Origin of the sequence: Stutzerimonas tarimensis (assembly GCF_042648805.1) — a bacterium.
In the GTDB taxonomy this organism is placed as follows: domain Bacteria; phylum Pseudomonadota; class Gammaproteobacteria; order Pseudomonadales; family Pseudomonadaceae; genus Azomonas; species Azomonas tarimensis.
This window is the reverse complement of record NZ_JBHRXZ010000022.1, coordinates 626,030-741,372: the sequence shown is the minus strand read 5'-3', so window position 1 is coordinate 741,372 and position 115,343 is coordinate 626,030. Positions and strand designations below refer to the sequence as shown.

Genomic DNA, 115,343 nt, shown 5'->3' with positions numbered 1-115,343 from the left:
CGATCCTGCGCCACCCGGAAACACCCGACGCCGTAGTCGCCGACCTCTGGCGATCGCTGCGCGCCGGGCGCCCTTGGGCGGGGGTGGTGAAGAACCGCCGGCGCGACGGCAGCGGCTTCTGGATCGATCTCTACATCATGCGGGTATTCGATGGCGACCGGCACGTCGGCTACGGCGCCATGGCGCGCCGCGCCGATGCCGGGCAGATCGACCGAGCCAGCCGCCTGTATCGCCGGCTCGGTGGCGCACGGCGGCGCCCGCAACTGGCGCCGGGTACGCTGGATCGCTGGATGCCTACTGCGCTGTGCAGCCTGGTAACCCTTGGCCTGGCCCTTGCCGCGGGCGCCCCGCCCGTTCTCGCCGCACTGGCCACGCTGCCGTTGCCGGGACTGCACCTGTGGCAGGCCCGCCGTCAGCACCAGGCCATGCGCGAACTGCTCGAAGGACAGCCCTCGGCCTGCAACAGCGCCCTGTCGGCCGGCAACTACAGCGATGGCGATGGCCCGACGGCGCTGGCCGCACTGGCCCTGCACGGCCACAACGCCCGCCTGCACACGGCGCTGCTGCGTATCGGCATGGCCGGCCAGCAGGTGGAGGCCACCGCCATGGACTATGCCGCACGGGTGCAGCGGGACGCCGAATCGCTGGAAACCCAGCGCAACGAGACCGACCAGGCGGCCACGGCAATCTGCGAAATGGTGGCCACTGTCCAGGAAATCGCCAGCCATGTACATCTCACCGCCGAGTCGGCAGCCGAGGCCAGCGGGCTGGCTGACGGTGGCCAGGAAATGGCCGAGCGCAATCTCCAATCCATGGGCCAGTTGAGCACTTCGGTGCAGGGCATCGGCGACGCCATCGCCCGGCTGGCCGAGGCCAGCGACTCGATCGGCGGAGTGGTCGAAGTGATCAACGCCATCGCTGAACAGACCAACCTGCTGGCGCTCAATGCCGCCATCGAGGCCGCCCGCGCCGGCGAGCAGGGCCGCGGCTTCGCGGTGGTCGCCGACGAGGTGCGCTCGCTGGCCCTGCGGACCCAACAATCCACCGAGCAGATCCGCCAGTTGATCGCCGGGCTGCGCCAGAGCACCCAGCGCACGGTTGAAATGTCGAGCCAGGGCGTGCAGCTCGCCCATACCTGCGCCGCGGACGTAGGAGTGGTACGCGAAGCGCTACAGGGCATCGCCGCCTCGGTGGCGGCGATCTCCGGCATGAGCCAGCAGATGGCCGTGGCCACCGAGGAGCAGACCCAGGTCGCCAACGACATCAGCCAGCAGATCGAACGCATCGCCCAGCTCTCGTCGCGCAACGCCGACAGCGCACGGGAAGGCGCCCAGAGCAGCCAGTTGTTGCTAAGCCAGGCGGAGTCGTTGCACGGCCTGGCCCGGCGTTTCGACCGCTGACGGGCAGATCCTGACTATGCGGATAGTGTTCGTCGAGGAGGCGGATAGAGCCTGTCCGGGCCACGGCTTCTAATCAGGGCTGCTCAACACCCACCGCAAGGGGCCCATTCCATGAGTAGCAGAACCATCACCCAATGGCAGGAATTCGTTCAGGGCTGCCTGGACTTCCGCCCGGTCGAAGGCGTCTACCGTATCGCCCGGGACATGTTCACCGAGCCGGAACTGTTCGACCTCGAAATGGAGCTGATCTTCGAGAAGAACTGGATCTACGCCTGCCACGAGAGCGAGATCGCCAACAACCACGACTTCATGACGATGCGTGCCGGCCGTCAGCCGATGATCATCACCCGCGACGGCGAAGGTCGGCTGAACGCCTTGATCAACGCCTGCCAGCACCGCGGCACCACCCTGACCCGCGTCGGCAAGGGCAACCAGTCCACCTTTACCTGCCCCTTCCACGCCTGGTGCTACAAGAGCGACGGCCGCCTGGTGAAGGTAAAGGCGCCCGGCGAATATCCCGAGGGCTTCGACAAGGCCACCCGCGGTCTGAAGAAGGCGCGCATCGAGAGCTACAAGGGCTTCGTGTTCATCAGCCTCGACGTGGCGGGCAGCGACTCGCTGGAAGACTACCTGGGAGACGCCAAGGTGTTCTTCGACATGATGGTGGCACAGTCCAGGACCGGCGAGCTGGAAGTGCTGCCGGGCAAGTCCACCTATACTTTCGACGGCAACTGGAAGTTGCAGAACGAGAACGGCCTCGACGGCTACCACGTCAGCACCGTGCACTACAACTACGTGGCCACAGTGCAGCACCGCCAGCAGGTCAACGCCGCCAAGGGCGCCGCCAGCGGCAGCACCCTGGACTACAGCAAGCTCGGCGCCGGCGATGCCGAGACCGATGATGGCTGGTTCGCCTTCAACAACGGCCACAGCGTGCTGTTCAGCGACATGCCCAACCCCAGCGTGCGCCCCGGCTACGCCAGCATCATGCCGCGCCTGGTCGAGGAGTACGGCCAGGGCAAGGCCGAGTGGATGATGCACCGCCTGCGCAACCTGAACATCTACCCGAGCATGTTCTTCCTCGACCAGATCAGTTCGCAGCTGCGGATCATCCGCCCGCTGGCCTGGAACAAGACCGAGATCCACAGCTTCTGCCTGGGGGTCAAGGGCGAGTCGGACGCCGACCGGGAGAACCGCATCCGACAATTCGAGGACTTCTTCAACGTCTCCGGCCTCGGCACCCCCGACGACCTGGTGGAATTCCGCGAGGCCCAGCGCGGCTTCGAAGCCCGCCTGGAACGCTGGAGCGACATCTCCCGCGGCCACGACAAATGGGTCGAAGGCCCGACGCCGAACAGCGAGACCATCGGCATCACCCCGGCCCTGACCGGCACCGAGTTCACCCACGAAGGGCTCTACGTCAACCAGCACGGCGCCTGGCAGAAATACCTGCTGGACGGGCTGGCGGCCAAATCCCTGAAACCGCGTGAGGTGTGACGATGAATCCGCAACTGCAATACCAGGTGGAACAGTTCTTCTACCGCAAATCCGAACTCTGCGACGCCCAGGACTGGGACGCCTACCTTGAACTGTTCGACGAGAACAGCGAGTTCCACCTGCCACAGTGGGACTCCGAGCACGTCTACACCACCGACCCCAAGCGCGGCATGTCGCTGATCTACTACGCCAGCCGCTCGGGCCTGGAAGACCGGATATTCCGCATCCGCACCGGCAAGGCCGCCTCGGCCAGCCCAATGCCACGCACCCTGCACGCGATCAACAATGTGCGCATCGCCGAGCATGAGGGCGGATTGCTGCAGGTCAGGCTCAACTGGCAGACCAGCTACTACCGGCTGGGCACTTCCGAGGAGTTCTACGGCTGGGCCACCTATCACCTGCGCCCCAGCGGCGACAGCTTCCGCATCACCCGCAAGCATGTCGTCCTGCTCAACGACACCATCAACTCGGTGCTCGACTTCTACCACCTCTAGGTTTCGTTCCCTGCAGGCAGACATTGCCACCCCGGTGTTCGAAGCACCGGGGTCTTTTTTGTGCCTCGGCCCCGCCCGTCAGGTTACGCCTGCGGCTAACCTGACCTACAGCACGGTAGGTCGGATTGGCGGAGCGTAATCCGACGTCAGGTGTTTGGTCCCTGCAGGCAGCCATTGCCACCCCGGTGTTCGAAGCACCGGTCTTTTTTGTGCCTCGGCCCCGCCCCTCAGGTTACGCCTGCGGCTAACCTGACCTACAGCACGGTAGGTCGGATTGGCGGAGCGTAATCCGACGTCACGGCTTGCGGCGAGGAACGCCGGCGCGCCGGGCGTCGGAACCGCGGGGTCAGAACTTGAAGGTGTAGGTAGTGATCAGGCGGTTTTCCTTGAAGTCGACGCCCGAGGCACCGCCGTTGCCATAGCGGGTCTTGATATCCATGTGGCGCCACTCCACGCCCAGGCCCTTGAGCGCCCCGTCCTGGATCACATAACCCAGGTTGAAGTTGAACTCGCTCTCGACGTTGTCCGCCAGGTCGCCGCCGCGATCGATGCCGGTGCCGCGCATGTAGCGGGTCATCATCTTCAGGCCCGGCACGCCGAGGCCGGTGAAGTCGTACTCGTAGCGCGCCTGCCAGGACTTCTCGTTGGGCTTGATGAAGGCGATGGTGGACCAGTTCACCAGGTATGGCTGCGGCGCGTAGCCACTGAGGGTCGGAAAGGCGCTTTCGCCGAGCATGCGCTGGAAGCCCAGGCCGAAGCTGTGAAAGCCCTTGCTCAACACCGCCAGGGCGCCGTAGGAGCGGTTGTCGATGTCGCCGTAGTAGGCGTCGCCGTCCTCGCTGTTGTGAAAGTAGCGCAGGTCGGTCTTGAGCTTGTAGCCATTGCCCAGGTCGGCGTTGTGGGCCAGGCCGAAGTAATGCTGGTCGTAGATGTCTTCCAGCTGCCCGTAGAAGTACGTGGCCGAGAACGCCGGGGTAAAGGCGTAGGTGGCGCCGCCGAAGTTGAGGCCATCGCTGCGGAAACGGATGTCCGGTCCGTTGAACAGGTACATTTTTTCCCGGCCCGAGGATTCGCGGCTGCTGATTTCGGTGAAGCGGCCAGCGGTCAGGCTGAGCCGGTCGATCTCCTTCGACTCGATGGAGAAGCCGTGATAGGTGGTTACCAACTGCCGGGAATCATCGAGAAACACCACAGGCAACCTTGGCCGGTGCTCGCCGAGCTTCACCTCGGTGTTGGAGAACCGCATCTTGCCGGTCAGCGCGGCGCGGCCGTAATCGCGGGCCTGCTCGCCCTCGCTGCGGTGGTAGGGAATGATGCCGTCCGGACCGCGGCCGCCACCGCCGTCCAGGCGCACCGCGTACTGCGCCGAAAGATCCAGGCCGAACTGCACCGGCCCTTCGGTATAGCCGGAGATCACCCGGAAATCGAAACCCTGGGTCCAGCTGCCGACGCGCGATTGCGGCGCATTGTTCTGCTTGAAGTCCCGGTCGATATAGAAGTTGCGCAGCCCGAGGCTGACCTCGGTGTCTTCGACAAAGGCGGCCTGTGCGGCCAATGGCGCAAGCCCCCCCGCCAACCCCACTGCAATTGCACGGCGGAGCAAACCCTTCCTATGGAACATAGTGCTTACCTTCTTGATAGGTCGGCAACCTCGCGAGTTGCCTGGCTGTTGCGGCAGACTTCATTTAAAACAACTTGTGCCGCCGACTTTCAAAGCCGATCGAGTTATCCACTGAAATAAGGGAACTCCGTTATTCCGCTATCGATTAGGCAGCAAGCGGGGCGTGCCAGCTATCCGGATACTGGCCGACGCCTATCCGATTTTTAGCAGGGTGCCTGCCCGTCCGGCCATGCAACACGCGGGCTAGGGGAAAGGATCGGGGGCGGCGACGAGCCGCCGGAATATGCGGATAAGCGTCGTCGACAAAGGGGATAGACCCTGGGCCCGCGCAATACATTAAATGGCCACAAGCAAGCAGGCCCGACCAGCTCACTCAATAGCTTGAGTGAACGCGCCGGAGCCTGTTGAAGTTTGGTTATCCAGGGGAACACTGAACCATGAGCCTTAAAGTTGCGTTCAGCTTCGCCGACGGCAAGACGCTGTTCTTTCCGGTCAAGGAAAATGAAATCCTGCTCGACGCCGCCCTGAGAAACGGCATCAAGTTGCCGCTGGACTGCCGCGAGGGCGTTTGTGGTACCTGCCAGGGTCGCTGCGAGTCGGGGCGCTACAGCCAGGAATATGTCGACGAGGAAGCCCTCTCCGCCGCAGACCTGGCCCAGGGCAAGGTACTGACCTGCCAGACCCGGGTGCAGTCGGACGCCACCTTCTATTTCGACTTTGCCTCGTCGCTGTGCAGCCAGGCCGACCCGACCCCGCTCACCGGGGTGGTGACCGCGGTGCGCCAGGTGTCGCCGAGCACGGCGATCCTCGAGCTGGACGCCAGCGGCAACCAGCCGCTGGACTTCCTTCCAGGCCAGTATGCGCGCCTGCAGGTGCCGGGCACGGCCACCAGTCGCGCCTACTCCTTTGCCAACCAGCCCAACGGCGACAACCGGCTGGAGTTTCTCATCCGGCTGCTGCCGGACGGGGCCATGAGCAACTACATCCGCGAACGCTGCCGGCCAGGCGACCAGATCGCCCTCGAAGCGCCGCTGGGCGCCTTCTACCTGCGCCAGGCGGACCGTCCGCTGGTGATGGTCGCCGGCGGTACGGGCCTCTCGGCCTTTCTCGGCATGCTCGACCAGCTGACCGAGCGGGGCTGCGAACAACCCATTCGCCTCTACTACGGCGTGCGCCATTCCACGGACCTCTGTGCCTTGGAGCGCATCGCCGGTTATGGCGAGCGGCTGGCCGATTTCCGCTTCGTCCCGGTGGTCAGCGGCCCGGACGAACACTGGGATGGCCGGCGCGGCTATGTCACCGAACACTTCGACCTGGCTGCACTTAGCGAGACGCCGTTCGACCTCTATGTCTGCGGACCGCCGCCGATGGTAGAGTCGACCCGAAACTGGCTGAGTGAAAAGGTTTCGTCGGCCGGACAGCTCTACTACGAAAAATTCACCGACAGCTCCACCTCACAAGCCGAGCCCGCCCATCCATGAAGAGCCGGGCCGGCAGATAACAAGACCTCTCCTGATTTCCACTGCCCCTCAAAACGGACCACCGCGGGCGCCCTGCGCGCGCGGACAACAGACAAGGCAGCATCATGAAGAAAATGTTCTCGCGTGCACTACTCGCAGCCGCCGTGGCCACCAGCCTCACCGCCCAGGCCCAGGACCCGCTGCGCATCGGTTTCATCACCACCCTGTCCACCCCCGCCGGCTACCTTGGCGAAGATTCCCGCGACGGCTTCGCCCTGGCCCTGGAAGAAGCCGGCAACAAGGTCGGCGACGTGCCGGTGCAGATCGTCGTCGAGGATGACGGCCTGCAGCCCGCCCGCGCCAAGCAGATCGTCGATCGCATGCGCATGAACGGCATCGACCTCTACTCCGGGGTGATCTTCTCCAACGTACTGGCGGCGGTGATGCCCACTGCGCTGAAGGACGACGGCTTCTACGTCAGCCTGAACACCGGCCCTTCGACCCTCGCCGGCAAGAACTGCAAGCCCAACTACTTTGTCGCCTCCTACCAGAACGACACCATCCACGAGATGGCCGGCGTGGCCGCCAACGAGCTGGGCTACAAGAAGATGGTGATCCTGGCGCCAAACTACCAGGGCGGCCGCGATGCCCTGGAAGGCTTCAAGCGCACCTTCGAGGGCGAGGTCAGCGAGATCTACACCAAGCTGAACCAGCTGGACTTCTCGGTGGAGCTGGCGCGGGTACGTTCGGCCGCGCCGGACGCCATCTTCCAGTTCCACCCCGGCGGCGCCGGCATCAACTTCGCCAAGCAGTACGGCGGTTCGGGCCTGGCCCAGAACATCCCCATGGTGGTCCCGGTGTTCTCCATGGACGAGCGCATGCTCGCCGCCACCGGCGCGGTGGCCAAGGGCACCAACATCGTGACCCTGTGGAACCCGCAATCGGACAACCCGGCCAACACGGCCTTCGTCAAGGCCTTCACCGACAAGTACCAGCGGGTGCCGACGGTCTACGCCGCGCAATCCTACGACACCGCCCGGCTGATGCTGGCGGCGCTGGAGAGCACCGGCGGCAGCGTGAAGGACGCCGACGCCTTCCGCGAGGCCATGCGCAAGGCCGACTTCGAGTCGATCCGCGGCGACGTCAGTTTCGCCAACAACAACCACATGGTGATCGACTGGCACCTGCTGCGCGTCGAGGAAGACGAGAGCGGCCAACTGGTGCAGAAGCCGGTCCAGACCATCGCCACGGCGCAGGTCGACAGCTTCGCCGCCGATTGCGCCATGTGATGTGAAACCCCGGCGCCCCTGGCGCCGGGGCTCTACCGCAGGATTTTGCCATGCTGCTGTTCGAACAGATTCTCAACGGTTTGCAGTACAGCGCCCTGCTGTTTCTGCTGGCCTCCGGGCTGACCCTCATCTTCGGTATCATGGGCGTGATCAACCTCGCCCATGGCACCTTCTACATGGTCGGCGCGTTCTGCTCGACCTACACCGCCATCGCCACCGGCTCTTTCTGGCTGGGAGGCCTCGCCGCACTGGTGGGCGCCGCGCTCTACGGCCTGGTGATCGAGACCGGCATCATCCGCCGCCTCTATGACCGCGACCATCTGGACCAGGTACTGGCGACCCTCGCCGTGGTGTTCTTCACCAACGAGCTGGTGACCATACTGTTCGGCCGCAGCCCGCCGCCGGTGCCCACCCCGGACTGGTACAACACCTTCATCGAGGTGATTCCGGGGCTGATGTACCCGGTCAGCCGATTGCTGTTCATCGTCGTCGGCCTGCTGGTGGCGCTGGGCATGTGGCTGCTGATCAACCACACGAGGGTCGGTATGCTGATCCGTGCCGGAGCCGACGACCACGAGATGGTCGGCGCCATGGGCGTCAACATCCGCCGCCTGTACACCGCCGTCTTCGTGTTCGGTTGCGCGCTGTGCGGCCTGGCCGGCTTCATGGCGGCGCCGCTGCTGTCGGTGGAGACCGGCATGGGCGAGCGGGTGCTGATCACCACCTTCGTGGTCATCGTGGTCGGTGGCGTCGGCTCGGTACGCGGCGCGCTGGCCGGCGCCCTGCTGATCGGCATGGTCGACAGCCTCGGCCGCGCCTACATCCCGCAACTGCTCGACGGCCTGCTGCCCGCCACGGTCAGCGGAACCCTCAGCGCCGGGCTGATCTCAGCCAGCGCCTACATCGTCATGGCCATCGTCCTGCTGCTGTGCCCCCGCGGCCTGCTGCCGGCGCGCGCCTGAAGGAGTCCCCATGTCCCGTCGCGTAATCATCGACCTCTTCTGCCTCGGCATCTTCGCGCTGATGCCGCTGCTGGCCGGCATGCTCGAGGAGCCCTTCCTGGTCAGCCTGTTCACCCGCCTGGCGATCTATGGCCTGGCTGCCGCCAGCCTCGACCTGCTGATCGGCTACGGCGCCATGGTCAGTTTCGGCCATGCCGCCTTCTTTGGCCTGGGCGGCTACATCGTCGGCATCATCGCCTTCCACACCTCCCAGTTCATGCCGCTCTGGGGCTGGGAAGGCAGTAACAGCGCGCTGGTGGTCTGGCCGCTGTCGCTGGGCGTCTGCGCCCTGTTCGGGCTGCTGGTGGGCTACCTGTCGCTGCGCACCTCCGGGGTGCAGTTCATCATGATCACCCTGGCGTTCGGCCAGATGCTCTATTACCTGCTCGGCTCGCTGTCGCTGTACGGCGGCGACGACGGCATCCTGATGATGGAGCGCAACCAGCTGCCGCTGCTCGATCTGGACAACCCGGTGCAGTTCTACTACCTGACCGTCGCCCTGCTGGTGGCCTGGCTGCTGTTCTGCCGGCGCCTGGTCGGATCGCGCTTCGGCTTTGTCCTGCGCGGCCTCAAGCAGAGCGAACGGCGCTCCGTGGCCATGGGCCTCAAGCCGCTGCGCTACCGCCTCACCGCCTTTGTCATCGCCGGGCTCGGCGCGGGTCTGGCCGGCATCCTCTGGGCCAACTATGCGATGTTCGTCAGTCCCGACATGGGCTCCTGGCACAAATCCGGCGAACTCATGGCGATGGTCATCCTCGGCGGCGTCGGCACCCTGCTCGGCCCGGTGCTGGGCGCGGCGGTCTACCTTGGCCTGGAGCAGATCCTCAGCCTCTGGACCGAGCACTGGATGGTGATCTTCGGCCCGCTCCTGCTCGCCGTGGTGCTGTTCGGCAAGCGCGGCATCTACGGCCTGCTGCTCACCGAGCGGCGCCGCCAGCCCGGCCCGGAGAAGCCAGCCAGCCCCAGGGCGGACGCCAGGCCCCGTCCTGAAAAGCCCATCGACCTGAACAACCCCGGTGAGGTGACCCCATGACCGCCCAACTCTCGGTCCGCGACCTGGAAAAATCCTTTGGCGCGGTCAAGGCCACCAACGGCGCCACCTTCGACATCATGCCAGGCGAGCTCCACGCCATCATCGGCCCCAACGGCGCCGGCAAGTCCACGCTGATCTCGCAGATCGCCGGGGAACTGCGCCCCGACAGCGGCAGCATCTGGTTTGCCGGGCAGGACATCACGGCGGTACCGGCCCACGCCCGCCCAGCCCTGGGCCTGGCGCGCTCCTTCCAGGTCAGCCAGCTGTACCCCGAGTTCAGCCTGCAGGAAAACGTCGCCCTGGCCATCGCCGCCCGCGAAGGCCGCACCTTCGGCCTGTGGAAACCCCTGGCCAGCGACCGCAGCCTGCTCGACCCGGCGCAGCAGTACCTGACCCGGGTCGGCCTCGGCGAACGCCCTGAGCGGCTGGTCAGCGAACTGTCCCACGGCGAGCGCCGCCAGTTGGAAATCGCCCTGGCCCTGTCTCAGGAGGCCACGCTGCTGCTGCTCGACGAACCCATGGCCGGCATGGGCGGCGAGGAATCGGCGCGCATGACCACCCTGCTCAACGAACTCAAGGGCCGCTACGCGATCCTGCTGGTGGAGCACGACATGGACGCCGTGTTCGCCCTGGCCGACCGCATCACCGTACTGGTATACGGCAAGACCATCCTCACCGGCAGTGTCGACGAAGTGCGCAACCACCCCGAGGTCCGCGCCGCCTACCTGGGAGAAGAACATGCTTGAAGTCACGGGATTGCAGGCCGGCTACGGCCTGTCGCAGGTGCTGTTCGACATGCACCTGAAGATCGAGGAAGGCCAGGTGGTGTCGCTCATCGGGCGCAACGGCATGGGCAAGACCACCACGGTGAAAAGCATCATGGGGCTGCTCAAGCCGAACGCCGGCAGCGTGCGCATCCATGGCCGCGAGATGCGCGGCGCCGACCCTTTCCGCATCGCCCAGGCCGGCCTCGGCCTGGTCCCCGAGGGTCGGCGCGCCTTCGGCAGCCTCAGCGTGCGCGAGAACCTGCTGGCCACGGCGCGACAGGGCAAGGCGGGCAAGTGGGACCTCAAGCGCATCTACGGCCTGTTCCCGCGCCTCGAGGAACGCCAGGACCAGCTGTCGAAGACCCTGTCCGGCGGCGAACAGCAGATGCTGGTGGTCGGCCGGGCACTGATGACCAACCCCAATCTGCTGATCCTCGACGAAGCCACCGAAGGCCTGGCGCCGATCATCCGCGAAACCATCTGGAGCTGCCTGGCGACGCTGAAAAGCGAAGGTGAGACGATTCTGGTGATCGACAAGAATCTCAAGGAGATGGCGCGGGTGGTAGACTGCCACCACATCATTGAAAAAGGCCGCCAGGTCTGGCAAGGCACCCCAGCCGAGCTGGCCAACCGCCCGGAAATCTCCGAGCGCTACCTTGGCGTCTGAGCCACACAAGGAACCCCAATGCGCATCCCCGTCCGCTACGCTCACCTGCTGTTCGGCGCTCTACTGTCGGCGATCATGGTCAGCGTCGTCTCGGTGGTGGTCCTGTTGATGAACCAGAGCCCGGCGAATGGCTTCTTCGGCCTCTGGCTCAAGGCAGTGATCACTACATGGCCCATCGCCTTTCCCACCGTACTGGTAGTGTCGCCGCTGGTACGGCGGGTGGTCGCCAGGATGACCGCGCCTGAACGCGAGGCCTGAACGCCGGGCTGCATCTCGCCACAACGTCAGACGTGAGCACCACGCGGCCCCCGTTCGCGAGCAAGCTCGCTCCTACAAAGGCCTCGAAGCGCGCTGCCGGCGTAGGTCGCGTTAGCCGAAGGCGTAACCCGACAGGCCAGAGCTGCGGGGCTCAGCGCAGCGGCGAGAAGGCCGCCGGCAGGTAGACGGTGGAGTGCATCTCGCGCAGCTGGGGTGCGGAGTTTTCCGGGGGCCAGACGCCGTCCTGGACGGCACGGGTGCGAATGTCCAAACGTTGTTCGAGGCTAGCGTATGGCCAGATGTGCAGGTAGCGAGGCAGCCGCCCGGAAGTGGCGAAGAACGCGGCATAGACCGGCGAATAGGCTTCGCCGGTGCGCGGCCCGACGGCCTTTTCCCAGCCAGCGAGGGTCGGGGCCAATCCGTTGGGGATGAGATCGTATTCGCGCAGTTCGTAGAAGGGGCCGTGCGCGCCCGGAATCAGCGGCTGGAGAAAGGGAAACAGGCTGTAGTCGCCGATGTGCATCTGAAGCAGGTATTCAGCCACGCCAAAGGCATCGCCGACCAACAGCAAACGCTCGCGCTCGGCCTGGCGCGTCGCCTCGTCAGGGAAGCCGCGCAGCAGGGCGATGCGGTTCTGCTGGCCGATCTCCGACAGCCAGCAGCCCATCAATTGTCCGGAGGCAGTGGCGAGGCCGGCCTCGAGCCGGCGCAGCGCGGTGGCGGCCGTGCCGACCCGCAGGTTCAGGGTGATCAGTTCGAACAGTCTCATGACAAGGCTTCCGGGTTCGCGGTCGGGGGCCGGGCGAAGGCCTCGGCCAGCGGTTTCAGGTGCAGGCAGTCGGGGCCAAGCCGGTCGAGCGCGGGGCAGCCCATGAGGTTGAGGCTGCGGCGCAGCTCCTCGGCCAGCAGGTCCAGGGCGCGGCCGGCGCCATCGCTGCCGGCCACCGCCACCCCGTAGAGGGTGGCGCGCCCGAGCAGCACGGCGTCGGCGCCAAGGGCGCGGGCCTTGAGAATGTCGCTGCCGCGGCGAATACCGCCGTCGAGCAGCAGGGCGAGCCTTCCGCGTACCTTTGGCGCCAGCGCCGCCAGGGCTTCGAGGCTGCTGACGGCGCCGTCCAACTGGCGGCCGCCGTGGTTGCTGATGACGATGCCGTCGAGCCCAAGGGCAATCGCCTGTTCGGCGTCATCGGCATGCAGCACACCCTTGAGCAGCAACTTGCCGGGCCAGCGGTCGCGCAGGCGGGCCAGGCTGTCCCAGTCGAGCAGGCTGTCCATCTGCTCGCCGATGAACTTCATCGAGCCCAGCGCGCTGCGCTCGCTCTCGGGCAGGTAGGGGTCGAGGTTGCCCAGGCGTGGCAGGCCACGGGGCCACATCACCTGGCGCAGCCAGCGCGGGTGACAGAGCACATCAAGCTTGTTGGCCAGGCTCAACTGGCGCGGGCGCACATAGTTGCGCCGGTCCCACTCGCGGTTGCCCAGCACCATGGCGTCGCTGGTCAGCAGCAGGGTCGAGCAACCCGCGCGGCCGGCGCGCTCGAGCAGGTCGTTCTGGATGCCGAGATCGCGCATGGCATAGAGCTGGAACCAGAGGTCGACTCCCGGCACCTGGCTGACGATTTCTTCCAGCGCGGCGTTGGACACCGTGCTCAGGCAATAGGGAAGGCCGCGCGCGGTGGCCGCCTGGGCCAGGTGAATGTCGGCGTCGCGGTAGAGCAGCCCGTTGTAGCCGGTCGGGCCGATGGCCATGGGCAGCGGCAGCGACTGGCCGAGCAGCGCGCAGCGGGTGCTGGGCGGATGGCAGGGCACCAGGGTGCGCGCCTGCAGACCAAGGGCGGCGAAGGCCTGGCGGTTGCGGGTCAGGGTGAGTTCGTCTTCGGCGCCGCCGGCGAGGTATTCCCAGGCGAAGGCGGGCAGACGCCGGCGGGCCAGTTCAGCCAGTTCGGCGATGCTGTGTATGCGGGCGAGGTCGCTGCCCTGATAGAAGCGTCGCATCGGGTCATCCGGAAAAAAAACCGGGCGCAGGGCCCGGCAAACAGAGGAGAGCGTTAAGGCCGACAGGCGCGCGGCCGGCTCGGGCTCAGAAGTTCCAGGTGTAGGTGGTGATCAGGCGATTCTCGTCGAAGTCGGCGCCGTAGCGGGTCTTGACATTGATGTTGCGCCCCTCGATGCCGAGGCCCTTGAGCGGTCCGTTCTGGATCACGTAGCCGAGAAAGATGTTGCGCTCGCTCTCGACGTTGTCATCCAGCGCCCCGCGGTCGATGCCGGTGCCGCGCAGGTAGCGGGTCATCAGCTTCAGGCCCGGCACGCCGACGCCGGCGAAGTCGTAGTCGTAGCGCAACTGCCAGGAGCGCTCGCTGGGCTTGATGAAGGCGATGGTCGACCAGTTCACCAGGAACGGCTGCGGCGCATAGCCGCTGATGGTCGGGAAGGCGTTGTCGCCGAGCATGCGCTGATAACCCACCGCCACGCTGTGGAAGTTCTTGCTCAGGCTCGTCAGCGCGCCATAGGAACGGTTGTCGATGTCGCCGTAGTAGGCGTCGCCATCCTCGCTGTTGTGGAAGTAGCGCAGGTCGGTCTTCAGCTTGTAGCCGTTGCCCAGGTCGGCATTGTGGGCCAGCCCGAAGTAGTGCTGGTCGTAGATGTCTTCCAGCTGCCCGTAGAAATAGGTGGCCGAGAACGCCGGGGTGAAGGCGTAGGTGGCGCCGCCGAAGTTGAGGCCATCGCTGCGGAAACGGATGTCCGGGCCGTTGAACAGGTACATCTTTTCCCGGCCCGAGGATTCGCGGCTGCTGATTTCGGTGAAGCGGCCAGCGGTCAGGGTCAGCCTGTCGATCTCTTTCGATTCGATGGATAAGCCGTGATAGGTGGTGATCAGCTGGCGGGAGTCATCCAGGAACACCACCGGCAGCTTGGGCCGGTGCTCGCCGAGCTTCACCTCGGTGTTGGAGAAACGCATCTTGGCGGTCAGCGCAGCGCGGCCGTAATCGCGGGCCTGCTCGCCCTCGCTGCGGTGGAAGGGAATGATGCCGTCCGGGCCGCGGCCGCCACCGCCGTCCAGGCGCACCGCATACTGCGCCGAGAGATCCAGGCCGAACTGCACCGGCCCTTCGGTGTAACCGGAGATGGCGCGGAAGTCGAAGCCCTGCGACCAACTGCCGACCCGCGACTGCGGGGCGTCGCTCTGCTTGAAGTCGCGATCGATGTAGAAGTTGCGCATGCCCAGGCTGACCTGGCTGTCTTCGACGAAACCGGCGTGGACCAGGCTGGGCGCGGCGAGCGCTCCCAAGAAACCCATTCCCCGGATGGCGCACGCAAGCATTTTCTTCTCAAACATGGTGATGTCCCGTGATGACGTGCCGAGCACTGTGTGGTCCTTCTTTGAAGCGGCAGTCCAAAAGGTGCGGATCGGGTTTTCCGCCCGCATCTGTCCCTCTCCACCTCGTCGGATGGAAATGATTTTTCTGTGTGCTCGTGGCGTCAGCAGATGGCCTTGGAGACCTCGCCCAGGCGGTGATAGGCGCGGTTGAAATAGGCCAGTCCTTCCTGGCCGGCGCCCTGCTTCAGGCCGAGGATTTCGCAGTAGAAGATGCTGTGCGAGCCCATTTCGTGGACCTGGGCGATGCGGCAGTCGAAGCTCACCAGCGCCTCGTCCATCACCGGCGCGCCGCTCTCCAGCCGGCTCCAGCCGGTGCAGGCAAAGCGCTCGGGCATCTCCAGCTCGCGGCTGGCGAAGGCCGCCGAGAGGGTCTGGTGCTCGGCGCCGAGTACGTTCACGCAGAGCACGCCGTTCTCCTTGAAACTGGCGTTGGAATAGGAGGCGCGGTTCATGCAGACCAGCAGCATCGGCGGCTGGTCGGTAACACTGCATACGGCCGAGGCGGTGAAGCCCCAGCGCCCCGCCGGGCCGTCGGTGGTGATCACCGAGACGGCGCCGCCCAGCATGGACATGGCGTTGCGAAAGCCGGTGGTATCGACCATGGGAATATCCTCCGTCAGATGTCCAGAACCAGGGTTTTCGATTTGGCGCGCGAACAGCAGGTGAGAATCTGGTCGTTGCCCGCCCGCTCATCCTCGGTCAAGTACACGTCGCGGTGATCCGGTTCGCCTTCGAGCACGTCGCACAGGCAGGTGCCACAGATGCCCTGCTCGCAGGACACCTCGATCTCGATGCCGACCCCGGCCAGCGCCTCGACGATGGTCTGCCCCTCGGCCACCTGGACCTGCTTGCCGCTGCGTGCCGCGACCACCTCGAAGGCGCCCCCCGAGGCGTCGCTTTGCACCTGGAAGTACTCGCGGTGCACCTGGGCCCCGGTGTAGCCACGCAGCTGCGCTTCGCCGATCACCCAGTCCATGAAGCCGGACGGGCCGCAGACGTAGACGTGCACGTCCGGCCCCGGCGCGACGGCGCCGAGCACCGCGTCCAGGTCGAGCTTCTGGTCCTGGCCCTCGTCATCGAAATGGGTGTGCACCCGGGCGGCGAAGGCGGCGCCGGCCAGCTCGTCGAGAAAAGCACTGCGGCTGCGCGACCGGCCGCAGTAGTGCAGCTCGAAATCGCTGGCGGACGCCTGCAGGGCGAAGGCCATGGCGATCATCGGGGTGACGCCGATGCCACCGCCGATGAGGATCGAGCGGCGGGCGGCGGGCACCAGCGGGAAGAGGTTGCGCGGCAGGCTGATGCTCACCTCGCTGCCTTCGGCCAACCCGTCATGCACACCCAGCGAGCCGCCGCGGGACGCGGGGTCCCTGAGCACGCCGAGGCGGTAGACCGAGCAGTCCGCCGGATCGCTGCACAGCGAGTACTGGCGCACCAGGCCCGGAGCGATATGCAGGTCGACATGGGCACCGGCCTCGAATGGCGGCAGCGCCTCGCCGCTGGCCAGGCCGAGGTCGAGCACGACCACGCCGTCGCCCTGCAACTGGCGCTTGCGCACCACCACGTTCAAGCTTTCTTCAGTCATACCGGGTCTTCCCGTAAGGCACACAAGGTTGAAAACGCAGCCCTCATGGGCTGTCTCAGCGCATGAACAATCCGCCGTTCACGTCCCAGGTCGCCCCGGTGGTGAAGTAGGCTTCCGGGCGGGCCAGTTGCACCACCAGGTCACCGATGAAGCCGGCGTCGCCCAGGCGTTTCACCGGGATGCTGGCGATCAGGCCTTCCAGGCGCTCCGGCGGCACCGCGGCGCGCACCGCCGGTGACTCGATCGGCCCCGGGGCGATGGCGTTGACCGTGACACCCGCCCCTGCCAGCTCCTTGGCGAAGATCTTGGTCAGGGTGACGATGGCGCCCTTGGAGGCGGCGTAGTGCGCGCCGGTGGCGGTGCCGCCGTTCTGCCCGGCCAGCGAGGCCATGTTGATGATCCGGCCGTAGCCCGCCGTCGCCATGTGCGCGCCAAAGACCTGGCAGCCGACAAAGGTGCCGCGCTGATTGGTGCTCACCACCCGGTCGAATTCCTCCGGGCTGATCTGCATCACCGGCGTGGTCAGGGTCATCGCGGCGTTGTTCACCGCCACGTGCAGCGCCCCCCAGCGCGCCAGCACCGCAGCCAGCGCGGACTCGAAATCGGCCTTGCGGGCGACGTCCAGCTCCAGCGCCAGGGTCCGCTCGCCGCTCGGGTCGAGCTCGCGGGCGGCGGCCTCGGCGGCCTCGGCCGAGCGGTCGGTCAGGGCCACCGTGTAGCCGGCCTCCAACAGCCGGCCGGCGATGGCCCTGCCCAGCCCCTGGGCGGCACCGGTGACCAGTGCGATCTGCGTCATGGCGATGCCCTCAGAGGATGTAGCCGATGCCGGTGAGGGTATCGGTGGAGTTGATCAGGCGGATCACCTTGCGCTGCAGGCGAAAGCTCTCGCCGCTGCGCAACAGCTCGTAGGTGACGTCGGCGGTGTAGTGCCGGACGGTTTCCTTGCGGAACTCGCAGAGTTCCTGGGCGCAGCGCAGGGTGACCACCTCGCCGTCGTCAGCGAGCAGGCGAAAGCGTGACTGGCTGCGGATGGTGCGCGGCGTCGGCGAGGTGGAGATGGATTCCCCGCTGGTCAGCCGGCGCACCCGCAGGCTGCGCATGTGGTGGTCGTCGTAGGCGTAGTTCAGGGTGTTCTCGAGGTCGGTCTCCTCGGGATCGATGGGGATGATGTAGGTCCCCTTCTCGGTCCAGAGGTCCAGCCAGGCCTGATATTCGGCGTGGTCGAGCATGTCGCCTTCCTGCCAGATGAAGGCGGTGACCTGGTTGAGTAGTTGCAGCTCGTTCATGGGGCGCTCCGTGGGCTCAGGCCGACATCATCTTTTTCCATTGCTGGTAGGCCGCGCGCATGCCGGTCTCGGCACTGACGTCGCTGACCCGCCCGTCTTCGCTGGGCTTTTCGCCGGCCAGCCCGCGGTTGAGCATGATCCACAGATCGGGGCCCGCACTGGCGCCCTTCTGAACCCGCTCCCAGGCTTCCGAGTCGTCCGGCGTGCCGAAGCCCATGGGGCCCTGGAAGTGTTCGTGCAGGCGCAACCGGGCGCGGTTGGCGCAGGCCGGGCCGCCGTCCATGGTGATCACCGAATGGTGGATCTCGGTCTCGGTCACCGAGATCGGCCGCAGCACCCGGAAGAAGGCCATCGAGCAGGCCACGTTGGGGAACAGGTTGAGGTTGAAGCCCGAGCCACCGACGGCACGGACGATGCGGCGCACCGACGGCTCGTCATGGCCCTCGTCGCGCAGCTCGGCGGCCAGCGACTCGAAGCGCGCCGGGATGGGCAGGTCGAGGTTGGCTTCCAGGTCCACCAGTTCGGGGATCATCACCATCACGCTGTGGCCGTTGCCCAGGTCCTCGACGTAGCCGGTGCCGTCGACGAAATCGAGCATCTCCTCGGTCTGCTTGTCGACGCTGGCAAGAAACGACTTGTGCACCAGCGGGAAGTGATAGGCGTCGGTGGTGTTTTCCAGCTGGATCTTCCAGTTGCCGGGAAAGCGGAAGCGGTGCTCGCCAGCGACCTTGATCGGGTAGCCGCCGCCCTGCTTCATGAACAGGTCCATCCACTTCTTCGCCGGGCCAAGAAAGTCCACCAGGGGTTCGATGTCGTGCTTGAAGGTGGCGAAGATCATCCCGGCGTATTCCTCCACGCGCAGGCTGACCAGCGGCAGTTCCCCCTTGTCGAGCATGTCGGCGTAGCTTTCCGGGTGCGGCACGCCGCGCAGGCTGCCATCGAGGGCATAGCTCCAGCCGTGGTAGGGGCAGACCAGGCTGTTGGTCTTGCCCTTCTTGCCTTCGCAGACGGTGGCGCCGCGGTGGCGGCAGCGGTTGAGCAGGACATGGACCTGCTTCTTGCGGTCGCGCACGGTGAGTACCGGCTGCTTGCCGATGTAGCCGGTCTTGTAGCTGCCGCTGTCGGGAATCTCGCTGGCATGGGCGACCCACACCCAGGTGCCGGAAAAGATCTTGTCCATTTCCTCGTCGAAGATCTTCGGGTCGGTGTACAGCGAGGTATGTACCCGGTCCGGCAGCACCAGGTCGGCGGCGCTGGAGTCCAGCGTTACGGTGTCTAGCAATCTGTTCACGGTCACTCCTGGTCGGCCGCGTCGGGCCGCGAGATATCGGTCTGGGTCGGCACCGGCAGCGGCGCCTGGCTGTTCCAGCGGTCGACGGGACGGCTGAACAGGTTTTCGGTCTGGAAATGGGCCATGCGCCAGTGCCCCTCCTCCTCGACGAAGCGCACCTGCAGCCGCGCGGCATTGAGGTGCGAGCTGCCGTCGGCGAAGGTCGAGGTCTGCAGCATCACCCACTGGCCCCGGGCCTCCTCATCACCGGCCTCGATCAGCTCGGAGGTGAGAAAATGCACGTTCAGGGCGAAGTGCGCCGGCTCGCGCATGTAGCCGGCGAACATGGCGCGGATCGCCTCGCGCCCGCGGTAGCCGCCAAAGCTGTCGCGGTAGCGGGCACCCTTGCCTTCCCAGATCGCCTCGCGGATGAACAGGCCGGCCAGTTCGTCCAGCGGCGTGCGGGCATCCAGCGCGTCGCACAACACCATGTAGCGATTCATGCAGGCGCGCGCGGCGGCTTCGATCTCGAAGCGGCGCAGGCGCTGGTGCAGGTCTCGATCGTCGTGGGCCATGGCAGGGATCAACGCTGGATGATCAGTTCGCGGCCGACTCGGGCCTCGACCTTGGCGTAGCGCCAGAGCTTGTAGGTGCCGCTGCCGACCGGGGTGCTGCGAAACAGGTTGCAGGCGGCATGGACGGTCTCGATGTCCGGCACGTCGGCCAGCAGGTAGGTGGTCCAGGGCCAGCCGGCGGACGGGCCGACCATGCTCTGGTCGTCATCCATGTTGCCGAGGACGGTGACGCCGGGCAGGTCGTGGATGCCGTTCCACATCTGGCCGAAGGCAGCCCAGACCTCGAGCTGTTCCTCGCGGGGGGCGTCGAAGAAGTTCTGGTTGATGCCCATGCAGAACAGCACGCGCAACGGTTTTTTCTCACTCATGGGATGCACCTTCGGGTTGCGGTTCAGAGATAGCCGGGCAAGGGGCTCTTGCCGAAAAAGATGGCGCCGGCGTTCTGGTAGGTGACGTCGCCCATGAAGGCGTGCTGGGTCACCACCTGGGTGTCGTTGACGAAGCGCGCCAGCGGGCTGTCGCGGTAGATGCCGGTCATGCCCGAAAGCATCTGCGCGGTGCGGGCCACCTCGGCGGCGACGCGGGTCGCGTGGGTCGAGGACAGGCGCAGCATGTTGGTCTGCTCGACCGAGGCCGGCACGCCACTCAGCACGCTGTCCCAGGCCTCGTCGATGGCTTCGTAGAACCAGGCGCGGGCGGCGCGCAACGAGGCCTCGGCCTTGGCGAACTCGGCCTGGGCGAGTGGCCGTTCGGCCAGGATCGGAGCGCCGGTGACCGAGGTGCGACCGCTGGCCATGTCGGCGAGGTAATCCAGCGCGGCACGGGCCACACCGAGGCCCACCACCGACAGCACCTGGGTGGCAAAGGACAACGAGGGATAACGGAACAGGGGCTCGTCGAGGTTCGACGGGCCGCCCCGGACAAAGGTCCAGTCCTCGGGCACCACCACCTTGTCGACCACCAGGTCATGGCTGCCGGTGCCGATCAGGCCGACCACATCCCAGCTCTGCTCGACGCGCGCCTGGTGCCGGGGCAGCACGGCCATGCGCGGCAGGCCGAGGCTCTCGTCGCCCTTTTTCGGCGCGATGCCCACGCCCACCAGCGAGGCGCCCATGCAGCCGCTGGAGAACTTCCAGCGGCCGGAGACTTCCAGACCGCCGTCGACGTATTGCGCCGGCTGCGGCGGAAAGATCCCGCCGGCGAACACCACGTCCGGCGACTCGGCGTAGACCTGGGCGATGGTGTCGAGCGGCAGTGCCGACAGATATACCGGGCTCATGCCGAAACTGGCGACCCAGCCGGCGGACCCGTCAGCCACCGAAATGGCCTCGACCATCCGGCAGAACTCGCCCGGCGAACGCTGCTCGCCACCAAAGCGTTTCGGCACCAGGGCGCGATATACCCCCAGCTCGCGGAAGCGCTCGATGATGTCTTGCGAGATGTGCTTCTGCCGGTCGAATTCGTTGCTGCGGGCCCGCTCGCGAATCTCCGCGAGCAGCTGCTGGAACGCACCGCTGGAGAAGATAGGCGCGGCGTCGCTGCCCCGGGCGTTAAGCGATGTCATGGGAGACTCCGTGGTCGGAAACGGGGGATTCGAGGCGTGCGGTCAGGGCCTGGGCGACCGCGAACAGCAGTTCGTCGTCGCCCTTGGCGGCCACCAGTTGCAGGCCCACCGGCAAACCGGCGGCGCCCTCGAGCGGGATGCTCAGGGCCGGGTGGCCGGACAGATTGAAAGGCCGGACAAAGGCCGTCATACCGAGCACCGCGCGGGTGTCGGCGGCCTCGTCGAGGCGCAGCGGGTAGTCGGGCATGGTCGGCAGGACCAGCACCGGATGGCACTGCAGGGCGGCGTCCACCTCGGCGGTAAAGGCCTGGCGCACCGCCTCGGCCTCGGCCAGCGCGGCGTCGCTCGTTTCACCGGCGGCGCGCAGCCGGCCGGCCACGTCGTCCCCCACCAGGTCGCTCGCCAGCAGCCCTTCGCAGGCCTGCCAGGTCTCGCGGTTGATCACCACCATGCCAGCCTTGTAGGCCGCCTCCATGCCGGGCAAGGGCGCTTCGCCGAGCACGAAACCACTGCTCGCCAACGCCTGCTCCAGTGCCTGGAGAATCTCCGGGTGGGCGCTCACCGGTACCACGCCGAGGCTCACATCCGTCACCTGCGGCAGCGCGCCGAAGCTTTTATCGATGGCCCGCATGGCGCGGGTCAGCATGGTCAGATCGGCGGCGAACGGGCCGACGCAATCGAGGCTGGAGCGGGCCGGCATGACCCCTTCGCGGCTGACCCGGCCGAAGGTCGGCTTGAAGCCGAACACCCCGCAACAGCAGGCCGGAACGCGCACCGAGCCGCCGGTATCGGTGCCCAGCGCGACCTCCGCCAGCCCTGCTGCCACCGCCGCGGCGGAACCGCTGGACGAGCCACCGGGGATGCGCCCGGGATAGCGTGGGTTGGCCGGGGTGCCGGTCCAGTGGTTGATGCCGGTGGTCCCAAAGGCCAGCTCGTGCAGGTTGGCCTTGCCGCAAATCTCGAAGCCGGCGGCCAGCAGCCCCTCGACCACCGCCGCATGGGCCGAGGCAGGTGGCGCCTCGGCCAGCGCGCGGCTGGCGGCGCGGGTCGGGTAGCCGGCGATGTCGATGGTGTCCTTCACCACCGCCGTCGGGCCGCCCGGGTTCAGCGCCATCCGCTCTGTGAGGATCGTCATGCAATCCGCCTCCTGCTGTTGCCCGACCATGGAAGCTGGCCGGAACCGATGGAGGCAAAATTGCCACATTTACGTGAATTGTCAATTGAAAGATCAAAAGAAAATGGATGTTTTATTTGGTGCACAATTCACGTATTTGCACCGGTACTGTGCATTCCATGCACCGCCCGTAAAGCCGCTCACAGCCCCTCAAAAAACATCAATAAATCCTTTCATTTCAGTATCTTATTTATTATAGCGGGAAATGGATGGTGCCGCTTTCAGAGGTAGCCAGCCGCTCGGCAGACGTTCTCGAAAAAAATTACCTCGCACCTTCAAAGCAAAAAAAAATTTGGATTCATGGATATTTTTCTACTAGTTTAAAGTCAGATTTTAAGCGCAAAAACAATGAGACAAGAAAACGCCAGAAGCCCCGTCACACAGGCTCCGGCGGCGCCAAGAACGGAGACGAGCACCTGCCAGGCAAGCCCATGGCTGGAGCGTCTTCGGCCCACTGCAGATGGCAATCTCGGCGGGGGCACGCTGCTGGTGCAAGGGGTTCCCTGGCATGCAACCTGCTAAACGCTTGCTGACCCAAACGCCGCCGGCATGCCCAACGGCGAACCTTGAAAGGGCGGCCACACCAGAGCCGCCTGGTACTTTGCCTTGCACCTGGAGCACGAGATGTCATTGAAGAACGCTTTTCTGCTGAGTTCGCTGTGCACGGCGATGGCCCTCACCACGAGCGCCCTGGCCGACGTCAAGATCGGCGTGATCACCTCCTCCACCGGACCGATCGCGCTGGTGGGCATCCCGCAGCGCAACAGCGTGCCGCTGATGCCGACCCAGATCGGCGAGCACAAGGTGAGCTACATCTCCCTCGATGACGGCAGCGACCCCACCGCCTCGGTGAAGGCGTTCAAGAAGCTCATCGACGAGGAAAGGGTCGACGCCATCATCGGCCCGAGCGGTTCGCCCAATGCCATGGGGGTCATCCAGTTCGCCGCCGAGTCCGGCACCCCGATGCTGGCGCCGGTGGGCACCGCCGCCGTGGTGCTGCCGATGACAGAACAGAAGAAATGGGTGTTCAAGACCACCCAGAACGACGACCTGATCGCCGCCGCGCTGATGGAAGACATGCTCGCCAAGGGTGTGAAGACCCTGGGCTTCGTCGGCACCGCCGACCCTTACGGAGAAAACTGGAGCCGGGTGATGACCGCCCTCGCCGAGGAGAACGGCATCAAGATCGTCGCCAGCGAGCGCTTCCAGCGCCAGGACACCTCGATGACCGGCCAGGGCCTGAAGATCCTCATGGCCAAACCTGACGCGGTGCTCGTAGCGGCGCCCGGCAGTTCAGCAGTGATGCCCCAGACCACCCTGTTCGACCAGGGCTACAAAGGGCAGGTGTACCAGACCCACGGCGCCGCGCTGGATGACTTCCTGCGCCTCGGCGGGCGCAAGGTGGAAGGCACCATCCTGGCCGCCAGCCTGATGCTGGTGATCGACGAAGTGCCGGACAGCCACCCGTCCAAGCCCATCGCCCAGGACTACATCAACCGCTACCGGGAGATGCACGGCAGCACCCCGGCGACCTTCGGTGCCAACGTCTATGACGCCGGGCTGCTGTTGGAACAGGCCATCCCGCTGGCCAGCGAGGCGGCCAAGCCGGGCACGCCGGAGTTCCGCGCGGCGCTGCGCGATGCCCTGGAACAGACCACCGAGCTGGCGGCGACCCAGGGCGTCTACAGCATGACCCCGGAGGATCACAGCGGCTTCGACGAGCGCGGCCGCGAGCTGATCACCGTCCGCGGCGGCAAGTGGACCCTGCTCGGCGAGCAGTGACCTGACCGCCCCCCTGCCCCGCGCTAGCGGCGGGGCAGGCCTATCTCGCCACGTTCCGGGCATGCCTGCACAGACCTGCCGCCGGGCATGTGCTGCGCAACAGGTCCAGTTTTCAGGAAACCCTATAAATGAATCTCCAGATAGCCATGCTGCTCGGCCAGGATGGGATCACCAACGGTGCGATCTACGCGCTGCTGGCGCTCTCGATCCTGCTGGTCTTCACCGTGACCCGAATCCTGCTGATTCCGCAGGGTGAGTTCGTCACCTATGGCGCCCTGGCCATGGCGGCCATCCAGACGGGCCAGCCGACCGCGCTGGTCTGGCTGGTGCTCGCCCTGACCCTCGTCGATTGCCTGATGGACCTGTATGGCGCGGTGCGCGCCAGCCACGGGTTCCGCTTTCCCAAGTGGGTGCCCATCAAGCTCGGCTATGCCGGGCTGCTGGTGCTGCTGATCACCCAGCTGCCGCTGGCGTCGCTGCCCATGGCCATGCAGGCGCTGCTGACCCTGGCCCTGGTGGTGCCGCTCGGCCCGCAGATCTACCGGCTGTTCTTCCAGCCGGTGGCCGGCGCCCATCCGCTGGTGCTGTTGATCGTCTCCATCGCAGTGCACGTGGCCATGGTCGGCTTCGCCCTCTTGGTGTTCGGCCCGGAAGGCGCACGTACCGAACCCTTCTCCGAAGCCGGCCTGACCCTTGGCCCGGTCACCCTGAACAGCCAGACGCTGTGGGTCATCGCGGTTTCGCTGGGACTGATCATCGGCCTGTTCCTGTTCTTCGAGCGCAGCCTCTACGGCAAGGCACTGCGGGCCACCGCAGTGAACCGCATGGGCGCACGGCTGATGGGCATCTCGCCGGTCCTGGCGGGCAAGGCCACCTTTGCCCTGGCGGCGCTGATCGGCGCCCTCTCGGGCATCCTCATCGCGCCGCTGACCACGCTGTATTTCGACTCGGGTTTCATCATCAGCCTCAAGGGCTTCGTCGGCGCCATCATCGGCGGCCTGGCCAGCTATCCGGTGGCGGCGCTGGGCGCGCTGGCGGTGGGCCTGATCGAAGCCTTTTCGATGTTCTGGGCCAGTACCTACAAGGAAATCATCGTGTTCACACTGATCATTCCCTTCCTGCTCTGGCGTTCGCTCACCAGCCGTCATGTGGAGGAAGACGATTGACTGCCCCCCTCCCTAAAGGAAGGGGATTCCCAATTCAACGAGAACCGGACACAGGTACTGGACCCATGCTACTTACATTCTCTCCAAGGGCTAACACCGCCAGCCCGGCGGCCTTGATATTGACCGCAGCGTTCACGTCGCGGTCGTGCTCCGTCTTGCACTCGGGGCAGGCCCAGGCGCGAATGTCGAGCGGGAGCGAGTCCAGCGTATGCCCGCAACAGGAGCAGCGTTTGGAGCTGGGGTACCAACGGTCGATGCCGACCACCTGTCGCCCGGCCCATTCGCCCTTGTACTCAAGCTGGCGCACCAGCTCACCCCAGCCAACATCGGCGATCGCCTTGCTCAGCGTAGGGTTGCGGATCATGTTCTTCACGGTGAGCGATTCGACGCAGACCACTTGGTTCTCGTTAATCAGTCTGCGGGACAGCTTGTGCAAGCCGTCCATTCGGCAATCGGAGAGCTTGGCGTGAATACGGGCCACCTTCTGGCGGGCCTTGGCGCGATTGGCCGAGCCGAGCTTCTTCTTGCTCAGTCGGCGCTGCGCCCTGGCCAGCCGGGTGGCGTATTTGGCCGCATGGCGGGGATTGCCGATCCGTTCGCCCTCGCTGGTGACGAACAGGTCTTTCAGGCTCAGGTCGATGCCGATCATCTTCGGCGTGACGGGCAGGGTTTCGGGCGCGAACTCGCACAGGCAGGAGACGAAGTAGCGCCCGGCCGCGTCCCTGGACACGGTAACGGTGGACGGCTCGCTCGGCAGCGCCCGGCTCCAGCGGATCGCCAGGGGCTCGGCACACTTGGCCAGGAACAACTTGCCGTCGCGGTAGCGGAAGGCGGACGTGGTGAACTCGGCCGACTGCCGGTGCCGCTTCTTCTTGAAGGCCGGGTACTTGGCGCGGCCCTCGAAGAAATGCTTGAACGCGGCCTGCTGGTGGCGCAGCGCCTGCTGGAGCGGAACGCTCGACACCTCGTTCAGGAAGGTCAGTTCCGGCGCCTTCTTGATCGCGGTCAGCCGGGCGCTGGCCTGGGTATAGCCGATCTTCTGCTGTTCCTTGAAGAAGGCATCAGTGCGCCAGCGCAGCACCGCGTTATAGACGAAACGCACACAGCCGAACGTCCGCGCCAGCAGGTCGGCCTGCTCGGGTGTCGGGTAGAAGCGGTATTTGCAAGCGCGTTTCGTCATGCCTCACAAAGTACAAATCTTCTCGTAAAGATAGCAACCACCGAAGAAGGAGGCAGCGAGAGCAGGGGCGTCTGACGGCGCCGCGCTATCCCTCCCCGCACTGAAGTGCGGGGTTTCTCGCGCAAATCTGATGAAACTGCACCTGCCCCTGATCGCCCTGGTGGTGCTGCTCGGCTTCGCGCCGCTGGTACTGCCGACCTTCCAGGTCACCCTGCTCAACTATATAGGCCTCTATACCCTGGTGGTGCTCGGCCTGGTCCTGCTCACCGGCGTCGGCGGCATGACCAGCTTTGGCCAGGCCGCCTTTGTCGGGCTCGGTGCCTACACCAGCGCCTACCTGACCACCACCGAGCAACTGCCGGCCTGGCTCGCCTGGACCGGCGGCTCGCCGTGGCTGGCATTGCTGATCGGCATCCTGCTGACCGCGAGCCTGGCGCTGCTGCTCGGCGCGCTGACCCTCAAGCTGTCCGGCCACTACCTGCCGCTGGGCACCATTGCCTGGGGCATCTCGCTGTACTACCTGTTCAGCACCCTGGATGGCCTTGGTGGCCACAGCGGGGTCAGCGACCTGCCGCCGATCTCGCTGTTCGGCATGGCGCTCGATCGCGGCAACAAGATCTTCTACCTGATCTGGGCGATCCTGCTGCTCGCCATCCTGATCACCCAGAACCTGCTCAATTCCCGCGAAGGCCGCGCCATCCGCGCGCTCAAGGGCGGGCAGGTGATGGCCGAGTCGATGGGGGTGAACACCTTCCGCTCGAAGATGGTGGTCTTTCTCATCGCCGCGCTGTTCGCTTCGGTGTCGGGCTGGCTCTACGCGCACAACCAGCGCTTCGTCAGCCCTACCCCGTTCGGCCTGCACATGGGCATCGAGTACCTGTTCATGGCGCTCATCGGCGGTGTCGGCAGCGTCTGGGGCGCGCTGCTCGGCAGCGGCATCCTGACCATGCTCAAGCAGTGGCTGGAGAACCTGCTGCCGCAACTGCTGGGCAGCGGCGGCAACTACGAAACCATTGTCTTCGGCCTGCTCATCGTGCTGCTGATGCAGCGCGCGCCCGGCGGGCTCTGGCCGCTGCTGATGCGCCTGGTGCCGGCTCGCCTGAAGCCGCGCCCGGACCTGCCCATCGCCGGCGACGACGCGCCCGGGCTGAGCCGTCGCACCCTGCCGGCAGCGGGCCAGGTGATCCTCGAGGCCCGCGAAGTGACCAAGCGCTTCGGCGGCCTGGTGGCCAACGACAAGATGAACCTCAGCGTCCACGCCGGCGAGATCCTCGCCCTGATCGGCCCCAACGGCGCCGGCAAGAGCACCATGTTCAACCAGCTGTCGGGGGTCGACGTACCCAGCGAGGGCGAGGTGCTGTTCATGGACGAGCGGGTCGGCGGCAAGACCTCGCGGCAGATCGCCCGCATGGGCATGAGCCGCACCTTCCAGCACGTCAAGCTGCTTCCGGGAATGAGCGTGCTGGAAAACGTCGCCATCGGCGCGCACCTGCGCGGCGACAAGGGCGTGCTGGCGGCGGCGCTGCACCTGGATCGCACCGAGGAAGCCGAGCTGCTGCGCGAGGCGCGTCGCCAGCTCGAGCGGGTCGGCCTCGGCGACTACCTCTACGAGGAGGCCGGCAGCCTGGCCCTGGGCCAGCAGCGCATCCTGGAGATCGCTCGCGCGCTCTGCGCCGATCCCTGCCTGCTGCTGCTGGACGAACCCGCCGCCGGCCTGCGCCACAAGGAAAAGCAGGCCCTCGGCGAGCTGCTCAAGCGGCTGCGCGGCGAAGGCATGGCGATCCTGCTGGTGGAGCACGACATGGACTTCGTCATGGGCCTGGTCGATCGGATCGTGGTGATGGAATTCGGCCAGAAGATCGCCGAAGGCCTGCCCGAGGAAATCCAGAGCAACCCGGCGGTACTCGAAGCCTATCTCGGCGGAGCTGAAATCAATGAACATGCTTAGCGAAAACCGGCCGCCCCGGCCGTTGCTGGAAGTCAGCGACCTGTGCGTGTCCTACGGCAAGGTGGAAGCCCTGAGCAACGCCAACCTGCGGGTCGGCGAGGGCCAGATCGTCACCGTCATCGGCCCCAACGGCGCCGGCAAGACCACCCTGCTCTCGGCCATCATGGGCGTGCTCGGCTCCCGCGGCACGGTGGAGTTCGACGGCGTGGTGGAAGTGGTCCCGGAAGTGGAGGTGATGGTCTCGCGCGGGCTCGGCCTGGTGCCGGAAAAGCGCGAGCTGTTCTCCAGCATGACCGTCGAGGACAACCTGCTGCTCGGCGCCTTCCAGCGCTTGCGCAAGGGCGACCGCAACTACCGCGCCACCCAGGCCGAGGTGTACAGCCTGTTTCCACGCCTGTGGGAGCGCCGCCAGCAGCTTGCCGCCACCCTCTCCGGTGGCGAGCGGCAGATGCTCGCCCTTGGCCGCGCGCTGATGGCCAAGCCCAAGCTGCTGATGCTCGATGAGCCGAGCCTGGGCCTGGCGCCGCTGATCACCCGCGAGATCTTTCGCACCATCACCGACCTGCGCCGCCAGGGCGTGTCGATCCTGCTGGTGGAGCAGAACGCCCGCGCCGCGCTGCGGGTGGCCGACTACGCCTATGTGCTGGAGACCGGCCAGGTGGCGATGGAAGGCCCGGCGCAGCAAATGGCCGACGACCCGCGGATCATCGAGGCCTACCTCGGTCTGTCCGGCAAGCATCAGGAAATGCTGGCGACCTGAGCCGCCCGCGCCGATTCTGGAGAACAGCATGTCATCCCCCTTTCCCCGCCTGTGCATCGTCGGCGCCGGCGCCATCGGCTGCACCCTGGCCGCGCGCCTCGGCACCAGCGGCCAGCCGGTCAGCCTGCTGGCCCGAGGCAACACCCTGGCGGCGCTGCGCGAGCAGGGCGTACGCCTCACCGATCTGGACGGGACACATCAGGTGGCGGTCCGCGCCGAAGCCGACTGCGCCGCCCTCGGCGAACAGGACCTGATCTTTCTCTGCGTCAAGGCCCCGGCCCTGGCCGGGCTGCTGCCGGGCCTCGCCCCGCTGATCGGCCCTGAGACGGTCGTGGTCCCGGTGGTCAACGGCGTGCCCTGGTGGTATTTCCATGGCGAGACAGGCCGCTTCGCCAACGAGCGTGTCGAAGCGGTCGACCCCGACGGCACCCTCGCTGCCGCACTGGACCCCGCACACCTGCTCGGCTGCGTGGTGTTCATCACCGCCGAGGTAGAAGCCCCCGGGACCGTGCGTTCAGGCAATCCGCACCTGATGATCCTTGGCGAACCGGACAATCGCTTGAGCCCTCGACTCGAGCAGGTCCGCGCGCTGATCGAAGGGGCCGGTATCGAGGCCCGCGCCACCGACCGCATCCGCGACCAATTGTGGACCAAGATCATCGCCAACCTCACCTCCAACCCACTGTCGGTGGTCACCGGTGCGACCCTGGAAGAGATTTACGGCGAACCCGAGCTGCGCCAGGTGGCCGGCAAGATCCTCCATGAAGCCCTGCTCACTGCCGCCGCCTATGGCGCGCGGGTGAGCATCGACCCGCAGTCCTTTCTGGACCTGGGCGCCGGCATGGGCGCGGTGCGCACTTCCATGCTGCAAGACCACGAAGCCGGCCGCCCGCTGGAACTGGCCGCCATCGGCGATGCGGTGCTGGAGCTGGCCGGCTACCAGGGCCTGGCCATGCCAGTGACCCGCGACATCCTTACCCTGGCGCGCTGCCGCAGCCGCCATCGCCCCGCCTAACCCCTCGACGAGACGACCCCATGCAAGCGATCGAAAAGCCCGCCCACTGCAGCGCCGGAGAATGGGCGTTGCGCAACCAGCTCGCCCATTGCTACCACCTGGTGGACTTCTTTGGCTGGACCGAAACCATCTTCAACCACATCTCGGCGCGCCTGCCCGGCCCGGCGCACCACTACCTGGTCAACCCCTTCGGCCTGAACTACACCGAAGTCACTCCGGCCAACCTGCTCAAGGTCGACCTTGAAGGCAACAAGCTGGAGGAATCACCCTACGATGCCAACCCGGCGGGCTTTGCCCTGCACAGCGCCGTGCATGGCGCCCGGGACGACATCCAGTGCGTGATCCACACCCACACCACCCCGGTCTCGGCCATCGCCCAGAAAAAGGCCGGCTTCGCCCATGACGACTTCTATGGCGCGCAGCTCTACGGCCGCGTCGGCTACCACACCTTCGAGGGCATTACCCTGTTCGAGGACGAGAAGAGCCGGATGATCGACAGCCTCGGCGACAAGCACATCCTGGTCCTGCGCAACCACGGCGTCGCGGTCGGCGAAAGCAGCATCGAAAGAGCCTTCTTCCTGCTCTGGACGGTGCAGCGCGCCGCCGAGATCCAGGTGGCCGCCGGTGCCCACGGCGGCGAGGACAACCCGCTGCCCGCCAGCATCGCCGAGCGCTGCGCCAATCTCACCGCCATGCTGATCCGCGAGAGCGGTTTCGCCACCAAGTTCTTCGATGCCATGGTGCGCAAACTGCACGCCGAACGCGGCGCCAGCTGGTGATCCTCCAACCGCCCCGGCGCCAGCCAGCAATCGGTGGCGCCGATGCCAGGGCAGCCTCCATGGGCCGAACCACGCGGAATTGTCTATGATTGCCCACCGCCCCGAACAAGCCTGCCCCCGCATGACCATCCCGAAGAAACGCCGCAGTCGCTACAACCCCACCAGCGAGGACTTCCACAAGGAAGACTTTCCGTTCTACTGGCTTGCACGGGTATACGGTCGTTATTCCATGGCCATGGAAAAACGCCTGAAAAAAGTCGACCTGGACATCCCCCGCTGGCGAATCCTCAACATCCTCCACGAGAACGGCGAGTCGAGCATTTCGGAAATCTCCGTGCACGCCATCGCCAAGCTGTCCACCGTCACCAAGACCGTCTACCGAATGAAGGAAGATGGCCTGGTGGAAACCAGCCAGAGCAGCCTCGACGGCCGGGTCACGCAGGTGGCAATCACCGATAAGGGTCAGCAGGTCTTCCACGACATGCATGAGGTGACCGACGAGCTGTTTCACCAGAGCTTCGAGGGGCTGACCGAAGCGCAGATCCGCAAGCTCAACCAGGTGCTGGCGAAGATCTTCGACAACCTGCCGGAAAGCTAGGCTGCGCCACACACAAAAACGCCGCGGAACAACCGCGGCGTTCGGGACTGCCAGCCAGCCTCAGGTAGCGACGACCTTCGGTGCCGGCTGGGTGCGGCGGCCCAGGACACCACCGGCGGCGCCGACCAGCCCGGTAATGATGAGCATCACCAGCAGCAACCAACTGGCCTGGGAGACCCGGCGGGCGGCGACTTCGGCGGCTTCGCGGGCACGTTGCTCGGCCTCGGCGCGCAGCTCTTCGAACTGGGCACGGGCTTCTTCAAGGGTCTGCTCGGCTTCGGCGACAGTGCGCTCGGCTTCGGCCTGGCTCATGTTGCCGCGCTCCTGCACCAGATTGACCATCGCCTCACGGTCGGCGGCATCCAGCGCCTGGCTGCCGCGCTGCTGCAGTCGATCCATCAGCGAATCCAGCTGCTGGTCAGTCGGGCCAGGCTGGCGAGGGGCCTGCTGTGCCTCCTGTTGCGCCATCTCCATTTCCTGCTCGATGTTCTCGGGTTGCAGCTCCGGCTTGCCGGTCTGGCGCATGGCGGTTTCCAGCTCACTGCGCAATTCGCTCAGGTCGAACTGGATGCCGCGCTCTTCCAGCTCCTGCTGAACCTGATCTCCCACCGCCGGCGCCATTGCAGCAATGCCACTGCCGGCCGCCGCCAGCCCGCTACCGGCCAGGCTGGCGCCGCCACGCACGATGCCGGTCACCGCCGAGGTGATCATGTAGGCGCTGACCAGCGATACCACTGCCCACACCAGAATGCCGTGCATGCCGCCTTCGCGCTGGGCCAGTCGGCCGGCGACCCAACCACCGACGAATATCGAAATGATGCCGGTCAGCACGACCCAGATGGCCGCGCCCCAGCCCAGCCCGGCGACCGGGTTGCTTTCCTCCAGCGGGTCGATGGTGGCGGTACCGATCGCCGTGCCGAGCAGATGCAGAATCAGCGAAACAGTGAGCGCTATTACAACGCCAGCAAATATAGCGCTCCATGAAATACGTTTAAGCACAGGCGCACTGGTCGACGAGTGGTGAGTTACGGTTGAGGGATCGTCGTGGAGCATGGGGGTATTCCTTTTCTAGATATTATTCAAAGCCAGCCAATCGACCGGCTTGGCTTTATATAAGTTCAGACTTACTCCCCCGAGATAATTATTTTATCCGCTTCGCTTGATGGCACATTTATCTCAACCCCAACCGCTTATCAGAAGCTCTGAACTCGCCGATGGGACTATCGCCAAACAACTCAGGAACACCGAGTTCCCCTGAGGTAGCAAAGTGATGCGAGAGAAAAGGCCCGACGACAGCGATGGCAAGACGATTCCGGTGATGTCGGAAGAAGCTGTGGTGGGTAAGCAAGCCGTTGAAACGGGACGGGTACGGGTGGAGAAATCGGTGCAGTACGAAGACTTCGTCGCCTCTGACCTGCTACGTCGTGAAGAGACGGTAATCGATCGCATTGTCCATGGAATCGAGGTCGATCCGAATGACATCCCTCAGGTCCGGCAAGAAGAGGGCGTCACCATCATTCCCGTCCTGGAGGAAATCCTGGTCGTGGAAAAACGCCTGGTACTGAAGGAAGAACTTCATATCCAGCGTGTGGTTCGCGAAGAAACCGCCGAAGTACCGGTTACCTTGAAGCAAGAACGGGTAACAGTCACTCGGGACCCTTCCGAAAGCCAGGGCGCCGACAGGGGTGGATAACTTTCCAGCGGCATTTATCTGTCTAAGCCAGCCGCTCAGATAACCAAGAGGTGACATATGAAACACACACTCGTAGCCGCATTCGACAATTACAGCGAAGCAGAAATAGTTAAAACCGAGCTGATGAGCAAGGGTATTTCCCAGACCGATATCAGCCTGGCCGCCTCCAATACCGCCGATGCAACGGGCGATACCCTGACCGGCACCCGCAGCGAAGCGCGAGAAGTCGAAATGGGCGGTAGCCGAGACGATGAAACCGTAGGCGACAAGATCAGTGATTTCTTCAAGTCGCTGTTCGGCAACGATTCCACCGACAGCCGTTATGCCGACAGCTACCCCGAAGCCGTCCGCCGGGGTTCCACGGTGATGACCGTGGTAGTCGATGATGCCCTCGAAGACGAAGTGGTCGACATCATGGAGCGCAACGGCGCCTTCGACATCGACGAGCGCAGCGCCAGCTGGAGCGACGATGCCAGCGGCACCCCGACCGCCTTCGACGCCAGTGCCGGCATGGGAACCGACAGCGCCGTCAACACCGGCATGACCACAGGCGGCGGCATCTCCGGTGGCACCGGCAAGAGCATTCCGGTGATGGAAGAAGAGCTGAAGGTCGGCAAGCGCGAGCGAAACAACGGCCGCGTCCGCGTCGTCTCCCATATCACAGAGCGCCCGGTCGAAGAGACTGTGAGCCTGCGCGAAAAGCACGCCGACATCCAGCGCACCCCGGTCGACCGCGCCGCTTCTCCCGATGAGCTGTCCAACTTCAAGGAAGGCTCGTTCGAGATCCAGGAAACCGCGGAAGAGCCCGTCGTGGAAAAGACCGCCCGGGTCGTCGAAGAAGTCCGGGTGGGCACCGAAACCACCCAGCACGAAGAAACCATTCGCGACAACGTGCGCAAGACCGATGTCGACATCGAGCGCGACGGTACAGGTCGCCTCGACGATGGCCTGACCGAAAAGAAGTACTGACCGTAAAGTAAAAAACCCGCCAGGCATGAGCCTGGCGGGTTTCTCCTTTGCCGCGCGAATGCTTATCGCTTGTTGTAGACCATCTCGCCGTCGGCATTTTCAGCGAAGGCAGGGCCAGTAACCATATCGCGACCGGTCAACGGACCCGCTCCGACAACCGCGGCGCTCAAACCCTGCGCCGGCCGGAACAAGGCCTCCATGAAGCGGCGGCTTTCCGCCAGATTGCCGCCGATGGGACGGTAATCCAGACGTACCAGCGCGGCATCCGCCGTCTCGCCGAGCAGCTCCCTGATCAGCGGAGTACTCGCCGAACGCGAATCAAGATCAACCACCCAGCCCTTGACGTTGGCCACACCCGGCATATTGTCTATGATTTGCGGCGCAATGAAGGTCACGCGGCCACCGCCCACCTTGTTATTGGTTTCGATTTCACTGATTGCCAGCGAAGTCTTGGCCTGATAACTGATGTTGCCGCTACCGGTAGTGGTTTTCGCATCGCCCATGATGATGCGGTCGCCACTTCGTAGCGCCACGTTGCCCGCTCCCGTCGCAACGATATCGCTTTCCTGGCTGATGCTGCCGCCAGCGTCCAGACGAACATTGCCGCCACCGCTGTTGCGGACAGCGTCGGCAACCTCGAGCGCACCGGCCGTGGTCAGCAGGATGTTGCCACCCGTTGCCTCAAGTGCCGCACCGCCATCGACCGAGTCGAGGCTAAGCGTGTCGGCCGACAGGCTATTGATGTACACCCCACCCTTGCCGCCCGACGCCGCGAGGCTCCCGACGGTAACGTCCAGCGCGTTGGACGGCAGGCCGATGCCTTGTGCAGCCTTCACCACCAGGCGATCCGCCGTGATGTTGTTGGCCGTCCCGCTCAGCGCGTCACGAATGGCACCCGTTTCGGCAAGGAGGCTTACGCCATGGCCGGCCGCCTCGACGCGGTTGACCCCAATGTCGCCGCTCGCGCTGCGCAGGCTGACGTTCCCTGCGGCAGTGCTTGCCGTCAGGCTAGCCAATCCGTCCAGTTCGTCTATCACGATATCGCCCTGGCGGGAGACCTGCGCCGTCAGGGTAGCCGCCCGGGTCTGCAGCGCCGCTCCGGGATGGCCGACGCCGTCGGCCGCGAACAGCTCGAGGTGACGCGCGGCGATACGCGTGCCGGCATCGCCGTCATCCAGCAAGGCCCCTTCGTTTACCCGCAGGCTGGCGTCGCCACCGGCCTCGACAGTACCCAGCGTGGCGTTGCCCTGCAGCACCCTGACATCGAGGTTGCCATTGCTCGCCACCAGGGTATCGAGCATGACCGCCTTGGACTGGCTCAGGCGTACGTCGCCGTTGCCGCTGATCGCCGTGAGGCGATCGGCCGCGACATCCAGCGCACCCCCTTCGCCATTGCCGATACCGGCTGCAGCGGTGAGCGTGATGCGGCTGCCGACGATGGCGTCCGCCGGTGTGGTTGCCGAACGCTGGCTGACGATGGCGTCGCCGGAGTTCAGGGTCACCGTGCCGGTTGCGGCCTGCACGCTGTCCACGGCGAGGCGTCCGGCAGCGTCGACATGGATGTTGCCATCGGCCGTCGAGAGGGCCGCGAGGGTCGCGGCCCCGGTTTCGCTGATACGCAGATCACCGGTGCCGGTCACAGACGCGGTCACCGAATTCGCCCGAGTACGGATATCCACGCCATTGACCGCGCGAACCTCGAGATCATCGGCCTGGATCAGGCCGCCATCGGCGGTGACCAGGTTACCGCTCGATACCAGCTCGACGGCAGTCGCCTGGACCGACTCAGCGGTCAGATCACCCGCAGCGTGGATCGCCACCGAACCCTTGGCGTTGCTGACCTGAGCCAGGCGCACCGAATCGGCTTCAGCGATGTGGATGTCACCCGCGCCGGTCAGCGTCGCGATGATGCTGTCGACGCGGGTTTTCAGCACGCTGACCATGCTACCGATACCGCTTGCCGCGGTCGCCATCAGCGACTGGCCGACCACGTGCTGGGCGCCGTTGCCATGCCCACTGATCGCCCCTCCGGTCGCACCCAGTTGCACCTCGCCCCGAGCGGCCTCGATCTGGCTGACCTGCAGGTCGCCGCCTGCCAGATAGGACACATCACCGGTGTCTGTGACGCTGGTGAGCGTAGCGGCAGCCATCGACAGCTGACCACCCGCCGCGACGCGGATGTCGCCCGCCTCGGTCAGCAGGTTGGCGTTCTGCTGCAAATCACCCCCTGCCGTCACAGCGATGTTCGCCTGGCCGATCACGGCCTGGTCCAGAGTGATCGCGCCAGCGGCTCCAAGGACGATGTTGCCGCTGCCCTCATTGACGACGGCCTCGGCCACGCTCAGCGCGCCCTCGCGGGTGCGCACCTCGATATCGCCAGCGGTTGCCCGCACGCCGTGCAGCGCGGGCGCGCCAAGGTTGGGAGTCACCCCGCCGATACGCAGGTCGCCGTCGAGGTCCGTGACCCGGACGCCACCATTGCCGCCTTCGGCTTCGAGGTTCTGGACGCTGACATTCAGCGCCTTGCCCGCACCGATCCCGGTACCGGCCCTCATCGCCAGGTTGGCAGCCGTCAGGTTGGCGGCTTCATCCTCGCGGACGTTGTTGATCCCCTGGGCGGCGATCACGCTGATGGTATCGGCCCCGGTGGAAACGCTGTCGATGTCGAGCGAGCCCTGGGCACTGCTCAGGGTGACGTTGCCGTGATCGGTCTCGACGCGGATGACCTTCAGGTCGTCCTGCTCGGCAATATTGATCTCACCACTGGCAAGCGCCGTCAGGCTGTTGACCTGAGTATCCAGCGCACGCTGGCCATAGGCCCCGGTGGCACCGATGGACTGCAGGGACTTCAGTGCCAGCTTGTCGGCCACGATCAGCGTGGCGTTATCCTGGTCGTCGTCGATACGGCCGCCCGCGGTCAGGCTGACCGCGTCGGCCGTCAGGCTGCCCACGGTCAGATGGCCGGCGGCGTCGATGACGAGGTCGCCATCGCTCAGCGATACGTCGCGGGCCAGCAGGTCGCTCGCTTCGCGCAGGGTGAAGTCACCCTTGCCGCTGATGCGGGCCTCCAGCTCGGCGACTTCCGTGTCGAGTTCGACATTGCCCTTGGCATTCACCACCAGCCGCGCGGCTTCGACGTTACGCTCCTGGCCGTTGCCATCGACGATATCGTCTCCGCTGTTCAGCGTGACGGTATGCAGCGCGCTGGTGTCCTTGACCAGTTGGTTGAGGACCAGCGAGCCGTCAGTATCCAGGCGGATATGACCGGCACCGGATACACCTTGCACATCGCCTAGCGCGGCGACGGTCAAGGCCGCGCCCTGGTTGCGGTTGACGATGTTGACGCCGCCATGACCCGCGGCGGCGGCCAGACGGTCCACCTGCGTCTGGACAGCTTGCTGGGTGCCGATGCCTTGGCCGGCCCGCAACTGCAGATCAGGGGTAACCAGCGAGCCGCCCGCGCCTTGAATGGCGCCGCCGGCCTGCAGGCCGATGAAGGTATCGCTGCTGACAGTGCCAACGACATTCAGATCCTGCGCGGCCTTGGCAATGATCTCTTGGCCCACGGCCACAGTGATATTGCCCAGCCCCAGATGCCCCTGGGTTTCCAGATAGAGGCTGGTATTCAGCGTGCCGTTGGAATTGACGTTCAGTTGGTTGGCCGAAATACCCAGCGGCTTGGCGGCAGAGCTGTCGATGTCCTTGTTCAGGTCGTAGGCGTACACCGCCTGGCGACGGATCTGCTCGCTGGCGTCGCGTGCGGTGTTCGCCTTGAACACCGCCAGGTCAGCCATCTGCTTGGACGTCATGACCGTGTCGCGCAGGACCTGGGCCATGTTCAGGTTGGTATTGGCATCGCCGTGCAGCGCCTTGGCCACGTCGAGCATGTTGTAGAGGGCGTCGAGATCCGAAGCCATCGGGCCAAGCGAATAGCGCTCATAACTGTCCAGCGCCAGCTCCGCCACCGACACCGCCACGTTCAGCGAGGCGGCGACCGCACCGGTACCACCATCCCCCGAGAACGGGATGGCCTGCGCCGCGCCAGAGACGAATTCCGCCGCGTTGCGCACCAGCGACAGTGCCTTGAGCGCCGTATTCAGGCCGTCGACCACATTCTGCGCGGTGTTCACCCTGGACTCCAGCGAGTCGGTGTCGCGCTGAATGATCCATTCGCTCAGGGCAGCCTGCTGCTTCTGCGACAGCGCGTTGGACAGCTGGTTCTCGTAGGCCTGGAGCTGCTGGATAAGGATTCCCAGGTCGAACTGCTTGGCGTTGGCCTCCGCGCCCTTGGCCGAAAAGTCGGCGATCGCGGTATCGCGGGAAAGCTCGGCATCCCGGCGCGTGGGCGTGCTGGCCTCCAGGGTGACGATATTGCCGCGAATGTTTTCCCTGCTGCCGTTGCCGTCGATGATGACACCATTGCGCGACAGCACCGAGACGTTACCGGCATTGCCGGCGTCGAGCATGCCGATGGTGATGTTCGACTCGGCCTGCAGACGGATATCTCCCCCGTCGGTTCTCAGGTTGCCGGCGACAATGGCGCCGTTGTAGCCGTCCAGCTCCGACTTGCCCATCGCCGTCAGGGTGATGCTGCCGCCACCTGGCAGGTAGATGGTGTCGTTCTGGTTGAGAAAGACGATATTGCCCGTGGTGGCGGTCATGGTCAGCCGACCGCCCTCCATGGTGATGGTGCCGCCATTGCCGTTCAGCACGGTGATGTCAGTGGCGATGATGGAGATTTCGCTGTGCCCCTTGCCGCTCAGCGAGGTGCTGTCCACCGCGATGGCACCGGCGTTGGCCGCCTTCACCCCCGTGGAACCGCCCGCGGCAGAGAGGAAGCTGACGTCCAGCGACAGATCGCCCTGCATGCCGACGCCGCCGGCACCGCTGATATCCAGCGAGCGGGCACTGACGTTGGGGGCGCTGACACCCGGCGCACGGGCATCTTCAATCGCGCCGCCGCTGCTGAGAACAACATTGTTGCCACTGGCGTTGACCACGCCCAGGCCGATGTCGCCTGCGTTTTCGATGCGGATATCGCTGCCGGTTCCGCCCGTGGTGGCGCGGACCAGCGCCAGCGGCTGGCCGCCCAGGTTGGTCGCATAGATGCCGCCACTGACCGTATCGATGGTCAGACTCTGGACATGCAGCTCAAGCGCCTCGTCCTTGGTACCGAACGCGCGGCTGGCGACCTCCAGGCCGGAGGCGATAAAATTGATGCCGCCGCCGTTGGCATCGCTGGCCGCACCGCTGATATCGAACTTGATCGACTGGCCCGCTTCGAGCCGGCCAACGCCCACGTCACCACTGTTGCTGACCAGCATGCGGCCGCCCGCCGTGGCATTCAGCAGGCTGATCGCGCCCGTGTTGGCCAGGTGGATGTCGCCCTGGCTGCTCAGGGTGACCGGGCCGGCGACGCTGGACACGAATGGCTGGCCATCCGCGCCGATCGCAGCACCCTCGAGCTTCATCGAGCCGGCAGTCACGTTCACGCCGCTGGGCGTAGAGCCGGCCAGGAGCAGGCCGCCCGCGCTCAGGTCCACCGCGGCCTTGGCCATCACCGAGTCGACGATCAGGTCACCGTGCTGCTTCAGGGTCACGGCACCCTGGGTGCCGTTGGCCGATGCGGTAAGCCTGAGCGGGCCGGCATTGAGGTTGTCGACATTGATGGTGCCGGTGCGGCTGGTCATCACCAGGTTCTGGGTGCCGGTGCGCAGTGCGCTGCCGAGCGCGCCAATGTTGCCGCCTGCGGTAAGCGTCACGTCTTGGGCGACCAGCGCCCCCGGGCCGCCCTGGGTGATATTGTTCAGACTGCTCAGCGAAAGGCTCTTGTCGGCGCCCAGGTTCATGGCTTGAACCACAATGCTGCCGCCGTTGTTGGCGAACCACAGGTCCAGGCCACCCGGGCCGGAGAAAGACAACTGGCTGTTGCTTCGATTGAAGAAGAACTGCCCGCCGGGCACGTCGACCCTGGCATCACCCCCGACCGTGGCGGCGTTCAGGCTGCTCAGGGCGCGATTATTGCTCAGGTAGAGACCGGCCGAGCCAGTCAGCGTTTCCGCGGTGATCTTGCCCACGGACGTCTCGATGCTGTTCGCCGAGGTGCCGATGGCGTTGTTGGCGCGCATCGTCAGCTCTTCGGCGCGCACGTTGAGAGCGTTGCCGTTATCGTCCAGGATGAACCCGTTGCTGCTGGTGACGCTCACCGTCCCGCCGTCCGCGACGACGCTGCCAAGGCGGATATCGCCTTGCTCGGCGGTGATGGAAACATCGTTATCCGTACCGCTGGCGATGACGCTGCCAACAGCCACCCCCATTCCTTCCCTCAGGTGGACGCCACCGTCCCTGGCCTGGGCATTGAGGATTTCGCTCTCCACCTGCATAGGCCGGTCGGCCAGGGCGATGCCTTTGCCCGCGTCCAGATTGATGGTCTTGCCCACCAACCGCGAGGCATCGCCAGCGTTGTACAGGCTGCCCTGCTCGGAAGAGAGCGTCAGGCCGTTGCCGGTGGATACCGAGCCCGAAAGGAACATGTCGCCCTTCGAACGAAGGGTGACGTCCATGGTGCCCGCACTGCCATTGGTGAGCACAATATTGCCTTCGGCGTTGCTCATGGCCGCCACTGCGTTGGGCGCGCCATTGATCATCACAGACTCGCGTGCAGTCACGGTACCGACCAGCAGTTCTCCCTGCTGATCTTCGATATGGATACCGCCGTTCTGGGTCGAGGCACTGAGTACGTCGATATTGGTGGTGATCCCATGGACCGCGCTGCCGATGGCCCCGTCGGCCTCGAGGTTGGCCGCCCAGCCGGTGACGTTGACCTTGCTCGGATCGGCGGAGGTCAGGCTTCCACCCTCGCTGCGCAGGATCACCCGACGCTGGTGGTCGGCGTCCTTGTTACCGGTGCTGATTTCACCCAGGGCGACCCCGCCGGCGACGTCGGTAATGATCACGTGGCCGTTATTGGCCCGAGCGTTCAGTACGTCGGCATCGACCCGCAGCGCGTTGCCTTCCTGGCCGATCGAGGCACCTTCGGCAGTCGTTTCCAGGTTCAGCGTGCCGGCGCGGAGGCTGCTGCCGGCCTGGGTGGTAAGGGTATCGGTGGCGGTCAGAGTGGCCTCGCCGGCAACGATCCTGCCCTGGTTGTCGCCGATCCCGGTGCCGGCGCTCAGCGCAATCCCGGCTGCGCTGATGTCCAGCGAGGTCGCCTCGATGACACCGCTGTTATTGACCACCGACGACATCAGGCCGCTGGCCTCGTTACCGGCCAGCAATACGCTCTGCGCCGTGATCTTGCCGCGGTTATTGACGCCGGTCCTCTGCAGTTCAGTGGCGGCACTGCCCAGCGCGTCGGCCGAGACATTGAAGTTGACCAGGCCCGAACCGCTCAGATCGACATTGAAACGATCCCCCGCGGCCATGGTCACCCGGCCAACGTTGGCGATGATATGGCCGGAGTTGTCCACCTTCGGCGCGACCAGATAGACGAAACCGCCATCGCCCACCTGCAGCCGGCCACGGTTTTCCACCGAGGCGTGGGTTTTGCCGATGACCGAGTCGAACGACAGGCTGTCGCCGTTCATGAAGGCGTCAGGGTTCACATCCAGCGTGGTGGCCAGCAGGCCCGCCACGTCGACCGTGGCGTTGGCGCCGAAGAGGATGCCGTTGGGGTTGATCAGGAAGATGTTGCCATCGGCAACCAGCGCGCCCTGGATATTGGACATCTGATCGCTGACTACGCGGTTCAGCGTGACGGCCTGGTTACCGTGGCTCTGGACGAAGCGAACAAGCTCGCCCGCCGAGATGCTGAAGTCGTTCCAGTTGATCACCGCCTTGGCGCTCGACTGGTTGATGACAGTGCTGTTCAGTGCACTGGTATCGATGGTCGCGTTACCGCCCACCACGACGCCACCGGTCGGACCGGCGACTGCCGCCGAACCGCAGCCCAGCAGCGAAACCGACACCGCCGTGATGACCGATTGACGTCCGTTGTTCTTGCGAGATTTGCTTTTACGAGCCATGAATGCTTGCCCTAAGAGTGGGAGTCGGTCGGATCAGAAGCGGTAGCGCAGCTGAGCGTGGAGATAAGAGCTTTTGTCGGTCTTGTCACCGATCGGCAGGGCCCAGTCCAGACGCAGGTCAACGCTGTCGAGCGGGCGAGCCTGCAGGCCGAAGGTGACGCCGGTCAGGTCCTGGCTGTCGTCCTGATCGATGAAGGGCTGCTTGATGTAAACCTGCCCGTGATCCAGGCGGGAGAACAGTTGATAGCGGTCGTTATCGCTGAACAGTGAATAACGTCCTTCAAGGCTGGCGGTGAAACCGTGATCGCCGGAGTAGACCGAAGAGGGATGGCCGGCAACCGAGGTGATACCACCGATGGCCCACTGCTCACTGGAGACCAGCGAGTCGAACGCGTACTGGCCATACAGACGCGGAATCATCACCACTCGCGGGGACAGGCGCTGCAGGCGGACCAAGTCGAAAGACAGCTTGGTGAAGCTGTTGTCGGCGCGGGCATAGCTGCGGCTGGACAGCGACGACTCGTCATCCATACCCCCCAGCATCTCGCCAAGCCCCTGGTGCAGGTCGAGCGAGCCCAGGGTGCGGCCGTACAGGTCGGTCCTGTCCAGGCCGAAACGCAGGCGCAGCTTGCGGATCTGGTCTTCCGAGGAGACGATGCCGAGCATTTTCTGCTCGAGGTCCTGCGACTCCAGCCAGCCTTCCACGCTGTAGATGTTGCGGGCCGAACGGATGTAATCGTGGGACACGCCCAGGCCCCAGCTGCGATTGTCGCCCTCGATATCCAGCACGCGGAACTCGCGGCCCACGGTGACGTTGCCTTGGGAATAATAGGCGCGGGCCTTGGTGCCCAGGGCGTTGACCGGGACGGCGTAGTCGATGTACTGGAAGCTCACATCGCCCTGGCCGATGGACGTCATCGCCAGCGCGTTGAGCTCATCGCCCCGGCCGGTCAGGTTGGCCAGGCGGATACTGGGAATCAGACGGTGCTCGCCAGTGGTTTCGTTGCCATAGTTGTTGGCCTCGATGGCGCCCTGGATGCGCGGCGCTTCTTCGACCTCGACGATCAGGTCGGTGGACCCGGTTTCCTCGCCCGGCTGCAGCGTCGACCGCACCTCGATACCGGACTGCCGGTTCAGCCGGGTCAGGGCCCGCTCCACCGACTCCAGCGCGAAGGTCTCGGATTCCACCACGCCCGTGGCGCGCAAGGCGGCGGCGACGCGTTCGTCACTGTAGCGCTGGTTGCCGATGACCTTGATGTTGCCGAGCCAGCCTTCCATCACCACCAGCTGCAGGGCTTGCTGATTGGCGAAGTCCTGAACCGGCACGACCACCTTGACCAGCCGGTAGCCGGACGCGTGGTAGTGCTGCTGGATCTTTTCGGCGAGGTCTCTCATGTCCTTCAGCGTCATGGGCCGACCGATGTCATGGGCGATCAACGCGCTGAGTTGATCGGCCGTGAAGGTCCGGTTACCGCTGAAGCTCACCTGACTGACCATCACGCTGGCCTGAGCGGCCTGGCTGGCTGTTGCGTCCACGATATCCGCGGCGCTGACCAGACTGCTGGTGGTGAGAAGAGCAAAACCGAGGGCGCAGAACAAGGTTCTGGAAGGCGCATCCGTATATGGCATAAAACCCCTGACTACATGGGCTGGTTGGGAATGTTCGTTGTTGTCGCTAAGTGTTTGTTTTTACATCACAGCTTTTTCAGGCCGGCCGAAGCCCACCCACACGGCAGGAGAATCAAAGAGAACTAAGGTCGTTTTTCTCGAGAGGGGTAAAAGCAAGGTTTTTCGCTGTGATCGGCGTCACCTTTTGGGTGATCCGATCACAGCGGCGTAGCCTTATAAATCACAGGGGATTAATTGTCAAAATATTACCGACCCCCTTCATCAAGGGCCTGTGATCATGGCTATCGGTAGGCGGAATCGCTTCTTGATGACCGCTCGTCAGCAGGCTCCGAACCCCTGAAAATGCGACATCAATCACAAAAAAAAGCGCCGCAAGGGCGCTTCCAACACATCGGTAGCCGCGCAGTTTGAGCAAGCAAGAGGAACGCGAGCTAGAGCGGCCGGCGACATCGGCGAGGCGGTTCGCGGCCCAAGCTTCTGCTTCTGCCACCGGCCATAACGCCAGCGCTTTTCTTTTTCTTATCGCTCTCGTAGTTCCGCAACCGCACGTCGGAGCGCTGGTATTCAGCCTGGCCTCCTCGGCTATTAAGCAGCAACTCATGTATACAGGATCGCCAAAAGCGCACCAAGTTCGTGCAACCCTCGCTAGAGGGACCTCAACTGTGCCGCCTATCAGCAAGGGCATCCAGGAAGTTGTATAGTTATCAATAACTTGAATTTGGCATGAATATCGCAGCTCTCCATTTTTCAATGGACCAGATATGGAGAGCTTATGAGCCTGGCAAAACTCAAGGTTGGGCTTGCCCAAGTCGCCCCCGTCTTTCTGGATGCGGCCGCCACTACCGCAAAAGCCTGCAGCGTCATCGACGAGGCTGCCAAGGCCGGGGCCGATATGGTGGTTTTTCCGGAAACCTATATCCCGGCGTTTCCACTATGGGCGGCGATCCGCGCTCCGATCTACAACCATGACTATTTCGTGCGTCTGGCGCAGAACAGTCCGAAGATCGACGGGCCGGAGATGGCCCAGATCGCTGCGGCTGCCCGGCGCTCCAATATCTTCGTGTCCATGGGCTTCAACGAGGGCACCGCAGCCAGTGTCGGCTGCATCTGGAACAGCAATGCGCTGTACGGCCGCGATGGGCGCCTGCTCAACCACCGCCGCAAGATCGTGCCGACCTATTACGAAAAGCTCGTCTGGGCGCCCGGCGACGCCGCCGGCCTGGAGGTGGTGGACACCGAGATCGGCCGTATCGGAGCGCTCATCTGCGGAGAGAACACCAATCCGCTGGCCCGCTATGCGCTGATCGCCCAGGGCGAGCAGTTGCACATCTCCACCTATCCCCCGGCCTGGCCGACGCGCGATCCGCGGGACGCGACGAACTACAACCTGGCGGAAGCCATCCGCATCCGCGCGGCGGCGCATTCATTCGAAGCCAAGGTGTTCAATGTGGTGGTATCGGGCTGCCTGACCGACGAGATCATCGAGCAGGTCGCCGGCGGTGACCCGTCCGTGCACGAACTGCTGCAAGCGACGCCGCGTGGCGTCTCGATGGTGCTGGACCCGGCGGGAAACCGTATCGGCGGTACCGACGACAACGAGGAGACCATCGCCTATGTCGATATCGACCTCAACGCCTGCATAGAGCCCAAGCAGTTCCACGATATATCCGGCGGCTACAACCGCTTCGACCTGTTCAGGTTGCATGTCGATCGGACCCCTCAGCCACCCGCGCGATTCCTCAACGACGCGCCGCCTGCGTCAAGTACCGAGCCCGTCTCCGTTGACCGGGAGGAGACTCCTCGCCCCCTTCCCTCCTTCTACTGAACACGAGAGGTCAGCATGCAGAAATCCAGTGCGATGTCGGCGGTACGGCCGCCGGTCGATCGGGCAATGCCCTCCTACAAGACATGCGCCCCTCTGCTGGGGATCGTGCCACGCAGCCGCTTCGGAAAGCTGATGTTCGGCTGGGCCATGGCCAATGTGGTGCTCACCTTGCTCCCCTTGTTCATAGGCATCGGCAACAGTGCGCAGATGGTCGGCAATATCCTGCCCGGCACCATTTTCTATTCCTATGTGGTGTTCACCTCCAACTGCCTGTTCGCCTGGGTCTTCTATCTGCGCCGCGCCCGCCCCTGGGCGGACTCGGAAATGAACAAAGACGACCGCTGAGCGCAGGAAACGACGCATGACTTCGACAACGCTGTTGACCCTGGGCGGGATCGCCGCCTACATGGTGCTGATGTTCGTCATCGGCTTCTTCGCCTTCCGCAAGAACAAGCAGGGGGATGCCACCGACTGGTTCCTGATGGGCCGCAATACGAATCTGGTGATGCTGGTCGGCACGCTGTTCGCCACCTGGTTCAGTACCTTCGCGTTCCTGGGAGGCCCGGGGACCTTCTACCTGACGGGCGTCGAATGGCTACTGTTCGGCTTCTTCAATTCCATGGGGCCGGTCCTGGTGATGCTGATCGGGACCCGCATCTGGAGGCTGGGCAAGCAGTACGGCTACATCACGCCAGCTGATCTGCTATCCGATTATTACGATGACAGCCGCCGCCTGCGCCTCCTGACCGGAATCGTCTGCATTCTGGTGCTGTTTCCCTATGCGGCGATCCAGCTGTCGGGGATTTCGATCGCCCTGCAAAGTATCTCCGGCGGGTTGATCCGCTATGAGATGGGCATCTTCGGCCTGGCGATCTGCGTGGCCCTGTATGCGGTCTTCGGTGGCAGCCGGGCGGTGGTCTGGACCGACACCATCCAGGGCTTCATCTTCGCCGCGCTGCTGATCGCCACGGCGGCGTTGATGGTCCATTGGGCAGGCGGCTGGAGCACCGGCTGGAGTGCGGCAGTGGCGGCCGACCCCAGCAAGTTCGCCTTTGACGAGCAGAGCAGCGGCGGCCGCTATGTCACCCTGATGCTGCTATGGACATTCGGCTGGATCCTGACGCCGCACCTGTGGCAGCGCCTGTACATGGCCGACTCGCCGAAGACCCTGGTGACCAGTTCGGTACTCGCCTCGATACTGGCACTGTTCGTGGTGACCTTCAGCGGGGCCGTCATCGGCTTCCTGGCGATCGGCATGGATCTGCCGCTGCCGGAGGGCTTCTCCTCCGATGCCCTGGTGCCGCTGATCTACGCCAATTTCCTGCCGATCATGGGGGCGGTGCTGGTGGTGGCCGTCTTCGCCGCGGGCATGTCGACGCTGGACAGTCAGATCATTTCGGCGTCCTCCGTATACTGCCGCGATTACTATCGGCAGCGCGCCTCGGCGGGTAGCGACAAGCAGATGCTCAGGGCCAGTCGCGGCTTCGAAGTCGGCTTTGTGGTAGCGGTCGTGCTGTTCTCGCTCTCCGAGGCGGGCCGACAGCTGCTGATCCCCCTGGCCTCGATCGGTGTCGGTCTGGCGCTGGTTTTCCTGATGCCGCTGCTGGGCGCGCTGTTCTGGCCGCGCGCCAGCGAGACCGGGGCGTTCTGGGCGATGCTATCGGGCACGGTGGTGATGCTGGCGCTGCAGTTCGGCCTGAGCGCCTACACCCCTGGCAGCATCGGTCCGGCCATGTGGGGCTTCTTGACCAGCGCCGTGGTGTTCTATGGCGTGTCGCTGTCGACCAGGCCGGTTTCGGAAGCGAAGCTGGAGAAATTCCACGGCTTCATGGCGACTCGTTTCCCAGAGCCCATCGAGGCAGCGCTGGAGCAGCGAGGCTAGTCGAGTCGGCGGGCAGGCCCATGGCCTGTCTCGCCGTCGGGTCATGCCTGCCCCCCGAGCAGGCCTGGCTTATGCCCAAAGGCCGACCCGACGGCGAATCTCTCCTTCTGAACGAAGCACAATGCGAGGCAGGTCATCGTTGGGCCGGGCCTCTCGCCCCCATCTCGTCACGCGGAGGCGGCCCTTCGCGCCGCTGCCATATAGCGCAGCGACATGCGATGGGACGTTCTCAGATGGGAGCGGACCATCTGCGAGGCCTCCTGGGCACGTCCATCCAACAACGCCTTGACCAGTGCATCGTGCTCCGCGAAGGAGTCGGGTAACCGCCCCGCTATGCGAAATTGCGCACGCCGATACGGCACGACGCGGGCCCGGGCCGCCAAAGCCGCATCGATCAGGTAGCGATTGTTGCAGCCGTGGCAAATGGCCTCGTGCAGGGCGACATTCGCGCTGGCATAGGCCTCGATGTTTTCCCTATGGATATGCTCATAGCTTGCCCGGTGCAGAGCGAGCAGCGTTTCGCGCTGCTCAGGCGTCATGCGTAGGGCGGCCATGTAGGCGCACAGGGCTTCCATTTCCGCAGCGTACTCGAACATCTCGGCCAGGCGCTCTTCGGGAATCGCCTCGACGAAGACGCCACGCCTGTGCCGGTGCGCCACCAGCCCCGTGACACTGAGGGCCCGCAAGGCTTCACGCACCGGGGTGCGCGAGACGCCAAAGCGCCGCGCCAGCAGCACTTCGTCCAGACGCGTCCCCGGCTGGATCTGCCCGGCGAGGATTTCGTCCGAGAGCTTTTGCCCAATGGTTTCGGCAAGCGGCCTTTGGGAGTCGGAAGGGTCTGGCGAGGACTTGGAGAGACTCATGCGTCATCCTTTACGGTGCGCGCCTGAAACACCTCGGGCAGAGGTCGCTGCGATAAGCGCAGTCTTGCAAAGCTATCATTGCCGATCATCAAGGGAAAACAGGAGCAAGCCAAGCAGAACGCGAGCGAGCGGCTGGCCGCCGAGCATCGGCGAGGCGGAACAGGGGCTGGCTTCACACAGAGCTCGCGCGGCAAGCCTGCCGCGCGCCCAAGCGGCAGGCTCAGCAGCTCTCCAGCGACTCCCGCCCGGCGTGCCAGCTGTCCTCGAAGACGTGGCGGATCTCGTGGCCCAAGCAATAGGGGTAATGGCTTTTCAGCAATTCGACCACGCACACGTTATTGGCGCACTGCGTCTTGCCGAACGCATGGGTGCCCGGCTTGTAGTCGATCTCATCCACCAGCCGCACATGAATCAGCGCCTCGGTGCGCGCCACCGGTTCCGGCTGGCCCGACGGCTGCTGACTGGCACATCCGCCTAGCGCCAGCAATGCAAGACCTGCCATCAGGATGCTTCTGCTTCCGCCACCTGCCACAACGCCAGCGCGTTTCTTTTTCTTATCGCTCTCGTAGTTCATCCGCATTGACCGGCCCTCCAGCTCCTCATAAGCGGACGGGCATTCCCGGTCCGCTTATGACTGGACAGAGCCGGCGGGCTTTCGATTCGGACGAACGGTGGCTCGCGACGAGCGGTTGAAATTCATTAATCCCGGCTGGCTGCCGCTAATCCCCTATACGCCGTTCGACCAGCGAGCCGTCCGAACGCCGCCGGCCGCTTGTCCTGCGGCCCGATGGTCTCGGTGGCCTGAAACCTCTACAATTCCCGGCCACCCAGACCGGCCTAATCCAAGCCCCCGCCATGTCACATTCCGCCACGCCTTTCGAGCGGCCGCTGATCGCCGCGACACTCTTCCTGCTGGTATGGCTACCGCTGCCGCTGGGCAGCAATCGCGACTGGGCGGTGGGCCTGATGGTGTTGTTCACCGGGGGGCTGACGGCGCTGTGGGCCGTCTCGCGGATACGCGGCGGGGGGCTTGCCGAGCACCGCTCGCTGAAAGCGGCCTGGCCGTTGCTGGCGCTGCTCGCGCTGGGGCAGGGCTGGGTGGCGGTGCAGTGGCTGGCCGGACTGAGCGTGGACGTCGGCTCCACCTTCCAGTACCTGATGCTGGGCATCACCTATACCCTGCTGTTCGGGCTGATCATCACCCTGTTCACCAGCCGCAAGCGCCTGACCCTGTTGCTCGCCACCCTGGTGGTCAGCGGCACCCTGCAAGCCTTCTGGGGCGCCTTCATGACCCTCTCCGGGGTGGAATGGCTGCTGATGACACCCAAGACCAGCTACCAGGGCAACGCCACCGGCACCTTCGTCAACCGCAACCACCTGGCGGGCTACCTGGAGCTGACCCTGGCCTGTGGCATCGGCCTGCTGATGGCTTTGCGCGACGGACGCCCGTTCAGCTGGACCGGCCTGCTGGAACTGCTGATGGGCCCCAAGGCGCGCCTGCGCCTGGCACTGGTGATCATGGTCATCGCCCTGGTGATGACCCACTCACGCATGGGCAACGCCGCCTTCTTTGCCAGCCTGCTGATCGTCGGCGGCATCTTCGTCGTGCTCGACAAGCAAAACCGCCTGCGCAACGGGCTGATCCTCGCCAGCCTGATCCTCATCGACCTGCTCGTCATCAGCCAGTACTTTGGCCTGGAGCGACTCAAGGATCGGCTGGTCAACACCCGCCTGAACGACGTGGTGGTGGACGGCGAAGTGGTGCAGCAGGCCAACGAGGTGCGCGACAACGTGTTCGGCTACGCCATCCCGCTACTCAAGGAAAAGCCCCTGGTGGGCCAGGGCGCCGGCAGCTTCGAGGCGGTGTACCCCAAGTACCCCGGCGAGGACATCCGCCTGCACTTCGATCACGCCCACAACGACTTCATCCAGTTCGTCGTGGAATTCGGCCTGCTGGGCACCCTGCCCCTGGCGGCCTTTCTCCTGCTGGCACTGTTCCACGCCCTGCGGGCGCTGTGGCAACAGGAGTCGATCTACCGCAGCGGGGTCGGCTTTGGCGCGGCGGTGGGCATTCTCTCGCTGCTGATCCACTCCAGCACCGACTTCAACCTGCAGATCCCGGCCAACGCCGCCACCCTGGTGGCCGTCTGCGCCATCGCCGTGCTCGCCGGCAGCCACAGCAAGGACCGCCGGCGCGCCTGACGGACGTGTAGGAGCGAGCTCGCTCGCGAACGAGCACCGACGCTCACCCACCACCAGAGCAACCGCCACCCCCGCGCCCGCGCCCACGCCCACGCCCACGCCCACGCCACGTCGGATTACGCTGCGCTAATCCGACCTACGGGGAGCTCCCTGTAGGAGCGAGCTTGCTCGCGAACGAGCACCGACGCTCACCCACCACCAGAGCAACCGCCACCCCCGCGCCCGCGCCCGGGCCACGTCGGATTACGCTGCGCCAATCCGACCTACGGGGCTATGGGCTTTTTGTAGGAGCGAGCTCGCTCGCGAACGAGCACCGACGCTCACCCACCACCAGGGCAACCGCCGCGCCCGCGCCCGAGCCCACGCCACGTCGGATTACGCTGCGCTAATCCGACCTACGGGGGCACTCTGTAGGAGCGAGCTCGCTCGCGAACGGGCACCGACGCTCACCCACCACCAGCGCAACCGCCACCCCCGAACCCGAACCCGCGCCACGTCGGATTACGCTGCGCTAATCCGACCTACGAATCCGCATCGATCAACGCGCGTCCGGAGGGCCGAAACGACCCCCGCTGCGCGGCAATACGCTGCACCACCACCCAGCACAGCCAGCCGACCAGCACCCCCAGCATGTTCGCCAGCATGTCCCAGCCGGACGCTGTGCGCTGCGGCAGCAAACCCTGCCCCAACTCGATCAGCAGCGCCACCGCCATGGCGAAGCCCATCATCCAGACGAACCCCCAGCGCGGGAACGCCAGACGCAGGCTGAAGGCAAAGGCGGCAAAGCCCAGCAGATGGTGCAGCTTGTCCTGCTGATCGAACGCCTGCGGCACCGGATCAGGACGCAGGCCCGCCATCAGCAGCACCACCAGCACGACAAAAAAAGGGACAACGCGGAGATAGCGCATCAAGCACGGACCAGTGAGTAAGGGTGACGGCAGGAGGACCACAAGGAGACCGTAACGGCCTCGGTGCCGCGCGCGGGCGCGCGGCTATCGGTATAGGGGGCCAGACAATAGCAGAACGCGCCCGTTGCAGGCGCCTGCCTTACAACTTGGGCGGCGGCTGATGCCCGCGCCTGAACCCTAGAGACAACAGCCAGGCCCAAAATGCTTGCGCCCGTCGCGGTTTAACTGACCGCGCCTCACGCCGCGCCGCCATACTCTGGGCGGTGTTCCTGGGATCATTCATGGCTTCGAGATCGTCCATCGAATCGGCGAAACTCATACGCTCGTCCTCACAGATAAAGACTGCGGCCGCCTCCCTGCGCAAGAACGACGGCCCTTTCATCAATTGAAAAGGGCAGCGCAAGACAGCGATGACACCCTCCCCGCCTCCCTGAATCCCTGAATCCCCTGTGCCAGCGGCCGGGAAGCGGATAAACGAAGCGTAGCCCAGCGCTGCGCTTTCACGCAGGCGCGACGTCGGCAATCCGACGGATTGCCGCTTCCGGCGTCGCCGGGCCAAACCCCTGCGGGTTGGCCGACTGCCAGCGCCAGGTGTCGCGCATCATCGCCTCCAGGCCTCGCTCGGCCTGCCAGCCCAGCTCGCGAAAAGCCCTGGCCGGATTGGCCCAGCACTCGGCGATATCACCGGCACGGCGTGGCACGATCCGATAGGGGATACGCCGCCCGCTGGCCGCCTCGAAGGCCTGGATCATCTCCAGCACACTGTAGCCCTTGCCGGTGCCCAGGTTCCACACGCTCACCCCCTGACGCTGGCCGATCGCCGCCAGTGCCTTGAGATGCCCGGCCGCCAGGTCGACCACATGAATGTAATCGCGCACCCCCGTGCCATCGGGCGTGGGGTAGTCGCCGCCAAACACCGAGAGCTCGCCCAGCTTGCCCACCGCCACCTGGGCGATATAGGGCAGCAAGTTGTTCGGCACGCCGTTCGGGTCTTCACCCAACAGGCCGCTCTCATGGGCGCCGACCGGGTTGAAGTAGCGCAGCAGCGCGATACGCCAGCGCGCATCGGACGCCGCCAGATCGCGTAGCACCTGCTCCACCATCAACTTGGAGCGGCCATAGGGGTTGGTCGGCGTTCCGGTGGGGAAATCCTCGGAAATCGGCATGCAGGTCGGCTCGCCATACACCGTGGCCGAGGAGCTGAACACCAGCTCGAACACCGAGGCCCTGGCCATGGCCTCGCACAGCGTGACCGTGCCGGCGAGGTTGTTCTGATAGTAGGCCAGCGGGTCCCGCACGCTCTCCCCCACCGCCTTGAGCCCGGCAAAATGCAGCACGGCGGCAAAGGCGTGATCGGCAAACACCCTATCGAGCAGCGCCGCATCCCGGACATCGCCCTGGATGAAAGTCGCACTCCGCCCGCAGATCGCCTCGACCCGACGCAACGACTCCACCGAGCTGTTGCAGAGGTTGTCCAGCACCACCACCTCGAAGCCTGCCTCGAGCAGCGCAAGCGTGGTGTGCGAGCCGATGTAGCCGGCGCCGCCGGTGACGAGAATGGTCTTGCCCAAGATGCGCTTCCTTTCGTTAATGATTCCAGGCGCCGGCCTTCTGACCTAGGTGACGTAATACCCGCCTGCATGTTTCTTCAAACATATAGTAAGTGCTTTTCCAAATGGATTGGCCCTGTCATCACGAGTGACCTCACTCTACACTTCCGCCCAATTGCCTGGAGCGTTCAGTAAATGCAATACTAGAAACCGTATCACTAAACAAGACACAATCTAGTATAAAACCGTCGCATGCAGAGGCGTACTGTCAATACCGATGTAGCTAGGGACATCAAGATGCTTTCTTCTTGTCAGCGCGGTCAATTTCCGGAAGGGTATTGACTTGAGCACTAATTGCTTCATCTAGGTCGTGAACCACAATATTAGCTATCCGAGCGGCATCATCTCGGTAAGCTCCCCGAGCGCGATCCAGGAAAAATGCACACAAACCTAAAGGATATTCCAGAAAATATCTCTTAGATAGTCGACGAGGCTCCTTGTATAACCTGTAAGCCCAGCGCAAATTTAACTTATTCATGAGCCTTGGGTAATAGTCCCCCCCATCAGCAGCAGCAAGCTGATCGAAATAGCCCCCACAAGTATATCCATTCCCTACCCAGCCCTGGTCACGCAGCTTCATTAAGAATAGCTCTTGCTTTGGACTACCCAGAGAGCATATAACTAGATCACAAGCTTTAAAGCGCTTAAGGATTGCAGGCTCAGAGGTTAAGGAGAAGTATCCATCAACACACTCGACCACCTCAATCCCATACTTTTCAAAGATAATTTGACGCGCACGGCATATGGTATCCATGCTGGATCCTACTATGCCAACTTTTAGTTCAAGAGACTTTGCCCACATAAAAACAGCGGGCGCAATTGATGTATCATCAAAGCTTGCACGCGAGACGACCCCACTACTTAAAAAATTACGTGCCCACAACAATGAAATGCCATCATAAGAGACAACGAAGTCTCGACTAATACTAGTTAGAAGCCCCGCCCTCCTAACCATTAAATATGAGAATGGATTTAGAAACGTATACGACTTCCCGGACGGCCCTTCGACACCCATGTTACACCTATCAATTTTAAACAAAATGAACTGGATCATAATGAGGCATCCAGATCATCCATCGACGCGTCTATAGGAGGATAAAAATAACTAGACTCAACAGAAACCGAAAGGAGTCATACAGCCTCATCCGGCCTAAATGAAAAAGCAATACCTAATGCAATAGCAACATAAATACTATTTAGGGCTGAAACCGAGAGCGAGGTGGCCAAAATTACTCCAAAACAGCACATTACTTGTTTTTTTTGGTAACCAGCTTTCACAAGCCCGCAATAAACAAAGGTCAGCAAGAATGCCAACCCAGCCACACCATGATCGAAAATCGCCCTCAGCAGATATGAATGTAAAATCACTGAGTAACAGCTGCCATCACCGCTATAACTAAACAATGTTTGATAGTAGGAAAGAAATCCGCAAGAAAAACTAGACAATGGAGTAAGCGGCTGAGACCCGAATAAATAGTGGTACCAACTCCAACTGCCGGTTTCTTCAATGAAAACCATCAAAAACCTAAACCTGTCAATTGACTCCAACCCCCCTCCCGATTCCATTCGCTGCTGGAATATTGAAAACGCACCAAAGGTTATGACCGACACCAGCATCAACCCAAGAATAGATTTAGCGTCTAACCTTTCAAAATAAATAAATGCACAAACAACAATAAGCCCAACTAATGACGAGCGTGAGCCCGAGAGAAATACAACTCCAGAAAGCGCAATTAAGAAGTACACCCTGTTTTTTAGGAACGGCGAAACCAAATAGAAAACCAGAATCAACAGCACAAGCTCGAAGTTATTCTCGGTAAATAACCCAGGCCGCTCCGACATGCGGGGAGCTAAATTCAGAAGCCGAGAGTAACCGTATTTTATGGCGAACAGGCAAAGCAGGACAACGAATAAAACAGACAAGCTTTTGCTAGTAAATAGTTTTTTCCCCATAAATAGCGAGAGCGGCACTACATATACAAAAGACTTGTAGGCTTGAAAAAAATCCAGAGCATCCGCGGGCTTATATAAAATCATAAGCGCGTAGCAAACGGTTATATACACCACGGAACATATGCAGAAAAGCATTGCAAGACGATCAAGGCGGCTAACGAGCAACAGCGCCGATGCAAAAAAGACAACCTCAAAAATTACATTGGCGGGCAGCGTGTTTTCCTCATAAGGGGAGGCAACCCCGAATAAAGCAAGCAGTACAAGCGAAGAACTAAAGATCAAGCTCACTTTAGACATGCCGCCTACATAAGGCAGACGAACACTAAAATTCATGCTTGCACCTCGGTTTTTCTTGAGACCTGCGCGATCATTCTATGCGAGAATATTTTTGCTACCCGCTTAAGGTTAGTCTTTCTCTTAACCAATAGAGCGCAAGCAGTCCGGAAAAAGCTTCTCCAACCGCACTCTGATAAATTCTGGCAGAACAAGTGAAACCAGACTTGCGCAAGGTCAATAGACTTATTATTAGAGCGTAAATTCCTCAGCTTCTCAAACCATGCCCTGGACTTCATCGGGGCAATGATCCTTGAAAGAGACTGTTTATCTGATCTGTCGAAATAAATCTTCCCCCTACCCTTTCTCAAACTTCCGCCCTGACAGAGCACCGAGTATGCAAAGTCCCAGTCCTGGTGTTTCGGCAAGGCTTCATCAAACCTAAACTTTGATTGCCTCCTAAAGAACAGAGAAGACGTTTGACATATATATGGGTACTTAAAGAAAATCCCATCAAAAAAGTCGTCTTTCTCTAAAGAGGCCGGGTAATTACTACTGTAGCGACCGCTAGTCACATCAGAAAACCAAAGCACATTATCAAGCGAAAGACATTCAAGATCTTCAATGAAGCTCTTCTGTACAAAATAGTCATCACTATCTAAGAGGTAAATAATTTCTCCTTGCGCCAAGTCAATTCCTTTGTTCCGCGCAACCGCCGCGCCCCGCGATTGTGAGTTCCTGATAATTACATCCTGCTCTCTCATATTGGTTGGGCGAAGCGGCGGAATTGAGAAGTCATCAATGACGATTATCTCGCACTGTTCCGCGCCAGGCGACGCGAGTACTGAATCTATCGCGCGCTGCAACAAACCCTCTCTCGACTTTGCGGGAATTACAACTGAAAATCTTATCATGGACGAAACTCTAGAAGCCCCTCCTGCCCCAAATAGAAAGGCGAGGCGAAAGGAATTAATTCACTTGCTACCAAGGAGAGAAGAACGGATTTTTCTTTACCCACTTAAAGTAACCACCCTTTACAACTCTAATCAAGACATCAAATATAGTATTTCTTTTAGCTACAAAAAAAGCAGAGCTAAGGGACTTATATTCCTTAACAAAGATTAATGGGCAGGACCTGTGCCACTGTTTATTAGACGACGAAAAGTGAACTATTATAGGATCGCAAATCATATCAGCAGGCACTTCCCCCTCACCAAGACGCAGGAAACATGACATCTGCGAGTTATATTTGAATGCTAACCTGTACCACCCACCACCAAAAACCATGTTTAACGCATCCTGATCAGGCATATCAAGCCTGTCGCCATACTCGGCAATCATTTTTATGGCTCTAGCGGCTACGCCCTCCGACTTCCACTTACGGCAATTGACAACCATCACTCCTGAATTAAAGTAGTCTTCCGAAGAAACCAAATCTCGAGTAAAAAACGGATTAGCAACTGCCGCAATGTAATAGCCTGTCAAGTCGAGATCAAAAAGATAAGCTAAGGGCTTTCGTACTAACACATCGCAATCTAAATACAATACTATGTCAGCATCTATCACATCAGGAATTGAGAGCCGGTAATACATAGCACGCGTGAAGTGGTGCACTTCTCTAAGCGCGGAATAACGTCCAGGATCAATAATATGCCAAGACAAACGATCAAGGCTTATAAAAACCTTTAGCGCAGAAATGATTTCTGCGGACATCTCCATATCACTTATAACGTGGTACTCATATTTACCTTCGGGATCTGCACGCTCAATCGATTCGATTGCTGGCACGACAAAGCGAGCATAATTTCCATCTGCACAGAAGCAGATGGGGCGTCGTATTTCGTTTTGCATTCCGATACTCATAACTCACCTTAGGAAACGACGCAAGGGCACACCTATGAATGCTTAGAGATATAGCCCCGCCCCATATCGAACCTGCCATCCGCAAATGTCATTTGCCAATAGACTGGAAAGCTGATCGAGCCCTAACCATTATCGCCGGCCGCGCAGTAGGCATTGCTTTATCCATGAGTAAAACAAACCCCACCCCCGCAACAGTCATAAGCAAAAGCTTAATAGTTAAGTATCCGCTTAGTATCGATTCACTTTTAATATCGCCATATATCACGTAAAAGCAACTTATCGACAGTAACAGTATCGGAAGGCAGTAATAAACCAACAAACGAATAAGCTGTTTAACTGCAATTCCTGACAATCGAGCTGCGGACCAATAAATAACTACGCCGACCACGCCCCGTTGTAATGCCAATGCATAAGCCGCCCCAAAAACCCCGCCTAATTGAGCGCCTATACTGACCGCCAGCAAAACGCTGATCGCATCCATAAAAATTAGCCAAAATTTCTCTCTCCAATAACCCTTCGACTCGAGTAGGGCATAGGCAGCAGGAGCGAGCATTTTAAGCGGCAGGGTAATGGAAAATAGCCCAGCGAATATAGCCGCTGACTCCCATTTACCTTGCCATACCCAAGCAATTGCATCCTTTCCAAACAGGATGAACCCTATGCTCATCAAAGACGTAACCAGAATAAACATTATGCTTTTCTGTACGAACATCAATTCTTGAGCTGCATCGTCTCCTTCGTGCCGCACCAAATAGGGCATAAAAACATTGTTGATCCCTTGCGCCATAACTAAACCGATATTTGCAACCAGCATAAAAGCAAAAAAGTAGTACCCTAGCGCCTCTTGATCAATCATGAACCCCAATACTAGATAGTCGCCCCGAAGTGCCAACCCCATAAAGAACGTTGTTAATATCAGCCATCGCAACTCCTTTATTAAAACCAACACACCACTTTTATTTTCGCCTACTGGTAAACTATTCTTTTTGCTCCTACCTCGATACATTAAAAGCATGAACAAATAACTTGCGGCCAAGGCGATTCCAAAGCTAACAACCCCCATCCCTACGGAGGCTGAAAACACCAAGCAAAACGAGTATAAAGCTGAATTCAGCATGTCGACTTTGGATATATAAGAAAAATCAAGCTGTATCGCCAACTTTGCTTTGTAGATCTGTGCCAACGCGTTGCATGGAAGAAAAATTGCTATTAGTGCCATTGCAACAAACACATCGCCATATGTTTTACTATAAAGGAAGTACCCAATTAAGAGCCCCCCTCCGATACAGGCGAATAAGAAGGCGACATAACGTGCGCTGCTTAGGTAAAAACTTAGCCTTTCTTGTTCTTTTATTAAGAACTTATTGATCCCGGTATCTGCAAACCCCGAAACAAGCGCAAGGGCACCGACAATATAGGCGTATTGCCCATACTCGGATACCGCCAATAGGTACCCTAGAATAATCTGAGTTATCAAGGTCGATGCTTTGGTTACTGCGACTGCTAACCCCATCCAGGCGAAGCTTCTATATATTGACATCTTTGAAATTCAAAACCCGACTGCATCAATCAGCAACCGCCTTGAGCGCTCGATAACTCTCTGCATATTCTCGGAAAACTGATCGCTAAAATCTTCTTCCAACAGATCTGCAATCTGATTCGCTAACGCTGGCAATTCGATTACTCTATGAGTCTGATTAAAAAGCTCCATCATGAAACCAATTTTATTTTCTTTTCCGGGCGTTAGATACACGGCGAACTTGGTTTGGTACTTCATTGAAAACGCAGCGCCGTGGAACAACGACGTAACATGAAAGGCGGCATTTTTTATATACCCAATCCATTGCTGAGGACTTGCCTCAATAAAGCTATCTTCAAAACCCTCATACTTATACCCTGGCGTCAGAATCCGCAACCCAAGAATCTTAGAAAGCTTAATTATTTCACGAATCTGGCAATAGTTTAGCGCCCCCGAAACCATTAAGTATGGCTCTGTCTCTTTATATACCGGCTGAACATCTGACAAATAGGTTGGATCAACTACAACTTCACTTGGAACGCCTATTGATTCCAAGAATTTGCTAGTGTAGCCGTCCCTCACAAGAACTTTTGAAAAACTCTGTAAGCCTCGCTTGAAACCCCGCTTTAGGTCTAAGTCAGGCACGCAGTTACCCATCGATGCTGCGTAGCTTATTTTCTTACCGGAAAATTTTAAGTCAAGCAAATAGGGTTTTTGGTAACCGAGGTAGTTATCGAAATTCCATAACTCATCACTTCCACAGACCAAGACATCGAAATCTCTTACAGCCTTCTCCACTCCACGCGAAGTTATAATTGGCCTCTCTGAAATATCACCCAACTCAACCGCTGAACGCCTAAATACTTCTCTCTTCCTTCTCTGCTCATTAAATCCCTTAAGATCAAACCTTAAGAACGGCCTTATACAGGTTGCATATATCCTTACTCTCGATCGAATTGGCGTATAATTAATAATACTTGAGTCATACCCGCTATCACGCAGAAACTTGTTTAGCGAAGCCGCTTGAAGCTGAGCTCCAAAATTATTTATATCGTGATACGTTAATATCCCAACAGTCTTCATTGCTAGTTTCCCATAAATAAAATTTAGATTTAGCGACCAATTGCTTTTAAGCTAAATCGTCGCCTTAAAGCTTTTTCAGCATAAATATTCCTACCATCGAATACGATAGGTTATTTTAAACTGAGAATTTATGAAGTCGAAATCCGGCGATTTAAACTCCCGCCACTCCGTTACAACAATCAAAGCATCCGCTTGATTCAATGCCGCCTCGTTAGTCCCAGCCAGCACCAAATCATCCCGATTCCCATAGATCCGCTGCGCCTCTTCCATTGCCTCAGGGTCATAGGCCTGCACTTTCGCCCCGGCTTTCCACAGTGCTTCTATCAACACGCGGCTGGGCGCCTCGCGCATATCGTCTGTGTTGGGTTTAAAGGCCAGGCCCCACAGCACGAATGTCTTGCCGTACAGATCGCCGTCGAAGTGCTTGTAGATCTTTTCGAACAGGACGTGTTTTTGCAGGTTGCGGAGGGAATCCAGTTCAGATATCGGAAGTGATGCCACTCGATTGACGCTCGATTATGAGTAACCGCGTCATATATTTTCTGAATCCTCAGTCGCTCCCAAACAGGTCGCGAGTGTAGACCTTGCAAGCGACGTCTTGGAGATTTTGGGCGCATCGATTGGCGATGATGACATCGCTGGCTCTTTTGAACTCTTCCAAGTCACGAATAATAGACGAGTTAAAAAAACTCTCTTCCTTTAATGCAGGCTCGTAAATTACAACCTCAATTCCCTTAGCCTTGATCCGCTTCATCACACCCTGAATAGCCGAGGCACGGAAGTTGTCCGAGCCGGACTTCATTACCAAGCGGTAGATACCGACCACTTTCGGATTGCGCTTGAGGACGGACTCGGCAATAAAGTCCTTGCGCGTGGTATTGGCGTCAACGATGGCGCGGATCAAAGTGCTGGGCACGTCCGCATAATTGGCCAGCAGTTGCTTGGTGTCCTTGGGCAGGCAATAACCGCCGTAGCCAAAGCTCGGGTTGTTGTAGTGCATGCCGATGCGCGGATCGAGGCCAACGCCCTCGATGATCTGGCGGGTATCCAGGCCGTGGGTTTCGGCGTAGGTATCCAGCTCATTGAAGTACGCCACGCGCATGGCCAGATAAGTGTTGGCGAACAGCTTGATGGCTTCGGCTTCGGTGCTTTCGGTGAACAGGGTCGGAATGTCCTGCTTGACTGCACCTTGTTGTAGCAGGCGGGCAAAGGTTTCCGCCCGTTCGGAGCGTTCGCCGATGATGATTCGCGACGGATAGAGGTTGTCGTGCAGCGCCTTGCCTTCGCGGAGGAACTCGGGGGAGAAGAGGATGTTCTCGGTCCCATACTTCTCGCACACACCTTTCGTGTAGCCCACCGGCACGGTGGACTTGATGACCATCACCGCGTTTGGGTTGATGGCCAGTACGTCCTCGATGACAGCCTCGACGCTACGGGTATTGAAGAAGTTGGTCTGCGGGTCGTAGTCGGTGGGGGTGGCGATGATCACGAAGTCTGCGTTTCTGTAGGCCTCTTGCTTGTCGAGGGTTGCCTTGAGGTCGAGGGTCTTCTCGGCAAGGTAGTGCTCGATTTCGCTGTCCTCGATTGGGGACAGGCGATCATTGATCAGGTCTACCTTGGCCTGGACGATATCCAGGGCAATAACCTTGTTGTGTTGAGCGAGCAGTACGGCATTGGAGAGCCCAACGTATCCGGTTCCGGCGATGGTTATGTTCATGAGTGGGTTACGGCCTCAAATCCTTTTATCTAGTACGCGGGACGCATCAGTTAGCGGCCATGCTTTGCGGGACCTTGGCCACACCGAAGTAACCGGTGCTGGGGGCTATGACTTTCATGTCGTTGAGTTCCGTGTTTAGCGAGTTGTTGGGTCGGCGGTTGGGCCGACCGGGGATCTGGTGGTGTTGGGGGGCCTGGGTCGCGGTCAGGGCCCGCTCCTACAGGGGTTTGGCCGGAGCTGGCGGGTCGGGGTCGGGGCCTGCTCCTACAGGTGAAGCGTTAGGGGTTGGGCTTTGGTGTCGTAGCGCTTTTGCAAGGCGGTGGCGAGGTGGCGTTTGGCGCTGGCCTCCCCATGCACCAACCTCACCTCCCTCGGCCAATGCCGCATGCGGGTAGTGAAGTTGATCAACCCTTTCTGGTCGGCATGGGCGGAGTAGCCGCCGAGTGTCTCGATGCCGGCGCGGATGGTGATGCGTTCGCCGTCCAGGTCGACGTAGCCGCCCCTCGGGCCGTATTGCTGGATGATCTGCCCCGGGGTGCCCTTGGCCTGGTAGCCGACGAAGAGCACGTCGTGGCGTTCGTCGCCGAGCATGGCCTTGAGGTAGTTGACGATGCGGCCGCCGGCGCACATGCCGCTGGCGGCGATGACGATGGCCGGGCGGGCGGTCTGGGTGAGCAGGCGGACCATGGCCAGGTGCTGGTCGTGGTTGTCGACGGTGAGCAGGTTGTCGAACCGGAGCGGGTCGCGGCCGCGCTGGAGGCGTTGCTGGGCCTCGGCGTCCCAGAAGTCCTGCATGTCCCGGTAGGCCTGGGTGAAGCGCGAGGCCAGGGGGGAGTCGAGGATGATGGGGAGGCTGGGCCAGTCGACCGGGTTGGGCATCGGCTCCGCGAGGGTGTCGTTCGCGAGCGAGCTCACTCCTACGGGAGCGTGCGGGGTCAGTTTCATCCGGTGGATGATGTCTTCGAGCTCGTAGATGAGTTCCTGGGTGCGGCCGATGCTGAAGGCGGGGATGAGCACGGTGCCGTTGTTGGCCAGGGCTTTTTCCAGCACGGCTTGCAGGCGCTGGCGGCGGGTGGCGCGGTTTTCGTGGTTGCGGTCGCCGTAGGTGCTTTCCAGCACCAGGATGTCGGCCTGGTACGGCGGCTTGGGTGCCGGGAGCAGCGGCGCATGGGTGGCGCCGAGGTCACCGGAAAACACCACGCGGGTCTTCTCGCCGCTCTGCCGGTCCTGTACGTCGCATTCCACATAGGCCGAGCCGAGAATGTGCCCGGCGCGCTGCAGGCGCACGCGGGTTAGTAGTTGAGGCGTGTCCACCAGGGTGAACCAGTGTTTGTAGGGCAAGGCGATGATGCGTTGCTCGATGAGCTTGAGGTAGCGCACGACCTGCCCGGCGTCGCGGCTGATGCCCAGGCGAAAGGCGTCTTCGAGTACCAGCGGCAGGAGCCTGGCGGACGGCTCGCTGCAGAGGATCGGCCCCTTGAAGCCGGCGGCCAGCAACTGCGGAATGCGGCCCACGTGGTCGATGTGCACGTGGGTGGCGATCAGCGCCTTGACGGTGGAGATGTCGAAGCCAATGGCCGGCGAGGCGTTGCTGGCGGCCCCTTCACTCTCTTCGCCCTGGAACAGGCCGCAGTCGATCAGCAGGCTGTTGCCCGCATCGAGGACGAGCTGGTGGCAGGAGCCGGTGACGCCATCCTTGGCGCCGTGGTGGAGGATGTCCATTCCGTTTCTGTTTCCGTTTTGAGGCTGTTCATCGTTCCCGCGATGTACGTGGGACGATCAACGGGGCTGGTGTTGGTTGGCGGGCCGTGGGCCTGCTTTCGCGGGCAGGGCCCGCCCCTGCAGGGGAAGTCGCCTTTCCGGCTTCCCGCCCTTAATAGATGTGCTTGCCGAACAGGGTGAAGGGGGTCTTGATCAGGATCTTGATGTCCAGCCAGAGCGACCAGTTGTTGATGTAGGCGATGTCGTGTTCGACGCGCCGCTCCATCTTTTCCAGGGTGTCGGTCTCGCCCCGGTAGCCGCTCACCTGGGCCAGGCCGGTGATGCCCGGCTTGATCCGGTGGCGCGCCATGTAGGCCTCGATCTTGCCGGTGTAGTAGTTGTTGTGAGCCATGGCATGGGGCCGTGGGCCAACCAGGGACATGTGGCCCTGGAGCACGTTGAACAGCTGCGGCAGCTCGTCGATGGAGGTCCGGCGGATAAAGCGCCCGACCCGGGTGATGCGCGGGTCTTCGCGGGTGGCCTGCTTCACCTGGGTATCGTCGTGCATGCGCATGGAGCGGAACTTCCACACCTTGATGACCTTGCCGTTCCAGCCCAGGCGCTTCTGCTTGAACAGCACCGGGCCGGGCGAGGACAGCTTGACGGCGATGGCGGTGGCGACGAGCACCGGGGACAACGCCAGGATCGCCAGCAGCGACAGGCTGCGGTCGAGCAGCGCTTTGCTGAAGGCGGCGGTGGGATAGGCGGTGAGCGGGCTTTCGTTGAGGTGGATGGCCGGCATGCCACCGATCTCGCTGACCGAATGGTTGAGCAGCATCATGCTGTTCAGGTCGGGAATCCAGATGACATCGACGTTGGCGTCGAGCAGGTCGATGTAGAGGCCTTCGATCTGCTCGGCCTGGGCCAATGGCAGGGCAATGTACAGACAGCGGATGCGGTGCTCGGCGATCAGCTCGCGCAGGTTGGCCAGGCTGCCCACGATGGGATAGAGGGTGTCGTCGGGCTCGTCGCCGGCTCTGACCAGCCCGCGCATGGGTTCCTTGCGCTCGCGGACGAGCTTGTCGGCGAGAGTCAGGGCCAGGTCGCCTGTGCCGATGATGAGCGAAGTGCGCAGGGTCTGCTGCTCGCGGTAATAGCGGCGCGCCAGGGTGTGCAGCGGCACATAGAGCCCCGCTTGCACGGCGAACCCGAGCACGGCCCAGGTGAGCACCACTTCGCGGGAATACAGGCCGCTGGTCTTGGTGATGAAGGCGAGCACCGTCAGCCCGGCGAGCAGCACCATCCAGGCGGCAAGCAGGCGCGCCAGGCCGACCAGGTGGCCGTCCTGCTTGTAGTACACGCGCAGCAGGGAGTAGACCGGCACCGAACCCAGCAGGACGAACACGGCGAGGATGCGGTACTGCGAATCCATCTCCCCTGCCTTCATGCCAGCGAGGGTGAGCAGCAGCAGGGTGTGCAGAAAAGTGCCGCAGAACCATTGCAGCCAGAAGCTCATGCCACGGTTGGCCAGCGCATCCGTGCGACGCGGCGCCAGCAGCGAACTCTGCTCTGCCAGATCGCTGCCGCGCAGGTTGCTGTCGGCCACGCCGGTGCCGCGATTGATCGCCTCATGGGCGGTGGAATCGAATTGGGTCACAAGCCAATCTCCTGACTTCTTCGCCGTCACTGGCAAAGCTTGCGTTGCGATTTCAGCTGGTCATCGAGGCTGTTGCACAGGGTGTCGTCCATGCCGGTGTGCTCGGCGATGAGCAGGGTCTTGCGTGCCACGGCGGGGCTGTAGGCCACGCTGAAGCGGGCCGAGTCGAGGGTGGCCTGGCGCTGCGCGGCGTTGAGCACGGGCCAGGCGGTGAAGCCGATCTCGGCCAGCCGGTTGTGCACGTCGAAACGGGTCGGGCCCAGTTCGGCGGCCTGGCGCAGGGCCTGGGCGAATTCGTCGTCCAGTTCGTTCAGGTACAGCTTGCTGTGGGCCAGGTGCACCCAGGCGTAGGGCCAGGTGGGGCGGGCTTCCACGGCGGCGCGATAGCTGTCGCGGGCCGCCAGGCGCGAGGCACGGGCTGCGGGATCGCCGTAGGGCTGGCGGAACTGCTGCCAGGCCTGCACGGTGCCCAGGCGTTCGAGGTAGTCACCGTTGGCGACCGGGTACAGGTTCACGGCCCGCTGGGCGGCTTCCTGGGCGATGGTCCAGGCTTGCGGATTCGGCTCGTCGGTCTGTGTTCTCCAGTCGGCGAGGAAGGCGTCGGCCTGGTAGCTGGCGGCGCCGGCCAGGGTCATGCGCGCGCCGATGAACACCAGCGCGAGGCCAAGCAGCAGCAGGCCGCCAAGCAGCAGCTTTTGCGTGACGCACATCTCGTTTTTGCTTTCGCGGCCGGAACGGCTGCGGCGGCTGGGCCGCTCCAGGGGCTGAGTATTCATAGGAAGTGGTGCTGGCCGATTTCCCAGGGGGTGTGGCGGACCAGCGCTTCGGCCCTGGCGTCCCCGATGAGGCGGGCGGCCTGCTCCAGGCCGTCGCGCAGGACCGGCGGGCGGTGTTCGAGGTTGTGGGCGTCGCTGGCCAGAATGGTGACGACGCCCTGCTCCAGCAACTGGTGGGCGATTTCTTCGGCAGCGGGGCCGAAGCGGCCGGCCACGGCGCCAGCGGTGACCTGCAGTAGGCAGCCTTGCTGAAGGAAGGGCTTGAGCTTGCCGGGGCTGCGCATGACCGCCTTGTTGCGCTCGGGGTGGGCGATCATCGGCAGGATGTTGCGTTGCAACAGCCAGGCGATCATCCGCTCGGCGCCGAAGGGAATCTCGCCGTGGGGGAATTCCAGCAGCAGGACGTTCTTGCCCTGCCATTGGCCGAGGAAGGGGACCTGGTTCTGGCTGATACCGACCATGAGTTCCATGCCGAAGCGCACTTCGGCGGCAGCGGCGACCTGCAAGGGGAGGCCGGCCATCTGCAGGCCGGCGGCGAAGGTGTCACGCGCGGCGCTGATGCTCGCCGGGGTGTTGTCGTAGCGGCCGGGGTGAATGTGCGGGGTGCAGACCACGTGGGTGATGCCTTCGGCCACGGCTCTGCGTGCCAGGGCAAGGGCGGTGTCGAGGTCGGGCGCCCCGTCGTCGATGCCGGGGAGCAGGTGGTTGTGAAGGTCGATCATGGGATTCGGGTTCGGTTGGTCTGGGGGCCTGGGTGTCGGATTACGCTGCGCTGATCCGACCTACGGGTTTGGTTGGTCTGGGGGCTTGGGTGTCGGATTACGCTGCGCTAATCCGACCTACGGGTTCGTTGGTTCGGGAGCCTGGGTGTCGGATTACGCTGCGCTAATCCGACCTACGGGTTTGGTTGGTTTGGGGCCTGGGTGTCGGATTACGCTGCGCTGATCCGACCTACGGGTTCGGTTGGTCTGGGGCCTGGGTGTCGGATTACGCTGCGCTGATCCGACCTACGGGTTCGGTTGGTTTGGGGCCTGGGTGTCGGATTACGCTGCGCTGATCCGACCTACGGGTTTGGTTGGTTTGGGGCCTGGGTGTCGGATTACGCTGCGCTAATCCGACCTACGGGTTCGGTTGGTTCGGGAGCCTGGGTGTCGGATTACGCTGCGCTGATCCGACCTACGGGTTCGATTGGTTTGGGGCCTGGGTGTCGGATTACGCTGCGCTGATCCGACCTACGGGTTCGTTGGTTCGGCTGGCTGGTACGGTCAGGCGATTTCGGCCTCGGGCTGCGCTTTGGAAGCGGCAGGGGCTTTGGCCTTGCCCTTGGCAGCCTTGGTGTTGTTGCTGTAGCCGTAGTAGTCGTAGTAACCGCCGTAGCTGTAGCCGTATTTCTTGGCCTTCTTGATGTCGACCTGGTTGAGCACTACGCCCTTGACCGGCGCGTTGTTCTGCAGCAATTGGCCGACGCCTTTTTCCACCAGCGGGATGTGGGTGGAGGCGGACTTGACCACGTAGATCAGCGAGTCGGCCAGGGTCGAGAGGATCACCGCGTCGCTCACGGCCTGGGTCGGCGGGGAGTCGATGACGATGCGGTCGTACTTGTGCTTGAGCACCTCGATGGCCTTGGCGAAACGCTGGGAAGACAGAAGCTCCAGCGGGTTCGGCGGCACGGTGCCGGCGCAGATCATGTCGATGCCGTCCACCTGGCGGACGCACTCGTCGAGCTTGGCGGTGCCGGCGATCAGATTGGCCAGGCCCGGGGTGCCGACGGGGAAGTCGAAACTCTTGGCCAGGGTCGGGCGGCGCAGGTCGGCGTCGATCAGCAGCACGCGTTCCATCTGCCCGAGGGCGAAGGCCAGGTTGACCGACACGGTACTCTTGCCCTCCCCCGGGATCGACGAGGTGATGACCATGACCTTGTGCGGGTTGTCGATGCCCGACAGCACCACGCCGGTGCGGATGGTGCGGATCGACTCGGAAAAGCTCTTGTCGGTGTCCTTGGTGAACATACGTGCCAGCTCGCCGCGCTCGTGGGTCTTGAGCATCGGCAGGATGCCGAACACCGGCAGGTTGAGGCGGTTCTCCACCTCTTCGGTGCCTTTGAAGGTGTTGTTCAGCGCATCGAGCAGCAGGGTCAGGCCGACGCCGATGAACAATGCCAGCAGCGCGGCGATGGCGACGATCAGGGCCTTGCGCGGCTTGACCGGAACGGTCGGCACGCCGGCCAGGTCGACGATGCGCGCGTTGGCGCTGTTGACGTCGGAGGTGGCGGCGGTTTCCTTCAGGCGGTTCATGAAGGTGTCGTAGAGGGTGCGGTTGGCATCCACTTCGCGCTGCAGCTCACGCAGCTGGAATTCCTTGCGGGAGATGTCCTGGATCTGGCTGCGATTGGCGTTGAACGAGCTCTGCAGCGAGCTCTCGTTGGCCACGGCCAGTTGGTAGTTGCGCTCGATACCGGCGACCACCTGCTCTACCTGGGCCTGCAGGCTGGCGGAAGCGGCGCTCAGTTCGGTACGTGCGGCGATCATCGCCGGGTGGCCGGGGCCGTAGCGGCGCGAGAGTTCCTCGACCTTGGCGCTGGCACGGGCCTGTTCGGCCTTGAACTGCTGGATCAGCGGGTGGCCGAGCACGGCCGGCACGCTGGCCAGTCGCTCCCAGCCGCCGGTGCGCATGCTTTGCACCTGGCGATACTGGCTCTCGGCTTCGGCGCGCTGGCGGCGAGCGTCGATCATGCGGTCGCCGGTCTGGGACAGTTCGGCCGCGGTCACGGTGACCACGCCGCCCACATCCACCAGGTTTTCCGCTTCACGGAAGGCCTGCAGGCGGTCTTCGGCGACTTTCAGGGCGTCGCGCAGTTCGCCCAGGCGGCTGTTCATCCAATTGGTGGCGGTCATGGACATGTCCATGCTGGCTTCCAGCTGGCCTTCGATGAAACCGTTGGCCAGGGCATTGGCGGCCAGCGCGGCGGTGCGCGGGTCGGCCATGTCCACCTGAACCTTGACCACCTGGCTCTTGCCCTGGGGCACGATGCTGATGCGCTCGATGAAGGCGTCGGTGACCTGGTCGAAGATCCGGCCTTCGCCCAGCTCGGCATCGCCGCCCAGGTCACCCGGCAGGGTGAAGGGCAGTAGCTTGCTGATGTCGAAATTGGCCAGCAGGCCACGGATGTCGATCAGCGGCTCGGGCTGCTGGCGCGGATCGAACTCGGGATGGGTGGTCAGGTTGAGCTGGCGCACCACGCGCTCGGCGAGCGTACGCGACTTGAGCAGCTCGAACTGGGTCTGCAGGTATTCGCTGCCAGCGCCTTCGAGCCCGTAGACCTGCTCGATGGAGACGATGTTGGCCGACTTCTGCTCGATCAGCAGGCTCGCCGCCGCCCGGTAGATGGGGGTGATCGAAAGCACCACGAGCACGGCAACCAGGGTCACCGCCAATACCAGGCTGAAGATGCTCCACTTGCGCTGCCAGACGGTCCGCCACAGCTTGAGCAGGTCGATCTCATCGTCCGCTTCGTCCTGGCGCGGGGCGATCAGCTTACGTTCAACAGCGGGGGCACTACTTTCCATGCGCGGGCAACTCTTAAAAGGAAGACGGCAGCGGCCTGGGTGGTCGCGGCTTGAAACAGGTGGATCCCCGAAGGGAGGCGATCAGAAGAAGCCCTGATCGATGGTGACCGTGTCGCCGGGACGCACGACGGAGTCGAGCGAGGCGCGCTCGGCGGCCTTGCCGGAGTCCTGGTCGCGGACGATGGTGATGCGGTTGGTCGAGGCGCGCTCGGTCAGGCCACCGGCCAGTGCAATGGCGCGACGCAGGGTCAGGCCGGGCTGATAGGGGTAGCCACCGGGCGACTTCACTTCGCCACTGATGAAGAATTCGCGGTATTGCAGGACGGCGACCGAGACGCGGGGATTGATCAGGTATTCACCCTTGAGCTCGGCGATCAGGGTCTGCTCGATTTCGGCGGCGGTCTTGCCCAGGGCGCGTACTTCACCGATGAAGGGGTACGAGAAGGTGCCGGCATCGCTCAGGCGCATCTCTTCGAAGCTCAGGTCGGGCTCACCGAAGACGTTGATGCGAATGGTGTCGCCCGACGCCAGGCGATATTGAGCGTTGCCGTTGGCGAGGGCCGCGCCGCTGCAGAGGAGCAGCGCACCCAGAATGAGACTGATGAAAAGACGGACGACCATGACTCGTTGCTCTCGGGATATTTGGGGAAACAAGGGGGCCGCGACCCCCTCTCCAAGCGCGATTACAGGCTCGCGGTGACGCTCAGCATGTAGATGTTGCGGGTGTAGCTCTCATTGAACTGGGTGGAGTCGTTCTCGGCGTACTTGTAGCCGATGCCGACGTCCAGCCAGCGACGCATGGCGTAGGTCAGGCCGAAACCGAGCGTGGTGAGCTCGTCGTCGCGGGCGTAGTCCTGGTATTCCTTGTCCACGTAACCGAGGCTGACGGTGGAGCTCAGGCGCTCGAGCCACTGGTGTTCCCAGCTCAGCTGCGCGCTCATTGCACGAATGGTGCTGGCGTTGTCTTCGCCTTCGTCGAACGAGCGACGGGTGTGCAGGTTGAAGGTCGAGTAGGTGCGCGGGGCCCAGCTCAGGCCGGCCTCCCACATCGAGCCGCTCTTGTTGTCGATGCCGGACTGGTCGAAGCGCTTGCGCTCGGCACCAATCTTGACGGTACCGCTGGTGCGCGCGGTGGCGTCCCAGGTGGCGCCGGTCAGCAGCGCGAGGTTCTTGCTGTCGCGCTGGTTGTAGCTGACGTAGTCGTAGTCGGTGTGGCGCAGTTCGCCCAGCACGCGGGTGCGCGGGGTGACGGCGTAATAGACGGTGCTGCGCAGGGCGACGGTATCGCGCTCCTTGTCGGCGTTGAGGTTGCCGGAGTTCTGGTAGCGCAGCTCCTCGTAGCTGGCGCCCAGGTCCACCTGGGTGCGGGCGCTACGGGCGCCGAAGGTGTAGAGGCCGCCAACCAGCGCACTGCTGTAGCGGTCGTTTTCGATGTTCTGGTCGGCTGCCGCGGTCTCTTCGACCTTGTGGTAGGCAGCATCGAGCTTAATTCTGTTGCGCGAATTGAACTCTGCCACCATTTCGCCAGTCAGATGGTGGTCAGTGTTGTCGTCGCTACGGCTCGAATGAAAGATATCGCTTACCGTCGTGTAATTCAGCTTGTACCCGGTCTTGCTGCCTTCTGCGGTCAGCGTGAGGCTCGGGGCGATGCTGGTGATCCAGGACGACTCCTCGTTGCGCTCAAGCGCCCGGAAGTTGTCCTCGTAGCGCTCGCTGACCTTCAGGGTCGGCGTGAACAGAATGCCGTCGCCGATGCGGACGCTTTGCGGGTCCACTGCCCAGGCGCTGCCGCACAGCGCAGCCGAAATCGCAACTGCCAGCGCAGTCGACTTGAATGTCATGCTCATAACCTTTGAAAGTTCCTTTCCCTTTGCTTTGCCGAAGGCAACGAAACGACGCCAGCCCACCGGGCCGGCGTCGTCGTCATGTCAACTCGAACCGATTCGATCAGTTGGGGCTGGCAACCGGGGTGCTGCCACCGCCGCCACCACCGCTGCCACCCGGCACGCTGCTGGTGCTGCTGGTCAGGCCGGAAGTGGTCGCAGCGACTGCACCGCTTTCGCTGCCTTGGGCGGCAGCGGTGATGGCGGCGGCGTAGGCCGGCGCCGCGGCAACAGCAGCGTTGGTAATGGCTGCGGACTGGGTTGGAGCAGCGGCAACAGCGGCGGCAACGATAGCGGTAGCCTGCGCAGGGTTGGCAGCCACGGCAGCAGCGACGATGGCAGCAGCCTGCTCGGGGCTGGCGGCAATCACGGCGGCAATGGCTTGCGCCAGGGCTTCGCCTTCGGCTGCAACCAGGGATTCGACCTGGGCTTCGGTCAGCGTGATACCAGCGGCTTGCAGGGCATCGACCGTGGCTTGATCGGCGAACGCCTGGCCAGCGGCCAGCGCGACGGCTAGTGACAATGTCGTAAGGGTTTTGCGCATTTTCAACGTCCTCATTGATATTGCTTGGTTCCTGTCCGCTCAGAGAGATGGGCAGTCTGGGTCTTGCTACAACACCGCTCAGGCTTGCCTTTCAATGCCGGACCGGCGAACGGTCCGGGCCGCCGAGCAGCCTCCAGACACGCTACCGCCCCAGGATTAATAGTCGATTCCTGAAAACTTGAGCGTCTGGTTGTCCATCGCACCGCCCCGGCCCTTCGGAACGTCGTCCGAGCGCGGTGCGGCCTGCATCACAAAATTTGCTTACATCTCACTAGCCGGCGCGAATATACCGATCGTTGACGCCAGAGAAACCTCATTGTCGATGAACGGCGGCTGTTTTGTGAGACCTCGGCTTAATCCTTTCGTACTGCCTTCAGCGGTACGCGTACCGGCTGTGAACGTTCCATAAAGTCCAGCAGCAGGACGACGCGCTCAGTGCCGTCCATCCGCAAGAAAATCGCTTCGAGTTCGGCAAAGGGACCTTCGCTGATACGCACCCGGTCGCCTTCGCTCAGGCAAGCCTGGGTGACGGCCGAGGCGCTCCGCAATTGCGCGATGACGCGCTCGTCGACCGGCAGGGGGCGTCCGCCAAAGTTCACCACACGCAGCACGCCACGGGTGCTGCGCAGCGGGCCCCAGCCATCGTCGCCGAGACAGATAAAGAGGTAACCGGGAAACAGGGATTCTTCGACGACCTGCCGCTGCCCCCGAACAAGGCGCTCACGCAGACAGAGGGGACGAAAGATCTCGTACCCCTGGCGGGCCAGGTGCTCCTGGCCACGTTCATCCTGCCGCGCCTTGCACTGCAGCAGATACCAATTGCGTCGACTGTCGACCTGGCAAGGGCTCGCCATCGCCTGTCTTCCGTGAGGGCTGTGATATGGCTGGATGATAGCAAAATTATGCGGCGCAAGTGGCCGAGTGAGATTAATTCTTGCCCAATTCGACTATTTGCTAGCGCCATTCTTATGTCGAAAGCACGCGAACACGCGGAACAGAGGCGTTCGATGGACCTGTGTGCTGCCCTGGCCGACAGCGCATGCGAACCCACCTGGAGCCTGTCGCAGGCATGACGCTTCAGGCCGCGCCCGGATATGCGCGCCCTGCCCGTCCTGACGAAAATGTGCTCAGGTCGACACACACTCCGACCTGTTGGTCCCTTGAGATATTCAGGCCGGTGCAGACCGGCCTTTTTTTCACCGCGAGTTAGCGTGAAAGCGGAGCCCCGTAGGTCGGGTTAGCCCCAGGCGTAACCCGACACCCAGCCGCGGCCCAGCGCGGAGGCCAAGCCGACCGCCGTTGTCGGATTACGCTTCGCTAATCCGACCTACCGAGGCTCAGGTCGTCTACCATCGTCGGATTACGCTTCGCTAATCCGACCTACCGGAGATTCGGGTGGTCTGATGGGCTTCGACATGTGGTTATGGAGGCTCATGGAAACCATCGACTTGCTGATCAGCGACTGCGACGGGGTGATTGTCGACAGCGAGGTCATCGCCCATCAGGTGCTGTTCGAGGCGCTCGCCGAGTTCGTTCCGGCCGATCAGCTACACGCTGGCCTGGAGGGCACCTTCGGGTTGACCGTGCCGAGCATCATCGACCTGCTGGAAAAACGCTTTGATCTCAGCCTACCTGCCAGCTTCGACGAGGACCTGCGCTGCAAGGGCGAGCGAGTCGTCGCCGAGCGGGTGCAGGCGATTCCCGGTGTGCGCGAGGCGCTGATGGCCATCGACCTACCGCTGGCGGTGGCGTCCAATAGCCGGCTGCACAATATCCAGGCCTCGTTGCGGCGCGCCGGCTTGACCGAGCGGGTCGCCGGCAATGTGTTCAGCGCCGAAATGGTGGCCTCGCCCAAGCCATCGCCCGATGTGTACCTGCTCGCCGCCGAGCGTATGGGCGCGCGACCCGGGCATTGCCTGGTGGTGGAGGACAGCCCCACCGGCGTCCTCGCCGCCCGCCGTGCCGGCATGCGGGTGATCGGCTTCACCGGCGCCAGCCATATTCCGCCAGGCCACGACAGGGTGTTGCGGGAGTTGGGCGTGGAAAAAGTGATCGCCCACATGCGCGATTTACCCGCCACGGTAACCGCCATGCAACAACCGCCGCCTCGGTAGGTCGGATTAGCGAAGCGTAATCCGACGCCGGCGGTCGGCCCGGCCTCGGCGCTGGGTGTCGGCTGGGCGTCGGGTTACGCCTGTGGCTAACCCGACCTACGGGATGGCCGCGGCTACGGCTGGGTGTCGGGTTACGCCTGTGGCTAACCCGACCTACGGGGTGGCCGCGGCTACGGCTGGGTGTCGGGTTACGCCTGCGGCTAACCCGACCTACGGGATGGCCGCGGCTACGGCTGGGCGTCGGGTTACGCCTGTGGCTAACCCGACCTACGGGGTGGCCGCGGCTACGGCTGGGTGTCGGGTTACGCCTGTGGCTAACCCGACCTACGGGGATGGGCCGCGGCTCACAATCGGCTAACGAAGGGAGGTACGGGTGGCTGTACGGACGTGGGGTGAAGTGAGAAAGCACAAGAAACACAACAGACGTCTGGACCAGACCCGGCGCTGGGCACGGCGCTTGAAGCGGCAGATCACGGTGCTGTGGTTCAGCTGTCGCCATCCGGATACGCCCTGGCTGGCCAAGGCGATTGCCTTTGGGGTGGTGGGTTATGCCTTCAGTCCCATCGACCTGATTCCGGATTTCATTCCGGTGCTCGGGTTGCTGGATGATCTGATCCTCTTGCCGCTGGGCATCCTGCTGGTGATTCGCCTGCTGCCGGGGAAGGTGATCGAGGACTGTGTCGAGCAGGCCGTCGAGTGGAGGCAGCGAGGCGCACCGCGTCCGGTGAATCGGATCGCGGCGGTGTGCGTCGTGCTCTTCTGGCTCTCGCTGCTGATGCTGGTCTGGGCGGCGATCCGCTAGGCGCCGTCCAGACCCCAAGCCTCAGCGGCTGACTGCCAGGCCGTACTCGGCGCTGGCGTCCTGCAGCCACAGCCAGATGTAATCGGCGAAACTGCGGCGGACCACCAGTTCCCAGGTTTCCGGGGCGGTATGGCGGATCACCAGTTGGCTCTTGGCGAACAGGGTGCCGACCGCCTTGCCCACCGGGAAGTTGCCGGGATGCACGTCGTAGACGCTGGACTTCATCAGCAGCTCGCCAACGTTCGGCCCGGACAGCTCCAGCAGGGTCTGGCCACCGCTGACGTTCATCACCGCGTGATGCACGCCGGCCAGCGCCTGGCGCAGCTTCTGTTCGACGGTGAACTCCTCGCCGCCGGGAACGATCAGCAGCCACTCATCGGCGCTCAGCCATTGCAGCGAGCGGTCGCCCTCGCAGATCACTTCCAGGGCGCCCGGCAGCGCCATGCCCAGGGCGGCCTGGACGCCGCGCGCGAAAGCCTGGTCGTCCGGCTCGCCGCGCAGGGTCAGGTGACCCAGCAGCTTCTTTTCCCGCAGTTTGATGCCCGCGCTCGCCGGCCCTTTGCCGATCAGCCCCTCGAGCCCTGCATGGTGCAGGGGCGATTCGGCATAGGCATCGGCCGGGCGTTGCTCGAATACGTTCACGTTGTTCATGGCTCATGATCTCGCTGGAGGCGGGAGGCGGGCGCCAGACGAACAGGCGGTGCGATGCCTTTATCGTCGGGCTTCACGCCTCCCGCGCCGTTATCGGCTGTTCGGTTAAGCGACGTTCTGCCGCTCGTTCTTCGGATCGAGGAAGACCGAGGAGCAGATCTCGCACTCGACCACCCGCCCGTCACGCAACATGGCGTAGACGCTTTCACCCATGCGCTTGAGGCCACCCTTGACCACCGCCAGGGCGAAGGAATAGCCCATCGCCGCGCTGTAGTAGCTGGAGGTGACATGGCCGACCATGGCCATGGGAATCTGCTGCTGCGGGTCGAACACCAGCTGGGCGCCTTCGGGCAGCACCACCTTGGCGTCGCGCGGCTTGAGGCCGACCAGTTGCTTGCGGTCTTCGCGCAGGGTGTCCTGGCGGTTCATGCCGCGCCAGCCGATCCAGGAGAACGGCTTGTTGCGGCCGACGCACCAGCCCATGTTGAGGTCGTCCGGGGTCACCGAGGCGTCGGTGTCCTGGCCGACGATGATGAAGCCCTTCTCCGCCCGCAGCACGTGCATGGTCTCGGTGCCGTAGGGCGTCAGGCCGTATTTCTTGCCGGCCGCGATCAGCTTTTCCCAGACGCCCATGGCGTAGTCGGCCTGCACGTTGACCTCAAAGGAGAGCTCACCGGTGAAGGAAATGCGGAACACCCGCGCCGGCACGCCGCCCACCTGGCCCTCCTTCCAGGTCATGAAGGGAAAGGCTTCGCGGCCCAGGTCGATGTCGGTGAGCTCGGCCAGGAGCTTGCGGCTGTTGGGACCGGAGAGGGTCATGGTCGCCCAGTGGTCGGTGACCGAGGTGAAGAACACCTTCAGTTCCGGCCATTCGGTCTGGTGGTACAGCTCCAGCCATTCGAGCACGCGCGCGGCGCCGCCAGTGGTGGTGGTCATGAGGAAGTGGTTGTCGGCGAGGCAGGCGGTGACGCCATCGTCGAAGACCATGCCGTCTTCCTTGCACATCAGGCCGTAGCGGGCCTTGCCCACGTCCAGCTTGGTCCAGGCGTTGGTATAGACGCGGTTGAGGAATTCCCGCGCGTCCGGGCCCTGGATGTCGATCTTGCCCAGGGTCGAGGCATCGAGAATGCCGACGCTGTTGCGCACGGCCAGGCACTCGCGGGCCACCGCGGCGTGCAGGTCCTCACCCGGCTTGGGGAAGTACCAGGGGCGTTTCCACTGGCCGACGTCCTCGAACTCGGCGCCGTTTTCCAGGTGCCAGCGCTGCATGGCGGTGTAGCGCTTGGGCTCGAACAGCTCGCCGCAGTGACGGCCGGCGACGGCGCCAAAGGTCACCGGGGTGTAGTTGGGGCGGAACATGGTGGTGCCCATTTCCCGGATGCCGATGCCCAGCGAACGGGCGGCGATGGCCAGGCCGTTGATGTTGCCCAGCTTGCCCTGGTCGGTGCCGAAGCCCAGCGCGGTGTAGCGCTTGACGTGCTCGACCGACTCGAAGCCCTCGCGCACGGCCAGCTCGATGCCGGCGGCGGTGACGTCGTTCTGCAGGTCGACGAACTGCTTGGGCGCCCGCGCGGTGGGCTTGGGGTGTGGCACCTGGAACAGCGCCAGCGAGGCTTCCTCGCGGCGCGCCGGCGCGCTCGGCAGGGTGGCGCTGACCGGGCCGAACCCGGCCTCCCCCGCCGCCTTGACACCGGCCTCGAAGCCGTCGGCAAGCACGTCGTTCAGGCTGAACACGCCATTGACCGCGCCGGCGCAGACGCGCTGCTGAAAGCCCTCGCCAGGCACGAAACCGAGGATGTCCTCGCGCCATACCGGGCGTCCGCCCAGGTGCGAGGCCAGGTGCACCACCGGGCTGTAGCCGCCGGAGCTGGCGATCAGGTCGCAGTCGATGACTTCGCCATTGCCGCTGGCGGTGAACGCCCGGGCATCAATCGGGCAGACCAGGGCCCCGGTGACGCGCTTGCTGCCGCGCGATTCGACCACCGCGCTGCCATCGATGATACGCACGCCACGGGCGCGGACTTCCTCTACCCAGTCGCCCTTGGGGTTGCGCCGGGCATCGGCGACCGCGACCAGGGTGAGGCCGGCATCGAGCCAGTCGAGCGCCACCCGGTAGGCGTAGTCGTTGGTGGTGGACAGCACCAGGCGGCGGCCCGGGGCGACGCCGTAGCGGCGCACGTAGGTGGAGACCGCGCCGGCCAGCATGTTGCCGGGCACGTCGTTGTTGGCGTAGACCAGCGGCCGCTCGTGGGCGCCGGTGGCCAGCACCACGCGCTTGGCACGTACCCGGTGCACGCGATGGCGGGCGAGCTTCTGCCCCAGCGGGCCGGTCGGCGCGGATTCGCCGAGGTGGTCGGTCAGACGCTGGTGAATGGTGAGGAAGTTGTGGTCGTGGTAGCCGTTGACCGTGGCGCGCGGCAGCAGCGTCACCTCCGGCAGGCAGCGCAGTTCGTCGATGACCTTGGCGACCCAGTCGGCGGCGGGCTGGCCATCGAGGGTTTCGCGGCTGTCCAGCAGGCTGCCGCCGAATTCTTCCTGCTCATCGGCGAGGATCACCCGCGCACCGCTGCGTGCGGCAGCCAGCGCGGCGGCGAGGCCCGCAGGACCGGCGCCGACCACCAGCACGTCGCAGTGACGGTTGATGTGGTCGTAGATGTCCGGGTCGTTCTCGGTGGGCGAGCGGCCCAGGCCCGCGGCCTTGCGAATGTACTTTTCGTAGGTGAGCCAGAGGCTCTGCGGGTACATGAAGGTCTTGTAGTAGAAGCCGGGCGGCATCACCTTGCCGCCGACCTTGCCGAGGATGCCCATCATGTCGGTGTTGACGTTCGGCCAGCCGTTGGTGCTGGTGGCCACCAGCCCGGCGTAGAGCGGTTGCTGGGTGGCGCGGATGTTCGGCACCTGGGTCGCTTCGGTGGCACCGAGCTGCAGGATGGCATTGGGTTCCTCGGCGCCGGCGGCGACGATGCCGCGCGGGCGCGAGTACTTGAAGCTGCGGCCGACCACCTCGACGCCGTTGGCCAGCAGCGCGGCGGCCAGGGTGTCGCCGACGTAGCCCTGGTAGGTCTGGCCGTTGAAGGTGAAGTTGACGGGCTGGCCGCGGTTGATCCGCCCGCCCTGGGAAAGCCGATTGACCTGGCTCATGCCGTTTCTCCTTGCGCCACGACCTGGGGACGGGGCTGCGGCAGTTCTGTGATGCTGGGGCGCTCGCCGATGCGGTAGGTCTCGAGGATCTCGTAGGTCACCGTGTGGCGGGTGGCATTGAAATACTTGCGGCAGCCGGCGGCGTGCACCCACAGCTCGTGGTGCAGCCCACGCGGGTTGTCGCGGAAGAACAGGTAGTTGCCCCACTCCTCGTCGGAGCAGGCGGCCGGGTCCAGCGGGCGCGGGATGTGCGCCTGGCCCTTGGCATGGAATTCTTCTTCGGAGCGCAGCTCCCCGCAGTGGGGGCAGAAAATGTGCAGCATGGTTGGTGTCTCCTACGGGTATCGGCACTCGCCTGGGTGAATGACCGCTGTCATCCCCCGTCGCGGTGGCCGGGTGGATAAGGCGTCGCCGTCATCCACCCCAGGGTCTGGGTCAGTGCGCCACCGCCGCGGCGCCGTGTTCGTCGATCAATGCGCCTGTGTGGAAGCGTTCGATGGAGAACGGCTTGGCGATCGGGTGCATCTCGCCCTTGGCCAGGCTCGCGGCGAATACGTGGCCCGAACCCGGGGTCGCCTTGAAGCCGCCGGTGCCCCAGCCGCAGTTGAAGAACAGGTTCTTGACCGGAGTCTTGGCGATGATCGGACAGGCGTCCGGGGTGGTGTCGACGATGCCGCCCCACTGGCGGTTCATGCGCACCCGCGAGAGCACCGGGAACATTTCGACGATGGCCTGCAGGGTGTGTTCGATGGTGCCGTAGGAGCCGCGCTGGCCGTAGCCGTTGTAGCCATCGATGCCGGCGCCGATGACCAGGTCGCCCTTGTCCGACTGGCTGATGTAGCCGTGCACCGCGTTGGACATGATGACGCTGTCGATGATGGGTTTGATCGGTTCGGAAACCAGCGCCTGCAGCGGGTGCGATTCCAGCGGCAGGCGGAAGCCGGCGAGCCTGGCCATGTGCCCGGAATTGCCGGCGGTGACCACGCCGACCCGGCGCGCGCCGATGAAGCCGCGGGTGGTTTCCACGCCGATCACGGTGTCGCCCTGCTTGCGGAAGCCGATCACCTCGGTGTTCTGGATCAGGTCGACGCCCTGGGCATCGGCGGCGCGGGCGTAGCCCCAGGCCACCGCGTCATGGCGGGCGACGCCGCCGCGGCGCTGAATGGTCGCGCCCATCACCGGGTAGCGGGTGTGCTTGCCGCAGTCGAGGTAGGGAATCTCTTCGGCCACCTGCCCGGCGTCGAGCAGTTCGCCGTCCACGCCGTTCAACCAGTTGGCACTGACCCGACGCTCGGCGTCGCGCATGTCCTGCAGGGTGTGGCAGAGGTTGTAGACCCCCCGCGCCGAGTACATGACGTTGTAGTTGAGGTCCTGCGACAGGCTCTCCCACAGTTTCATGCCGTGCTCGTAGAGCGCCGCCGACTCGTCCCAGAGGTAGTTGGAGCGGACGATGGTGGTGTTGCGCGCGGTGTTGCCGCCACCCAGCCAGCCCTTTTCCACCACCGCGACGTTCTTCACGCCGAATTCGCGGGCCAGGTAGTAGGCCGTGGCCAGGCCGTGACCGCCGCCGCCGACGATGACCACGTCGTAGACCGGCTTGGGCACCGGATTGCGCCACATGCGCTGCCAGTTTTCATGGTGGCTCAAGGCGTGCTTGAACAGGCCGAAGCCGGAATAACGTTGCATGATGGCTCCTGAAATCGTGAGCGTCCTACCGCGCGGCGGTACGGCGCGAAACCCTGTAGGAGCGAACCCGCCTTCGAGGCCTTTCAGGCCTGTTCGCGAGCAAGCTCGCTCCTACGAAAACCTTGCTGGCCGGGCTCCAGCCCGGCGAAACCCGCTCAGCGATAAACCGGGTAATCGGCACACAGCCCGGCGACCCGCTTGGCCACCTCGGCTTCCACGTCGGCATCGCCGAGGTGATCGAGCACGTCGCAGATCCAGCCGGCCAGCTCCTTGCACTGGGCCTCGCCGAAGCCGCGGGTGGTCGCCGCCGGAGTGCCGATGCGCAGGCCGGAGGTCACGAACGGCGACTGCGGGTCGTTCGGCACGGCGTTCTTGTTCACCGTGATGCCGGTACGGCCAAGGGCGGCATCGGCGTCCTTGCCGGTGATGCCCTGCTTGATCAGGCTGACCAGGAACAGGTGGTTGTCGGTGCCACCGGAAACCACGTCGTAGCCGCGCTCGATGAACACCCCGGCCATGGCCTGGGCGTTGCGGATCACCTGTGCCTGGTATTCCTTGAAGGCCGGCTCCAGGGCTTCCTTGAAGCACACCGCCTTGGCCGCGATCACGTGCATCAGCGGGCCACCCTGGGCACCGGGGAAAACCGCCGCGTTGAGCTTCTTCTCGATCTCCGGGTTGGCCTTGGCCAGGATCAGGCCGCCGCGCGGACCGCGCAGGGTCTTGTGGGTGGTGGTGGTGACCACGTCAGCGAAGGGGATCGGGTTGGGATACAAACCGGCGGCGACCAGCCCGGCGACGTGGGCCATGTCGACGAACAGCAGCGCGCCGACCTTGTCGGCAATGGCGCGAAAGCGCGCGAAATCCAGCGTCTTGGAATAGGCCGAGAAGCCGGCGACGATCATCTTCGGCTGGCACTCCACCGCCAGGCGCTCGACTTCGTCGTAGTCGATCAGCCCGGTGGCGTTGTCGATGCCGTACTGCACGGCGTTGTACAGCTTGCCGGAAGAGCTGACCTTGGCGCCGTGGGTCAGGTGACCGCCGTGGGCCAGGCTCATGCCCAGCAGGGTGTCGCCCGGCTGCAGCAATGCCAGGTAGACGGCGCTGTTGGCGGAGGAGCCGGAGTGCGGCTGGACGTTGGCGTAGTCGGCACCGAACAGCTGCTTGGCGCGCTCGATGGCCAGCGCCTCGACCTTGTCGACGTGCTCGCAGCCGCCATAGTAGCGCTTGCCCGGATAGCCTTCGGCGTACTTGTTGGTCAGCCCGGTGCCCTGGGCCTGCATCACCCGCTGGCTGGTGTAGTTTTCCGACGCGATCAGCTCGATGTGATGTTCCTGGCGACGCTCCTCGGCATTGATTGCCGCCATCAGCTCGTCGTCGTAACCCTGGATCTGATCCTGCTTGCTGAACATGGTGGTTCTCCTGCGACGCCGAGGTCGCCTTGGGTTTCGAGGGAACCGGCGGACGCCACGCCCAGCCAGTGCCTGTTGCGGCCGATTGTGCGTATAGCTCGACAGGGTCATTTGCCTGTTTGCGACGTCCAGATGCTTGAAATGGCAGCGGGCAGAGAAGCGGAGACAAGGAGGGAGACCGGGCACAAAAGGCTGCACGGCGTAGGTCGGATTAGCGCAGCGTAATCCGACGCGCTCCGAGCTCGACCTGGCCCCGCATGTCAGGTTACGCCTGCGGCTAACCTGACCTACGAAAGCGCCGGGAGCACCATCTGCCGTAGGTCGGATTAGCGCAGCGTAATCCGACACGCCCCGAGCTCGACCCAGGCCCCCGCATGTCAGGTTACGCCTGCGGCTAACCTGACCTACGAAAGCGTCGGAGCACCATCTGCCGTAGGTCGGATTAGCGGCAGCGTAATCCGACACGCCCCGAGCTCGACCAGGCCCCGCCTGTCAGGTTACGCCTGCGGCTAACCTGACCTACGAAAGCGTCGGAGCACCATCTGCCGTAGGTCGGATTAGCGCAGCGTAATCCGACACGCCCCGAGCTCGACCCAGGCCCCGCCTGTCAGGTTACGCCTGCGGCTAACCTGACCTACGAAAGCGCCGGAGCACCATCTGCCGTAGGTCGGATTAGCCCAGCGTAATCCGACACGCCCCGGGCTCGACCCAGGCCCCGCATGTCAGGTTACGCCTGCGGCTAACCTGACCTACGAAAGCACCGGGCGGCACCCATCTGGACGTAGGTCGGATTAGCGCAGCGTAATCCGACACGCCCCGAGCTCGACCCAGGCCCCGCATGTCAGGTTACGCCTGCGGCTAACCTGACCTACGAAAGCGCGCTGGGGAAGGTTCTGCCTTCAATACTCGACCGCCACATCCCCCTGCGGCACGCTGCAGCAGGCCAGGATGTAACCCTCGGCCTCGTCTTCCTCGGTGATCCCGCCGTTGTGCTCCATGACCACCTCGCCGGAGACCTTGAGCACCTTGCAAGTGCCGCAGATGCCCATCCCGCAGGCCTTGGGAATGTGCAGGCCGAGCTGCACGGCGGCGCTGTGCACGGTTTCGCCGGGGGCGATGCGGATGCTTTTACCGGTGTCGGTGAAGGACACCTGCAATTGGTCGGCGGCGGCCACCGGTTCGGCGTCGGCGGCCTCGGCGGCCAGTTCCTTGACGTCGGCGCAGACCTCGGCGGGCACTGGACCGAAGGCCTCCTCGTGGTAGCGCGCCATGTCGTAACCCTTGCCTTCGAGCAGCCGGCGCACTGCCGCCATGTAGGGCGTCGGGCCGCAGCAGAAGACCTCCCGTTCCAGATAATCCGGCGCGATCAGCTCCAGCATGCGCTGGTCCAGGTAGCCGCGGTACCCGGCCCAGCTTTCGCCGTGGCCGTAGCTTTCGCAGATCAGGTGCAGGCTGAAGTTGTCGACCCGCGCGGCCATATGCTCCAGCTCGCGGTGGTAGATCAGGTCCTTGGGCGCGCGAGCGCTGTGGACGAAGCTCATGTCCACATTGGCGTTGGTGTCGAACAGCCAGCGTGCCATGGACATCACTGGGGTGATGCCGACGCCGCCGGAGAGGAACAGCACCTTATCCGCCGGAAAGTCGATGACGTTGAACAACCCCACCGGGCCGTGTACCGGCAACTGGTCGCCGACGTTGAGGTTGTCGTGCAGCCAGTTGGACACCCTGCCGCCCGGCGCGCGCTTGACGGTGATGGAGAAGCTGTAGGGCACCGAGGGCGAACTGGAGATGGTGTAGGAGCGCATCACTGGCTCGTTGTTGATTTCCAGCTCCAGGGTGACGAACTGCCCGGGCTTGAAGAAGAACATCAGCGGCTGGTCGGCCATGAAACAGAAGGTGCGCACGTCCCAGGTTTCCTGAATCACCTTGACGCAGCGGACGAGGTGACGACCGTTGGCCCAGGTCTGGGTGGTCACCGGATTGAGGAAGGCGTTGGCACTGGTCATGGCGTACTCCGGACGTAGATCGACCTCTGGTGCGGCCGATTGTGGGCAAGCAACGTCCTCCTCACTTTCCTGTTCGCGACATCCGCGTGCTTATCGCGACCTGCCCGTCGCCACAGGCGCAGCGGCGTCGGAAACGGACGCGACCATGTCGTTCATGAACAAGGTTGTCGCCGCTGGAATACCCACACTCGCCGCCAGCTGGATACGGAAATCTTGACGGGCGCCCGAGCGCCCCAGCGGCCGCCGAGCGGCGGCTTCCCGGAACCTGTCCCGCCCCTTGCGTAGCCACTGACGACCATATTTTTCGCGCCGGCCACGCGCCGCCGCCATGAGGAGTTAATGATGGACTGCACCACCACGCTGAGCCTGGGTGACCCGCTGGATTCGGCCCGCAAGGCCACCGCCGAGATGCTGCGCGAACGCGACTCGAGCTTTTCGCTGCCCCAGCCGTTCTATAACGACGAGCGCCTGTTCAAGATCGACATGCAGACCATCTTCGAGAAGGAGTGGCTGATCGCCGGGATGACCTGCGAGATCCCGGCCAAGGGCAACTTCATCTCCGTGCAGATCGGCGACAACCCGGTGATCGTGGTGCGCGGCGCCGAGGGCAAGGTGCATGCCTTCCACAACGTCTGCCGCCATCGTGGCTCGCGCCTGTGCGTATCCGACAAGGGCAAGGTGGCCAAGCTGGTCTGCCCCTACCACCAGTGGACCTACGAGCTCGACGGCCGCCTGCTGTTCGCCGGCACCGAGATGGGCGACGACTTCAACATGGCCGACTACAGCCTCAAGCCGGTCAACGTGAAGACCGCTGGCGGCTACATCTTCATCTCCCTGTCCGACAACCCACCGGCCATCGACGAGTTCCTGGCGACCCTGTCGCACTACATGGAACCCTACGACATGGAGAACACCAAGGTGGCGGTGCAGACCACCCTGATGGAAAAGGCCAACTGGAAGCTGGTGATCGAGAACAACCGCGAGTGCTACCACTGCGCCGGGTCCCACCCCGAGCTGCTGAACACCCTGCTGGAGTGGGATGACGTCACCGACCCGCGCGCCACCCAGGCGTTCAAGGACCAGGTCGCCGAGTGCACCACCCGCTGGGAGCAGAACGACATTCCCTATGCCCACGCCAGCTTCGGCCTGCGCAACCGCATTGTGCGCATGCCGCTGCTCAAGGGCACCGTGTCGATGACCATGGACGGCAACCAGGGCAGCAAGAAACTGATGGGCCGGATCACCGACCCGGACCTGGGCTCGATGCGCATCCTGCACCTGCCGCACTCCTGGAACCACTGCATGGGCGATCACCTGATCGTGTTCACCGTGTGGCCGATCAGCGCCCAGGAGACGATGGTTACCACCAAGTGGCTGGTGCACAAGGACGCCGTCGAGGGCGTCGACTACGACCCGGTCAACCTGCGCAAGGTCTGGGACGCCACCAACGACCAGGACCGCATCCTCGCCGAAGAAAGCCAGCGCGGCATCAACTCCAAGGCCTACCAGCCCGGCCCGTACTCCAAGACCTACGAGTTCGGCGTGATCAACTTCCTCGACTGGTACAGCGAACGCATGCTGCACAACCTCGGCGAAGCCCCGGCCCTGCGCCAGGTCAGCGGCAGCTGATCCAGCCCCGGCGTGCCAACGCCCTCGCGCGGCGCTCTGTAGGTCAGGTTAGCCAGAGGCGTAACCTGACGTGCGGGGCACCGCCGCGCAGGTTGCACCCCGGAGTCAATGTCGGATTACGCTGCGCTAATCCGACCTACGACCCCGCCATCGCCATCGCCTTGTAGGAGCGAGCTTGCTCGCGAATGGGGCCCTCCCCCAGCATGCCTCGTGCGCTGAGGCCGGGGCTTGGAAAATGTCGGATTACGCTGCGCTAATCCGACCTACGGCCAACCCAACCTCCACCGTCGCCGCCGCCCTCGTAGGAGCGAGCTTGCTCGCGAATGGGTCCCCTCCCCCAGCATGCCTCGTGCGCTGAGGCCGAGGCTTGGAAAATGTCGGATTACGCTGCGCTAATCCGACCTACGACCCCGCCATCGCCATCGCCTCGTAGCTCTGTAGGTCAGGTTAGCCAGAGGCGTAACCTGACGTGCGGGGCGCCGCCGCGCCGGTTGCGCCCCGGAGTCAATGTCGGATTACGCTGCGCTAATCCGACCTACGACCTACAGCTTGCAAGCCGCTTCGGTGGGGGTGGGCCACGGCCAATCGCGCGCGGGGCCTGTCGCGCTCCCCGCTGACGCTTTCGGCAATCCCCCGGTCGCTTTTGCAGCAGGTCGCCCCGCCCCCCACGGATAAGCTCCCCCTCAAGGCCCGACACCCTGTTCGGGCAGTCAACTTCGAGAGGGAAGCCCCGTGACCCCAGCCGAACTTCATGCCGACAGCATCGTCATCGACGGCCTGATCATCGCCAAGTGGAACCGCGAACTGTTCGAGGACATGCGCAAGGGCGGCCTGACGGCGGCCAACTGCACCGTGTCGGTGTGGGAAGGCTTCCAGGCCACGGTGAACAACATCGTCGCCAGCAACAGGCTGATCGCCGAGAACAGCGACCTGGTGATCCCGGTGCGCAGCACCGCCGACATCCGCAAGGCCAAGGAACAGGGCAAGACCGGCATCCTCTACGGCTTCCAGAATGCCCACGCCTTCGAGGACCAGCTGGGCTACGTCGAGGTGTTCAAGCAGCTCGGCGTGGGCATCGTGCAGCTGTGCTACAACACCCAGAACCTGGTCGGCACCGGTTGCTACGAGCGCGACGGCGGGCTCTCCGGGTTCGGCCATGAAGTGGTCGCGGAGATGAACCGCGTCGGCATCATGTGCGACCTTTCCCATGTGGGCAGCAAGACCAGCGAGGAAGTCATCCTCGCGTCGAAGAAGCCGGTCTGCTACTCGCACTGCCTGCCGTCCGGCCTCAAGGAGCATCCACGCAACAAGTCCGACGAGGAACTGAAGTTCATCGCCGATCATGGCGGTTTCGTCGGCGTGACCATGTTCGCGCCCTTCCTCGCCAAGGGCATCGACTCGACGGTGGACGACTATGCCGAGGCCATCGAGTACGTGATGAACCTCGTTGGCGAAGACGCCATCGGCATCGGCACCGATTTCACCCAGGGCCACGGCAAGGACTTCTTCGAGTGGCTGACCCACGACAAGGGCTACGCCCGCCGCCTGACCAGCTTCGGCAAGATCGTCAATCCGCTGGGCATCCGCACCGTGGGCGAATTTCCCAACCTCACCGAGACCCTGCTCAAGCGCGGCATGCCCGAACGCACCGTGCGCAAGGTGATGGGTGAGAACTGGGTGCGCGTGCTGGGCGAGGTGTGGGGCGAGTGAGCCTCGCTGGGCCCCATTGTCGGGTTACGCCTTCGGCTAACCCGACCTACAAAAGCCCCGCCCCCGGAACACCCCGAACCCGCAGGCCGGACCAGCGCAGCGTAATCCGACAGCAACACCCCGAACCCGTAGGTCGGATTAGCGCAGCGTAATCCGACAGAGCCGCCCCCCGGGGCGGCCCCGACAACCCTGATCCGAGGCCAACCACCATGACCACCCACGCCCCTGAATTGCCCATCCTGGTCGACGACGAAACCGGCGTCTGGACCACCGACGCGTTGCCGATGCTCTATGTGCCTCGCCATTTCTTCGTCAACAACCACATGGCCATCGAAGAAGAGATCGGCGCCGAGCGCTATGCCGAGATCCTCTACAAGGCCGGCTACAAGTCCGCCTGGCACTGGTGCGAGAAGGAAGCCGAGTGCCACGGCCTGGTCGGCGTCGAGGTCTTCGAGCACTACATGAAGCGCCTGTCGCAGCGCGGCTGGGGCCTGTTCGAAACCCAGAAGCTCGACCTCGAGACCGGACACGCCGAGGTCAAGCTCAAGCACTCGGCCTTCGTTTACGTCTACGGCAAGGTCAATCGCAAGGTGGACTACATGTTCACCGGCTGGTTCTCCGGCGCCATCGACCAGATCCTCGCCGCCAAGGGCAGCCCGATCCGCACCGTCACCGAGCAGGCGTACAGCGGCGCCGAAGACGGTCACGACGATGGCCTGTTCGTCACCCGGCCCGCTTGACCGGACGCGGACACCTTGGGGTGGATGACGGCGCAGCCTCACCCACCGCAACGAACAGCAGGTCCCGGTGGACGGCCTCGGCCATCCACCCACACGAACACCGCGCACCTGAGCGCGCAGTAGCCGAATCGAGGAGAAGGTCATGGCCTTCGAAGCAATGTTCCAGCCGATCCAGATCGGCAAGCTGACCATCCGCAACCGCGTACTTTCCACCGCGCACGCCGAGGTCTACGCCACCGATGGCGGCATGACCACCGAGCGCTACGTGAAGTACTACGAGGAAAAGGCCAAGGGCGGTATCGGCCTGGCCATCTGCGGCGGCTCCTCGGTGGTGGCCATCGACAGCCCGCAGCAGTGGTGGAGTTCGGTGAACCTGGCCACCGACCGCATCATCCCGCACTTCCAGAACTTGGCCGACGCCATGCACAAGCACGGCGCCAAGATCATGATCCAGATTACCCATATGGGCCGCCGCTCGAGATGGGATGGGTTCAACTGGCCGACCCTGATGTCGCCGTCGGGCATCCGCGAGCCGGTACACCGTGCTACCTGCAAGACCATCGAGGTCGAGGAGATCTGGCGGGTGATAGGCAACTACGCCCAGGCCGCGCGCCGGGCGAAGGAAGGCGGGCTGGACGGCATCGAACTGTCCGCCGTGCACCAGCATATGATCGACCAGTTCTGGTCGCCGCGGGTGAACAAGCGCACCGATGAGTGGGGTGGCAGCTTCGAAGGCCGCATGAAGTTCGGCCTGGAAGTGCTCAAGGCGGTGCGCAAGGAAGTCGGCGATGACTTCTGCGTGGGCATGCGCATCTGCGGCGACGAGTTCCACCCGGACGGCCTGTCCCACGAGGACATGAAAGAGATCGCGGCCTACTACGATGCCACCGGCATGATCGACTTCATCGGCGTCGTCGGCTCGGGCTGCGACACGCACAACACCCTGGCCAACGTCATCCCCAACATGAGCTTCCCGCCGGAGCCCTTCCTGCACCTGGCCGCCGGCATCAAGGAAGTGGTCAAGGTGCCGGTGCTGCACGCGCAGAACATCAAGGACCCGAACCAGGCCACCCGCATCCTCGAAGGCGGCTATGTGGACATGGTCGGCATGACCCGCGCGCACATCGCCGACCCGCACCTGATCGCCAAGATCAAGATGGGCCAGGTCGACCAGATCAAGCAGTGCGTCGGCGCCAACTATTGCATCGACCGCCAGTACCAGGGCCTGGACGTGCTGTGCATCCAGAACGCCGCCACCAGCCGCGAGTACATGGGCCTGCCCCACATCATCGAGAAGACCACCGGACCCAGGCGCAAGGTGGTGATCGTCGGCGGTGGCCCGGCCGGCATGGAAGCGGCGCGGGTCTCGGCCGAGCGCGGCCACCAGGTCACCCTGTTCGAGAAGCAGGAGCAGCTGGGCGGACAGATCACCCTCGCCTCCAAGGCGCCGCAACGCGACCAGATCGCCGGCATCACCCGCTGGTACCAGCTGGAACTGGCGCGACTGAACGTCGACCTGCGCCTGGGCACTGCGGCCGATCCGGCGACCATCATGGACCTGCGCCCCGACGTGGTGGTGCTGGCCAATGGTGGTAATCCCTTCATCGACCAGGTGGAGCACTGGGGCGCCCACGAAGGCCTGGTGGTGAGCAGCTGGGACATCCTCAGCGGCAAGGTCGCCCCCGGCAAGAACGTGCTGGTGTACGACACCATCTGCGAATTCACCGGCATGTCGGTGGCGGATTTCCTCGCCGACAAGGGCTGCCAGGTAGAGATCGTCACCGACGACATCAAGCCCGGCGTGGCCATCGGCGGTACCTCCTTTCCCACCTACTACCGCAGCATGTACCCCAGGGAAGTGATCATGACCGGCGACCTGATGCTGGAAAAGGTCTACCGCGAGGGCGACAAGCTGGTGGCGGTGCTGGAGAACGAATACACCAACGCCAAGGAAGAGCGGGTGGTCGACCAGGTCGTCGTCGAGAACGGCGTGCGCCCGGACGAGGGCCTCTACTACGCCCTCAAGCAGGATTCGCGCAACAAGGGCCAGATCGACGTCGAAGCCCTCTTCGCCATCCAGCCGCAGCCGTGCCTGTCCGAGCCGGGTGACGGCTACCTGCTGTTCCGCATCGGCGACTGCGTGGCCCAGCGCAACACCCACGCGGCGATCTATGACGCGCTGCGGTTGTGCAAGGACTTCTGACGAACCCCTAGGGTGGATGGCCGAAGCCATCCACCGGGTGTCGCTCTGGTGGATGGCTTCGGCCATCCACCCTACGAGGGTAAGCGAATGTTGAACACCATCCTCCCTATCCTGCTCTTCGCCGCCCTCGCCCTTGCGGTCATCGGCGCGGTGAAGCGCTTTCTCATGTGGCGTCGCGGCCGCCCGTCGAAGGTGAACTGGATCGGTGGCCTGATGTCTATGCCCCGCCGCTACCTGGTCGACCTGCACCATGTGGTCGAGCGCGACCGGTACATGTCCAGAACCCATGCGGCCACCGCCGGTGGTTTCGTGCTGTCGGCGCTGTTGGCGATTGCCGTGCATGGCTTTGGCCTGCAGAGCCGGATTCTCGGCTGGGCGCTGCTGGCGGCCACCGCGCTGATGTTCGTCGGTGCGATCTTTGTCGCCCGCCGTCGGCGCAACCCGCCGGCACGGCTGTCGAAGGGGCCCTGGATGCGCCTGCCGAAAAGCCTGCTGATGTTCTCGGCGAGCTTCTTTATCGCCACCCTGCCGGTGGCCGGCGTGCTGCCAGCCGGGTTCGGGAGCTGGCTGCTGGCGGCGATCCTGGCGGTTGGCGTGGCCTGGGGGGTGTCCGAGCTGTTCTTCGGCATGACCTGGGGCGGGCCGATGAAGCACGCCTTCGCCGGGGCCCTGCACCTGGCCTGGCACCGCCGCAGCGAGCGCTTCGGTGGTGGCCGTTCCACCGGCCTCAAGGCGCTCGACCTGGAGAATCGCAAGGCCCCGCTGGGGGTGGAAAAGCCCACCGATTTCACCTGGAACCAGCTGCTCGGCTTCGACGCCTGCGTGCAGTGTGGCAAGTGCGAGGCCATGTGCCCGGCCTTCGCCGCCGGCCAGCCGCTGAATCCGAAAAAGCTCATCCAGGACATGGTCATCGGCCTCGCCGGTGGCAATGACGCCCAGTTCGCCGGCAGTCCGTACCCCGGCAAGCCGCTCGGCGAGCACAGCGGCGGCCCGCATCAGCCCATCGTCTCGCTGCAAGGCAAGGCCCTGGTGGATGCCGAGACCCTCTGGTCATGCACCACCTGCCGTGCCTGCGTCGAGGAATGCCCGATGATGATCGAGCACGTCGACGCCATCGTCGACATGCGCCGCCACCTGACGCTGGAAAAGGGCGCCACTCCGGGCAAGGGCGCCGAGGTGCTGGAGAACCTGATCGCCACCGACAACCCCGGCGGCTTCGCCCCCGGCGGGCGGATGAACTGGGCGGCCGACCTGAACCTGCCGCTGATGAGCGAGCTCAGGCAGGCCGAAGTGCTGTTCTGGGTCGGCGACGGCGCCTTCGACATGCGCAACCAGCGCACCCTGCGCGCCTTCGTCAAGATCCTCAAGGCCGCGAATGTCGACTTCGCCGTGCTTGGCCTGGAAGAGCGCGACAGCGGCGACACCGCACGCCGCCTGGGCGACGAGGCGACCTTCCAGTCGCTGGCCCGGCGCAACATCGCCACCCTCGGCCAGTACCGCTTCAAGACCATAGTCACCTGCGACCCGCACAGCTTCCATGTGCTGAAGAACGAGTACGGCGAGCTCGGCGGACGCTATGAAGTGCTGCATCACAGCAGCTTCCTCGACACCCTGCTCAAGGCCGATCGCCTCAATCTGGGCGAGCACAAGGCCGGCAGCGTCACCTATCACGATCCCTGCTATCTGGGCCGCTACAACGGCGAGTACGAGGCGCCGCGCGCGGTGCTCAAGGCCATCGGCATCGAGGTCAAGGAGATGCAGCGCTCCGGCTTCCGCTCGCGCTGCTGCGGCGGTGGCGGCGGCGCGCCCATCGTCGATATTCCCGGCAAGCAGCGGATTCCGGATATGCGCATGGCCGACATCAAGGAAACCGGCGCTGACGTGGTCGCCGTGGGTTGCCCGCAGTGCACGGCGATGCTCGAAGGCGTGGTCGCCCCCCGACCAGAGATCAAGGACATCGCCGAGCTGGTGGCCGAGGTGCTGATCGACGCGCCGAGCGCAGCCCGCACCCCGGCGGTCCGCACCCTGGAGATCGCCTGATGCGCACCGCCGCCCGTCTCGCGTCCCTCGACATCCCCCATCCGGAGAGCCGCCCATGAGCATCATCCGCCGCGACCCTCGGGCCGAGTGGATCGCCCGCAACCGCCTGCATCCGCTGCACGGCCAACTGCCGACCACCGCCGAGACGCGTTGGATGGGGCCCAACGGCGTGCTGCGCAAGAACCCCCACGCCGTGGGCTTCATCGGCCCCAACGGCCTCAAGCGCATCGACCGCTCCGGGGCCCAGCAGGCCGGTAGCGGCCGGAGACTGGCCGCCACCGAGACGGTCCAACTACCGCTGCACGTCATCGCCCGGCCTGCCCACTTCATCTGCGTGGTGCCGGACATGGTCGGCGGTCGCCTTTCGAGCCACGACAGGGACCTGCTCGGCCTGGCCCGGCAACTGGCCGGCAGCGAGGGTGCGGTACTCGCCGTGGTGTTCGGCGAGCATAAGGAAACCGCCTTCGATACCGCCGGCGTCGACCGCCTGCTGTGGCTCGACGGCAATGAATTCCAGGGCTACGCGCCCGAACAACGGTTGCAGGCGCTGGCCGCCGTGGAGCGTCAGTTCGCCCCGCGTCACTGGCTGTTGCCCGACAGCCGCACCGGTGGCGGCGAACTGGGCCGGCGGCTGGCGGCGGTGCTTGGCGAGCGGCCGGCGACCCGTGTCTGGCAGGTCAGGGACGAACGCTGCATCGGCCGCGCCGGCGCCGGTCTGCAGGACCTGCACCGCCCCCTGGCGCGGCTGATACTGGCTGCCGCCGAGTGCGCCGATCCGGTCGGCGAAAGCCGTCACCAGGCCTTGCCGGTCCTGCTCGACCACGAGGTGGCGCGCTGCCTGCCGCGTATCGAGGACCTGGGGCCGGTGGCGGTGGACCCGGCCGTCATCCCCATGGCCGAAGCCGAGTTCATCCTTTCCGGCGGCAACGGGGTCACCGACTGGCCCTTGTTCCATCAGGCCGCCAAGGCACTCGGCGCCACCGAAGGCGCCTCGCGGGTGGCGGTGGACGACGGCCACATGCCACGCGAGCGCCAGGTCGGCGCCACCGGCACCTGGGTGACCGCGCGGGTCTATCTTGCCGTGGGCATTTCCGGTGCCGTCCAGCACCTGCAGGGCATCGGCGCCTGCGACAAGGTGGTGGCGATCAATACCAATCCCGGCTGCGACATGATCAAGCGCGCCGACCTGGCTGTCATCGGCGACTCGGCGGCGATCCTCCGGGCGCTGGTGGAGCGGGTCGCGGCCTGGCGCCAGGACGGCAAGCGCGATGCGGCTTGAGCCTCCCGCCGTAGGGTGGATGACGCTTCATCCATCCACTAGGAACACCATCGACGGTGGAAGGAAAGACGTCTTCCACCCTACGGAGCTGCCCCATGACTGACCTGAATATCGTCGCCCTGGTCTCGCTCGGCGCCCATCCCACCTCCGGCCGCCCGCGGCGAGCCGAACAGGATGCCCGCGCGGTGGAGCTGGGCCTGCGCCTGGCCGGCGAGGACCTCGAGGTGCTGCATGCCGGCGACCCCGACCAGCAAGCCCTGCGCGGCTACCTCGGCATGGGCCTGGAAGAGCTCAACGTGCTGGAGCAGCCCAGCGGCGCCGACGCCCTGCCGGCACTGGCCGACTGGCTCAGAGGCAGCCACGCCAACCTGGTGCTTACCGGCACCCAGGCCGAAACCGGCGAAGGCTCCGGCATGCTGCCCTACCTGCTGGCCGAGCGGTTGGGCTGGCCACTGGTGGTCGGGCTGGTGGACGTGGAGCAGGTGGACAAGGGTGTGGCTCAGGTCCTGCAAGCCTTGCCGCGCGGCCAGCGCCGTCGCCTGCGGGTACGCCTGCCGTTTATCGCCAGTGTCGACAGCGCCGCCCCGACGGCCCGGCAGAGTGCCTTCGGTCCGGCCCGCCGTGGGCACATCGAGGCCAGCCAGCCAGCGATCGTCAACGACACCCTGCTCGCCGAAGCCGAGCTGCAGCCGGCCCGACCACGGCCAAAACGGCTCAAGGTGATCAAGGCACGCACCGCCGCGGAGCGCATGCGCGCCAGTACCGCCAAGGCCAGCGGCGGTGGCGGCCAGGTACTCACCGACCTGACCCCGGGGCAGGCCGCCGAGGCGATCATGAAACTCTTGAGCGAAGAAGGCGTGCTGCGCTGAGCGCCACGCCCCCACAGAGGAGATACACCGATGATGCACGCCGACCTGATCGATCAGGACGATTTCCGTGACCGTCTGGTAGCCCTGGGCCTCGCCGTGCCGGCGGGTGTTTCCGCCGACCAGGCCTGCGAATACGCCGTCGCCGGCCTCAACCCTGACCGCACCCAGGCCCTGCGCGGACTCGTGCAGGAATTGCTGGGCGGCAGTGCGACCCTGCTGCCGACCGTGCGTGAAGCTATCTGCCGGAAGCTGTTGCCCGCGCTGGTGAAGTGAATATCCCCAAGGGGCCGGCCAATGACCAGAACACCTGGGCCTGCCCCCTACTCCACCACCAGCACCCCATCGAGCTTGCGCAGATCGTCGGCCACCACCGGCCGCGCCCGCCGTACCACCAGCTTGCGGCCGAGCCCGGCCAGTCGCCGCGCCTCGTCGTGCAGCATCACCATCCCGGCATAATCGACGAAATTGACATGATGCGCGTCGATCACCACGCGCGGGGCGTGGCTGCGCTGGATCTGCCGCTGCAGGTAGGGTGAGGCGCCAAAGAAGATCGACCCCTCGAGGGTCAGCACTTCCTCGTCGCCCTGCTGATGACGCAACAGCCGCGGCCGCGAGGTGCGCTTGAGATACACCGCCAGCGAGGCCAGCATGCCGGCGTAGATCGCGGTCTGCAGCTCCAGCAACAGGGTCGCCGCACAGGTCACCGCCATCACCGCGAATTCCGGCCGGCTGATGCGCCACAGCGAGCGCAGCCCGCGGCGGTCCACCAGCCCCCAGCAGATCAGCAGGATGCCCGCCCCCATCGCCGGCAGCGGGATGTGTGCCACCAGCCGCGCGCCCAGCAGCGCAAACAACGCCACCAGCAGCGCCGAGGCCACACCGGCCAGGGGGGTCTGCGCACCAGCCTGCAGGTTGAGCGCCGAACGGGTAAAGGAGCCCGCCGAGAGATAACCCGAAAACCAAGGCCCGATCAGGTTGGAAATGCCCTGCCCGCGCACCTCGGTGTCGGCATCCAGTACCTGCCCGGACTGCGCGGCCAGGGCGCGGGCGATGGACAGGCTGGTGACCAGCCCGAGCAGGCCGATGGCAACCGCGGCGGGCACCAGATCGAGCAGGGTATCGAGGTTGAAGCGGATCGAGGTGAGCGGCGGCAGGCTGCCCTCGAACGGCGCCACCAGCGGCACCCCGGCGAACACGCCGGGCAGCGACCAGACCAGCAGGCTGCCGGTCAGGATCGCCAGCAACAGCGCCGGAAACCGGGGAAGATAGCGCCGCACCAGCAGCGCCACGGCCAGTGTCAGCGCCGCCACCAGCAGCGAAGGCCCGTGGCTCTCGCCCAGGTGCTCGCCAAGCTCCAGCACACCGAGCACGGCGGTCGCCTGGCTCTGCACCTCGATGCCGAGCAGGTTGGGGACCTGTCCCAGCGCGATCACCAGCGCCGCGCCGAGGGTGAAGCCGATCAGCACCGGCTGGGAAACGAAATTGACCAGGGCGCCGAAGCGCAGCAGGCCGAAGACCAGCTGGAAGGCGCCCGCCATGAAGCTGAGCAGCAGCACCAGCTGGATGAACTGGGCACTGCCCGGTTCGGCCAGGGGGCTGATGCTGGCGAACAGCACCACGGAAATCGCCGCGGTGGGGCCGCCGATCAGGTGCAGCGAGGAGCCCCAGAGACAGGCGATGATCACCGGGACGATGGCCGCGTACAGCCCGTATTCCGCCGGCAGCCCGGCGATCAGCGCATAGGCGATGGATTGCGGCAGGGCCAGGATGGCCCCGGTGAGACCGACCAGCGCGTCCTGGCCAAGGCTGCGCGGGCCGACCCGCGGCCACCAGCGCAAAAAAGGGAACAGGGCGAAACGGTTGGGCATGGGGGATCTGGTCAGCTGTGTGTCAGAGGGCAGGATGGCCCGTCATCAGGACGATGACCAGCAGGCAAGAGGGTTCGTTCGCCAGGCAGGTCGGCGTGCCGCTGAAGGCACGCCGGTGCAGCGCTTACAACCTGGCCTTCACCGCGGCCAAGGCGTCGCCGCCGTCGCGGGTGGTCACGCCGTCGAGCCAGCCGTCGAGCACCTCGGGGTTGCTCCTGAGCCAGGCGCGCACAGCGGCGTCATTGTTGGCGTTGCCAGCCAGCACTTCGTTCATGATGGCGTTCTCCATGTCCTGGGTGAACGCCAGGTTGCTCATCAGCCGGCCAACGTTGGGACACTGGGTCGCGTAGCCCTTGCGTGCCAGGGTGTTCACCGTACCGCTTTCGCCGAAGTAGGCCTCGCCACCGCGCAGGTAGCGGATGTCGTACTGCACGTTCATCGGGTGCGGGGTCCAGCCGAGGAAGACCACGAAGTCATCGCGTTTCACCCGCCGTCCGACCTGGATCAGCATCGCCTGCTCGCCGGACTCCACCAGGCGCCAGTCGCCGAGGCCGAACTCGTCGCCGTCGATCATCTTCTGGATGCTCTCGTTGGCCGGCGCGCCGGCGCCGATGCCGTAGATGCGCTTGCCGAAACGCTCGGCGTGCGCGTCCAGGTCAGCGAAGGTCTTCACTCCCGCCTCCCAGGCGTAGGTCGGCACGGCGAGGGTGTATTCGGTGCCGGAGAGGTTTTCCGCGAGCTTGTCGATCTGCCCGCTGGCCACGTACTTGTCGTAGTTGTCCTGCTGGGCCGGCATCCAGTTGCCAAGGAACACATCGACCTGGCCGGTCTGCATGCCGGCGAAGATGATCGGCACGGCCAGGGTCATGGTCTGGCTGCGATAGCCCAGGCCGTCCAGCAGCAGGCTGGCGATGCCATTGGTGACGGCGATGTCGCTCCAGCCCGGATCGGCCAGTCGCACGGTGGCGCACTGCTTGTCTTCGGCATGGGCCATCCCTGCGGCGAGCAGGAGCCCGCCGGCCAGCATTGCGTTCAACTTGTTCATTTCCCTACCCCTCGTTAAGTGCGAATCGGTGTCCTGCGGTTCACGGCCTGGGGAAGCGTGCCTTGCGCTCCAGGTCGTCGAGATCGATGTGGTTGCGCATGTACTGCCCGCTGGCGTCGACGAAGGGCTGGTGGTCCCAACTGGCCAGTTTGCCGCGGGTCAGCGCCTCGGCGACGAAGCGCCGGCGGCGCTGGCTGGCCAGCACCTGTCCGGTGATAAGGGGAATGTCCCAGCGCTGGCGCGCCTCGGCGAGGAGGCTTTCGAGCAGCGCCCGGTGATCGGAGGATGCCGCCAGGTTTTCCCGCTCCAGCGGATCGTTGTCGAGATCGAACAGCAGGCAGGGGTCGCGCTCGGAATAGATGAACTTGTAGGGCCCGCGGCGGATCATCATCAGCGGGCTGTTGGTGCCCTCGGCCATGTATTCGCCGATCACCTCGTCATGCCCGCCCTGCCCCAACAGGTGCGGCATCAGCGAGCGGCCGTCCAGCGGCAGGTCGCTTTCCAGCTCGCCACCTGCCATCTCCACGAGGGTCGGCAGCAAGTCGGCGGTGGACACCGAAGCCTTGACGCGCCCGGCAGCGAAGCGGCCCGGCGCGTGCACCAGCATCGGCACGCGGGCGGACATTTCGAACCAGTGCATCTTGTACCAGAGGCCCCGCTCGCCCAGTTGATCGCCATGGTCGCCGGAGAAGACGACGATGGTGTCCTCGGCCAGGCCGCACTCGTCCAGCGTCTTGAGCAGCTTGCCGATGTTGTCGTCGATGTAGCTGCAGGCACCGAAATAGGCCCGGCGCGCATCACGGATCTTGTCTTCGGGCAGCGGCTTGCCCCACAGGTCGATGACCTTGAGCAGGCGCTGCGAGTGCGGGTCCTGATCCCTTTGCTCGATGTACTGGCGCGGCAGCGGGATGTCCTCGCCTTCGTAGCGGTCCCAATACTCGGCGGGGATGGTGTAGGGGTCGTGCGGGTGCGTCATCGACACGGTCAGGCAGAACGGCCTGTCGCCGTCCTCGCGCACATGGTCGTAGAGGTACTGGCGCGCCTTGAACACCACTTCCTCGTCGAAATCGAGCTGGTTGGTGCGCACGCTCGGGCCGGCCTGCAGCACCGAGGACATGTTGTGGTACCAGGTCGGGCGCACGTCCGGCTCGTCCCAGTTCACCGCCCAGCCGTAGTCGGCGGGATAGATATCGCTGGTCAGGCGTTCTTCGTAGCCATGCAGCTGATCCGGGCCGCAGAAGTGCATCTTGCCCGACAGGGCGGTGCGATAGCCCAGCCGCCGCAAGTAATGGGCGTAGGTGGGTACGTCGGCGGGAAAGTCGGCGGCATTGTCGTAGGCGCCGATCCGGCTCGGCAGCTGGCCGCTGACCAGGGTGAAGCGCGACGGCGCGCACAGTGGGCTGTTGCAATAGGCCGAGTCGAATACCACCCCTTCGCCCGCCAGGCGCATCAGGTTCGGCAGTTTGATCGGCGAGGCCGGATCATGCAGCGGCAGGATCGGAGCGGCCATCTGGTCGGCCATGATGAAAAGAATATTGGGGCGTTTCATGTTCCGCCGATTCCATATCGTGGATTTATGCGAAAGTGCTTGCGATAGAGAATCAGGCAGCGGCAGATTGGCGTAAACCTGCCTGAAGGACATGACTTGGATAAGTTTTGGTTATGGCAAGCAACCCCCAAGAAATCTCCCTCGACGCGCTGCGGGTATTCGAATCCGCGGCCCGGCAACTGAGCTTCACCGCCGCCGCCCATGAGCTGGGCAGCAGCCAGCCGGCCATCAGCCAGCAGATCAAGCGCCTCGAAGGCCAACTGGCGACCCGGCTGTTCGATCGCGTGTACCGCGGCATCAGCCTGACCGAGGCCGGCGAGCTGTTGCTGCAGCATGTGCAGGAGGGTCTGGGCAGCATCGACGCGGGTCTCGCCGCGGTGACCGCCGGTAACGGCCATGAGGTGCTGCAGGTGGCGACCGACTTCGCCCTGGCCGCCTACTGGCTGATGCCACGCCTGCACCGCTTCCACCAGGCCAATCCGGAGGTGGACGTCAGCCTGATCACCAGCGAGCGCGACCTGGGCAGCCTGCCGCCGGAGATCGACCTGGCGATCAGCTTCGGTGACGGACGGGTCAAGCACGGCGAGGCGCAGCTGCTGTTCGCCGAGGAAGTGTTCCCGGTGTGCAGTCCCACGCTCCTGCAGGGGCGCGCTGCCCCGCTGGCGGTGGAGCGCCTGACCGAGCTGCCGCTGCTGCACCTCAAGCCTGAAAGCCGCTCGCGCTGGTTCGACTGGAACGGGCTGTACCGCGCGCTGGGCATCAGCGCGCCGCCGCAGTCGGGGAGCCTGCGCTTCGACAACTACACCCTGCTGATCCAGGCCGCCATTGCCGGGCAAGGGGTGGCCATCGGCTGGCGGCACCTGGTGGACGATCTGCTCGGCCAGGGTCTGCTCTGCATGCCCTGCGAAGGGGTCGCCCGCTCGCAGCAGGGCTACTACCTCATCCTGCCGCAACGCAAGCGCCGCCAGCGCCTGACCCAGCGCTTCGTCGACTGGCTGCAGAGCGAGCTGACCAAGGGCTGAGGACAGCGCGCCGGCAGCCGCTATAGCCTCACGCTGGCAAAGGTGGCCTCGCCCTGGGCGAGGTTGAGCGAGCGCAGGGCGGTGGACGGTGCCGGCAGCTCATCGACCACCACCGGCAGGGTGACGACGTTGTTCTGCTGGCCGGCGCGCTCGTCCCGCGGGGGAATGCCGAAGTACTCCCGGTAGCACTTGGAGAAATGCGGGGTGGAAACGAAGCCGCACACCGAGGCCACCTCGATGATCGACATGGAAGTCTGCTTGAGCAGCTGGCGCGCACGGATCAGGCGCAGCTTGAGGTAATAGCGCGAAGGCGAGCAGTTCAGGTACTTCTGGAACAGCCGTTCCAGCTGCCGACGCGAAACATGCACGTAGGTGGCCAGTTCGTCCAGGTCGATGGGCTCTTCCAGGTTGGCTTCCATCAGCGCGACGATCTCCTGCAGCTTCGGCTGGTTGGTGCCGAGCATGTGCTTGAGCGGCACGCGTTGGTGGTCCTGCTCGTTGCGGATGCGTTCGTAGATGAACATCTCGGAAATCGCCGCCGCCAGTTCGCGGCCGTGCTCACGACCGATGAGATAGAGCATCATGTCCAGCGGCGCGGTACCTCCGGACGAGGTATAGCGACTGCGGTCGATGGAGAACAGCCGGGTGGTGATCGCCGCGCGAGGGAAGGTCTCCTGCATCGAAGCCAGGCACTCCCAGTGCACGCTGCAATCGTAGCCGTCGAGCAGCCCCGCCTTGGCCAGCACCCAGCTGCCGGTGCAGATGCCGCCCATGTGGCGGCCGAGGCGCGCCTGGGCCTGCAGCCACTGGATGTGCTCGCGGGCAACGCTGTGCTGGATGTCGACCCCACCGCAGACGATCACGGCGCTGAGCTCCGGAGTTCTCTCCAGACCCGCGTCGGGCGTGATGCTGAGGCCGTCGCTGGCACTGACCGGCGCGCCGTCACGGGTCAGGGTCACCCAGCGAAACAGCTCCTTGCCCGACAGCTGATTGGCCATGCGCAACGGCTCGACCGCAGAGGCCAGGGAAATCAGGGTGAAGTTGTCCAGCAGCAGGAAGCCTATCGTCTGGGGGACGAGCAGCGCCGCGTTATGGGATTGCGACATGATGGGTGCCTCACGCGAAACGGTCTGGGAGTCGTCAACCTGATCAGGTGGCCGACGGCTTGCCCCTGGGGAGCCCCCAGCGCAAAGCAAGGCCTGTGCCTGATCGCTGACTTGATTGTTATTTTTCTGCAGCCACCGGAGCGAACCGCTTCTGCCGGTCGCGATTCGATCATCCGCGCCAGCTGTCGCGACACGATATGCCAAAAGCGACATCGGGTTAGCTGAACACGCCAGTTGTTCTCATTTGTTTTTCAGGCAAAGCGAATGACGGAAACCCGGAAAGTTCCCGCTCCGCACTGTAAAGAGGCAGTCACTGCGCAGACCTGATTCGAAATGGATCAGCACTCGATGACGCTGACGGCGAGGCCCCCGCGCGAGGTTTCCTTGTACTTGTCATGCATGTCCGCACCGGTATCGCGCATGGTGCGGATCACTCGATCCAGGGAAATGAAGTGCTTGCCGTCACCGCGCAGGGCCATCTGCGCGGCATTGATCGCCTTTACCGCAGCGATGGCGTTGCGCTCGATGCAGGGCACCTGCACCAGCCCACCCACCGGGTCGCAGGTGAGCCCGAGGTTGTGTTCCAGGCCGATCTCGGCGGCGTTTTCCATCTGCCCCGGGGTGGCACCCAGCACTTCGGCCAGGCCCGCAGCGGCCATGGCGCAGGCCGAGCCCACCTCGCCCTGGCAGCCCACCTCGGCACCAGAGATCGAGGCGTTCTTCTTGCACAGGATGCCCACCGCGGCAGCGGCCAGCAGAAAATCCACCACGTCGTTGTCCGAGGCGTCCGGGTTGAACTTCATGTAGTAGTGCAACACCGCCGGGATGATACCCGCCGCCCCGTTGGTCGGTGCCGTGACCATTCGCCCGCCCGCGGCGTTTTCCTCGTTCACCGCCAGGGCGAACAGGTTGACCCACTCCATCGCGCTGAGGGTCGAGCCAATGACGTTGGGCTTGCCGAGCTCCTGCAGGTTACGGTGCAGCCGCGCGGCGCGCCGTGGCACCTCGAGTCCGCCCGGGAGGATGCCCTCTTCGCGCAGACCGTTGTCCACGCAATCGCGCATCGCCTGCCAGATCGTCAGCAGCCCGCTGCGGATCTCATCTTCGCTGCGCCAGGCCTTCTCATTGGCCAGCATCAGCTCGGACACCCGCAGGCCGTGGCGTTCGCACAGGCTCAGCAGTTCGGCGGCGCTGTTGAAGTCATAGGGCAATGCACTGTGGTCCTGATCCAGCGAACCGGACGCGGCCTGCTCTTCGTCGACCACGAAGCCACCCCCGATGGAATAGTAGGTATTGCGATGCAGCACCGCCTCGCTGCCAAAGGCGATGAGGGTCATGGCGTTGGGGTGGTAGGGCAGGTTTTCCTCCAGCAGCAGCAGGTCGCGCTGCCAGTCGAACGGCACGCTGACGCAACCGTCGAGCAGCAACCGGCCTTCGGCCTTCAGCGCCTCGATGCGCGGGCCGATGCTGGCCGGATCGCAGCGGTCGGGCCATTCGCCCATCAGCCCCATGACCGCTGCGCGGTCGGTGCCGTGTCCGATCCCGGTGGCCGAAAGCGATCCGTACAGACGCACCTCCAATCGCCGCACAGGCTCGAGCAGTTGCCGCTCGCGCAGGGCGCCGACAAAGAGCGCCGCCGCCCGCATCGGACCCACGGTGTGTGAGCTGGACGGTCCGATACCGATCTTGAACAGATCGAAAACACTGATTGCCATGTCGTTCTCCCGGCTGAGCCTGATCGCCACATGATCCGGTTTTGCCGCGGGCCACGGGTTGTCACACCGACCCGCTCGTATCCATTCCCGCCAGCGATCGGCCTTCCCTCCAGCCTACGCCTTTGCCGGGCCAGCCCCCGGATGGCCCGCCCGACGGCGCTGGCCGGGCGCCCGCCCCGCCCATGTCGCCCGGCAACACGTCGGCGTCGCTAATCGACAACCGCAGGGTTCCCAAGGCTATATCGTTTGATCAGCCGATTCGTAGCGGTTGCCAGCCCAGGCGAGCGTGATGGATTCATGACCCGGCCGATAGAAAAACAGGATGCCCGCACCCTTGTCCGTGCGGGCCCGACAATAAATTCGGATGTACCCAGAGCCCGCAGAGGCCGGGACATTGGGACGATTTCTTACTACTGCCAACAAGTATGGAAGCGGTTCGCAAAGCTGCCAGGCAGCTCTGCGAAACGGCGCAGGTCTGATCCGATGGCCAGGGTGGCCAGGGGTTTTCAGGACGATCGGCCGCCCTCGCCTCCATACGCTCACCCACACAGGCACGCTCAGTCGGCAGTGCGCGGCGGACCCAAGCACGCGGCTGGACGTCATTGCAAGGGAGACTGTCCATGCAGTCTGGAAAAATCGTGGTCGAGAACCTGTTCAAGGTGTTCGGTCCAGATCCAAAGGAAATCCTCGAGCTCGTGCGCAAGGGCTGGAGCAAGGAGCGCATCCTCAACGAACGCGGCGCCGTCATCGGGGTGAACGATGTGTCGTTCAGCGTCAATGAGGGCGAGATCTTCGTTCTCATGGGGCTTTCCGGCTCTGGCAAGTCGACCCTGATCCGGCTGATCAACCGCCTCATCGAGCCCTCGGACGGAGACGTCTACATCGATGGCTACAACGTTGCCAGGCTGCCCAAGGCCAGCCTGGTGAAGCTGCGCCGGCGCGACATGAGCATGGTCTTCCAGTCCTTTGCCCTGATGCCTACGCGCACCGTGCTGGAAAACGCCGCCTTCGGCCTGGAAGTCGCCGGCCAGGGGCGCAAGCAACGTGAAGCGCGGGCGATGGAAGTGCTCGAACAGGTCGGCCTGGCCCCCTTCGCCCACAAATATCCGCCACAGCTCTCCGGCGGCATGCAGCAGCGCGTCGGCCTGGCCCGCGCACTGGCGGTGAACCCCTCGATCATCATCATGGACGAGGCCTTTTCCGCCCTCGATCCGCTCAAGCGCCGCGAGATGCAGGATGTGCTGCTGGAGCTGCAGAAGAAGGAACGCCGCACCATCATCTTCGTCTCCCATGACATCGAGGAAGCCATGCGCATCGGCACCCGCATCGGCATCATGGAAGGCGGCCGCCTGGTCCAGGTCGGCACCCCGCAGCAACTGATCGAAAACCCCGCCGACGACTACGTGCGCACCTTCTTCGACACCGTCGATACCAGCCGCTACCTCACCGCCGGCCAGCTCAAGGCCGACAGCGTCCCGCTCTACGTGCACAACGGCAAGGCGCCCGACGCGCTGCAGGTCTGTCGCGAACTGCAGGCACTGGACAAGCACTACGCCTTCGTCGTCAACGAGCGCAATCAGTTCCGCGGCTCGATCAGCCTGGAAAAGATCGCCCTGATGGTGGAAAGCGGACAGCAGCGGCTGGAGCCCGAACTGCTCAAGCTCATCGAACCGGTGCCGGAGAACCTGCCGCTGGAAGAAGTCATCCAGCGCCTGGTGAAGAACGAAGGGCCGATTCCGGTCATTGACGACAGTGGCAACTACAGCGGCGCCATCAGCAAGGGTCGCCTGCTGAGCCGCCTGCAGGGAGAGGGCGCATGAACGAGAAACTGGATCTGGGCCGCTGGGTCAACGATTTCGTCCAGCACCTGCTGGACAACTACAGCGATGCGTTCGAGAGCCTCGGCAGCGTGGTGGAAACCTTCTCCGAGGCCATCGAGGCCCTGCTGATGCTGCCGCCGGCCTGGCTGCTGATCAGCGTCTTCGTCGGCCTCGGCCTCTGGCGCATCGGTGCGCGCTTCGCCCTGTTCACCGCCGCCTCCTTCGTGCTGATCGTGATGACCGGCTTCTGGGAGCAGACCGTGGTCACCCTCGGCCTGACCTTCTCGGCGACCCTGATCAGCCTGTTGCTGGGTGTGCCCCTGGGCATCTGGGCGGCACGCAGCGACCGCGTCGCGACGGTGATCCGGCCGGTGCTGGACTTCATGCAGACCATGCCCGCCTTCGTCTACCTGATCCCTGCCGCCATGCTGTTCGGCCTCGGTCGGGTGCCGGGCATCATCGCCACGGTGATCTTCGCCATGCCACCGGCAGTGCGCCTGACCAACCTGGGCATTCGCCAGGTGAACAAGGAACTGGTGGAAGCCGGGCAGTCGTTCGGCTGCACCCAGTTGCAGTTGCTGTTCAAGGTCCAGCTGCCCTGCGCGATGCCTTCGATCATGGCCGGGGTCAACCAGACCATCATGATGGCCCTGTCGATGGTGATCATCGCGTCGATGGTGGGCGCCGGCGGTCTTGGCAACGACGTACTGGCCAGCATCCAGCGGCTGGACATCGGCCTCGGCTTCGAGAGCGGCATGGCCGTGGTGCTTCTGGCGATCATTCTCGACCGCATCACCGAAAGCTTCGGCAACCCGCAGACCAACACGGCCAAGGCGCGCCTCTACCAGTGGGTCAGCGCGCGCCTGCGCCTGGCGCCGGCCAAACCCAAGGACGCCTGATGAATTCCAGCAGTGAAGGAACCAAGAAGATGACGCATTGGAAGAAAACCGCCGGTATCGGCGTGCTCTGCGGCCTGCTCGCCGGGGTCGCGACCGCACAGGAACCGGCCAGCTGCCAGCAGGTGCGCTTCGCCGAGATCGGTTGGGCCGACATCACCGCCACCACCGGGGTGGCCATGACCCTGGCCGAAGGCCTGGGCTACAAGCCGAACAAGGTCATGGCCTCGGTGCCGATCGCCTTTGCCGGGATCAAGTCCGGACAGATCGACGCCTTTCTCGGCTACTGGGCACCCTCGATGGACTCGGTGATAGAGCCCTTCGTCAAGGACGGCAGCGTCAAGGTGCTGGAGACCCCCAACCTCCAGGGCGCCAAGTACACCCTGGCGGTGCCGACCTACCTGGCCGAGGCGGGCCTTACCCGCTTCGAGGACATCGCCCGCTTCAAGGACGAGCTGGGCGGCCGAATCTATGCCATCGAACCGGGCAACGACGGCAACCTGCTGATCGAACAGATGATCCGCAACGACCAGTTCGGCCTGCGCGGCTTCCGCATGGTGGAGTCCAGCGAAGCCGGCATGCTGGTGCAGGTCTCCCGGGCGGTGAAACGCCAGGAGCCGGTGGTATTTCTCGGCTGGGCGCCGCACCCGATGAACAGCCAGTTCGACATCACCTACCTGGCGGGCGGCGATGATGTCTTCGGCCCCGACTTCGGCGCGGCGCAGGTCTACACCGTGGTCCCGCCAACCTATGAAGCACGCTGCGCCAACGTCGGCCGGCTGCTGAACAACCTGCAGTTCAGCGTCGAGATCGAAAGCGAACTGATGGAACAGGGCGAGAAAGCCGATCCCATGGTGGTCGCGCGCAACTGGATCCGCGCCAACCCGGCGATGCTCGATCAGTGGCTGGCGGGGGTCACGACCTTCGACGGCAGTGACGCCAACGCCGCGGTGAAAGCCCACGTAGGTCTCTGACCCGACCGGCACCGCCCAGCCCGGGCGGTGCCGCCTTCCCAGAACTTCCGATCCAGAGTCTCTCGCAGAAGAGACGACGGCCAGCCTTTGCCTGCCATTTTCTCAACCATGGAGCAGTACAGATGAGTACCCTCAAGCGTTTGATCCAGGGCATCGGCGCCACCGCGCTGGCCCTGGGCCTGTCCGCCACCGCCCTGGCCGCCGACAAGCCGGAGCTGAAGATCGGCTATGTCAACGGCTGGGACGACAGCGTCGCCGCCACCCATGTCGCCGGCTGGATCATCCGGGACAAGCTTGGCTATCCGGTGACCCTGCAGCCGGTCGAGCCGGCCATCATGTGGCAGGGCGTGGCCCGCGGCGACCTCGACGCCACCCTCTCCGCCTGGCTTCCCGCCACCCACGGCGAATACTTCGAGAGGCTAGGCGACCGCGTCGAGGTGCTGGGTAGCAACTACCTCGACGCCAGGATCGGGCTGATCGTGCCGAGCTACGTCGAGGCGCAGACCATCGAGGATCTCAACCGCGACCGCAAGGCCTACGACAACCGCATCACCGGTATCGACGCCGGTGCTGGCGTGGTGCGTCGCACCGAGGACGCGATCAAGGAGTACGGCCTCGAACTCAAGCTGCAGACCAGTTCCGGCCCGGCCATGACCACTGCCCTGGCCCGCGCCATCAAGGCCGAGAAGGCCATCGTGGTGACCGGCTGGATTCCGCACTGGATGTTCGCCCAATGGGACCTGCGCTTTCTGGAAGACCCCAAGGGCGTATTCGGCGACGCCGAGCGCATCGACACCCTGGCCAACCCCGGCATGGCCGAGAAGGCCCCGGAAGCCACCGCTTTCCTGCGCAAGTTCAACTGGAGCGCCGCCGAAGTGGGCGCCGTGATGCTGGCGATCCGCGAGGGCGCCCAACCGGATGCGGCCGCCCGCGAGTGGGTCGAGAAGAACCCGCAGCGAGTGGCCGAGTGGCTGGAATGAGCCCACGGCCCAACCGTCCCGCATTGAATGCCGTATCACACCAAGGAGCAGTTCGAATGAAAGCAATGAAATGCAGCGCCCTGGCGCTCGCCGTGACCGCCGCCAGCACCCAGCTCGCCCTGGCCAGCGCGCAAGCCGAATCCGAGGGTTTCATCGAAGACAGCAGCCTCGTGCTGGTGAACAAGAACTACTATTTCCACCGCGACAACCGCGCCTCCGGCGCCTCACCGAGCCATCGCACGGAATGGACCCATGGCATCCTCACCGCCTATGAGTCCGGCTTTACCCGCGGCACCGTCGGCTTCGGCATCGATGCCCATGCCGCCTTTGCCGTCAAGCTCGACGGTGGCCGCGGCACCAGCGGTACCGGCCTGCTGCCGGTGGACAGCGACGGTCGCCCGGCCGACAACTTCGGCCTGGCCGGCGGCGCGATCAAGGCACGCCTCTCCGACACCGTGCTGAAATACGGCGACCTGACGCCCACGTCCCCGGTGTTCTCCCCCGGCACCGGCCGCACCTTCGCCAGCACCGCCACCGGCTTCCAGCTGACTTCCGCCGAGATCGCCAACCTCATGGTCGACGCCGGTTACTTCCATTCGATACGCGACCGCAACGCCTCGACCAACCGTGACGGCCAGATCACCCTGGTCTACGGCGGCCCCATCGACGTGGCCTCTGTCGGTTACCTCGGCGGCAGCTATCAACTGGCCGACAACCTCAGCGCGACCCTCTATGCGGCCGACTACGAGGATATCTGGACCCAGTACTACGGCAACCTGACCCTGGCCCTGCCGCTCTCTGACGAACGCGCCCTGAGCCTGGACTTCAACGTCTACGACACGCGCGACAAGGGCCGCTCCCTGGCCGGCGACATCAATACCACCGCCTGGTCGCTGGCAGCCGGTTACTCCTTCGGCGCCCACAGCCTCACCCTCGCCCACCAGCAGGTGAACGGCAACGCGCCGATGGACTACATCGCCATGGACGGTACCAACGCCGGGGACTCGATCTATCTGGCCAATTCATCGCAGTGGACAGACTTCAACAGCCCCGGCGAGAAGTCCGTGCAGATTCGCTACGACATCAACATGGCCGCCTATGGCGTTCCCGGCCTGACCCTGATGGCCCGCTACATCAAGGGTGACATCGACGGCGGCAGCGTCGACCCAGCCGGCGTCTACTCCTACTATGCCAACGCCTCGGGCAAGGAATGGGAACGCGGCCTGGAAGCCCGCTACGTATTCCAGGAAGGCGGCCTGAAGGACCTCTCATTCCGAGTACGCTACGCCACCGCACGGGGCTTCAGCGGGGATATCAACGAACTCCGTGTGATCACCGAGTACCCGCTGAACATCCTCTGACGGGATTTCCCACCTTCGGAGGGCCTCCATCCGCCACGTCGGATTACGCTGCGCTAATCCGACCTACACCGCCAGCCCGTAGGTCGGGTTAGCCACAGGCGTAACCCGACGTGGCGGAATTCCTGACCTGCCCCCGCATGTCGGATTACGCTGCGCTAATCCGACGCGGCGGAATTCCTGACCTGCCCCCGCATGTCGGATTACGCTGCGCTAATCCGACCTACACCGCTGCCACCGCACCCGTAGGTCGGGTTAGCCAAAGGCGTAACCCGACGCGGCGGAATTCCTGACCTGCCCCCGCACGTCGGATTACGCTGCGCTAATCCGACCTACACCGCTGCCACCGCACCCGTAGGTCGGGTTAGCCAAAGGCGTAACCCGACGCGGCCCAAGGTTTTCGGGCTGCGCTCGCGTTATGCTGCATGACCGCCAGTGACGATCAAGGACGATCCCATGCGCTATCGACGGGCTCTTGTCCCGGGAGCTTCGTATTTCTTCACCTTGGTCACACGCGACCGCGAACCCTGGTTTGCCGATCCTGGCCATGTCGAGTTGCTGCGACAGGCATTTCGCTCGGTACACCAGCGGCGTCCATTCAGCATCGAAGCGATCGTCGTACTGCCCGATCACTTGCATTGCGTCTGGACGCTTCCGCCTGGCGACGCGGATTTCCCTACTCGCTGGCGCTTGATCAAAACCTGGGTCAGCAAGCGGGCGGAACCGCGCTCCGCCCGAGGAATCTGGCAGCCGCGCTATTGGGAGCATCTGTTGCGCAGTCCGGAGGATTTCGCAAGGCACGTCGACTACATCCATTACAACCCTGTCAAGCATGGGCTGGTAAGAGACGCGGCAGACTGGCCACATTCAAGCGTTCACAAATACCTGCGCGAGGGCAGATACCCGGCCGGCTGGGGGGCGCCTGGTGCCCCAGGGTACGGATCTGGACGCGGGCGAATAGAACACTGCCCCCCGTCGGATTACGCTGCGCTAATCCGACCTACACCGCTGCCACCGCCCAGCCGTAGGTCGGGTTAGCCAAAGGCGTAACCCGACGCGGCGGAGTTCCTGACCTGCCCCCGCATGTCGGATTACGCTGCGCTAATCCGACCTACCACCGCCTTCCCGTAGGTCGGGTTAGCCGAAGGCGTAACCCGACGCGGCGGAATTCCTGACCTGCCCCCGCATGTCGGATTACGCTGCGCTGATCCGACCTACCACCCCTACCGCTGGGGTTTGCCGCGTACCGGTGCGTCGCCGGCGATGTGGTATCTGGCGGTGCTGCGCGGCAGGGGCTGGCGGCCGCGGATGCGGTCGGCGATCTTCTCGGCGATCATGATGGTGGTGGCGTTGAGGTTGCCGGTGATGATCTCCGGCATGATCGAGGCGTCCACCACACGCAGTCCCTGCAGGCCGTGCACCCTCCCCTGACCATCGACCACGGCCATGTCGTCTTCACCCATCTTGCACGAGCAGGACGGGTGGAAAGCGGTTTCGGCATGCTCACGGACAAAGCGATCCAGCTCGGCATCGGTCTGGCAATCGGCCCCGGGGCTGAGTTCGCGGCCGCGGTAGGGGTCAAGTGCCGGCTGCGCCATGATCTCGCGGGTGATGCGGATGGCATCGCGGAATTCCTGCCAGTCCTGCTCGTGACTCATGTAGTTGAACAGGATGCTCGGATGCTGGCGCGGGTCCTTCGAGCGCAGCTCGATGCGCCCGCGGCTGGGCGAACGCATCGACCCCATGTGCGCCTGGAAGCCGTGTTCCTTCACCGCATTGCTGCCGTTGTAATTGATCGCGACCGGCAGGAAGTGGTACTGGATGTTCGGCCACTCGAACTCAGGGCGGGTGCGGATGAAGCCGCCCGCCTCGAACTGGTTGCTGGCGCCGAGACCCTTGCCACGAAACATCCAGTTGGCGCCGATCGGCGGCTGGTTCCACCATCGCAGCGCCGGATACAGCGAGACCGGCTCCTTGCAGGCGTACTGGATGTACACCTCCAGGTGGTCCTGCAGGTTCTGGCCGACACCCGGCAGGTCGAGCACTACCGGCACATCGTAGTCACGCAGCAAGGCGGCCGGGCCGACGCCGGAGCGCTGGAGGATCTGCGGCGAGGCGATGGCCCCGGCGCAGAGCAGCACCTCGCGGCGGGCACGAACGATGGTGGGCTGGTCGCTGCGGCCTTGCAGGTAGGCCACGCCGCTGGCGCGCTTGCCCTCGAAGAGGATGCGGTCGGTGGTGGCGTGGGTGACGATGGTCAGGTTCGGCCGCTGGCGCGCCTGGTCCAGGTAGCCACGCGCGGTGCTGGAGCGCCGGCCGTCCTTGGTCACGCTGCGATCCATCGGGCCGAAGCCTTCCTGCTGGTAGCCGTTGAGGTCGTCGGTAGGCGGGTAGCCCGCCTGTACGCCGGCCTCGACCATGGCATGGAAGAGCGGGTTGTTGCCCGGCTTGGGCGTGCACACCGACACCGGGCCGTCGCCGCCGTGGTAGTCATTGGGGCCGATGTCGCGCGTCTCCGCCTTGCGGAAGTACGGCAGGCAGTCGAGATAGGCCCAGTCCTCCAGCCCCTTGGCCTTGGCCCAGTTGTCGAAGTCCAGGGCATTGCCACGGATGTAGCACATGCCGTTGATCAGCGACGAGCCGCCGAGTCCCTTGCCGCGCCCGCACTCCATGCGGCGGTTGTTCATGTGCGGCTCGGGCTCGGTCTCGTAGGCCCAATTGTAGCGCTTGCCCTGCAGCGGATAGGCCAGCGCCGCCGGCATCTGGGTGCGGAAATCCAGCCGATAGTCCGGCCCACCGGCCTCCAGCAGCAGGACGCTGACATCCGCGTCCTCGGTCAGCCGGGTGGCCAGTACGTTACCGGCCGAGCCGGCACCGATGATGATGTAGTCGTAGTCCATAAAAGCTCCGCAAAGGCCGTGGGAGACTGGAGGCCGGACGATAGAGCGACACGAACCCGCACTTCGTCCAGGCACCAACCGCCAACGCTCTTTCTCGTCTGTCAGAACACCGCGCCGAACGCGCCCAGCTCGACCTGCACCGACTTGATGCGGGTGTAGTGCTCCAGCGTGGTGAGACCGTTTTCCCGGCCGACGCCGGATTGCTTGTAGCCGCCCACTGGCATTTCCGCCGCGGATTCACCCCAGGTGTTGATCCAGCAGATGCCCGCTTCGAGCTGATGGATGACCCGGTGCGCGCGAGTCAGGTCGCGGGTGACGACGCCGGCGGCGAGGCCGTAATCGGTAGCGTTGGCGCGGCGGATGGCTTCTTCCTCGGTGTCGTAGACCAGGATGCTCATGACCGGGCCGAAGATTTCTTCCTGGACGATGCGCATGTCGTCGCGGCAGTTGCTGAACACCGTCGGCGCGACCCAGGCACCCCGGGCGAAGTCGCCTTCGCCTGGTGCGTTGCCGCCGATCAGCAGGCGGGCGCCCTGTTCGCGGCCGGAGGCGATGTAGCCCATCACCCGGTCGCGGTGGGCGAAGCTCGACAGCGGACCGAAGTTGGTCGACTCGTCCAGCGGGTCGCCAAGACGAATGCGCTTGACCCGCTCCAGTACCAGCGCCTCGAAGCGCGCCTGCAGGTCACGCGGGACGAAAACCCGGGTGCCGTTGGTGCAGACCTGGCCGGAACTGAAGAAATTGGCGCTCATGGCGATGTCGGCGGCGCGGTGCAGATCGGCGTCGTCGAGGATGATCAGCGGCGACTTGCCGCCCAGCTCCATGGTGACTTCCTTCAGGGTCGAGGCCGAGGCGCTGGCCATGACCTTCTTGCCGGTGACGGTGCCGCCGGTGAAGGACACCTTGGCGATGCCGGGGTGCTCGGTGAGCATCTGCCCCACCTCGCCGCCAAGACCGTTGAGCACGCTGAACACGCCATCCGGCAGGCCCGCTTCGCTGTAGATCTCGGCCAGCTTGAGCGCCGACAGCGGGGTGACCTCGCTGGGCTTGAAGATCATCGCGTTGCCCGCGGCGAGCGCCGGTGCGGATTTCCACAGGGCGATCTGGATCGGATAGTTCCAGGCGCCGATACCGGCCACCACGCCCAGCGGCTCGCGCCGGGTATAGACGAAGCTCGACTCGCGCAGGGGGATCTGCTGGCCTTCGAGCGCCGGAATCAGCCCGGCATAGTATTCGAGCACGTCGGCGCCGGTGACGATGTCAACCGCCAGGGTTTCCGACAGCGGCTTGCCGGTGTCGAGGGTCTCCAGACGGGCCAGCTCGTCGTTGCGCTCGCGGAGGATATCCACCGCACGGCGCAGGATGCGCGAGCGCTGCATCGCGGTCATCGCCGCCCAGACCTTCTGGCCTGCCGCCGCCGCCACGACGGCAGCATCGACATCCTCGGGCGAAGCGCCCTGCACCTTCGCCAGCACTTCGCCGGTGGCCGGGTTGACGGCTTCGAACGCCGTGCCGTGACCGGTCACATAACGGCCGCCGATATAGAGTTGCTGTTCTTCGAAGCGGGACATGAAGCCCTCCTGGGGGCGCGATGTGCTCAGCGCGCCAGTTGTTGATCGAGATAGTCGCAGGCCAGGCGCAAGGCCTGGTCGGTATCGAAGTCATCGCCCGACAGCGCCGCGCGCAGCCATAGCCCGTCGATCAGCGCCGCCAACCCACGGGCCGCCTGCCGCGCCTGCTGCGCCGGCAGTTGCCGGCGGAACTGGTGGCAGAGGTTCGAATACAGCCGCTGGTCGTTGACCCGCTGCAACCGGCGCAGCGCGGGCTGGTGCATGCTGCTGGCCCAGAACGCCAGCCAGGTCTTCATCGCCGGCCCGTTGATCTGGCTGTCGTCGAAATTGCCCTCGATGATGGCCTGCAGGTGCGCGCGCGGGCTGTCGTCCGGCAGCGCCTGGCGGCGCGCCTGGATGGCCTGGTGCAGCGCCTTGAGCAGGTGGCGCATGGTGGCTTCGAGCAGGCCGTTCTTGTCCTGGAAGTAGTGGCTGATGATGCCGTTGGAGACTCCGGCCAGGCGCGCGATCAGCGCGATGCTGGCATCGCCCATGCCGACCTGGTCCACGGCCTCCATGGTCGCGTTGATCAGTTGCGAACGACGTACAGGCTGCATGCCGACCTTGGGCATCGGGCCTCCGGGGTTGGAAAGAAAGTGAACTACAGCCTATTTATTTTTTATTGAACGATCAATCAATAAAGACGGGTGGTGTCGCTGGTGAACATTTCCGGGTCGCTTCCGCCCGCGCATCGGGCCGCCGGGATTTGCGCGCCGCCGCGCGTGTCAGATGTTCTGGCCTTGCAGGCCATCCCTCTACTTGTCGAAGGCTCGCCAGCCATGACTTCCCGAGACCTGACCCGCGCCGTGCAACTGGCCGCCAGGCATGAGCACCTGCGCAAGTCGACCCACCAGTCGGCGACGCTGTTGTTGCTGGCCTGCCTGATCATCGTCGGCCTCGGCGTCTGGCAGCTCGCCGAGGACTACAGCCTCTACCGGCAGCAACACGAGACCGACGTGGTCAACCTGTCGACCATCCTGCTGCACAGCGCTGAGACCTCGGTGCTGCACTCGGGCACCATCCTGCTCGGCCTGATCGAGCGCCTCGAGCAGGACGGCGATTCGCCCGCAGCCCTGGCGCGCCTGCGCGGCGTGCTGGCCGACCAGATACGTCACTATCCGGAGATCCAGGCCGTGGTGATCTACGACCGCGACGGCGTGCCGATCTTCAGCACGCTCGACCAACTGCCGACGCAGAACGCGGCCGACCGTGGCTACTTTCAGCACCATCAACAGAACCCCGGGCTGGAGGCGCATATCGGACGACCGATCCGCAGCCGCACGACCACCGACTGGATCATCACCGTCTCGCGGCGGATGAACGACCCGGACGGCCAATTCGCGGGCACTGCGCTGGTGACCCTGCGCGTCGCGACCTTTCTCGAGCAGTTTCGCGGCGTGGAGCTGGGACCCAATGGCGTGGTGACGCTGATGCGCGCCGACCACGCGATCCTGATTCGCCAGCCCTTTCGCGAAGCCGAGCTTTACCTTGATTTCAGCCAGGGACCCGTGGCCCGCCAGATCAGCGCCGGGAAGCCTGCCGGGGTGCTGCGCTACGACTCCCCGGTCGACGGCGTGCGGCGTGTGGTGGGTTTTCGTGCCAGTGACCGGGCGCCCATCTACGTGCTGGTCGGGCTGGAGGAGCGGCACGCTTTCGCGGCCTGGTGGCAAACGTTGTACCGCACGGTCTGGGTGATGCTGGCGGCACTGGTGACCATTGCCTGGCTGGGATTGAGGACGCTGTTCGGCCTGCGCCAGCGGCTAGAAGTGGAGTCGGTGCTGCTGCAGGCACATCGCGATCTTTCGGAGCTCAACGACAGCCTGGAAATCCTTTCCAGTGCCGATGAGCTGACTGGCCTTGCCACTCGCCGGCAGTTCGACCTGTCGCTGAACCAGGCCTTCCTGCGGGTCGATCACGAACCCCTGTCGCTGGTACTGCTCGAACTCGACGGCTTCAAGCTCCTGCGCGAATCCCATGGCCAGCAGGCGGCCGACGAGCGCCTGCAGCAGATCGCCGGGCTGCTGCGCGGCCAGCTGCGCCGCAGCCTGGACCTGCCCGCCCGCTTCGCCAGCGACCGGCTGGCCGTCATCCTCCCGGGCACCGACGCGGCCGGCGCAGAGACAGTCGCGGAAAATATCCGCGCGGCCATCGAAAGGGCCGACATCGCCAACCGCGGCAGCGCCGGCGGGATGGTCACCGCCAGCCTCGGGGTATCGAGCTGCCTGCCCTGGCAGAACTGCCAGCAGCCCGACGCCCTGGTGCTGGAAGCCGAGCAGGCGTTGGCCGATGCGATCAACGCCGGGCGCAACCGGGTGGCTCAGCGCATGACGCGCCAGCGCTAGGTGCCGCTCTTGATCCGGGTCCAGGTGCGGGTGCGCGCCCGTTCGGCGTTACGCGGCAGCGGTTCGAGGGTGTAGAGCGTCTGCTGCATTTCCTCGGTCGGGTAGAGGTGCGGGTTGTTGCGGATCTGTTCGTCCACCAGCTCGGTGGCGTCCTTGTTCGGGTTGGGGTAACCGACCATGTCGCTGATCGGCGCGAC

92 protein-coding genes and 2 pseudogenes (2 of these 94 running past the window's edge) are annotated in these 115,343 nt (G+C 64.0%); 41 read left to right on the top strand and 53 right to left on the bottom strand.

Features of this window, described 5'->3' with window-relative positions; genetic code table 11:
- The 3 genes from ACFOMF_RS12550 to antB form a co-directional block, all read left to right on the top strand.
- Positions 1-1,400, top strand: the 3' portion of a protein-coding gene (locus ACFOMF_RS12550) for a methyl-accepting chemotaxis protein (protein WP_386365296.1). The gene continues 148 nt to the left of window position 1, outside the view; the window shows 1,400 of its 1,548 coding nt (coding positions 149-1,548); its start codon lies beyond the left edge, outside the window; it ends in the stop codon at positions 1,398-1,400.
- 111 nt (positions 1,401-1,511) lie between these two features.
- Positions 1,512-2,897, top strand: coding sequence for an anthranilate 1,2-dioxygenase large subunit (gene antA / locus ACFOMF_RS12545; protein ID WP_386365294.1), 1,386 nt, complete (start codon positions 1,512-1,514; stop codon positions 2,895-2,897).
- Positions 2,898-2,899: 2 nt separating this feature from the next.
- Positions 2,900-3,391, top strand: a complete 492-nt coding sequence (antB, locus tag ACFOMF_RS12540; protein ID WP_386365291.1) for an anthranilate 1,2-dioxygenase small subunit — start codon at positions 2,900-2,902, stop codon at positions 3,389-3,391.
- A 346-nt stretch (positions 3,392-3,737) separates the two neighbouring features.
- On the opposite strand, the gene ACFOMF_RS12535 is transcribed toward antB, so the two are convergent.
- Positions 3,738-5,012 (bottom strand): OprD family porin, encoded by a 1,275-nt coding sequence (locus tag ACFOMF_RS12535; RefSeq protein ID WP_386365289.1) that lies wholly within the window; start codon positions 5,010-5,012, stop codon positions 3,738-3,740.
- 437 nt (positions 5,013-5,449) lie between these two features.
- Here ACFOMF_RS12535 and antC point away from each other — a divergent pair, with 437 nt between their 5' ends.
- From antC to ACFOMF_RS12500, 7 genes are all read left to right on the top strand, one after another.
- Positions 5,450-6,493, top strand: coding sequence for an anthranilate 1,2-dioxygenase electron transfer component AntC (gene antC, locus ACFOMF_RS12530; protein WP_386365288.1), 1,044 nt, complete (start codon positions 5,450-5,452; stop codon positions 6,491-6,493).
- A 104-nt stretch (positions 6,494-6,597) separates the two neighbouring features.
- Positions 6,598-7,761, top strand: coding sequence for an ABC transporter substrate-binding protein (locus ACFOMF_RS12525; RefSeq protein ID WP_386365286.1), 1,164 nt, complete (start codon positions 6,598-6,600; stop codon positions 7,759-7,761).
- A 50-nt stretch (positions 7,762-7,811) separates the two neighbouring features.
- Positions 7,812-8,723 (top strand): branched-chain amino acid ABC transporter permease, encoded by a 912-nt coding sequence (locus ACFOMF_RS12520; protein WP_386365284.1) that lies wholly within the window; start codon positions 7,812-7,814, stop codon positions 8,721-8,723.
- A 10-nt stretch (positions 8,724-8,733) separates the two neighbouring features.
- A complete protein-coding gene (locus ACFOMF_RS12515) occupies positions 8,734-9,795 on the top strand; it encodes a branched-chain amino acid ABC transporter permease (RefSeq protein WP_386365282.1) in 1,062 nt (353 codons plus the stop codon).
- Complete coding sequence (locus tag ACFOMF_RS12510; protein WP_386365280.1) at positions 9,792-10,541, top strand: ABC transporter ATP-binding protein; 750 nt, start codon at positions 9,792-9,794, stop codon at positions 10,539-10,541. Before ACFOMF_RS12515 ends, ACFOMF_RS12510 begins: the two co-directional genes overlap by 4 nt.
- Positions 10,534-11,229, top strand: coding sequence for an ABC transporter ATP-binding protein (locus ACFOMF_RS12505; protein ID WP_386365278.1), 696 nt, complete (start codon positions 10,534-10,536; stop codon positions 11,227-11,229). The genes ACFOMF_RS12510 and ACFOMF_RS12505 overlap by 8 nt, the downstream gene beginning before the upstream one ends.
- An 18-nt stretch (positions 11,230-11,247) precedes the next feature.
- Positions 11,248-11,487, top strand: a complete 240-nt coding sequence (locus tag ACFOMF_RS12500; protein WP_386365276.1) for a DUF2798 domain-containing protein — start codon at positions 11,248-11,250, stop codon at positions 11,485-11,487.
- A 151-nt stretch (positions 11,488-11,638) separates the two neighbouring features.
- Here ACFOMF_RS12500 and ACFOMF_RS12495 read toward each other — a convergent pair whose 3' ends face one another.
- From ACFOMF_RS12495 to ACFOMF_RS12440, 12 genes are all read right to left on the bottom strand, one after another.
- Positions 11,639-12,256 carry an NIPSNAP family protein gene (locus tag ACFOMF_RS12495; RefSeq protein ID WP_386365274.1) on the bottom strand — a complete coding sequence of 206 codons (618 nt, stop codon included), beginning with the start codon at positions 12,254-12,256 and terminating at the stop codon, positions 11,639-11,641.
- Entirely contained in the window at positions 12,253-13,479 is a 1,227-nt protein-coding gene (locus ACFOMF_RS12490) for an alpha-hydroxy acid oxidase (RefSeq protein WP_386365272.1), read from the bottom strand. Before ACFOMF_RS12490 ends, ACFOMF_RS12495 begins: the two co-directional genes overlap by 4 nt.
- An 85-nt stretch (positions 13,480-13,564) precedes the next feature.
- Entirely contained in the window at positions 13,565-14,821 is a 1,257-nt protein-coding gene (locus tag ACFOMF_RS12485; protein ID WP_386365270.1) for an OprD family porin, read from the bottom strand.
- Positions 14,822-14,964: 143 nt separating this feature from the next.
- Positions 14,965-15,465 (bottom strand): flavin reductase, encoded by a 501-nt coding sequence (locus tag ACFOMF_RS12480; RefSeq protein WP_386365268.1) that lies wholly within the window; start codon positions 15,463-15,465, stop codon positions 14,965-14,967.
- Between the two features lie 14 nt (positions 15,466-15,479).
- Complete coding sequence (locus tag ACFOMF_RS12475) at positions 15,480-16,445, bottom strand: PDR/VanB family oxidoreductase (protein ID WP_386365265.1); 966 nt, start codon at positions 16,443-16,445, stop codon at positions 15,480-15,482.
- A 55-nt stretch (positions 16,446-16,500) separates the two neighbouring features.
- Positions 16,501-17,241, bottom strand: coding sequence for an SDR family NAD(P)-dependent oxidoreductase (locus ACFOMF_RS12470; protein ID WP_386365263.1), 741 nt, complete (start codon positions 17,239-17,241; stop codon positions 16,501-16,503).
- 10 nt (positions 17,242-17,251) lie between these two features.
- Entirely contained in the window at positions 17,252-17,731 is a 480-nt protein-coding gene (locus ACFOMF_RS12465) for an aromatic-ring-hydroxylating dioxygenase subunit beta (protein WP_386365261.1), read from the bottom strand.
- A gap of 16 nt (positions 17,732-17,747) precedes the next feature.
- Positions 17,748-19,022 carry an aromatic ring-hydroxylating oxygenase subunit alpha gene (locus ACFOMF_RS12460; RefSeq protein WP_386365259.1) on the bottom strand — a complete coding sequence of 425 codons (1,275 nt, stop codon included), beginning with the start codon at positions 19,020-19,022 and terminating at the stop codon, positions 17,748-17,750.
- A gap of 2 nt (positions 19,023-19,024) precedes the next feature.
- Positions 19,025-19,576, bottom strand: coding sequence for a nuclear transport factor 2 family protein (locus ACFOMF_RS12455; RefSeq protein WP_386365257.1), 552 nt, complete (start codon positions 19,574-19,576; stop codon positions 19,025-19,027).
- Between the two features lie 8 nt (positions 19,577-19,584).
- Entirely contained in the window at positions 19,585-19,944 is a 360-nt protein-coding gene (locus ACFOMF_RS12450) for an IacB protein (RefSeq protein WP_386365255.1), read from the bottom strand.
- A gap of 23 nt (positions 19,945-19,967) precedes the next feature.
- Positions 19,968-21,140 carry an acyl-CoA dehydrogenase family protein gene (locus tag ACFOMF_RS12445; RefSeq protein WP_386365253.1) on the bottom strand — a complete coding sequence of 391 codons (1,173 nt, stop codon included), beginning with the start codon at positions 21,138-21,140 and terminating at the stop codon, positions 19,968-19,970.
- Positions 21,127-22,275 (bottom strand): amidase, encoded by a 1,149-nt coding sequence (locus ACFOMF_RS12440; protein ID WP_386365250.1) that lies wholly within the window; start codon positions 22,273-22,275, stop codon positions 21,127-21,129. Before ACFOMF_RS12440 ends, ACFOMF_RS12445 begins: the two co-directional genes overlap by 14 nt.
- 663 nt (positions 22,276-22,938) lie before the next feature.
- Between ACFOMF_RS12440 and ACFOMF_RS12435 the strand changes: the two genes are divergently transcribed.
- Both ACFOMF_RS12435 and ACFOMF_RS12430 read left to right on the top strand, forming a co-directional pair.
- Positions 22,939-24,096, top strand: coding sequence for an ABC transporter substrate-binding protein (locus ACFOMF_RS12435; RefSeq protein WP_386365248.1), 1,158 nt, complete (start codon positions 22,939-22,941; stop codon positions 24,094-24,096).
- 128 nt (positions 24,097-24,224) lie between these two features.
- Positions 24,225-25,262 (top strand): branched-chain amino acid ABC transporter permease, encoded by a 1,038-nt coding sequence (locus tag ACFOMF_RS12430; protein WP_386365246.1) that lies wholly within the window; start codon positions 24,225-24,227, stop codon positions 25,260-25,262.
- Positions 25,263-25,296: 34 nt separating this feature from the next.
- Here ACFOMF_RS12430 and ACFOMF_RS12425 read toward each other — a convergent pair whose 3' ends face one another.
- Positions 25,297-26,442 (bottom strand): RNA-guided endonuclease InsQ/TnpB family protein, encoded by a 1,146-nt coding sequence (locus tag ACFOMF_RS12425; protein WP_386365244.1) that lies wholly within the window; start codon positions 26,440-26,442, stop codon positions 25,297-25,299.
- Between the two features lie 130 nt (positions 26,443-26,572).
- On the opposite strand from ACFOMF_RS12425, the gene ACFOMF_RS12420 reads away from it, so the two are divergent.
- The 5 genes from ACFOMF_RS12420 (at position 26,573) to ACFOMF_RS12400 (ending at position 31,542) form a co-directional block, all read left to right on the top strand.
- The gene (locus ACFOMF_RS12420) at positions 26,573-28,390 is read left to right on the top strand and encodes a branched-chain amino acid ABC transporter ATP-binding protein/permease (RefSeq protein ID WP_386365242.1); all 1,818 of its coding nucleotides are present in this window, start codon (positions 26,573-26,575) and stop codon (positions 28,388-28,390) included.
- Complete coding sequence (locus ACFOMF_RS12415; protein ID WP_449342987.1) at positions 28,377-29,150, top strand: ABC transporter ATP-binding protein; 774 nt, start codon at positions 28,377-28,379, stop codon at positions 29,148-29,150. Before ACFOMF_RS12420 ends, ACFOMF_RS12415 begins: the two co-directional genes overlap by 14 nt.
- 28 nt (positions 29,151-29,178) lie before the next feature.
- Positions 29,179-30,165, top strand: a complete 987-nt coding sequence (locus tag ACFOMF_RS12410) for a ketopantoate reductase family protein (protein WP_386365240.1) — start codon at positions 29,179-29,181, stop codon at positions 30,163-30,165.
- 20 nt (positions 30,166-30,185) lie between these two features.
- Positions 30,186-30,944, top strand: a complete 759-nt coding sequence (locus tag ACFOMF_RS12405; protein WP_386365238.1) for a class II aldolase/adducin family protein — start codon at positions 30,186-30,188, stop codon at positions 30,942-30,944.
- Between the two features lie 121 nt (positions 30,945-31,065).
- Entirely contained in the window at positions 31,066-31,542 is a 477-nt protein-coding gene (locus ACFOMF_RS12400; protein ID WP_386365830.1) for a MarR family winged helix-turn-helix transcriptional regulator, read from the top strand.
- 60 nt (positions 31,543-31,602) lie between these two features.
- Here ACFOMF_RS12400 and ACFOMF_RS12395 read toward each other — a convergent pair whose 3' ends face one another.
- Positions 31,603-32,595, bottom strand: coding sequence for a hypothetical protein (locus ACFOMF_RS12395; protein ID WP_386365236.1), 993 nt, complete (start codon positions 32,593-32,595; stop codon positions 31,603-31,605).
- A gap of 217 nt (positions 32,596-32,812) precedes the next feature.
- On the opposite strand from ACFOMF_RS12395, the gene ACFOMF_RS12390 reads away from it, so the two are divergent.
- Both ACFOMF_RS12390 and ACFOMF_RS12385 read left to right on the top strand, forming a co-directional pair.
- Complete coding sequence (locus ACFOMF_RS12390) at positions 32,813-33,235, top strand: YsnF/AvaK domain-containing protein (RefSeq protein ID WP_386365235.1); 423 nt, start codon at positions 32,813-32,815, stop codon at positions 33,233-33,235.
- Between the two features lie 57 nt (positions 33,236-33,292).
- On the top strand, positions 33,293-34,204 hold the full coding sequence (locus tag ACFOMF_RS12385) for a YsnF/AvaK domain-containing protein (RefSeq protein WP_386365233.1): 912 nt from the start codon (positions 33,293-33,295) through the stop codon (positions 34,202-34,204).
- Between the two features lie 62 nt (positions 34,205-34,266).
- Here ACFOMF_RS12385 and ACFOMF_RS12380 read toward each other — a convergent pair whose 3' ends face one another.
- Together ACFOMF_RS12380 and ACFOMF_RS12375 are read right to left on the bottom strand one after the other, a co-directional pair.
- A complete protein-coding gene (locus ACFOMF_RS12380; protein ID WP_386365231.1) occupies positions 34,267-42,228 on the bottom strand; it encodes a two-partner secretion domain-containing protein in 7,962 nt (2,653 codons plus the stop codon).
- 33 nt (positions 42,229-42,261) lie between these two features.
- Entirely contained in the window at positions 42,262-43,764 is a 1,503-nt protein-coding gene (locus ACFOMF_RS12375) for a ShlB/FhaC/HecB family hemolysin secretion/activation protein (RefSeq protein ID WP_386365230.1), read from the bottom strand.
- Between the two features lie 865 nt (positions 43,765-44,629).
- Here ACFOMF_RS12375 and ACFOMF_RS12370 point away from each other — a divergent pair.
- From ACFOMF_RS12370 to ACFOMF_RS12360, 3 genes are read left to right on the top strand one after another with little or no spacing between them, the layout of a single operon-like run.
- On the top strand, positions 44,630-45,682 hold the full coding sequence (locus ACFOMF_RS12370; RefSeq protein ID WP_386365228.1) for a carbon-nitrogen hydrolase family protein: 1,053 nt from the start codon (positions 44,630-44,632) through the stop codon (positions 45,680-45,682).
- A gap of 15 nt (positions 45,683-45,697) precedes the next feature.
- A complete protein-coding gene (locus ACFOMF_RS12365) occupies positions 45,698-46,027 on the top strand; it encodes a hypothetical protein (protein WP_386365226.1) in 330 nt (109 codons plus the stop codon).
- A 16-nt stretch (positions 46,028-46,043) separates the two neighbouring features.
- The gene (locus ACFOMF_RS12360) at positions 46,044-47,564 is read left to right on the top strand and encodes a sodium:solute symporter family protein (RefSeq protein WP_386365224.1); all 1,521 of its coding nucleotides are present in this window, start codon (positions 46,044-46,046) and stop codon (positions 47,562-47,564) included.
- Positions 47,565-47,731: 167 nt separating this feature from the next.
- Here ACFOMF_RS12360 and ACFOMF_RS12355 read toward each other — a convergent pair whose 3' ends face one another.
- Positions 47,732-48,427, bottom strand: coding sequence for a GntR family transcriptional regulator (locus ACFOMF_RS12355; protein WP_386365222.1), 696 nt, complete (start codon positions 48,425-48,427; stop codon positions 47,732-47,734).
- A 220-nt stretch (positions 48,428-48,647) separates the two neighbouring features.
- Positions 48,648-48,929 (bottom strand): hypothetical protein, encoded by a 282-nt coding sequence (locus ACFOMF_RS12350; RefSeq protein WP_386365220.1) that lies wholly within the window; start codon positions 48,927-48,929, stop codon positions 48,648-48,650.
- Between the two features lie 353 nt (positions 48,930-49,282).
- Here ACFOMF_RS12350 and ACFOMF_RS12345 point away from each other — a divergent pair, with 353 nt between their 5' ends.
- Positions 49,283-50,629 (top strand): O-antigen ligase family protein, encoded by a 1,347-nt coding sequence (locus ACFOMF_RS12345; RefSeq protein ID WP_386365218.1) that lies wholly within the window; start codon positions 49,283-49,285, stop codon positions 50,627-50,629.
- A 521-nt stretch (positions 50,630-51,150) separates the two neighbouring features.
- Here ACFOMF_RS12345 and ACFOMF_RS12340 read toward each other — a convergent pair.
- The 19 genes and pseudogenes from ACFOMF_RS12340 to rfaH form a co-directional block, all read right to left on the bottom strand.
- Entirely contained in the window at positions 51,151-51,537 is a 387-nt protein-coding gene (locus tag ACFOMF_RS12340; RefSeq protein ID WP_386365216.1) for a VanZ family protein, read from the bottom strand.
- Between the two features lie 500 nt (positions 51,538-52,037).
- Entirely contained in the window at positions 52,038-53,108 is a 1,071-nt protein-coding gene (gene galE, locus ACFOMF_RS12335) for a UDP-glucose 4-epimerase GalE (protein ID WP_386365215.1), read from the bottom strand.
- 271 nt (positions 53,109-53,379) lie between these two features.
- Positions 53,380-54,201 carry a WecB/TagA/CpsF family glycosyltransferase gene (locus tag ACFOMF_RS12330; protein ID WP_386365213.1) on the bottom strand — a complete coding sequence of 274 codons (822 nt, stop codon included), beginning with the start codon at positions 54,199-54,201 and terminating at the stop codon, positions 53,380-53,382.
- 77 nt (positions 54,202-54,278) lie between these two features.
- Positions 54,279-55,433, bottom strand: a complete 1,155-nt coding sequence (locus tag ACFOMF_RS12325) for a hypothetical protein (RefSeq protein WP_386365211.1) — start codon at positions 55,431-55,433, stop codon at positions 54,279-54,281.
- Complete coding sequence (locus tag ACFOMF_RS12320) at positions 55,430-56,287, bottom strand: glycosyltransferase family 2 protein (protein WP_386365209.1); 858 nt, start codon at positions 56,285-56,287, stop codon at positions 55,430-55,432. Before ACFOMF_RS12320 ends, ACFOMF_RS12325 begins: the two co-directional genes overlap by 4 nt.
- 67 nt (positions 56,288-56,354) lie before the next feature.
- On the bottom strand, positions 56,355-57,236 hold the full coding sequence (locus ACFOMF_RS12315; protein WP_386365207.1) for a glycosyltransferase family 8 protein: 882 nt from the start codon (positions 57,234-57,236) through the stop codon (positions 56,355-56,357).
- Positions 57,237-57,324: 88 nt separating this feature from the next.
- Positions 57,325-58,776 carry an oligosaccharide flippase family protein gene (locus ACFOMF_RS12310; RefSeq protein WP_386365205.1) on the bottom strand — a complete coding sequence of 484 codons (1,452 nt, stop codon included), beginning with the start codon at positions 58,774-58,776 and terminating at the stop codon, positions 57,325-57,327.
- 9 nt (positions 58,777-58,785) lie between these two features.
- Complete coding sequence (locus ACFOMF_RS12305) at positions 58,786-59,838, bottom strand: polysaccharide pyruvyl transferase family protein (RefSeq protein WP_386365203.1); 1,053 nt, start codon at positions 59,836-59,838, stop codon at positions 58,786-58,788.
- Between the two features lie 29 nt (positions 59,839-59,867).
- Positions 59,868-60,324, bottom strand: a pseudogene (locus tag ACFOMF_RS12300) (UDP binding domain-containing protein); the annotation flags it as partial.
- A 64-nt stretch (positions 60,325-60,388) separates the two neighbouring features.
- Positions 60,389-61,555 (bottom strand): nucleotide sugar dehydrogenase, encoded by a 1,167-nt coding sequence (locus ACFOMF_RS12295; protein WP_386365201.1) that lies wholly within the window; start codon positions 61,553-61,555, stop codon positions 60,389-60,391.
- Positions 61,556-61,819: 264 nt separating this feature from the next.
- The gene (locus ACFOMF_RS12290; protein ID WP_386365199.1) at positions 61,820-63,277 is read right to left on the bottom strand and encodes an MBL fold metallo-hydrolase; all 1,458 of its coding nucleotides are present in this window, start codon (positions 63,275-63,277) and stop codon (positions 61,820-61,822) included.
- A 151-nt stretch (positions 63,278-63,428) separates the two neighbouring features.
- On the bottom strand, positions 63,429-64,772 hold the full coding sequence (locus ACFOMF_RS12285; RefSeq protein WP_386365827.1) for an undecaprenyl-phosphate glucose phosphotransferase: 1,344 nt from the start codon (positions 64,770-64,772) through the stop codon (positions 63,429-63,431).
- A gap of 167 nt (positions 64,773-64,939) precedes the next feature.
- Positions 64,940-65,689: a hypothetical protein gene (locus ACFOMF_RS12280; protein WP_386365197.1), complete on the bottom strand. Its 750-nt coding sequence runs from the start codon at positions 65,687-65,689 to the stop codon at positions 64,940-64,942.
- The gene (locus ACFOMF_RS12275; RefSeq protein ID WP_386365195.1) at positions 65,686-66,411 is read right to left on the bottom strand and encodes a tyrosine-protein phosphatase; all 726 of its coding nucleotides are present in this window, start codon (positions 66,409-66,411) and stop codon (positions 65,686-65,688) included. The genes ACFOMF_RS12280 and ACFOMF_RS12275 overlap by 4 nt, the downstream gene beginning before the upstream one ends.
- A gap of 543 nt (positions 66,412-66,954) precedes the next feature.
- A complete protein-coding gene (locus ACFOMF_RS12270) occupies positions 66,955-69,255 on the bottom strand; it encodes a GumC family protein (RefSeq protein ID WP_386365193.1) in 2,301 nt (766 codons plus the stop codon).
- An 81-nt stretch (positions 69,256-69,336) separates the two neighbouring features.
- Positions 69,337-69,876, bottom strand: coding sequence for a polysaccharide biosynthesis/export family protein (locus ACFOMF_RS12265; RefSeq protein WP_386365192.1), 540 nt, complete (start codon positions 69,874-69,876; stop codon positions 69,337-69,339).
- Between the two features lie 62 nt (positions 69,877-69,938).
- Positions 69,939-71,096, bottom strand: coding sequence for an outer membrane beta-barrel protein (locus ACFOMF_RS12260; RefSeq protein WP_386365190.1), 1,158 nt, complete (start codon positions 71,094-71,096; stop codon positions 69,939-69,941).
- Positions 71,097-71,202: 106 nt separating this feature from the next.
- Positions 71,203-71,682 (bottom strand): hypothetical protein, encoded by a 480-nt coding sequence (locus tag ACFOMF_RS12255; protein ID WP_386365188.1) that lies wholly within the window; start codon positions 71,680-71,682, stop codon positions 71,203-71,205.
- A 353-nt stretch (positions 71,683-72,035) separates the two neighbouring features.
- On the bottom strand, positions 72,036-72,536 hold the full coding sequence (gene rfaH, locus ACFOMF_RS12250) for a transcription/translation regulatory transformer protein RfaH (RefSeq protein WP_386365186.1): 501 nt from the start codon (positions 72,534-72,536) through the stop codon (positions 72,036-72,038).
- A 579-nt stretch (positions 72,537-73,115) separates the two neighbouring features.
- On the opposite strand from rfaH, the gene ACFOMF_RS12245 reads away from it, so the two are divergent.
- The gene (locus ACFOMF_RS12245; RefSeq protein ID WP_386365184.1) at positions 73,116-73,796 is read left to right on the top strand and encodes an HAD family hydrolase; all 681 of its coding nucleotides are present in this window, start codon (positions 73,116-73,118) and stop codon (positions 73,794-73,796) included.
- Positions 73,797-74,169: 373 nt separating this feature from the next.
- Positions 74,170-74,598, top strand: a complete 429-nt coding sequence (locus ACFOMF_RS12240) for a YkvA family protein (RefSeq protein ID WP_386365182.1) — start codon at positions 74,170-74,172, stop codon at positions 74,596-74,598.
- Between the two features lie 21 nt (positions 74,599-74,619).
- Here the strand turns inward: ACFOMF_RS12240 and ACFOMF_RS12235 are convergent, their stop codons facing one another.
- From ACFOMF_RS12235 to gbcB, 6 genes are all read right to left on the bottom strand, one after another.
- Positions 74,620-75,249, bottom strand: a complete 630-nt coding sequence (locus ACFOMF_RS12235) for a sarcosine oxidase subunit gamma (RefSeq protein ID WP_386365180.1) — start codon at positions 75,247-75,249, stop codon at positions 74,620-74,622.
- Positions 75,250-75,354: 105 nt separating this feature from the next.
- Entirely contained in the window at positions 75,355-78,390 is a 3,036-nt protein-coding gene (locus ACFOMF_RS12230; RefSeq protein WP_386365178.1) for a sarcosine oxidase subunit alpha, read from the bottom strand.
- The gene (locus tag ACFOMF_RS12225; RefSeq protein ID WP_386365177.1) at positions 78,387-78,713 is read right to left on the bottom strand and encodes a sarcosine oxidase subunit delta; all 327 of its coding nucleotides are present in this window, start codon (positions 78,711-78,713) and stop codon (positions 78,387-78,389) included. Before ACFOMF_RS12225 ends, ACFOMF_RS12230 begins: the two co-directional genes overlap by 4 nt.
- Positions 78,714-78,825: 112 nt before the next feature.
- Positions 78,826-80,076 (bottom strand): sarcosine oxidase subunit beta family protein, encoded by a 1,251-nt coding sequence (locus ACFOMF_RS12220; protein ID WP_386365175.1) that lies wholly within the window; start codon positions 80,074-80,076, stop codon positions 78,826-78,828.
- Positions 80,077-80,231: 155 nt separating this feature from the next.
- Positions 80,232-81,485 carry a serine hydroxymethyltransferase gene (glyA, locus tag ACFOMF_RS12215; protein ID WP_386365173.1) on the bottom strand — a complete coding sequence of 418 codons (1,254 nt, stop codon included), beginning with the start codon at positions 81,483-81,485 and terminating at the stop codon, positions 80,232-80,234.
- A gap of 899 nt (positions 81,486-82,384) precedes the next feature.
- The gene (gbcB, locus tag ACFOMF_RS12210; RefSeq protein WP_386365171.1) at positions 82,385-83,491 is read right to left on the bottom strand and encodes a glycine-betaine demethylase subunit GbcB; all 1,107 of its coding nucleotides are present in this window, start codon (positions 83,489-83,491) and stop codon (positions 82,385-82,387) included.
- Positions 83,492-83,833: 342 nt separating this feature from the next.
- Between gbcB and gbcA the strand changes: the two genes are divergently transcribed.
- From gbcA to ACFOMF_RS12170, 8 genes are all read left to right on the top strand, one after another.
- Positions 83,834-85,120 carry a glycine-betaine demethylase subunit GbcA gene (gbcA, locus tag ACFOMF_RS12205; protein ID WP_386365169.1) on the top strand — a complete coding sequence of 429 codons (1,287 nt, stop codon included), beginning with the start codon at positions 83,834-83,836 and terminating at the stop codon, positions 85,118-85,120.
- A 732-nt stretch (positions 85,121-85,852) separates the two neighbouring features.
- A complete protein-coding gene (locus ACFOMF_RS12200; RefSeq protein WP_386365167.1) occupies positions 85,853-86,830 on the top strand; it encodes a dipeptidase in 978 nt (325 codons plus the stop codon).
- 209 nt (positions 86,831-87,039) lie between these two features.
- Positions 87,040-87,570: a DUF5943 domain-containing protein gene (locus tag ACFOMF_RS12195; protein ID WP_386365165.1), complete on the top strand. Its 531-nt coding sequence runs from the start codon at positions 87,040-87,042 to the stop codon at positions 87,568-87,570.
- Positions 87,571-87,712: 142 nt separating this feature from the next.
- Complete coding sequence (gene dgcA, locus ACFOMF_RS12190) at positions 87,713-89,773, top strand: dimethylglycine demethylation protein DgcA (RefSeq protein WP_386365164.1); 2,061 nt, start codon at positions 87,713-87,715, stop codon at positions 89,771-89,773.
- 87 nt (positions 89,774-89,860) lie between these two features.
- Complete coding sequence (gene dgcB, locus ACFOMF_RS12185) at positions 89,861-91,813, top strand: dimethylglycine demethylation protein DgcB (RefSeq protein ID WP_386365162.1); 1,953 nt, start codon at positions 89,861-89,863, stop codon at positions 91,811-91,813.
- Between the two features lie 55 nt (positions 91,814-91,868).
- On the top strand, positions 91,869-93,092 hold the full coding sequence (etfA, locus tag ACFOMF_RS12180) for an electron transfer flavoprotein subunit alpha (RefSeq protein ID WP_386365160.1): 1,224 nt from the start codon (positions 91,869-91,871) through the stop codon (positions 93,090-93,092).
- Between the two features lie 95 nt (positions 93,093-93,187).
- Positions 93,188-93,961, top strand: a complete 774-nt coding sequence (etfB, locus tag ACFOMF_RS12175) for an electron transfer flavoprotein subunit beta (protein WP_386365159.1) — start codon at positions 93,188-93,190, stop codon at positions 93,959-93,961.
- A 30-nt stretch (positions 93,962-93,991) separates the two neighbouring features.
- Complete coding sequence (locus ACFOMF_RS12170) at positions 93,992-94,234, top strand: hypothetical protein (RefSeq protein WP_386365157.1); 243 nt, start codon at positions 93,992-93,994, stop codon at positions 94,232-94,234.
- Positions 94,235-94,281: 47 nt separating this feature from the next.
- Here the strand turns inward: ACFOMF_RS12170 and ACFOMF_RS12165 are convergent, their stop codons facing one another.
- The 3 genes from ACFOMF_RS12165 to betC form a co-directional block, all read right to left on the bottom strand.
- Complete coding sequence (locus ACFOMF_RS12165) at positions 94,282-95,829, bottom strand: SulP family inorganic anion transporter (protein WP_386365155.1); 1,548 nt, start codon at positions 95,827-95,829, stop codon at positions 94,282-94,284.
- A 124-nt stretch (positions 95,830-95,953) separates the two neighbouring features.
- Positions 95,954-96,874 (bottom strand): choline ABC transporter substrate-binding protein, encoded by a 921-nt coding sequence (gene choX, locus ACFOMF_RS12160; protein WP_386365153.1) that lies wholly within the window; start codon positions 96,872-96,874, stop codon positions 95,954-95,956.
- A gap of 40 nt (positions 96,875-96,914) precedes the next feature.
- Positions 96,915-98,423 (bottom strand): choline-sulfatase, encoded by a 1,509-nt coding sequence (gene betC, locus ACFOMF_RS12155; protein ID WP_386365151.1) that lies wholly within the window; start codon positions 98,421-98,423, stop codon positions 96,915-96,917.
- A 113-nt stretch (positions 98,424-98,536) separates the two neighbouring features.
- On the opposite strand from betC, the gene ACFOMF_RS12150 reads away from it, so the two are divergent.
- Positions 98,537-99,445, top strand: coding sequence for a choline sulfate utilization transcriptional regulator (locus tag ACFOMF_RS12150; protein ID WP_386365149.1), 909 nt, complete (start codon positions 98,537-98,539; stop codon positions 99,443-99,445).
- A gap of 20 nt (positions 99,446-99,465) precedes the next feature.
- Here the strand turns inward: ACFOMF_RS12150 and gbdR are convergent, their stop codons facing one another.
- The gene (gene gbdR / locus ACFOMF_RS12145; protein WP_386365147.1) at positions 99,466-100,551 is read right to left on the bottom strand and encodes a choline metabolism transcriptional regulator GbdR; all 1,086 of its coding nucleotides are present in this window, start codon (positions 100,549-100,551) and stop codon (positions 99,466-99,468) included.
- Positions 100,552-100,889: 338 nt separating this feature from the next.
- Positions 100,890-102,266 carry an L-serine ammonia-lyase gene (locus ACFOMF_RS12140; protein ID WP_386365145.1) on the bottom strand — a complete coding sequence of 459 codons (1,377 nt, stop codon included), beginning with the start codon at positions 102,264-102,266 and terminating at the stop codon, positions 100,890-100,892.
- Between the two features lie 620 nt (positions 102,267-102,886).
- Between ACFOMF_RS12140 and ACFOMF_RS12135 the strand changes: the two genes are divergently transcribed.
- From ACFOMF_RS12135 to ACFOMF_RS18405, 6 genes and pseudogenes are all read left to right on the top strand, one after another.
- Positions 102,887-104,086, top strand: coding sequence for a quaternary amine ABC transporter ATP-binding protein (locus ACFOMF_RS12135; RefSeq protein ID WP_386365143.1), 1,200 nt, complete (start codon positions 102,887-102,889; stop codon positions 104,084-104,086).
- Positions 104,083-104,985 carry an ABC transporter permease gene (locus ACFOMF_RS12130; protein ID WP_386365141.1) on the top strand — a complete coding sequence of 301 codons (903 nt, stop codon included), beginning with the start codon at positions 104,083-104,085 and terminating at the stop codon, positions 104,983-104,985. Before ACFOMF_RS12135 ends, ACFOMF_RS12130 begins: the two co-directional genes overlap by 4 nt.
- Before the next feature lie 29 nt (positions 104,986-105,014).
- Complete coding sequence (locus ACFOMF_RS12125; protein ID WP_386365825.1) at positions 105,015-105,956, top strand: choline ABC transporter substrate-binding protein; 942 nt, start codon at positions 105,015-105,017, stop codon at positions 105,954-105,956.
- A gap of 122 nt (positions 105,957-106,078) precedes the next feature.
- A complete protein-coding gene (locus tag ACFOMF_RS12120) occupies positions 106,079-106,936 on the top strand; it encodes a glycine betaine ABC transporter substrate-binding protein (protein WP_386365139.1) in 858 nt (285 codons plus the stop codon).
- A 56-nt stretch (positions 106,937-106,992) separates the two neighbouring features.
- Positions 106,993-108,297 carry an OprD family porin gene (locus ACFOMF_RS12115; protein ID WP_386365137.1) on the top strand — a complete coding sequence of 435 codons (1,305 nt, stop codon included), beginning with the start codon at positions 106,993-106,995 and terminating at the stop codon, positions 108,295-108,297.
- Positions 108,298-108,750: 453 nt separating this feature from the next.
- Positions 108,751-109,212 (top strand): annotated as a pseudogene (locus ACFOMF_RS18405) (REP-associated tyrosine transposase); the annotation flags it as partial.
- 305 nt (positions 109,213-109,517) lie between these two features.
- Here ACFOMF_RS18405 and betA read toward each other — a convergent pair.
- The 3 genes from betA to betI form a co-directional block, all read right to left on the bottom strand.
- On the bottom strand, positions 109,518-111,194 hold the full coding sequence (betA, locus tag ACFOMF_RS12110) for a choline dehydrogenase (RefSeq protein WP_386365136.1): 1,677 nt from the start codon (positions 111,192-111,194) through the stop codon (positions 109,518-109,520).
- Positions 111,195-111,295: 101 nt separating this feature from the next.
- A complete protein-coding gene (gene betB / locus ACFOMF_RS12105) occupies positions 111,296-112,765 on the bottom strand; it encodes a betaine-aldehyde dehydrogenase (RefSeq protein WP_386365134.1) in 1,470 nt (489 codons plus the stop codon).
- A 26-nt stretch (positions 112,766-112,791) separates the two neighbouring features.
- Positions 112,792-113,376 carry a transcriptional regulator BetI gene (gene betI / locus ACFOMF_RS12100; RefSeq protein ID WP_386365132.1) on the bottom strand — a complete coding sequence of 195 codons (585 nt, stop codon included), beginning with the start codon at positions 113,374-113,376 and terminating at the stop codon, positions 112,792-112,794.
- A gap of 207 nt (positions 113,377-113,583) precedes the next feature.
- Here betI and ACFOMF_RS12095 point away from each other — a divergent pair, with 207 nt between their 5' ends.
- Positions 113,584-115,146: a sensor domain-containing diguanylate cyclase gene (locus ACFOMF_RS12095; protein ID WP_386365130.1), complete on the top strand. Its 1,563-nt coding sequence runs from the start codon at positions 113,584-113,586 to the stop codon at positions 115,144-115,146.
- Here the strand turns inward: ACFOMF_RS12095 and ACFOMF_RS12090 are convergent.
- On the bottom strand, positions 115,143-115,343 hold the 3' portion of the coding sequence (locus tag ACFOMF_RS12090) for a polyamine ABC transporter substrate-binding protein (RefSeq protein ID WP_386365128.1). The gene runs 900 nt beyond the window's last position; 201 of the gene's 1,101 nt are visible here — the last part of the coding sequence; its start codon lies beyond the right edge, outside the window; its stop codon occupies positions 115,143-115,145. The genes ACFOMF_RS12095 and ACFOMF_RS12090 overlap by 4 nt on opposite strands.

Coding starts and splice junctions, on each gene's coding strand:
- antA (WP_386365294.1), top strand. CDS start 1,512: ATGAGTAGCAGAACCATCACCCAATGGCAGGAATTCGTTCAGGGCTGC.
- antB (WP_386365291.1), top strand. CDS start 2,900: ATGAATCCGCAACTGCAATACCAGGTGGAACAGTTCTTCTACCGCAAA.
- ACFOMF_RS12535 (WP_386365289.1), bottom strand. CDS start 5,012: ATGTTCCATAGGAAGGGTTTGCTCCGCCGTGCAATTGCAGTGGGGTTG.
- antC (WP_386365288.1), top strand. CDS start 5,450: ATGAGCCTTAAAGTTGCGTTCAGCTTCGCCGACGGCAAGACGCTGTTC.
- ACFOMF_RS12525 (WP_386365286.1), top strand. CDS start 6,598: ATGAAGAAAATGTTCTCGCGTGCACTACTCGCAGCCGCCGTGGCCACC.
- ACFOMF_RS12520 (WP_386365284.1), top strand. CDS start 7,812: ATGCTGCTGTTCGAACAGATTCTCAACGGTTTGCAGTACAGCGCCCTG.
- ACFOMF_RS12515 (WP_386365282.1), top strand. CDS start 8,734: ATGTCCCGTCGCGTAATCATCGACCTCTTCTGCCTCGGCATCTTCGCG.
- ACFOMF_RS12510 (WP_386365280.1), top strand. CDS start 9,792: ATGACCGCCCAACTCTCGGTCCGCGACCTGGAAAAATCCTTTGGCGCG.
- ACFOMF_RS12505 (WP_386365278.1), top strand. CDS start 10,534: ATGCTTGAAGTCACGGGATTGCAGGCCGGCTACGGCCTGTCGCAGGTG.
- ACFOMF_RS12500 (WP_386365276.1), top strand. CDS start 11,248: ATGCGCATCCCCGTCCGCTACGCTCACCTGCTGTTCGGCGCTCTACTG.
- ACFOMF_RS12495 (WP_386365274.1), bottom strand. CDS start 12,256: ATGAGACTGTTCGAACTGATCACCCTGAACCTGCGGGTCGGCACGGCC.
- ACFOMF_RS12490 (WP_386365272.1), bottom strand. CDS start 13,479: ATGCGACGCTTCTATCAGGGCAGCGACCTCGCCCGCATACACAGCATC.
- ACFOMF_RS12485 (WP_386365270.1), bottom strand. CDS start 14,821: ATGTTTGAGAAGAAAATGCTTGCGTGCGCCATCCGGGGAATGGGTTTC.
- ACFOMF_RS12480 (WP_386365268.1), bottom strand. CDS start 15,465: ATGGTCGATACCACCGGCTTTCGCAACGCCATGTCCATGCTGGGCGGC.
- ACFOMF_RS12475 (WP_386365265.1), bottom strand. CDS start 16,445: ATGACTGAAGAAAGCTTGAACGTGGTGGTGCGCAAGCGCCAGTTGCAG.
- ACFOMF_RS12470 (WP_386365263.1), bottom strand. CDS start 17,241: ATGACGCAGATCGCACTGGTCACCGGTGCCGCCCAGGGGCTGGGCAGG.
- ACFOMF_RS12465 (WP_386365261.1), bottom strand. CDS start 17,731: ATGAACGAGCTGCAACTACTCAACCAGGTCACCGCCTTCATCTGGCAG.
- ACFOMF_RS12455 (WP_386365257.1), bottom strand. CDS start 19,576: ATGGCCCACGACGATCGAGACCTGCACCAGCGCCTGCGCCGCTTCGAG.
- ACFOMF_RS12450 (WP_386365255.1), bottom strand. CDS start 19,944: ATGAGTGAGAAAAAACCGTTGCGCGTGCTGTTCTGCATGGGCATCAAC.
- ACFOMF_RS12445 (WP_386365253.1), bottom strand. CDS start 21,140: ATGACATCGCTTAACGCCCGGGGCAGCGACGCCGCGCCTATCTTCTCC.
- ACFOMF_RS12440 (WP_386365250.1), bottom strand. CDS start 22,275: ATGACGATCCTCACAGAGCGGATGGCGCTGAACCCGGGCGGCCCGACG.
- ACFOMF_RS12435 (WP_386365248.1), top strand. CDS start 22,939: ATGTCATTGAAGAACGCTTTTCTGCTGAGTTCGCTGTGCACGGCGATG.
- ACFOMF_RS12430 (WP_386365246.1), top strand. CDS start 24,225: ATGAATCTCCAGATAGCCATGCTGCTCGGCCAGGATGGGATCACCAAC.
- ACFOMF_RS12425 (WP_386365244.1), bottom strand. CDS start 26,442: ATGACGAAACGCGCTTGCAAATACCGCTTCTACCCGACACCCGAGCAG.
- ACFOMF_RS12420 (WP_386365242.1), top strand. CDS start 26,573: ATGAAACTGCACCTGCCCCTGATCGCCCTGGTGGTGCTGCTCGGCTTC.
- ACFOMF_RS12415 (WP_449342987.1), top strand. CDS start 28,377: ATGAACATGCTTAGCGAAAACCGGCCGCCCCGGCCGTTGCTGGAAGTC.
- ACFOMF_RS12410 (WP_386365240.1), top strand. CDS start 29,179: ATGTCATCCCCCTTTCCCCGCCTGTGCATCGTCGGCGCCGGCGCCATC.
- ACFOMF_RS12405 (WP_386365238.1), top strand. CDS start 30,186: ATGCAAGCGATCGAAAAGCCCGCCCACTGCAGCGCCGGAGAATGGGCG.
- ACFOMF_RS12400 (WP_386365830.1), top strand. CDS start 31,066: ATGACCATCCCGAAGAAACGCCGCAGTCGCTACAACCCCACCAGCGAG.
- ACFOMF_RS12395 (WP_386365236.1), bottom strand. CDS start 32,595: ATGCTCCACGACGATCCCTCAACCGTAACTCACCACTCGTCGACCAGT.
- ACFOMF_RS12390 (WP_386365235.1), top strand. CDS start 32,813: ATGCGAGAGAAAAGGCCCGACGACAGCGATGGCAAGACGATTCCGGTG.
- ACFOMF_RS12385 (WP_386365233.1), top strand. CDS start 33,293: ATGAAACACACACTCGTAGCCGCATTCGACAATTACAGCGAAGCAGAA.
- ACFOMF_RS12380 (WP_386365231.1), bottom strand. CDS start 42,228: ATGGCTCGTAAAAGCAAATCTCGCAAGAACAACGGACGTCAATCGGTC.
- ACFOMF_RS12370 (WP_386365228.1), top strand. CDS start 44,630: ATGAGCCTGGCAAAACTCAAGGTTGGGCTTGCCCAAGTCGCCCCCGTC.
- ACFOMF_RS12365 (WP_386365226.1), top strand. CDS start 45,698: ATGCAGAAATCCAGTGCGATGTCGGCGGTACGGCCGCCGGTCGATCGG.
- ACFOMF_RS12360 (WP_386365224.1), top strand. CDS start 46,044: ATGACTTCGACAACGCTGTTGACCCTGGGCGGGATCGCCGCCTACATG.
- ACFOMF_RS12355 (WP_386365222.1), bottom strand. CDS start 48,427: ATGAGTCTCTCCAAGTCCTCGCCAGACCCTTCCGACTCCCAAAGGCCG.
- ACFOMF_RS12350 (WP_386365220.1), bottom strand. CDS start 48,929: ATGGCAGGTCTTGCATTGCTGGCGCTAGGCGGATGTGCCAGTCAGCAG.
- ACFOMF_RS12345 (WP_386365218.1), top strand. CDS start 49,283: ATGTCACATTCCGCCACGCCTTTCGAGCGGCCGCTGATCGCCGCGACA.
- ACFOMF_RS12340 (WP_386365216.1), bottom strand. CDS start 51,537: ATGCGCTATCTCCGCGTTGTCCCTTTTTTTGTCGTGCTGGTGGTGCTG.
- ACFOMF_RS12330 (WP_386365213.1), bottom strand. CDS start 54,201: ATGATCCAGTTCATTTTGTTTAAAATTGATAGGTGTAACATGGGTGTC.
- ACFOMF_RS12325 (WP_386365211.1), bottom strand. CDS start 55,433: ATGAATTTTAGTGTTCGTCTGCCTTATGTAGGCGGCATGTCTAAAGTG.
- ACFOMF_RS12320 (WP_386365209.1), bottom strand. CDS start 56,287: ATGATAAGATTTTCAGTTGTAATTCCCGCAAAGTCGAGAGAGGGTTTG.
- ACFOMF_RS12315 (WP_386365207.1), bottom strand. CDS start 57,236: ATGAGTATCGGAATGCAAAACGAAATACGACGCCCCATCTGCTTCTGT.
- ACFOMF_RS12310 (WP_386365205.1), bottom strand. CDS start 58,776: ATGTCAATATATAGAAGCTTCGCCTGGATGGGGTTAGCAGTCGCAGTA.
- ACFOMF_RS12305 (WP_386365203.1), bottom strand. CDS start 59,838: ATGAAGACTGTTGGGATATTAACGTATCACGATATAAATAATTTTGGA.
- ACFOMF_RS12295 (WP_386365201.1), bottom strand. CDS start 61,555: ATGAACATAACCATCGCCGGAACCGGATACGTTGGGCTCTCCAATGCC.
- ACFOMF_RS12290 (WP_386365199.1), bottom strand. CDS start 63,277: ATGGACATCCTCCACCACGGCGCCAAGGATGGCGTCACCGGCTCCTGC.
- ACFOMF_RS12285 (WP_386365827.1), bottom strand. CDS start 64,772: ATGAGCTTCTGGCTGCAATGGTTCTGCGGCACTTTTCTGCACACCCTG.
- ACFOMF_RS12280 (WP_386365197.1), bottom strand. CDS start 65,689: ATGAATACTCAGCCCCTGGAGCGGCCCAGCCGCCGCAGCCGTTCCGGC.
- ACFOMF_RS12275 (WP_386365195.1), bottom strand. CDS start 66,411: ATGATCGACCTTCACAACCACCTGCTCCCCGGCATCGACGACGGGGCG.
- ACFOMF_RS12270 (WP_386365193.1), bottom strand. CDS start 69,255: ATGGAAAGTAGTGCCCCCGCTGTTGAACGTAAGCTGATCGCCCCGCGC.
- ACFOMF_RS12265 (WP_386365192.1), bottom strand. CDS start 69,876: ATGGTCGTCCGTCTTTTCATCAGTCTCATTCTGGGTGCGCTGCTCCTC.
- ACFOMF_RS12260 (WP_386365190.1), bottom strand. CDS start 71,096: ATGACATTCAAGTCGACTGCGCTGGCAGTTGCGATTTCGGCTGCGCTG.
- ACFOMF_RS12255 (WP_386365188.1), bottom strand. CDS start 71,682: ATGCGCAAAACCCTTACGACATTGTCACTAGCCGTCGCGCTGGCCGCT.
- rfaH (WP_386365186.1), bottom strand. CDS start 72,536: ATGGCGAGCCCTTGCCAGGTCGACAGTCGACGCAATTGGTATCTGCTG.
- ACFOMF_RS12245 (WP_386365184.1), top strand. CDS start 73,116: ATGGAAACCATCGACTTGCTGATCAGCGACTGCGACGGGGTGATTGTC.
- ACFOMF_RS12235 (WP_386365180.1), bottom strand. CDS start 75,249: ATGAACAACGTGAACGTATTCGAGCAACGCCCGGCCGATGCCTATGCC.
- ACFOMF_RS12230 (WP_386365178.1), bottom strand. CDS start 78,390: ATGAGCCAGGTCAATCGGCTTTCCCAGGGCGGGCGGATCAACCGCGGC.
- ACFOMF_RS12225 (WP_386365177.1), bottom strand. CDS start 78,713: ATGCTGCACATTTTCTGCCCCCACTGCGGGGAGCTGCGCTCCGAAGAA.
- ACFOMF_RS12220 (WP_386365175.1), bottom strand. CDS start 80,076: ATGCAACGTTATTCCGGCTTCGGCCTGTTCAAGCACGCCTTGAGCCAC.
- glyA (WP_386365173.1), bottom strand. CDS start 81,485: ATGTTCAGCAAGCAGGATCAGATCCAGGGTTACGACGACGAGCTGATG.
- gbcB (WP_386365171.1), bottom strand. CDS start 83,491: ATGACCAGTGCCAACGCCTTCCTCAATCCGGTGACCACCCAGACCTGG.
- gbcA (WP_386365169.1), top strand. CDS start 83,834: ATGGACTGCACCACCACGCTGAGCCTGGGTGACCCGCTGGATTCGGCC.
- ACFOMF_RS12195 (WP_386365165.1), top strand. CDS start 87,040: ATGACCACCCACGCCCCTGAATTGCCCATCCTGGTCGACGACGAAACC.
- dgcA (WP_386365164.1), top strand. CDS start 87,713: ATGGCCTTCGAAGCAATGTTCCAGCCGATCCAGATCGGCAAGCTGACC.
- dgcB (WP_386365162.1), top strand. CDS start 89,861: ATGTTGAACACCATCCTCCCTATCCTGCTCTTCGCCGCCCTCGCCCTT.
- etfA (WP_386365160.1), top strand. CDS start 91,869: ATGAGCATCATCCGCCGCGACCCTCGGGCCGAGTGGATCGCCCGCAAC.
- etfB (WP_386365159.1), top strand. CDS start 93,188: ATGACTGACCTGAATATCGTCGCCCTGGTCTCGCTCGGCGCCCATCCC.
- ACFOMF_RS12170 (WP_386365157.1), top strand. CDS start 93,992: ATGATGCACGCCGACCTGATCGATCAGGACGATTTCCGTGACCGTCTG.
- ACFOMF_RS12165 (WP_386365155.1), bottom strand. CDS start 95,829: ATGCCCAACCGTTTCGCCCTGTTCCCTTTTTTGCGCTGGTGGCCGCGG.
- choX (WP_386365153.1), bottom strand. CDS start 96,874: ATGAACAAGTTGAACGCAATGCTGGCCGGCGGGCTCCTGCTCGCCGCA.
- betC (WP_386365151.1), bottom strand. CDS start 98,423: ATGAAACGCCCCAATATTCTTTTCATCATGGCCGACCAGATGGCCGCT.
- ACFOMF_RS12150 (WP_386365149.1), top strand. CDS start 98,537: ATGGCAAGCAACCCCCAAGAAATCTCCCTCGACGCGCTGCGGGTATTC.
- gbdR (WP_386365147.1), bottom strand. CDS start 100,551: ATGTCGCAATCCCATAACGCGGCGCTGCTCGTCCCCCAGACGATAGGC.
- ACFOMF_RS12140 (WP_386365145.1), bottom strand. CDS start 102,266: ATGGCAATCAGTGTTTTCGATCTGTTCAAGATCGGTATCGGACCGTCC.
- ACFOMF_RS12135 (WP_386365143.1), top strand. CDS start 102,887: ATGCAGTCTGGAAAAATCGTGGTCGAGAACCTGTTCAAGGTGTTCGGT.
- ACFOMF_RS12130 (WP_386365141.1), top strand. CDS start 104,083: ATGAACGAGAAACTGGATCTGGGCCGCTGGGTCAACGATTTCGTCCAG.
- ACFOMF_RS12125 (WP_386365825.1), top strand. CDS start 105,015: ATGACGCATTGGAAGAAAACCGCCGGTATCGGCGTGCTCTGCGGCCTG.
- ACFOMF_RS12120 (WP_386365139.1), top strand. CDS start 106,079: ATGAGTACCCTCAAGCGTTTGATCCAGGGCATCGGCGCCACCGCGCTG.
- ACFOMF_RS12115 (WP_386365137.1), top strand. CDS start 106,993: ATGAAAGCAATGAAATGCAGCGCCCTGGCGCTCGCCGTGACCGCCGCC.
- betA (WP_386365136.1), bottom strand. CDS start 111,194: ATGGACTACGACTACATCATCATCGGTGCCGGCTCGGCCGGTAACGTA.
- betB (WP_386365134.1), bottom strand. CDS start 112,765: ATGTCCCGCTTCGAAGAACAGCAACTCTATATCGGCGGCCGTTATGTG.
- betI (WP_386365132.1), bottom strand. CDS start 113,376: ATGCCCAAGGTCGGCATGCAGCCTGTACGTCGTTCGCAACTGATCAAC.
- ACFOMF_RS12095 (WP_386365130.1), top strand. CDS start 113,584: ATGACTTCCCGAGACCTGACCCGCGCCGTGCAACTGGCCGCCAGGCAT.